Source organism: Streptomyces pallidus (ex Mingjun et al. 2026), from assembly GCF_051550185.1.
Taxonomy (GTDB): Bacteria; Actinomycetota; Actinomycetes; order Streptomycetales; family Streptomycetaceae; genus Streptomyces.
In genome coordinates this window covers 3,905,321-4,019,573 of the sequence record NZ_CP196181.1, presented here as the reverse complement: position 1 = coordinate 4,019,573, position 114,253 = coordinate 3,905,321, and the positions used below count along the sequence as shown (strand labels likewise).

Annotated in this window: 102 protein-coding genes, 3 tRNA genes and 1 pseudogene (2 of these 106 cut by a window edge); 59 read left to right on the top strand and 47 right to left on the bottom strand. The window is 71.8% G+C overall.

Annotated features, from left to right (window positions below):
- Both ACSHWO_RS17640 and ACSHWO_RS17635 read left to right on the top strand, forming a co-directional pair.
- Positions 1–245, top strand: partial view of a lipid II:glycine glycyltransferase FemX gene (locus ACSHWO_RS17640; protein WP_438313011.1) — the final stretch only. 874 nt of this gene lie to the left of the window's left edge; only the last 245 of its 1,119 coding nucleotides appear in the window; its start codon lies off the left edge, out of view; the stop codon is at positions 243–245.
- A 64-nt stretch (positions 246–309) separates the two neighbouring features.
- Entirely contained in the window at positions 310–1,341 is a 1,032-nt protein-coding gene (locus ACSHWO_RS17635; RefSeq protein ID WP_361093125.1) for an alanine racemase, read from the top strand.
- A 41-nt stretch (positions 1,342–1,382) separates the two neighbouring features.
- Here the strand turns inward: ACSHWO_RS17635 and ACSHWO_RS17630 are convergent, their stop codons facing one another.
- Together ACSHWO_RS17630 and ACSHWO_RS17625 are read right to left on the bottom strand one after the other, a co-directional pair.
- Complete coding sequence (locus ACSHWO_RS17630; RefSeq protein ID WP_361093122.1) at positions 1,383–2,843, bottom strand: glycosyltransferase family 87 protein; 1,461 nt, start codon at positions 2,841–2,843, stop codon at positions 1,383–1,385.
- 89 nt (positions 2,844–2,932) lie between these two features.
- Positions 2,933–5,470 carry a transglycosylase domain-containing protein gene (locus ACSHWO_RS17625; RefSeq protein ID WP_361093119.1) on the bottom strand — a complete coding sequence of 846 codons (2,538 nt, stop codon included), beginning with the start codon at positions 5,468–5,470 and terminating at the stop codon, positions 2,933–2,935.
- Positions 5,471–5,742: 272 nt separating this feature from the next.
- Here ACSHWO_RS17625 and ACSHWO_RS17620 point away from each other — a divergent pair, with 272 nt between their 5' ends.
- The 3 genes from ACSHWO_RS17620 (at position 5,743) to ACSHWO_RS17610 (ending at position 8,877) form a co-directional block, all read left to right on the top strand.
- Positions 5,743–6,345, top strand: coding sequence for a PadR family transcriptional regulator (locus ACSHWO_RS17620; protein ID WP_361093116.1), 603 nt, complete (start codon positions 5,743–5,745; stop codon positions 6,343–6,345).
- Positions 6,346–6,394: 49 nt separating this feature from the next.
- The gene (locus ACSHWO_RS17615; protein ID WP_361093113.1) at positions 6,395–7,477 is read left to right on the top strand and encodes an inositol-3-phosphate synthase; all 1,083 of its coding nucleotides are present in this window, start codon (positions 6,395–6,397) and stop codon (positions 7,475–7,477) included.
- A gap of 119 nt (positions 7,478–7,596) precedes the next feature.
- The gene (locus ACSHWO_RS17610; protein ID WP_438313007.1) at positions 7,597–8,877 is read left to right on the top strand and encodes an MFS transporter; all 1,281 of its coding nucleotides are present in this window, start codon (positions 7,597–7,599) and stop codon (positions 8,875–8,877) included.
- A gap of 63 nt (positions 8,878–8,940) precedes the next feature.
- Here the strand turns inward: ACSHWO_RS17610 and ACSHWO_RS17605 are convergent, their stop codons facing one another.
- On the bottom strand, positions 8,941–10,383 hold the full coding sequence (locus ACSHWO_RS17605) for a CCA tRNA nucleotidyltransferase (RefSeq protein ID WP_438313005.1): 1,443 nt from the start codon (positions 10,381–10,383) through the stop codon (positions 8,941–8,943).
- Positions 10,384–10,568: 185 nt separating this feature from the next.
- Here ACSHWO_RS17605 and ACSHWO_RS17600 point away from each other — a divergent pair, with 185 nt between their 5' ends.
- From ACSHWO_RS17600 to trxA, 7 genes are all read left to right on the top strand, one after another.
- On the top strand, positions 10,569–12,836 hold the full coding sequence (locus tag ACSHWO_RS17600; protein WP_361093104.1) for a DUF6049 family protein: 2,268 nt from the start codon (positions 10,569–10,571) through the stop codon (positions 12,834–12,836).
- Positions 12,837–12,881: 45 nt separating this feature from the next.
- Positions 12,882–15,056: a murein biosynthesis integral membrane protein MurJ gene (murJ, locus tag ACSHWO_RS17595; RefSeq protein ID WP_438313003.1), complete on the top strand. Its 2,175-nt coding sequence runs from the start codon at positions 12,882–12,884 to the stop codon at positions 15,054–15,056.
- Positions 15,057–15,174: 118 nt separating this feature from the next.
- Complete coding sequence (locus ACSHWO_RS17590) at positions 15,175–16,899, top strand: protein kinase family protein (protein ID WP_438313001.1); 1,725 nt, start codon at positions 15,175–15,177, stop codon at positions 16,897–16,899.
- A 102-nt stretch (positions 16,900–17,001) separates the two neighbouring features.
- Entirely contained in the window at positions 17,002–17,703 is a 702-nt protein-coding gene (gene sigM / locus ACSHWO_RS17585; protein WP_438312999.1) for an RNA polymerase sigma factor SigM, read from the top strand.
- Positions 17,700–18,626 (top strand): anti-sigma factor family protein, encoded by a 927-nt coding sequence (locus ACSHWO_RS17580; RefSeq protein ID WP_438312997.1) that lies wholly within the window; start codon positions 17,700–17,702, stop codon positions 18,624–18,626. Before sigM ends, ACSHWO_RS17580 begins: the two co-directional genes overlap by 4 nt.
- Before the next feature lie 127 nt (positions 18,627–18,753).
- Positions 18,754–19,713, top strand: coding sequence for a thioredoxin-disulfide reductase (gene trxB / locus ACSHWO_RS17575; RefSeq protein ID WP_361093089.1), 960 nt, complete (start codon positions 18,754–18,756; stop codon positions 19,711–19,713).
- A 51-nt stretch (positions 19,714–19,764) separates the two neighbouring features.
- Positions 19,765–20,106, top strand: coding sequence for a thioredoxin (gene trxA, locus ACSHWO_RS17570; RefSeq protein WP_361093086.1), 342 nt, complete (start codon positions 19,765–19,767; stop codon positions 20,104–20,106).
- 68 nt (positions 20,107–20,174) lie between these two features.
- Here trxA and ACSHWO_RS17565 read toward each other — a convergent pair whose 3' ends face one another.
- From ACSHWO_RS17565 to rpmH, 9 genes are all read right to left on the bottom strand, one after another.
- Positions 20,175–20,792, bottom strand: coding sequence for a GNAT family N-acetyltransferase (locus ACSHWO_RS17565; protein WP_385828849.1), 618 nt, complete (start codon positions 20,790–20,792; stop codon positions 20,175–20,177).
- A 103-nt stretch (positions 20,793–20,895) separates the two neighbouring features.
- A complete protein-coding gene (locus ACSHWO_RS17560) occupies positions 20,896–21,987 on the bottom strand; it encodes a ParB/RepB/Spo0J family partition protein (protein ID WP_438312994.1) in 1,092 nt (363 codons plus the stop codon).
- Positions 21,984–23,069 carry a ParA family protein gene (locus ACSHWO_RS17555; protein ID WP_385828813.1) on the bottom strand — a complete coding sequence of 362 codons (1,086 nt, stop codon included), beginning with the start codon at positions 23,067–23,069 and terminating at the stop codon, positions 21,984–21,986. Before ACSHWO_RS17555 ends, ACSHWO_RS17560 begins: the two co-directional genes overlap by 4 nt.
- A 272-nt stretch (positions 23,070–23,341) precedes the next feature.
- Positions 23,342–24,058, bottom strand: coding sequence for a 16S rRNA (guanine(527)-N(7))-methyltransferase RsmG (rsmG, locus tag ACSHWO_RS17550; RefSeq protein ID WP_361093074.1), 717 nt, complete (start codon positions 24,056–24,058; stop codon positions 23,342–23,344).
- Positions 24,059–24,175: 117 nt separating this feature from the next.
- Entirely contained in the window at positions 24,176–24,688 is a 513-nt protein-coding gene (locus ACSHWO_RS17545) for a protein jag (protein ID WP_361093071.1), read from the bottom strand.
- 15 nt (positions 24,689–24,703) lie between these two features.
- Complete coding sequence (gene yidC, locus ACSHWO_RS17540) at positions 24,704–25,807, bottom strand: membrane protein insertase YidC (protein WP_438312991.1); 1,104 nt, start codon at positions 25,805–25,807, stop codon at positions 24,704–24,706.
- A gap of 3 nt (positions 25,808–25,810) precedes the next feature.
- On the bottom strand, positions 25,811–26,092 hold the full coding sequence (yidD, locus tag ACSHWO_RS17535) for a membrane protein insertion efficiency factor YidD (RefSeq protein ID WP_385828754.1): 282 nt from the start codon (positions 26,090–26,092) through the stop codon (positions 25,811–25,813).
- Complete coding sequence (rnpA, locus tag ACSHWO_RS17530; protein WP_361093065.1) at positions 26,089–26,463, bottom strand: ribonuclease P protein component; 375 nt, start codon at positions 26,461–26,463, stop codon at positions 26,089–26,091. The genes yidD and rnpA overlap by 4 nt, the downstream gene beginning before the upstream one ends.
- A 20-nt stretch (positions 26,464–26,483) precedes the next feature.
- A complete protein-coding gene (gene rpmH / locus ACSHWO_RS17525; RefSeq protein ID WP_018547628.1) occupies positions 26,484–26,621 on the bottom strand; it encodes a 50S ribosomal protein L34 in 138 nt (45 codons plus the stop codon).
- A 355-nt stretch (positions 26,622–26,976) separates the two neighbouring features.
- Here rpmH and dnaA point away from each other — a divergent pair, with 355 nt between their 5' ends.
- From dnaA to ACSHWO_RS17470, 11 genes are all read left to right on the top strand, one after another.
- Positions 26,977–28,746 (top strand): chromosomal replication initiator protein DnaA, encoded by a 1,770-nt coding sequence (dnaA, locus tag ACSHWO_RS17520; protein WP_438312988.1) that lies wholly within the window; start codon positions 26,977–26,979, stop codon positions 28,744–28,746.
- Positions 28,747–29,800: 1,054 nt separating this feature from the next.
- On the top strand, positions 29,801–30,931 hold the full coding sequence (gene dnaN / locus ACSHWO_RS17515) for a DNA polymerase III subunit beta (RefSeq protein ID WP_361093059.1): 1,131 nt from the start codon (positions 29,801–29,803) through the stop codon (positions 30,929–30,931).
- A gap of 203 nt (positions 30,932–31,134) precedes the next feature.
- The gene (gene gnd / locus ACSHWO_RS17510; RefSeq protein ID WP_438312985.1) at positions 31,135–32,013 is read left to right on the top strand and encodes a phosphogluconate dehydrogenase (NAD(+)-dependent, decarboxylating); all 879 of its coding nucleotides are present in this window, start codon (positions 31,135–31,137) and stop codon (positions 32,011–32,013) included.
- Positions 32,014–32,123: 110 nt separating this feature from the next.
- Positions 32,124–33,260, top strand: coding sequence for a DNA replication/repair protein RecF (recF, locus tag ACSHWO_RS17505; RefSeq protein WP_361093053.1), 1,137 nt, complete (start codon positions 32,124–32,126; stop codon positions 33,258–33,260).
- On the top strand, positions 33,257–33,814 hold the full coding sequence (locus tag ACSHWO_RS17500; protein WP_438312983.1) for a DUF721 domain-containing protein: 558 nt from the start codon (positions 33,257–33,259) through the stop codon (positions 33,812–33,814). Before recF ends, ACSHWO_RS17500 begins: the two co-directional genes overlap by 4 nt.
- A 415-nt stretch (positions 33,815–34,229) precedes the next feature.
- The gene (gene gyrB / locus ACSHWO_RS17495) at positions 34,230–36,290 is read left to right on the top strand and encodes a DNA topoisomerase (ATP-hydrolyzing) subunit B (RefSeq protein ID WP_438312981.1); all 2,061 of its coding nucleotides are present in this window, start codon (positions 34,230–34,232) and stop codon (positions 36,288–36,290) included.
- Positions 36,291–36,331: 41 nt separating this feature from the next.
- Positions 36,332–38,923, top strand: coding sequence for a DNA gyrase subunit A (gene gyrA, locus ACSHWO_RS17490; protein WP_361093044.1), 2,592 nt, complete (start codon positions 36,332–36,334; stop codon positions 38,921–38,923).
- Between the two features lie 126 nt (positions 38,924–39,049).
- A complete protein-coding gene (locus ACSHWO_RS17485) occupies positions 39,050–39,616 on the top strand; it encodes a DUF3566 domain-containing protein (protein WP_438319135.1) in 567 nt (188 codons plus the stop codon).
- A gap of 93 nt (positions 39,617–39,709) precedes the next feature.
- A tRNA-Ile gene (locus ACSHWO_RS17480) sits at positions 39,710–39,783 on the top strand.
- A gap of 145 nt (positions 39,784–39,928) precedes the next feature.
- Complete coding sequence (locus ACSHWO_RS17475; RefSeq protein ID WP_208809277.1) at positions 39,929–40,063, top strand: DLW-39 family protein; 135 nt, start codon at positions 39,929–39,931, stop codon at positions 40,061–40,063.
- 145 nt (positions 40,064–40,208) lie between these two features.
- A complete protein-coding gene (locus ACSHWO_RS17470; protein ID WP_438312978.1) occupies positions 40,209–41,492 on the top strand; it encodes a hypothetical protein in 1,284 nt (427 codons plus the stop codon).
- 10 nt (positions 41,493–41,502) lie between these two features.
- On the opposite strand, the gene ACSHWO_RS17465 is transcribed toward ACSHWO_RS17470, so the two are convergent.
- Positions 41,503–42,783, bottom strand: coding sequence for a protein kinase domain-containing protein (locus tag ACSHWO_RS17465; RefSeq protein ID WP_438312976.1), 1,281 nt, complete (start codon positions 42,781–42,783; stop codon positions 41,503–41,505).
- Positions 42,784–42,883: 100 nt separating this feature from the next.
- Positions 42,884–43,432: a helix-turn-helix domain-containing protein gene (locus tag ACSHWO_RS17460; protein WP_361093032.1), complete on the bottom strand. Its 549-nt coding sequence runs from the start codon at positions 43,430–43,432 to the stop codon at positions 42,884–42,886.
- Between the two features lie 161 nt (positions 43,433–43,593).
- Here ACSHWO_RS17460 and ACSHWO_RS17455 point away from each other — a divergent pair.
- Both ACSHWO_RS17455 and ACSHWO_RS17450 read left to right on the top strand, forming a co-directional pair.
- Positions 43,594–43,666 (top strand) — tRNA-Ala (locus tag ACSHWO_RS17455).
- A gap of 208 nt (positions 43,667–43,874) precedes the next feature.
- Positions 43,875–44,354, top strand: a complete 480-nt coding sequence (locus ACSHWO_RS17450; RefSeq protein WP_438312973.1) for a LysM peptidoglycan-binding domain-containing protein — start codon at positions 43,875–43,877, stop codon at positions 44,352–44,354.
- A 72-nt stretch (positions 44,355–44,426) separates the two neighbouring features.
- On the opposite strand, the gene ACSHWO_RS17445 is transcribed toward ACSHWO_RS17450, so the two are convergent.
- On the bottom strand, positions 44,427–45,140 hold the full coding sequence (locus ACSHWO_RS17445) for a DUF5324 family protein (RefSeq protein WP_361093026.1): 714 nt from the start codon (positions 45,138–45,140) through the stop codon (positions 44,427–44,429).
- Positions 45,141–45,290: 150 nt separating this feature from the next.
- On the opposite strand from ACSHWO_RS17445, the gene ACSHWO_RS17440 reads away from it, so the two are divergent.
- Both ACSHWO_RS17440 and ACSHWO_RS17435 read left to right on the top strand, forming a co-directional pair.
- Positions 45,291–45,818 carry a peptidylprolyl isomerase gene (locus ACSHWO_RS17440; RefSeq protein WP_438319133.1) on the top strand — a complete coding sequence of 176 codons (528 nt, stop codon included), beginning with the start codon at positions 45,291–45,293 and terminating at the stop codon, positions 45,816–45,818.
- 125 nt (positions 45,819–45,943) lie between these two features.
- The gene (locus ACSHWO_RS17435) at positions 45,944–46,819 is read left to right on the top strand and encodes a rhomboid family intramembrane serine protease (RefSeq protein WP_438312971.1); all 876 of its coding nucleotides are present in this window, start codon (positions 45,944–45,946) and stop codon (positions 46,817–46,819) included.
- A gap of 145 nt (positions 46,820–46,964) precedes the next feature.
- Here ACSHWO_RS17435 and crgA read toward each other — a convergent pair whose 3' ends face one another.
- On the bottom strand, positions 46,965–47,216 hold the full coding sequence (gene crgA / locus ACSHWO_RS17430) for a cell division protein CrgA (RefSeq protein ID WP_179171839.1): 252 nt from the start codon (positions 47,214–47,216) through the stop codon (positions 46,965–46,967).
- 91 nt (positions 47,217–47,307) lie between these two features.
- Here crgA and ACSHWO_RS17425 point away from each other — a divergent pair, with 91 nt between their 5' ends.
- The 5 genes and pseudogenes from ACSHWO_RS17425 to ACSHWO_RS17405 all read left to right on the top strand — a co-directional run bounded on the left by ACSHWO_RS17425 (position 47,308) and on the right by ACSHWO_RS17405 (position 50,547).
- Entirely contained in the window at positions 47,308–48,096 is a 789-nt protein-coding gene (locus ACSHWO_RS17425) for a DUF881 domain-containing protein (RefSeq protein ID WP_361093016.1), read from the top strand.
- A 47-nt stretch (positions 48,097–48,143) separates the two neighbouring features.
- The gene (locus tag ACSHWO_RS17420) at positions 48,144–48,344 is read left to right on the top strand and encodes a hypothetical protein (protein ID WP_179171779.1); all 201 of its coding nucleotides are present in this window, start codon (positions 48,144–48,146) and stop codon (positions 48,342–48,344) included.
- A complete protein-coding gene (locus ACSHWO_RS17415; protein ID WP_361093013.1) occupies positions 48,341–48,979 on the top strand; it encodes an aminodeoxychorismate/anthranilate synthase component II in 639 nt (212 codons plus the stop codon). Before ACSHWO_RS17420 ends, ACSHWO_RS17415 begins: the two co-directional genes overlap by 4 nt.
- Positions 48,961–49,788, top strand: a pseudogene (locus ACSHWO_RS17410) (class E sortase); the annotation flags it as partial. The gene ACSHWO_RS17415 and the pseudogene ACSHWO_RS17410, both read left to right, overlap by 19 nt.
- 42 nt (positions 49,789–49,830) lie before the next feature.
- Positions 49,831–50,547 (top strand): class E sortase, encoded by a 717-nt coding sequence (locus ACSHWO_RS17405; protein WP_361093010.1) that lies wholly within the window; start codon positions 49,831–49,833, stop codon positions 50,545–50,547.
- A gap of 103 nt (positions 50,548–50,650) precedes the next feature.
- Here the strand turns inward: ACSHWO_RS17405 and pknB are convergent, their stop codons facing one another.
- The 6 genes from pknB to ACSHWO_RS17375 form a co-directional block, all read right to left on the bottom strand.
- Positions 50,651–52,675, bottom strand: coding sequence for a Stk1 family PASTA domain-containing Ser/Thr kinase (gene pknB / locus ACSHWO_RS17400; RefSeq protein WP_438312968.1), 2,025 nt, complete (start codon positions 52,673–52,675; stop codon positions 50,651–50,653).
- Between the two features lie 222 nt (positions 52,676–52,897).
- A complete protein-coding gene (locus ACSHWO_RS17395) occupies positions 52,898–54,364 on the bottom strand; it encodes a peptidoglycan D,D-transpeptidase FtsI family protein (protein ID WP_438312966.1) in 1,467 nt (488 codons plus the stop codon).
- Positions 54,361–55,785, bottom strand: coding sequence for an FtsW/RodA/SpoVE family cell cycle protein (locus tag ACSHWO_RS17390; protein WP_361093001.1), 1,425 nt, complete (start codon positions 55,783–55,785; stop codon positions 54,361–54,363). Before ACSHWO_RS17390 ends, ACSHWO_RS17395 begins: the two co-directional genes overlap by 4 nt.
- A 31-nt stretch (positions 55,786–55,816) precedes the next feature.
- Positions 55,817–57,280 (bottom strand): PP2C family protein-serine/threonine phosphatase, encoded by a 1,464-nt coding sequence (locus tag ACSHWO_RS17385; protein WP_361092998.1) that lies wholly within the window; start codon positions 57,278–57,280, stop codon positions 55,817–55,819.
- 144 nt (positions 57,281–57,424) lie between these two features.
- Positions 57,425–57,925, bottom strand: a complete 501-nt coding sequence (locus tag ACSHWO_RS17380) for an FHA domain-containing protein FhaB/FipA (RefSeq protein ID WP_361092995.1) — start codon at positions 57,923–57,925, stop codon at positions 57,425–57,427.
- A 10-nt stretch (positions 57,926–57,935) separates the two neighbouring features.
- Positions 57,936–58,748, bottom strand: coding sequence for an FhaA domain-containing protein (locus tag ACSHWO_RS17375; protein WP_385828490.1), 813 nt, complete (start codon positions 58,746–58,748; stop codon positions 57,936–57,938).
- Positions 58,749–59,041: 293 nt separating this feature from the next.
- On the opposite strand from ACSHWO_RS17375, the gene ACSHWO_RS17370 reads away from it, so the two are divergent.
- The 6 genes from ACSHWO_RS17370 (at position 59,042) to ACSHWO_RS17345 (ending at position 64,548) form a co-directional block, all read left to right on the top strand.
- Positions 59,042–59,124, top strand: a tRNA-Leu gene (locus ACSHWO_RS17370).
- Between the two features lie 164 nt (positions 59,125–59,288).
- Positions 59,289–60,968: a sensor histidine kinase gene (locus tag ACSHWO_RS17365; RefSeq protein ID WP_385828478.1), complete on the top strand. Its 1,680-nt coding sequence runs from the start codon at positions 59,289–59,291 to the stop codon at positions 60,966–60,968.
- 9 nt (positions 60,969–60,977) lie between these two features.
- Positions 60,978–61,637, top strand: coding sequence for a response regulator (locus tag ACSHWO_RS17360; protein ID WP_438312962.1), 660 nt, complete (start codon positions 60,978–60,980; stop codon positions 61,635–61,637).
- Between the two features lie 84 nt (positions 61,638–61,721).
- Positions 61,722–63,149, top strand: coding sequence for a DUF2252 domain-containing protein (locus ACSHWO_RS17355; protein ID WP_438319131.1), 1,428 nt, complete (start codon positions 61,722–61,724; stop codon positions 63,147–63,149).
- 237 nt (positions 63,150–63,386) lie between these two features.
- Positions 63,387–64,148, top strand: coding sequence for a hypothetical protein (locus ACSHWO_RS17350; RefSeq protein WP_361093271.1), 762 nt, complete (start codon positions 63,387–63,389; stop codon positions 64,146–64,148).
- Positions 64,149–64,203: 55 nt separating this feature from the next.
- The gene (locus tag ACSHWO_RS17345) at positions 64,204–64,548 is read left to right on the top strand and encodes a rhodanese-like domain-containing protein (RefSeq protein WP_438312960.1); all 345 of its coding nucleotides are present in this window, start codon (positions 64,204–64,206) and stop codon (positions 64,546–64,548) included.
- A 19-nt stretch (positions 64,549–64,567) separates the two neighbouring features.
- On the opposite strand, the gene ACSHWO_RS17340 is transcribed toward ACSHWO_RS17345, so the two are convergent.
- The 6 genes from ACSHWO_RS17340 to paaA all read right to left on the bottom strand — a co-directional run bounded on the left by ACSHWO_RS17340 (position 64,568) and on the right by paaA (position 69,515).
- A complete protein-coding gene (locus ACSHWO_RS17340; RefSeq protein WP_438312958.1) occupies positions 64,568–65,710 on the bottom strand; it encodes an acyl-CoA dehydrogenase family protein in 1,143 nt (380 codons plus the stop codon).
- Positions 65,711–65,840: 130 nt separating this feature from the next.
- On the bottom strand, positions 65,841–66,980 hold the full coding sequence (locus tag ACSHWO_RS17335) for a 2Fe-2S iron-sulfur cluster-binding protein (protein ID WP_438312956.1): 1,140 nt from the start codon (positions 66,978–66,980) through the stop codon (positions 65,841–65,843).
- Positions 66,981–67,499, bottom strand: a complete 519-nt coding sequence (paaD, locus tag ACSHWO_RS17330) for a 1,2-phenylacetyl-CoA epoxidase subunit PaaD (protein WP_438312954.1) — start codon at positions 67,497–67,499, stop codon at positions 66,981–66,983.
- The gene (gene paaC / locus ACSHWO_RS17325; protein WP_438312952.1) at positions 67,493–68,224 is read right to left on the bottom strand and encodes a 1,2-phenylacetyl-CoA epoxidase subunit PaaC; all 732 of its coding nucleotides are present in this window, start codon (positions 68,222–68,224) and stop codon (positions 67,493–67,495) included. The genes paaD and paaC overlap by 7 nt, the downstream gene beginning before the upstream one ends.
- Positions 68,221–68,505 carry a 1,2-phenylacetyl-CoA epoxidase subunit PaaB gene (gene paaB / locus ACSHWO_RS17320; protein WP_189807713.1) on the bottom strand — a complete coding sequence of 95 codons (285 nt, stop codon included), beginning with the start codon at positions 68,503–68,505 and terminating at the stop codon, positions 68,221–68,223. The genes paaC and paaB overlap by 4 nt, the downstream gene beginning before the upstream one ends.
- Positions 68,502–69,515 (bottom strand): 1,2-phenylacetyl-CoA epoxidase subunit PaaA, encoded by a 1,014-nt coding sequence (gene paaA / locus ACSHWO_RS17315; protein ID WP_438312950.1) that lies wholly within the window; start codon positions 69,513–69,515, stop codon positions 68,502–68,504. The genes paaB and paaA overlap by 4 nt, the downstream gene beginning before the upstream one ends.
- A 136-nt stretch (positions 69,516–69,651) precedes the next feature.
- On the opposite strand from paaA, the gene ACSHWO_RS17310 reads away from it, so the two are divergent.
- Positions 69,652–70,395 carry a DUF5819 family protein gene (locus ACSHWO_RS17310; RefSeq protein WP_438312948.1) on the top strand — a complete coding sequence of 248 codons (744 nt, stop codon included), beginning with the start codon at positions 69,652–69,654 and terminating at the stop codon, positions 70,393–70,395.
- Positions 70,383–71,651: an HTTM domain-containing protein gene (locus tag ACSHWO_RS17305; protein WP_438312946.1), complete on the top strand. Its 1,269-nt coding sequence runs from the start codon at positions 70,383–70,385 to the stop codon at positions 71,649–71,651. Before ACSHWO_RS17310 ends, ACSHWO_RS17305 begins: the two co-directional genes overlap by 13 nt.
- A 94-nt stretch (positions 71,652–71,745) precedes the next feature.
- On the opposite strand, the gene ACSHWO_RS17300 is transcribed toward ACSHWO_RS17305, so the two are convergent.
- Entirely contained in the window at positions 71,746–72,276 is a 531-nt protein-coding gene (locus ACSHWO_RS17300) for a peptidoglycan-binding domain-containing protein (RefSeq protein WP_438312944.1), read from the bottom strand.
- Positions 72,277–72,417: 141 nt separating this feature from the next.
- Here ACSHWO_RS17300 and ACSHWO_RS17295 point away from each other — a divergent pair, with 141 nt between their 5' ends.
- On the top strand, positions 72,418–73,164 hold the full coding sequence (locus tag ACSHWO_RS17295) for a TrmH family RNA methyltransferase (RefSeq protein ID WP_385828469.1): 747 nt from the start codon (positions 72,418–72,420) through the stop codon (positions 73,162–73,164).
- A gap of 7 nt (positions 73,165–73,171) precedes the next feature.
- Here the strand turns inward: ACSHWO_RS17295 and paaN are convergent, their stop codons facing one another.
- Complete coding sequence (gene paaN, locus ACSHWO_RS17290; protein WP_361092953.1) at positions 73,172–74,872, bottom strand: phenylacetic acid degradation protein PaaN; 1,701 nt, start codon at positions 74,870–74,872, stop codon at positions 73,172–73,174.
- Positions 74,873–75,039: 167 nt separating this feature from the next.
- Between paaN and ACSHWO_RS17285 the strand changes: the two genes are divergently transcribed.
- The 4 genes from ACSHWO_RS17285 (at position 75,040) to ACSHWO_RS17270 (ending at position 79,725) form a co-directional block, all read left to right on the top strand.
- Positions 75,040–76,623, top strand: coding sequence for a 3-hydroxyacyl-CoA dehydrogenase (locus ACSHWO_RS17285; protein WP_438312942.1), 1,584 nt, complete (start codon positions 75,040–75,042; stop codon positions 76,621–76,623).
- Positions 76,620–77,210, top strand: a complete 591-nt coding sequence (locus ACSHWO_RS17280) for a TetR/AcrR family transcriptional regulator (protein ID WP_361092947.1) — start codon at positions 76,620–76,622, stop codon at positions 77,208–77,210. Before ACSHWO_RS17285 ends, ACSHWO_RS17280 begins: the two co-directional genes overlap by 4 nt.
- Positions 77,211–77,355: 145 nt before the next feature.
- Entirely contained in the window at positions 77,356–79,038 is a 1,683-nt protein-coding gene (locus ACSHWO_RS17275; protein ID WP_438312940.1) for a hypothetical protein, read from the top strand.
- A 132-nt stretch (positions 79,039–79,170) separates the two neighbouring features.
- Complete coding sequence (locus tag ACSHWO_RS17270; protein ID WP_361092941.1) at positions 79,171–79,725, top strand: CAP domain-containing protein; 555 nt, start codon at positions 79,171–79,173, stop codon at positions 79,723–79,725.
- Positions 79,726–79,789: 64 nt separating this feature from the next.
- Here ACSHWO_RS17270 and ACSHWO_RS17265 read toward each other — a convergent pair whose 3' ends face one another.
- A complete protein-coding gene (locus tag ACSHWO_RS17265) occupies positions 79,790–80,362 on the bottom strand; it encodes an Lrp/AsnC family transcriptional regulator (protein WP_361092939.1) in 573 nt (190 codons plus the stop codon).
- Positions 80,363–80,540: 178 nt separating this feature from the next.
- Between ACSHWO_RS17265 and pdhA (ACSHWO_RS17260) the strand changes: the two genes are divergently transcribed.
- From pdhA (ACSHWO_RS17260) to ACSHWO_RS17250, 3 genes are read left to right on the top strand one after another with little or no spacing between them, the layout of a single operon-like run.
- On the top strand, positions 80,541–81,677 hold the full coding sequence (gene pdhA, locus ACSHWO_RS17260) for a pyruvate dehydrogenase (acetyl-transferring) E1 component subunit alpha (RefSeq protein ID WP_361092937.1): 1,137 nt from the start codon (positions 80,541–80,543) through the stop codon (positions 81,675–81,677).
- Positions 81,674–82,672, top strand: coding sequence for an alpha-ketoacid dehydrogenase subunit beta (locus tag ACSHWO_RS17255; RefSeq protein WP_438312937.1), 999 nt, complete (start codon positions 81,674–81,676; stop codon positions 82,670–82,672). Before pdhA (ACSHWO_RS17260) ends, ACSHWO_RS17255 begins: the two co-directional genes overlap by 4 nt.
- Positions 82,672–84,048, top strand: a complete 1,377-nt coding sequence (locus tag ACSHWO_RS17250) for a dihydrolipoamide acetyltransferase family protein (RefSeq protein WP_438312935.1) — start codon at positions 82,672–82,674, stop codon at positions 84,046–84,048. The genes ACSHWO_RS17255 and ACSHWO_RS17250 overlap by 1 nt, the downstream gene beginning before the upstream one ends.
- 43 nt (positions 84,049–84,091) lie before the next feature.
- Here the strand turns inward: ACSHWO_RS17250 and ACSHWO_RS17245 are convergent, their stop codons facing one another.
- A complete protein-coding gene (locus ACSHWO_RS17245; protein ID WP_361092931.1) occupies positions 84,092–85,249 on the bottom strand; it encodes an FAD-dependent monooxygenase in 1,158 nt (385 codons plus the stop codon).
- 76 nt (positions 85,250–85,325) lie between these two features.
- On the opposite strand from ACSHWO_RS17245, the gene ACSHWO_RS17240 reads away from it, so the two are divergent.
- A complete protein-coding gene (locus ACSHWO_RS17240) occupies positions 85,326–85,883 on the top strand; it encodes a TetR/AcrR family transcriptional regulator (protein ID WP_438312933.1) in 558 nt (185 codons plus the stop codon).
- A gap of 20 nt (positions 85,884–85,903) precedes the next feature.
- Here the strand turns inward: ACSHWO_RS17240 and ACSHWO_RS17235 are convergent, their stop codons facing one another.
- Complete coding sequence (locus tag ACSHWO_RS17235; RefSeq protein WP_361092927.1) at positions 85,904–86,881, bottom strand: NAD(P)H-quinone oxidoreductase; 978 nt, start codon at positions 86,879–86,881, stop codon at positions 85,904–85,906.
- A 148-nt stretch (positions 86,882–87,029) separates the two neighbouring features.
- On the opposite strand from ACSHWO_RS17235, the gene ACSHWO_RS17230 reads away from it, so the two are divergent.
- Complete coding sequence (locus ACSHWO_RS17230; protein WP_438312931.1) at positions 87,030–87,599, top strand: RICIN domain-containing protein; 570 nt, start codon at positions 87,030–87,032, stop codon at positions 87,597–87,599.
- Position 87,600: 1 nt separating this feature from the next.
- Here ACSHWO_RS17230 and ACSHWO_RS17225 read toward each other — a convergent pair whose 3' ends face one another.
- From ACSHWO_RS17225 to ACSHWO_RS17185, 9 genes are all read right to left on the bottom strand, one after another.
- Positions 87,601–88,701 carry a potassium channel family protein gene (locus ACSHWO_RS17225; protein WP_438312929.1) on the bottom strand — a complete coding sequence of 367 codons (1,101 nt, stop codon included), beginning with the start codon at positions 88,699–88,701 and terminating at the stop codon, positions 87,601–87,603.
- The gene (locus tag ACSHWO_RS17220) at positions 88,689–90,002 is read right to left on the bottom strand and encodes a molybdopterin molybdotransferase MoeA (protein WP_438312927.1); all 1,314 of its coding nucleotides are present in this window, start codon (positions 90,000–90,002) and stop codon (positions 88,689–88,691) included. The genes ACSHWO_RS17225 and ACSHWO_RS17220 overlap by 13 nt, the downstream gene beginning before the upstream one ends.
- Positions 89,999–90,922, bottom strand: a complete 924-nt coding sequence (locus tag ACSHWO_RS17215) for an NTP transferase domain-containing protein (RefSeq protein ID WP_438312925.1) — start codon at positions 90,920–90,922, stop codon at positions 89,999–90,001. The genes ACSHWO_RS17220 and ACSHWO_RS17215 overlap by 4 nt, the downstream gene beginning before the upstream one ends.
- Positions 90,923–91,065: 143 nt before the next feature.
- Positions 91,066–91,605, bottom strand: a complete 540-nt coding sequence (locus tag ACSHWO_RS17210) for a bacterial proteasome activator family protein (RefSeq protein WP_361092917.1) — start codon at positions 91,603–91,605, stop codon at positions 91,066–91,068.
- A gap of 94 nt (positions 91,606–91,699) precedes the next feature.
- Positions 91,700–94,477 (bottom strand): FtsX-like permease family protein, encoded by a 2,778-nt coding sequence (locus tag ACSHWO_RS17205; RefSeq protein ID WP_438319129.1) that lies wholly within the window; start codon positions 94,475–94,477, stop codon positions 91,700–91,702.
- Positions 94,478–94,563: 86 nt separating this feature from the next.
- On the bottom strand, positions 94,564–95,307 hold the full coding sequence (locus ACSHWO_RS17200; RefSeq protein ID WP_361092911.1) for an ABC transporter ATP-binding protein: 744 nt from the start codon (positions 95,305–95,307) through the stop codon (positions 94,564–94,566).
- A 26-nt stretch (positions 95,308–95,333) separates the two neighbouring features.
- Complete coding sequence (locus ACSHWO_RS17195) at positions 95,334–96,038, bottom strand: PadR family transcriptional regulator (protein WP_385828458.1); 705 nt, start codon at positions 96,036–96,038, stop codon at positions 95,334–95,336.
- A gap of 108 nt (positions 96,039–96,146) precedes the next feature.
- The gene (locus ACSHWO_RS17190; RefSeq protein ID WP_438312922.1) at positions 96,147–96,830 is read right to left on the bottom strand and encodes a hypothetical protein; all 684 of its coding nucleotides are present in this window, start codon (positions 96,828–96,830) and stop codon (positions 96,147–96,149) included.
- Between the two features lie 220 nt (positions 96,831–97,050).
- Positions 97,051–98,733, bottom strand: a complete 1,683-nt coding sequence (locus tag ACSHWO_RS17185) for a protein kinase domain-containing protein (RefSeq protein WP_361092902.1) — start codon at positions 98,731–98,733, stop codon at positions 97,051–97,053.
- 229 nt (positions 98,734–98,962) lie between these two features.
- Between ACSHWO_RS17185 and ACSHWO_RS17180 the strand changes: the two genes are divergently transcribed.
- Positions 98,963–100,570, top strand: coding sequence for a protein kinase domain-containing protein (locus ACSHWO_RS17180; protein WP_361092893.1), 1,608 nt, complete (start codon positions 98,963–98,965; stop codon positions 100,568–100,570).
- Between the two features lie 156 nt (positions 100,571–100,726).
- Here ACSHWO_RS17180 and ACSHWO_RS17175 read toward each other — a convergent pair whose 3' ends face one another.
- The gene (locus ACSHWO_RS17175; RefSeq protein WP_361092890.1) at positions 100,727–101,389 is read right to left on the bottom strand and encodes a response regulator transcription factor; all 663 of its coding nucleotides are present in this window, start codon (positions 101,387–101,389) and stop codon (positions 100,727–100,729) included.
- A gap of 324 nt (positions 101,390–101,713) precedes the next feature.
- On the opposite strand from ACSHWO_RS17175, the gene pdhA (ACSHWO_RS17170) reads away from it, so the two are divergent.
- From pdhA (ACSHWO_RS17170) to ACSHWO_RS17140, 7 genes are all read left to right on the top strand, one after another.
- Entirely contained in the window at positions 101,714–102,925 is a 1,212-nt protein-coding gene (gene pdhA / locus ACSHWO_RS17170) for a pyruvate dehydrogenase (acetyl-transferring) E1 component subunit alpha (RefSeq protein ID WP_361092887.1), read from the top strand.
- Complete coding sequence (locus ACSHWO_RS17165; RefSeq protein ID WP_361092884.1) at positions 102,925–103,905, top strand: alpha-ketoacid dehydrogenase subunit beta; 981 nt, start codon at positions 102,925–102,927, stop codon at positions 103,903–103,905. Before pdhA (ACSHWO_RS17170) ends, ACSHWO_RS17165 begins: the two co-directional genes overlap by 1 nt.
- 34 nt (positions 103,906–103,939) lie before the next feature.
- On the top strand, positions 103,940–105,397 hold the full coding sequence (locus tag ACSHWO_RS17160) for a dihydrolipoamide acetyltransferase family protein (protein ID WP_438319127.1): 1,458 nt from the start codon (positions 103,940–103,942) through the stop codon (positions 105,395–105,397).
- 203 nt (positions 105,398–105,600) lie between these two features.
- Complete coding sequence (locus tag ACSHWO_RS17155; protein ID WP_438312919.1) at positions 105,601–106,539, top strand: GNAT family N-acetyltransferase; 939 nt, start codon at positions 105,601–105,603, stop codon at positions 106,537–106,539.
- 182 nt (positions 106,540–106,721) lie between these two features.
- Complete coding sequence (locus ACSHWO_RS17150; protein ID WP_404237045.1) at positions 106,722–107,492, top strand: hypothetical protein; 771 nt, start codon at positions 106,722–106,724, stop codon at positions 107,490–107,492.
- Positions 107,493–107,590: 98 nt separating this feature from the next.
- Positions 107,591–109,303, top strand: coding sequence for a serine/threonine-protein kinase (locus ACSHWO_RS17145; protein ID WP_438312916.1), 1,713 nt, complete (start codon positions 107,591–107,593; stop codon positions 109,301–109,303).
- A 135-nt stretch (positions 109,304–109,438) separates the two neighbouring features.
- Positions 109,439–110,560 (top strand): IS630 family transposase, encoded by a 1,122-nt coding sequence (locus ACSHWO_RS17140; protein WP_438310239.1) that lies wholly within the window; start codon positions 109,439–109,441, stop codon positions 110,558–110,560.
- 34 nt (positions 110,561–110,594) lie between these two features.
- Here ACSHWO_RS17140 and ACSHWO_RS17135 read toward each other — a convergent pair whose 3' ends face one another.
- The 3 genes from ACSHWO_RS17135 to ACSHWO_RS17125 all read right to left on the bottom strand — a co-directional run bounded on the left by ACSHWO_RS17135 (position 110,595) and on the right by ACSHWO_RS17125 (position 113,121).
- Positions 110,595–111,593, bottom strand: a complete 999-nt coding sequence (locus tag ACSHWO_RS17135) for an IS481 family transposase (protein ID WP_438309881.1) — start codon at positions 111,591–111,593, stop codon at positions 110,595–110,597.
- A 123-nt stretch (positions 111,594–111,716) separates the two neighbouring features.
- Positions 111,717–112,133 (bottom strand): PPOX class F420-dependent oxidoreductase, encoded by a 417-nt coding sequence (locus tag ACSHWO_RS17130; protein WP_361092873.1) that lies wholly within the window; start codon positions 112,131–112,133, stop codon positions 111,717–111,719.
- A gap of 76 nt (positions 112,134–112,209) precedes the next feature.
- Positions 112,210–113,121, bottom strand: coding sequence for an NAD(P)-dependent oxidoreductase (locus tag ACSHWO_RS17125; RefSeq protein ID WP_438312914.1), 912 nt, complete (start codon positions 113,119–113,121; stop codon positions 112,210–112,212).
- A 107-nt stretch (positions 113,122–113,228) separates the two neighbouring features.
- On the opposite strand from ACSHWO_RS17125, the gene ACSHWO_RS17120 reads away from it, so the two are divergent.
- On the top strand, positions 113,229–113,825 hold the full coding sequence (locus ACSHWO_RS17120; protein WP_438312912.1) for a TetR/AcrR family transcriptional regulator: 597 nt from the start codon (positions 113,229–113,231) through the stop codon (positions 113,823–113,825).
- A gap of 39 nt (positions 113,826–113,864) precedes the next feature.
- On the opposite strand, the gene ACSHWO_RS17115 is transcribed toward ACSHWO_RS17120, so the two are convergent.
- Positions 113,865–114,253, bottom strand: partial view of a DUF1266 domain-containing protein gene (locus ACSHWO_RS17115; protein ID WP_438312910.1) — the final stretch only. Its footprint extends 847 nt past the window's final position; only the last 389 of its 1,236 coding nucleotides appear in the window; the start codon falls outside the window, past its right edge; its stop codon occupies positions 113,865–113,867.

Here is a 114,253-nt window from a genome sequence, read left to right as displayed (position 1 = left end):
AGCGGGAGGTGCGGCCCTCCAACGCGATGCAGTGGCGCATGCTGCGCGACGCGTACGCGCTGGGCGCGAGCGTCTATGACCTGCGCGGCATCAGTGACACGCTGGACGAGAACGACCACCTGTTCGGCCTGATCCAGTTCAAGGTCGGTACGGGCGGCGAGGCCGTCGAGTACGTCGGCGAGTGGGACTTCCCGCTCAACAAGGTGCTGCACAAGGCGCTCGACATCTACATGTCGCGTCGCTGACCGGCTGCACCCCACCTTCGCACCGCTGCTTCACGCAGCCATTCCAGAGAGGCTCCGGACGGGCATGGCGCTCACGCTCTACGTCGACACCGCGCGCTGGCGTGCGCACCACAAGCAGATCCAGGACCAGTTCCCCGGACTGATCCCGGTCTGCAAGGGCAACGGCTACGGCTTCGGCCACGACCGGCTGTCCGAGGAGGCGACCCGCCTGGGCGCGGACATCCTCGCCGTCGGCACGACGTACGAGGCTGCGGCCATAAAGGACCTCTTCAGCGGCGATCTGCTCGTCCTCACCCCGTTCCGGCGCGGTGAGGACCCGGTCCCGCTGCCGGACCGGGTGATCCGCTCCGTGGCCTCGCTGGACGGGGTCCGCGGCCTGGTCGGCGCCCGCGTGGTCATCGAGTGCATGAGCTCGATGCGCCGCCACGGCATCTCCGAGCAGGACCTGGGCCAGCTGCACGCGGCGATCGAGGACGTGCGGCTGGAGGGCTTCGCCCTCCACCTGCCGCTGGACCGCCCGGACGGCTCGGACCCGGTCGAGGAGGTCATCGGCTGGATGGACCGGCTGCGCGCGGCCCGCCTGCCGCTGCACACCATGTTCGTCAGCCACCTGAAGTCCGCGGACCTGGCCCGGCTGCAGCAGCAGTTCCCGCAGACCCGCTTCCGGGCGCGCATCGGTACTCGGCTGTGGCTGGGGGACCACGATGCGACGGAGTACCGCGGCAGCGTCCTGGACGTCACCCGGGTCGCCAAGGGCGACCGGTTCGGTTACCGGCAGCAGAAGGCCGCCTCGGACGGCTGGCTCGTCGTGGTGGCGGGCGGCACCTCCCACGGAGTGGGCCTGGAGGCTCCCAAGGCCCTGCACGGTGTCATGCCGCGGGCCAAGGGCGTGGCCCGGGCCGGCCTGGCCACCGTGAACCGGAACCTTTCGCCCTTCGTGTGGGCGGGCAAGCAGCGCTGGTTCGCCGAGCCGCCGCACATGCAGGTCTCGATCCTGTTCGTGCCGTCGGACGCGCCCGAGCCCCAGGTCGGCGACGAGCTCGTGGCACACCTGCGCCACACGACGACGCAGTTCGACCGGATCGTCGACGCCTGATCCGGGCCGGGCCGGGTCACGCCCGGCCCGGCCCGAGGCCGTCAGTCGACGGGTGCCTTGCCCCAGCTGACCCGCTGTCCTTCCGAGGGCGCCGCTTCCTGCGGCGCCCTCGCTGCGTCCGAGAGCACGAACACGTCCTCGGCCCCGTCGAGGACACCGCCGGAGGGGTCGTCCGACCCGTCGCGGCGAACGACGTCCCGCTCGGGCATCAGGATGTCGCGCACGACGACCGCGCACAGGTAGAGCGTGCCGAGCAGATGGGCGGCGATGGCCAGCTGGTAGCCCTCCGTGGGCAGGCCCTGGTGCTTGTCGCCGCTGGTCGTGTAGGCCAGGTAGAACCAGATCCCGAGGAAGTACACGACCTCGGTGGCCTGCCAGATGAGGAAGTCCCGCCAGCGCGGCCGGGCCAGCGCCGCGAGCGGGATGAGCCACAGCACGTACTGCGGCGAGTACACCTTGTTGGCCAGGATGAACGCGGCCACGACCAGGAACGCCAGCTGCGCGAAGCGCGGGCGGCGGGGCGCGGTGAGAGTGAGCAGGCCGATGCCCGCGCACAGCAGCAGCGTCAGGCCCGTGGCGTAGGTGTTGGCGTCGTTCAGGGGGTTGCCGGAGCGCTGGGAAATGAGCAGCCACACCGAACCGAAGTCGATGGGGCGCTCCTGGCTGAAGGTGTAGAACTTCTTCCAGCCGTCCCAGGCGAGCAGCATGACGGGCAGGTTCACCACGAGCCAGGAGGCGGCAGCCCCGAGGGCGGCCGTACCGAACGCCCGCCACTTCCCGGCCCGCCAGCACAGCACGAACAGGACCCCGAGGAGCAGGACGGGGTAGAGCTTCGCGGCGGTGGCCAGGCCGACGAGGACACCGAAGAGCAGGGTGCGGCCGCGGGACCACATGAGCATGGCCGCGGCGGTCAGGGCGATGGCCAGCAGGTCCCAGTTGATCGTCGCGGTGAGCGCGAAGGCGGGCGCGAGGGCGAAGAGAAGGGCGTCCCAGGGCCGGCGGCGGTGGGTGCGGGCGACACACACGGCGATGACCGCGGCGCAGCTCATCAGCATCCCGGCGTTGACCATCCAGTACATCTGCTCGCGGTGCTGCATGGAGCCGCCGCCGGGGGTCAGCCAGGACGCGACCTCCATGAACAGGCCGGTGAGCACGGGGTACTCGAGGTACTCCATGTCTCCCGGCAGGCGGTCGAAGTACGGGGTGAGGCCGTCGGCGAAGCCGCGAGCGACGAAGAGGTGCGGGATGTCGGAGTAGCAGGCGTGGGTGTACTGGGACCCGGCGCCTCGGAACCACGCCCAGTCGTAGCAGGGCAGCTTCTGCACCATGCCGAGCGCGAACATCCCGAGGGCGACCAGCACCACCACGCGGACCGGGTTCAGCCAGTGGCCGCCCAGTCTGGCGTAGCGGCCGATGGGGCCGCCGATGAACTCGCTGCCCGCCGCGGCGACCTCGTCCTGCCGGGTGGGCAGTACCGGCCGGTCCTCCTGCACCTTCGTCATGCGCTCATCCTGCCGTACGGCGCCGCGCACGCGGGAGGGCCGCCGCGACGGATGCGGCGGCCCTCCTCCGGTCAGGGGACGGGGCGGAGTCAGCCCTCGCTGGTGAAGGGCGCCCAGTTGCTACTGCCGGGGCGGTGCGGCCTGCCCGTCAGCGTCGGGGACGGGGATCCGGTGGATCCGCCGCCGTCGACGCCACCGTTGGTGCTGCCGCCGCTGTCGGGGATGCAGTACAGCTGCCACGGCTTGCAGGACGGCTTGCCGCCCCGGGAGGGCGACGGGGAGGGGGACAGGGAGGCGGACGGGGACGGGGACACCGACGTGGACGGCGAGGGAGAGACGGAGGGGCTCGGCGAGGGGGCGCCGGCGGAGTCCGCGATCACACCGATCTTGTCGGGCTCCGGGAAGTCCTTGACCGGGGCGTCCTTGAGCGCTTCCTTCATGTACGCCGTCCAGATCACGGCGGGGATGTCGCCACCGTGGATGGAGTCGGTGCCGCCCACGCCGTTCATGGAGATCAGCTTCTTGTCCGGCGAGTTCGGGTCGGTACGGAAGAGCGTGACCGAGGTGGACAGCTCCGGGGTGTAGCCGACGAACCAGGCCGACTTGTTGAAGTCGGTGGTACCGGTCTTGCCGGCGGCCGGCCGCCCGAGCTTCTTGGCCTTGGTGCCGGTGCCGTTCTGCACCACGTTCTCGAGCACCTTGGTGACGTTGTCGGCGATGCTGTCGTCCATCGCCCGCTGCTCCTTGGGCGGCTCGAAGCCGGGCAGGTCCTTGCCGTCCTTCTGCACGCTGCGCACGGAGAAGGGCTCGCGGTGGACGCCGGACGCGGCGAAGGTGGCGTACGAGTCGGCCATGCGGATGGCGCTCGGGGTCGAGGTGCCGAGGGCGAACGAGGCGTCGTTGTTCGGGTTCATCGAGTCCTCGAGGATGCCCGTGGCCTTGGCCACCTCGCGGACCTTGCTGTGGCCGACGTCGAAGACGAGCTGCGCGAACGGCACGTTGATGGACTTCTCCATCGCCTCGTTGAGGGTCACGTAGCCGTAGGGGTACGCGCTCTCGTTCTTCTGCTGGAACGGCTTGCCCGCGCTGTCGCGCAGCGGCTTGCCGTCACGGTTGTTGATCACCGTGAGGTCGTTGGCCATGTACTTGCTCTCGGGCGAGAGGCCCTGGCCCTTGGAGTTCTGGGTGCCGTACTCCATCGCCGCCGCCAGTACGTACGGCTTCCAGGTGGAGCCGACCGGGACACCGATGGTGTTGGCGTTGTTGCTGAAGTACTTCTTGTCCATGCCCGGGCCGCCGTACAGGGCCACGATCGCGCCGGTCTTCACGTCCACCGAGGCCGCGCCGAACTGGACGAAGGTGTCGTGCTCGGGCCGGGCCTTCTCGTCGAGGAAGTTGTTGCGGGTCTCGTCGACCGCCTTGGCCAGGGCGTCGACCTTCGGCTTCTGGAAGGTGGTCTTGATCTGGTAGCCGCCCCTGGCCATCTGCTCCGGGGTGATCTTCGCGACCTTCATGACGTACTGCTTGGCCGTCTCGACCAGGTAGCCGGTCTGACCGGAGAGGCTGCGGGCCTGCTCGGAGTCGATGAGCTTGGGGAAGTCCTTGAACTGGTCCCGCTCCGACTTCTGCATGCGGCCGACGGCGACCTCGCGGTCCAGTACCCAGGCCCAGCGGGCCTGGGCCCGCGTCGTGTTCTGCTCGGGGGTGGCCGTGGGCCCGATGCCGCCGTCCGGGTTGTAGAGGTTGGGGCCCTTGAGCACGGAGGCCAGGAAGGCGCTCTCGGAGGGCGTCAGGTTCCAGCAGTCCTTGCCGAAGTAGGCGCGCGCCGCCGCCTGGATGCCGTAGGCGTCGCGCCCGTAGTAGGCGGTGTTGAGGTAGCCGGCGAGGATCTTGCCCTTCTCCTCGGTCATGCCGAGCCTTATCGAGATGAAGAGCTCGGTGACCTTGCGCTTCAGCGTCTGGTCGGAGTCCAGGTACGTGTTCTTCACGTACTGCTGGGTGATGGTCGAACCGCCCTGTGTGGAACCGCCCTTGGCCATGTTCCACACGGCGCGGGCGATGCCCATCGGGTCGACGCCCTTGTCGGTCTCGAAGGACTCGTTCTCCGCGGAGATCACGGCGTTCTGCATCGACTTGGGGATCTTGTCGATGGGCACGATCTGCCGGTTCATGGTGCCGCCCGTGGCGACCATCTGCGTGCCGTCGTCCCAGAAGAACACGTTGTTCTGGGCCTGTGCGGCGAGGTTCGGGTCCGGCGTGCTCACCGCGGCGATGCCGATACCGGCCCCTGCCGTCACCACCGCGAAGAAGCCCAGGGCCGTGCCGCCCACCAGCTTCCACGACGGCACGAAGCGCTGCCAGCCCTCCTTGTCGGAGCGCGGGTAGTTGATGAACCGCTTGTCGGAGGGGCCCGTGCCCCGCCCTCGGGTTCCGGATCCGCGCTGGGCTGCCCGGCGCGCATCTGCGCGGCTGCCGTGGCCGCGGGGGTCTGCGTACGGTCCGCTGTACGACGCCGTGGGGACGTCGCGCGCGGGCCCGGCGTGTCCGGGGCGCTGTTGGGCGGCCCGGCGGGCAGCGGCACGTCCGCTGCCCTCGGGCTGCGGCGGTTTGCGGCGGTGCTCGCTCATCGAACGACTACTCCTCGGGCAGGCGAGTGGCCTGGAAGCGGCTGGTGAATTCCGGTTCCCCCTGTGTCCTGCCGCAAAGACTACGCACGCCCAAAACCCGAACAGTGCCGAAGTTCACCCCAAATCAGGCAACTCGCCTCCCGCGAATCGGTGATGTGATGCCGGTCACGAGGTCCCCACTTGTCGACGACGGGGCCCCGTTCTATCGTCTGGATGTATCGAGCCGATACATCAGCTCGGTATAAAAACTCAGAGGCGAAGGAGGCAGGCGGATGAGCAGGCGCTCAGGCATCCTCGAGTTCGCCGTCCTCGGCCTGCTTCGCGAGTCCCCCATGCACGGCTACGAACTGCGCAAGCGGCTCAACACCTCGCTGGGGGTATTCCGGGCGTTCAGCTACGGGACGCTCTACCCCTGCCTCAAGACGTTGGTCGCCAACGGCTGGCTGGCCGAGGAGCCGGGCAACGCCCCGGAGGACGCTCTCGCCGCTTCACTCGCAGGGCGCCGCGCCAAGATCGTCTACCGGTTGACGGCGGCCGGTAAGGAGCACTTCGAGGAGCTCCTGTCCCGCACGGGCCCCGACACCTGGGAGGACGAGACCTTCGCCGCCCGGTTCGCCTTCTTCGGCCAGACCGAGCGGGACGTGCGCATGCGGGTCCTCGAAGGCCGCCGCAGCCGACTCGAGGAGCGCCTCGAGAAGATGCGCGCCTCGCTCGCCCGTACGCGGGAGCGCCTCGACGACTACACGCTTGAGCTGCAGCGGCACGGAATGGAGTCCGTGGAGCGCGAAGTGCGCTGGCTGAACGAGCTCATCGAGAGTGAGCGGGCAGGACGGGATCTGAGACGACCCGGCCCGCCCGACGAAACCGCAAAGTGAGGCCTGCACCTCGCAGGCCTCGTCCGAGAACAAACAGGGAGCAACCGGAATGGGTTCGGTTCGCGTAGCCATCGTCGGCGTGGGCAACTGCGCCGCCTCGCTGGTGCAGGGCGTCGAGTACTACAAGGACGCCGACCCGGCGTCCAAGGTCCCCGGGCTGATGCACGTCCAGTTCGGCGAGTACCACGTCGGTGACGTCGAGTTCGTCGCCGCCTTCGACGTCGACGCGAAGAAGGTCGGCCTCGACCTCTCGGACGCCATCGGCGCCAGCGAGAACAACACCATCAAGATCTGCGACGTTCCGCCCTCCGGCGTGACCGTCCAGCGCGGTCACACCCTCGACGGCCTGGGCAAGTACTACCGCGCGACGATCGAGGAGTCCTCCGAGGCCCCGGTCGACGTGGTCCAGGTCCTCAAGGACCGCGAGGTCGACGTTCTGGTCTGCTACCTGCCCGTCGGCTCCGAAGAGGCGGCGAAGTTCTACGCCCAGTGCGCCATCGACGCCAAGGTCGCCTTCGTCAACGCCCTCCCGGTCTTCATCGCCGGCACCAAGGAGTGGGCCGACAAGTTCACCGAGGCCGGTGTCCCGATCGTCGGCGACGACATCAAGTCGCAGGTCGGCGCAACCATCACGCACCGCGTGATGGCGAAGCTGTTCGAGGACCGCGGTGTCCGTCTCGAGCGCACCATGCAGCTCAACGTGGGCGGCAACATGGACTTCAAGAACATGCTGGAGCGCGACCGCCTGGAGTCGAAGAAGATCTCCAAGACGCAGGCCGTCACCTCGCAGATCCCCGACCGCGACCTGGGCGAGAAGAACGTCCACATCGGCCCGTCCGACTACGTCGCCTGGCTCGACGACCGCAAGTGGGCCTACGTCCGCCTTGAGGGCCGCGCCTTCGGCGACGTCCCGCTGAACCTCGAGTACAAGCTCGAGGTGTGGGACTCCCCGAACTCCGCCGGTGTCATCATCGACGCGCTGCGCGCCGCGAAGATCGCCAAGGACCGCGGCATCGGCGGCCCGATCCTCTCGGCCTCCAGCTACTTCATGAAGTCCCCGCCGGTCCAGTACTTCGACGACGAGGCCCTGGAGAACGTGGAGAAGTTCATCAAGGGCGAGGTCGAGCGCTAGACAGGACACGACACGAGGCACCCGGGGGTCCCCAGGACACCTGGACTTCGACTGTTCTTCCGCGGAGGGTCCCCGGGCAATCTGCCCGGGGACCCTCCGCGTGTGTGACCCTTGCCCTCATGCCTGTCGTACGTGATCTGCGCGTACTCCTGCGCCTGAGGGACTTCCGCAACCTACTCGCCGTACGGCTGCTCTCCCAGGCCGCCGACGGGGTCTACCAGGTGGCCCTGGCCACCTATGTGGTCTTCTCCCCGGAGAAGCAGACCTCACCCGCGGCGATCGCCTCGGCGATGGCGGTCCTGCTGCTCCCGTATTCCGTGATCGGCCCCTTCGCCGGTGTGCTCCTGGACCGCTGGCGCCGTCGTCAGGTCTTCCTCTACGGGAACCTGCTGCGGGCCTTCCTGGCCTGCACCACCGGCGTGCTGATCGTCGCCCACGTCCCCGACTGGCTCTTCTACGCCTCGGCCCTGTCCGTGACCGCGGTCAACCGGTTCGTCCTGGCCGGGCTCGCCGCCTCCCTGCCCCACGTGGTCTCGCCCGGCCAGCTGGTCACCGCCAACGCCCTCTCTCCCACCGCAGGGACCCTGGCCGCGACTGCCGGCGGCGGGCTGGCCTTCCTCCTGCGGCTGCTGGCCTCGGATTCCAACGCCGTGGTCGTCCTGCTCGGGGCCGGCCTCTACCTCTGCGCGGCGCTGGTCGCGCTGCGGCTGGCAGTCGATCTGCTGGGGCCCGACCACCGCGCCGGCGTGGTCCACCCGACCGTCGCCCAGGGGATCGCCCTCACCGTCCGGGGCATGGTCGAGGGTCTGCGGCACCTGGCCCGCCGGCGCGAGGCCGCCCGGGCGCTCACCGCGATGACGCTGATGCGGTTCTGCTACGGGGCCCTCACCGTCACCCTGCTGATGCTCTGCCGCTACTCCTGGTCGGACAACGAGTCCGACGGGCTCGCCCTGCTGGGCGTCGCGGTCGGCGTCTCCGGAGCGGGGTTCTTCGCCGCCGCCGTCGTCACGCCCTGGATGGTGGGCCGACTGGGCACTTTGGGCTGGATCACCGCCTGCTCGGCCATGGCCGCCGCGCTGGTTCTCGCGCTCGGCCTGTTCTTCCTGCCGGGACCGATGCTCGTGGCGGCGTTCGTCCTCGGCCTCGCCACCCAGGGCGCCAAGATCGCCACCGACACCGTCGTGCAGTCCCGGGTGGACGACGACTTCAGGGGCCGAGTCTTCTCGGTCTACGACGTGCTGTTCAACGTCGCCTTCGTACTCGCGGCCGCCGTGTCCGCGCTCATGCTCCCCGCCGACGGGCAGTCCGCGCTGCTCATCGTCACCGTTTCCGTGCTGTACGCACTGACCGCGGCCTACCTCGGGCGCCACAGTCGTGTTTCACGTGAAACACGCACCTGACCTCGTCACTCAGCGTGTCCGGGTGGGTGTTTCACGTGAAACACCCACCCGGAGCGCCGCTCATCAGGCCTGTGCGGCCCACCACTCCTTGAGTGCGGCAACCGCGGCTTCCCGCTCCATCGGACCGTTCTCGAGCCGCAGCTCCAGCAGGAAGGCGTAGGCCTTCCCGATCAGCGGACCCGGGCCCACGCCCAGCTCCTGCATGATCTCGTTGCCGTTCAGGTCCGGCCGGATCGCATCCAGCTCCTCCTGCTGCTGAAGCTGCGCAATGCGCTCCTCCAGGCTGTCGTACGTGCGCGAGAGGGCGCTGGCCTTGCGCTTGTTGCGGGTGGTGCAGTCCGACCGGGTCAGCTTGTGCAGCCGGTCCAACAGCGGGCCGGCGTCGCGGACGTAGCGCCGCACGGCCGAGTCGGTCCATTCGCCGTCCCCGTAGCCGTGGAACCGCAGGTGCAGCTCCACCAGCCGGGAGACGTCCTTGATCATGTCGTTGGAGTACTTCAGCGCGGTCATGCGCTTCTTGGTCATCTTGGCGCCCACCACCTCGTGGTGGTGGAACGAGACCCGGCCGTCGCTCTCGAACCGGCGGGTGCGGGGCTTGCCGATGTCGTGGAGCAGGGCCGCGAGACGCAGCACCAGGTCCGGACCGTTTTCCTCCAGGTCGATCGCCTGCTCCAGCACGATCAGCGAGTGATCGTAGACGTCCTTGTGACGGTGGTGTTCGTCACGCTCCAGCCGCAGGGCGGGCAGCTCGGGCAGGACGTGGTCGGCCAGCCCCGTGTCCACGAGCAGGCCCAGGCCCTTGCGGGGGCACGCGGACAGCATCAGCTTGTTCAGCTCGCCCTGCACCCGCTCCGCCGAGACGATCTCGATCCGCTCGGACATCTCCGTCATCGCCACGACGACCTCGGGGGCGACCTCGAAGTCGAGCTGCGCGGCGAAACGCGCCGCACGCAGCATCCGCAGCGGGTCGTCGGAGAACGACTCCTCCGGTGTGCCGGGAGTGCGCAGCACGCGCGCCTGGAGGTCCTCCAGGCCACCGTGCGGATCCACGAACACCTTCTCCGGCAGCGCGACCGCCATCGCGTTCACCGTGAAGTCGCGGCGGACGAGATCCTCCTCGATGGAGTCGCCGTAGGAGACCTCGGGCTTGCGGGAGGTCCGGTCGTACGACTCCGAGCGGTACGTGGTGACCTCGATCTGGAAGCCCGCCTTCTGTGCCCCGACGGTGCCGAAGGCGATGCCGACGTCCCAGACCGAGTCGGCCCACGGCCGGACGATCTTCAGAACGTCCTCGGGGCGGGCATCGGTGGTGAAGTCGAGATCGTTGCCGAGACGCCCGAGCAACGCGTCGCGTACGGACCCGCCGACCAGGGCGAGGCTGAAGCCCGCCTCCTGGAAGCGGAGGCCGAGCTCGTCGGCGACAGGGGCGACCCGCAGCAGTTCGCTGACCGCGCGGTGCTGCACCTGACTCAGGGCACTGGGGTTGTCTTCGTTGGCGTTCGGCACAACTGAAAAGGGTACGTGCCCGGCCCGGCAAGGGCTCCCGGGTTTGTGGCCACCCCGCCCTGTGGCGCCTGGCGCGCGGAACCGATCATGTGGAGCAAGGCGCGGCACTCGCACGCAGCGGGTCTCGTTACCATTCCTGGACGCACACACGACGACCACTGACACTTCGAGGGACGGGCTAGCGCGTGGCCGAGGCGGCAGACATCCAGGGGGCGTCCCCCGCTCCTGCCCGGCGCCGGTGGCTGCGGCGCACGGCCGTCCTGCTGGCCGGGACGCCCGTCCTCGCCGCGCTCGTCTCCGCACCCGGACCCGGGGCGCAGGCGGCCGATGCGGGGGGCGTCGAGGTCCAGCTGAGCACCGTGGCCCCGGCCGCCCCGGTCAAGGGCGACACGCTCACGATCTCCGGCACCGTGGTCAACACCGGCCGCGAGACGATCACGGGCGCCCACGTGGGCCTGCGGGTCGGGCCCGCCCTCGGGGACCGGGCCTCGATCGACGAGGCGGCCGAGCGGGCCGGCTTCCGGGCCGGCACGGACCCGGGCGAGGTCGACCAGGCGTACTCCGCGAAGATCGCGTCGCTTCCCTCCAAGGCCAGCCAGTCCTTCACCCTCTCGATCCCGGTGAACAAGCTGGAGCTGGACAAGGAGGGCGTGTACCAACTGGGCGTATCGCTGTCCGGGGAGACCGAGAGCCGGCCCTACGAGCAGGTGCTGGGCATCAAGCGGACCTTCCTCCCCTGGCAGCCGGAGCCGGCCGCCAAGCGCTCCCAGCTCAGCTACCTGTGGCCGTTGGTCTCCACCACCCGGCTGACCGCGGAAACCGGCTCCGACGAGGTGCAGACGCCGGTGTTCCTCGACGACTCCCTCGCCGACGAGCTCAGGACCGGCGGCCGCCTGGAGCGGATGGTCTCGCTGGGCAAGGAGCTGCCGATCACCTGGGTCGTCGATCCCGACCTGCTGTACACGGTCGACGCGATGACCAAGGGCTACCGCTACCGCACCCCGGACGGAAAGATCGTCCAGGGTCGGAACAAGGCCGTCGCCGAGCAGTGGCTGAGCTCACTCGAAGCGGCCGTCCAGGGCAAGAAGGTCGTCGCGCTGCCGTTCGCCGACCCCGACATCGCCTCCCTCGCCCACCAGGGCAAGGACGTCTCCGGCACCCTCGGCCAGCTGCGGCCCGCCACCGACAAGGCGAAGCAGGCGGTGGAGACCGTCCTGCACGTCACCCCGTCCACCGACTTCTCCTGGCCCGTGGACGGAGCCATCGACCCGTCGATCGTCAACGTCGCCACCTCGGCGGGCGCCCACAACGTGCTCGCCCGCAGCGACAGCCTCCAGGAGACCGGCGCCCTCGGCTACACCCCTTCGGCGGCCCGCCCCATCGGCGCGGGAACCACCGCCGTCGTCGCCGACGCCGACCTGTCGACGGCCTTCGAGGGCGACATGCTGAACGCCGGAAACTCCACCCTGGCCGTGCAGCGCTTCCTCGCCCACAGCCTGGCCCTCAACCTGCAGAAGACCGACAACCAGCGCAGCTTCGTCGTCACCCCGCAGCGGATGCCCTCCGCCAGCCAGGCGCAGTCGATGGCCGATGCGCTGCGCGCCCTGCAGGCGGGCCGTTGGACGCAGCCCGTCGACCTCGACGCCGCTGCCGCGGCCAAGCCGGATGCCGGCGTCAACACCCAGGTCCCGGGTGCCGGCCAGTACCCCGAGGCGCTACGCAAGACCGAGCTGCCGGTGGCCGCGTTCGAGAAGATCCGCACCACCCAGAACACCCTCGACCACTTCAAGGTCATCCTGACCTCGCCCGACCGCGTCGAGATCCCGTTCGGCAACACCACCAACCGCGAGATGTCCACCTCCTGGCGGGGCCGCCCCCAGGACGCCGGGCACTACCGCAACCAGGTGCAGGAGTACCTGATCAGCCTGACCGAGAAGGTCAAGGTCGTCCCCAAGTCCGACGCCACCCTGTCCGGCCACAGCGCGACCATCCCGGTCAGCGTCCAGAACAGCCTCGTCCAGGACGTCCACAACCTCGTCCTGCGCGTGAAGTCCGCCAACCCGACCCGCCTGATGTTCGGCGACGGCGGCGAGGCCGAGCAGGAAGTAACGGTCCAGGGCGGCCACAGCCAGACGGTCAAGTTCACCGCCAACGCCACCGCGAGCGGGCCCGTCGAGGTCACCGCTCAGCTCTTCACCACGAACGGTGTGCCCTACGGCAAGGAGCGCAGGTTCACCGTCGAGGCCACCGAGATCACACCGACTGTGATGCTGGTCATCGCCGGCGGGGTGCTGCTCCTGGTCCTGGCAGGCATCAAGATGTACGCCAGCCGCAAGCGCGTCGCGGCCCGGGCGGCCGCCGCCGAGGAGAGCACGCAGCCGAGTGACGGGACCCCGGACACCGGACCGCAAAGCACCAGCCCGTCCGGCGCGGGTGAGACAGTGGACCGTTGAGCGATGCCGTGGCCGGCCGGCCTGGGACGATGAGGTGGGGTTTCAATGAACGCGCCGTACGACGGTGACCGCGCGCAGGGCACTGGTGCGCCCGCGCCCTCCTCGGGCGCAGATCCGGGCACGAGGCTGCCCGGACAGGTTCCCGGGCCCGGTCCCACAGCGGACCGCGACCCGTACCTCCAGGACGCCTATGACCGCGACCCCTACCGGTCGCAGGACCTGTCGGCCCAGGACCCGGTCGCCGAGGTCCTCTACGACCGGGCTTCCCACCCCCCGCCGCCGCCCGGGACCTTCCAGGACCCCGGCCCGCTCTACGCCGCGCCGCAGACCTCGCAGCAGGGCCCGGACCCGCGCGTGTGGGCCCAGACCCCGCCGCCCGAGCCGGACGGCCCGTCCCGCCACCTGCGGTACGGCGACCGCACCGACACCACCCAGTTCGTCGGCGTGGACTCGCTGGTCACCAGCGCGGCGGAGGAGGAGGCCGAGCTCGACGCCTTCGCCCACCTGTACAAGGACCAGCAGGCGGCGCCCGGCACCCCCGTGGAGGACGTGCCCGTAGCCGCCCCGGCGCCGAGCAAGCCGGCCGGCCGTGCCGCCGGTCTGCTCAAGTCCAGTGCGCTGATGGCCGCGGGGACGATCGTCTCCCGCATCACCGGCTTTCTGCGGACCCTGGTCGTCGCCGCCGCCATCGGCGTGGGCACCTTCAACGACACGTACCAGATCGCCAACACGCTGCCGACGATGATCTACGTGCTGGTCGGCGGCGGCGCCCTGAACGCCGTCTTCATCCCCCAGCTCGTGCGGGCCATGAAGAACGACGACGACGGTGGCCAGGCGTACGCCAACCGGCTGCTGACCCTGGTCGTCGTCCTGCTCGCCGCCGTCACCACGATCTGCGTACTGGCCGCGCCGGTGTTCATCACCATGATGTCGCCGAAGATCGCCTCGGATCCCGAGCAGATGGAGGTCGCGGTCGCCTTCGCCCGGTACTGCCTGCCCACCATGTTCTTCATGGGCGTGCACGTGGTGCTCGGTCAGATCCTCAACGCGCGCGGCCGGTTCGGCGCGATGATGTGGACGCCGGTCCTCAACAACATCGTGGCCATCGCCACCTTCGGCGCGTTCATCTGGGCCTTCGGCGGCTTCACCACCTCCGGCGTCAGCGCCGCCACGGTCACCCCCGAGGGCGTGCGCCTGCTGGGCATCGGCACCCTCCTCGGCCTCACCGTCCAGGCCCTGGCGATGCTGCCGTACCTGCGCGACGCCGGGTTCTCGCTGCGCCTGCGCTTCGACTGGAAGGGCCACGGCCTTGGCAAGGCCGCCCGCCTCGCCAAGTGGACGTTCTTCTTCGTCCTGGCCAACCAGGTCGGCCTGGTCGTGGTGACCCAGCTCGCCACCTGGGCAGGTTCGATCGCCGAGAAGCAGGGACACTCCGGCACCGGCATCACCGGCTACCAGTACGCGCTGCTGCTGTGGCAGATGCCGCAGGCCATCATCACCGTCTCCGTCATGACGGCCGTCCTGCCCCGCATCTCCCGCTCCGCCCACGACGGGGACGCCGCCGCCGTCCGCGACGACATCTCCTACGGGCTGCGCACCTCGGCCGTCGCGATCGTGCCCTGCGCCTTCGCGTTCCTCGCCCTCGGCGTCCCCATGGCCACGCTGCTCTACGCGGGCTCGGGCTCCGGCGCCCAGAACATCGGCTACATCCTGATGGCCTTCGGCCTCGGGCTCATCCCGTACTCGGTGCAGTACGTCGTCCTGCGCGGCTTCTACGCGTACGAGGACACGCGCACGCCGTTCTACAACACCGTCATCGTCGCCGCGGTCAACGCATCCGTCTCCGCTGCCGCGTTCTTCGTCCTTCCCGCGCGCTGGGCGGTCGTGGGCATGGCCGCCGCCTACGGCCTCGGCTACGCCGTGGGCGTCGGTGTCGCCTGGAAGCGCCTGCGCAAGCGGCTCGGCGGGGACCTGGACGGCGCCCATGTGCGGCGCACTTACACCCGTCTCATCGGCGCCTGCATCCCGGCGGCCGCCGTGGCCGGCGGTGCCGCCTACGCCATCACCCAGTGGCTTGGCAGCGGAGTCCTCGGCTCCGCTATCTCGCTGGTCGTGGGCGGCATCGCCCTGGGCGGTGTCTTCCTGGTAGCGGCCAAGCGGATGCGGATCGAAGAGCTCAACGCGATGGTCGGAATGGTCCGCGGGCGCATGGGTCGCTAGATGCGCACAACCGTCGCACCCCTTCGCGTGTCGTGCATAGCGCCGGACTGTGGGCACAATTGGCATGGCTTCGCAGACTGGCCGACAGCGCGTAACGGATGGGGAGGCAGGAACGACGGTGGCGGAACGTAGCACGGCTGCCGTCGACGTGGCCGACAACGGCGGCAATCAGCCGCTGGTCGCAGATGCGGCCAAGGCCACGGCCGACGGGGTGGACACCCAGAACGGACGAGCCGCGGACGGACCCATGCCAGACAAGGACGGCGAACGCAGGAACGCGGCTTCTGTGGCCGCTCCCGAACTCCACAGCGGCCACAAGCTGGCCCGGCGCTACCGCCTGGAGGAATGCGTCACCCGTCTGGACGGATTCAGCAGCTGGCGGGCGGTGGACGAGAAGCTGCGGCGGGCCGTCGGGGTCCACGTGCTGCCCGCCGACCACCCGCGCGCCCGCGCGGTCCTGGCCGCGGCCCGCTCCTCCGCCCTGCTGGGCGACCCCCGCTTCGTCCAGGTCCTGGACGCGGTGGAGGACAGCGACCTCGTCTACGTCGTCCACGAGTGGCTGCCCGATGCCACCGAGCTGACGGCGGTCCTCGCCTCCGGCCCCCTGGAGCCCCACGACGCCTACCAGCTCGTCAGCCAGGTCTCCCAGGCCATGGCCGCGGCACACCGCGAGGGCCTGTCCCACCTGCGGCTGACGCCGAGCGCCATACTCCGCACGTCCACCGGCCAGTACCGCATCCGCGGCCTCGCCGTGAACGCCGCCCTGCGCGGGATCACGAGCGACACCCCGCAGCGCGCGGACACCGAAGCCATCGGCGCACTCCTGTACGCCGCCCTGACCCAGCGCTGGCCGTACGAGAACGACGCGTACGGTCTTTCCGGCCTGCCCAAGGGTGTCGGCCTGCTCCCGCCCGACCAGGTCCGCGCAGGTGTCCACCGCGGCCTGGGCGAGCTCGCCATGCGCGCGCTCGCCAACGACGGGGCCACCGCCTCCCGTCAGGAGCCCGCCTGCACCACCCCGGAAGAACTGGCCAAGGCGGTTGCCGCGATGCCGCGCATCCGGCCGCCGGAGCCGGCGTTCACCCCGCCGCCCGAGTACCAGCAGACCACCTACCAGCAGGGCAGTTACGGCCGCCCGCCGACGCGGCCCGGTGGGCCCGTCACGCACGCCGTCCCGCTTCCCCCTCCGCCGCCGCTGCAGAGCCGCACGGGCCGGGTCCTGAAGTGGGGTGTGGCAGCGCTGCTGATCGCCGCGCTGGGCCTGGGCAGCTGGCAACTCGCCGACACGCTGCTGGACCGCGTCAAGGGCAACAGCGGCAACAGCGGCAGCACCACGCAGCCCGCCAAGCCCGATGACCAGAAGCCCAAGGAAAGCAAGCAGCTTCCCATCAGCAACGCGACGGTCTTCGGCAAGGATCCGATCAAGGCCGAGGACGCCGGCAAGGCCGTCGACGGTGACAGCAAGACGGCGTGGGTCACCAAGGTTTTCTATTTTTCGAGCAACTTCGGCAACCTCGACTCCTACGACGACGGCAGCGGCATCATCGTCGACCTCGGCCGCGTCCAGGAGGTCACGGCCGTCGAAGCGGAGATGTACGCCGCAGGACACAAGGTCGAGGTCCGGGCGGCGGCCCCCGAGGCGACCTCTGCACGTTCCAAGTCCGACTTCCCGCAGGTGATCTCCGAGCTGCGCACCACGAGCAAGAAGGTGGACGCCAAGCCCGGAGCGCCGGTGAAGACGCGCTACCTGGTGATCCACATCACCCACCTGCCCGCCGAGGACGGTGGCGGCAGCTGGCGGGGCGGGATCAACGAGATCAAGGTGTTCGGACCGGGCGAATAGTCCGGACGCCGTCGTCGACGAGAGTCCGCTGTACCGAGGTACAGCGGACCCTCGTATTCGTCCCGCCCGCCCCGTACGCTCCCTCCGGGGAGGGGAGGTGTGATGCACGACGCGACGAACGGCGAGGCCAGCGACCGCGACCTGCTCTCCCGGCACGTCGCCGGGGACCCGGATGCCTTCGGCGAGCTCGTCCGCCGGCACCGCGACCGGCTCTGGGCAGTGGCCCTGCGCACCCTCGGCGACCGGGAGGAGGCCGCCGACGCGGTGCAGGACGCCTTCGTCTCCGCCTATCGGGCCGCACACACCTTCCGCGGCGACTCCGCCGTCACCACATGGCTGCACCGCATCACCGTCAACGCCTGCCTCGACCGGGCCAGGAAGGCCGCCTCCCGCAGGACCGCCCTCCTCGACGACACGGACCGCCTGGAGCGCCTGCTGGAGCCGCACGAGTCCGCCGAGGCCCCCGCTGAGCGCGAGGACCTCCAACGTCAGCTGCTGGCCGCCCTCGGCACCCTCCCCGTCGACCAGCGGGCCGCTCTGGTCCTGGTCGACATGCAGGGGTACTCCGTCGCCGAGGCCGCCCACGTCCTTGACGTCCCTGTCGGCACGGTGAAGAGCCGGTGTGCGCGCGGACGGGCGAAACTCGTCCCGATGCTCACTCATCTGCGCTCGAATGCCGGGGATAACACCGGCACGGAGCGGGGAAGGAACCGGACGCCGGGGACACCCGTCCCACCAGCGGCAGACCCCAGTCAGCCAGCCCCAGGGGCAGGCACGGTGAAGGGCGGAGGTGGACGAACGTGACTCCCGCAGCCGGCACGATCCGGCACCCTGACGTCTCGGAAATCTCCGACCTGACCGAGGGCCTCCTCTCCCCGGTCCGGACCGGGGAGGTACGCCGCCACCTGGCCGAGTGCCCGCTGTGCGCGGACGTGCACGCATCCCTGGAGGAGATCCGCGGCCTGCTCGGTACGCTGCCGGGCCCGCCCCGCATGCCCGTGGACATCGCCGGACGCATCGACGCAGCGCTCGCCGCCGAGGCGCTCCTGGACTCCACGGCCCCGGAATCGGGCACTGACTGTGATACCGACCCGGTTGTTTCACGTGAAACAACGACGACGCCTCCCTCCGGGCGGGACGTCCGCCGGCCCGCCGGTCACCCGGTCGGCGCAACCGGACCCGGGCGCCGCCGCGCCCGTCGCCGGATCGCCGTCATCGCAGGCCTCGCTGGAGCCGCCGCCTGTGCTCTCGGAGTGTTTCTCGCCGGAAACCTGCTGGGGGGCTCCCCGGACACGGCCGCCCGCAAGTCCGCCACGAGCGACCTCGCGCAAGCCCCCGAAGACGGCACCTACACGCCCCAGGGGCTCCAGGACAGCGTGCACCGCCTGCTGGCTTCGGCAGGAAGGGCCAAGCAGGCCTCCCCGCAGACACAGCAGCAGGAGAACCGCACATACGGGCTGGAGAACACCTCCCCGGCTCCGGGGGACCGGGCGGGCACGGACGCCGCTGCGGTTCCGTCCTGCGTCCTGAACTCGACCGGCCGCAGCGAGACCCCGCTCGCCGTGGAGCGCGGCCGCTACCAGGGCGGCGACGTCTACCTGCTCGTGCTTCCGCATCCCGGTGATTCCGGCACGGTGGACGCCTACCTCGTCGGTGCCGGCTGCGCCGTCACCCCGTCGGACGGCACCGACCGACCCCTGCTGACCAGGACCTACCCTCGAAGCTGACAGCTTGCGGTTCGTGGGTGAGCGGGCCGGGAATGCGCGCGCCGTAGGATCCGTTGGGTGGGGTGAGGCTCCACACCGGCCTACCAGGGCCCGCAGCGCGCAGTCCACAGAGACGAGGAAGAGACCCGTGAGCGACGTACGAAACGTGATCATCATCGGTTCCGGGCCCGCCGGTTACACCGCCGCCCTGTACACCGCACGTGCCTCGCTCAAGCCGCTGGTCTTCGAAGGCGCCGTCACCGCCGGTGGCGCGCTGATGAACACCACCGAGGTCGAGAACTTCCCCGGCTTCCAGGACGGCATCATGGGGCCGGACCTGATGGACAACATGCGCGGCCAGGCCGAGCGCTTCGGCGCGGAACTCGTTCCGGACGACATCGTGTCCGTGGACCTCACCGGTGAGATCAAGACGGTCACCGACACCGCCGGAACCGTGCACCGCGCCAAGGCCGTGATCGTGGCTACCGGCTCCCAGCACCGCAAGCTCGGTCTGCCCAACGAGGACGCACTCTCCGGCCGCGGTGTGTCCTGGTGCGCCACCTGTGACGGGTTCTTCTTCAAGGACCAGGACATCGCCGTCGTCGGTGGAGGCGACACCGCGATCGAGGAGGCCACCTTCCTCTCCCGGTTCGCCAAGTCCGTCACGGTCGTTCACCGTCGCGACGCCCTGCGCGCTTCCAAGGCCATGCAGGACCGGGCCTTCGCCGACCCGAAGATCAAGTTCGCCTGGGACAGCGAGGTCTCCGCGATCCACGGCGACCAGAAGCTCTCCCACCTCACGCTGCGCAACACCAAGACCGGTGAGACCTCCGAGCTTCCCGTGACCGGCCTGTTCATCGCCGTCGGCCACGACCCGCGCACCGAACTGTTCAAGGACCAGCTGGAGCTCGACGAGGAGGGCTACCTCAAGGTCGACGCCCCCTCCACGCGCACCAACGTGACCGGCGTGTTCGGCGCCGGCGACGTCGTGGACCACACGTACCGTCAGGCCATCACCGCGGCCGGCACGGGCTGCGCCGCAGCCCTCGACGCCGAGCGCTTCCTCGCCGCCCTTTCGGACGCCGAGAAGGCGCACGCAGCGGTCTGACCCCCAGAGCCCCCCACCTCAACACCCCGCAGGAAGAATTAGGAGGCCGCTGTGGCCGGCACCCTCAAGAACGTGACCGACGCCGACTTCGACGCCGAGGTCCTCCGGAGCGACAAGCCCGTCCTGGTGGACTTCTGGGCCGAGTGGTGCGGCCCGTGCCGCCAGATCGCTCCGTCCCTGGAGGCCATCGCTGCCGAGTACGGCGACCAGATCGAGATCGTCAAGCTCAACATCGACCAGAACCCGGCCACGGCCGCGAAGTACGGCGTCATGTCGATCCCGACCCTGAACGTCTACCAGGGCGGCGAGGTCGTGAAGACCATCGTCGGCGCCAAGCCGAAGGCCGCCATCCTGCGTGACCTCGACACCTTCATCGAGGCCAAGGCCGTCTGACGGCAATGTTTCACGTGGAACGGGGCCGCCCCTGACAAGGGGCGGCCCCGTTCCACGTTTTGGTCCCCTTACAAGGGGCGCAGGGCCGGCTCCTTCCGGGCCGCCCCCAACAGCCGGTCCAGCGCCAGCTCCACGTCTTCCTTCCACGACAGCGTCGAGCGAAGCTCCAACCTCAGCCGCGGATGCACCGGATGGGGCCGCACCGTCTTGAAGCCCACTGCGAGCAGATGGTCCGCCGGCAGCAGGCACGCGGGCGCTTCCCAATGCGCGTCGCCAAATGCCTCGATCGCGCGGAAGCCCCGCCGCAGCAGGTCTTTGGCCACGGTCTGGACCATCACCCGCCCGAGCCCCTGCCCCTGATATCCCGGCGTGATCCATGCAGTGATCAGCTGGACCGCGTCGGGGGACACCGGGCTCGTCGGGAAGGCCGTGGACCGGGGCACGTAGGCCGGCGGCGCGTACAGGACGAACCCCACGGGAACCTCGTCCACGTAGACCACTCGGCCGCACGATCCCCACTCCAGCAGGACGGCGGAGATCCACGCCTCCTTCTCCCGGGCCGGAGTCCCCGCCTTGGTCGCGGCCTCACCGCTAACGGGATCGAGCTCCCAGAACACACAGGACCGGCAACGCAGAGGCAGGTCCTGGAGGTTGTCCAGTGTGAGTGGTACCAACCGACGCCCCATGGGCGCATCGTATCCACGGTCCGAATCAGGAGAAACCGCAACAAGGCAAAGGGGCGGGCTGCACCGGCTCCACCGGTACGACCCGCCCCTCGGCGGCAGGGGCTCACTCCCCTGACGGTCGCTGCTCCAGTACCCGGCCCTCACCCGGCGCCAGCGTCGCCAGAATCCGCTCCAGGTCCTCCATCGAGGCGAACTCGACCGTGATCTTGCCCTTCTTCTGGCCCAGGTCCACCTTCACCCGGGTGTCGAAGCGGTCCGACAGCCGCGTCGCGAGATCACTCAGCGCCGGGGAGACCCGGGCTCCTGCCCTCGGCCCCTTCGGCTTCACGGGGCTCTCGGGCTCGGAATCCATCAGGGAGACGATCTCCTCGACCGAGCGCACCGACAGGCCTTCGGCGACGATGCGCGCCGCCAGCTGTTCCTGCGCCTCGGGGTCCTCCACGGGAAGGAGGGCACGCGCGTGACCGGCCAGGAGGACACCCGCCGCCACACGTCTTTGCACCGTCGGCGCCAGCTTGAGCAGCCGCAGCGTGTTCGTCACCTGGGGCCGGGAGCGCCCGATCCGGTCCGCGAGCTGGTCATGCGTGCAGTCGAAGTCCTTCAGCAGCTGGTCGTACGCGGCGGCCTCTTCGAGCGGGTTGAGCTGGGCCCGGTGGAGGTTCTCCAGCAGCGCGTCGAGGAGAAGCTTGTCTTCGTCCGTCGCCCGGATGATCGCCGGAATGAGCTCCAGACCGAGCTCCTTGCACGCACGCCAGCGACGCTCGCCCATGACGAGTTCGTAGCGGTCCGGGCCGGACTGCCGCACCACCACCGGCTGGAGAAGGCCCACCTCCCGGATGGAGGTCACCAGCTCCGCCAGCGCGTCTACGTCGAACACCTCGCGGGGCTGCCGTGGGTTCGGTGTGATCGCGTCGGTCGGGAGCTCTGCGAAGGTCGCCCCCGCCGCGTTATCCGCTGCGGGCTCCGCCGCCTCGGGCGCGTGGCCCGGCTCGACCGGAGCCGATGTTTCACGTGAAACATCGGCTGGGGCAAGTGTGGCCAGCTTCGCCGCCGCGATCCCGCGCTCAGAGGTGAGCGTGGGCATCGCCGCCGGCGAGGTGGAGCCCGCCCCGATCACGGCGGGCGTCTTCTCCTGGGGGGCTTGAGGGATCAGCGCACCGATCCCCCGGCCCAGACCCCTTCGTCGCTCGCTCACTGGATCCCCTCCGCCACACTCTGCGTGTTGTTCAGGCCCGCACCCATATGGGCGTTCCGGGCGTCGTACTGGATGCCGGCCCCGCGCAGCGCGATCTCACGCGCCGCCTCCATGTAGGAGAGGGAACCGCTGGAACTCGGGTCGTACGTGAGCACCGTCTGCCCGTAGCTCGGAGCCTCGGAAATGCGCACCGACCGCGGGATGCTCGTCCGCAGCACCTCGCTACCGAAGTGGGTACGGACCTCCTCAGCCACCTGGGAGGCCAGCCGGGTCCGACCGTCGTACATCGTCAGCAGGATGGTGGAGACGTGCAGCGTCGGGTTGAGGTGGGCCCGCACCAGGTCCACATTGCGCAGGAGCTGGCCCAGGCCTTCCAGGGCGTAGTACTCGCACTGGATCGGGATCAGCACCTCGGCACCCGCGACCAGCGCGTTCACCGTCAGCAGGCCCAGCGAGGGCGGGCAGTCGATGAGGATGTAGTCCAGCGGCTGCTCGTACGCCTGGATGGCACGTTGCAGGCGGCTCTCACGCGCGACCAGTGAGACCAGCTCGATCTCCGCACCCGCCAGGTCGATGGTGGCCGGGGCGCAGAAGAGGCCCTCCACGTCCACCACCGGCTGGACCACCTCCAGCAGCGGCCTGCTGTCGACCAGTACGTCGTAGATCGAGGGGACGTCCGCGTGGTGGTCGATGCCGAGCGCTGTGGACGCGTTCCCCTGCGGGTCGAGGTCGATGACCAGGACCCGTGCGCCGTGGAGCGCCAGGGAAGCCGCCAGGTTCACGGTCGTCGTGGTCTTGCCGACGCCGCCCTTCTGGTTGGCGACGACGATCACGCGGGTCCGGTCCGGCCGGGGCAGACCCTCTCCGGCCCGCCTCAGCGAATCCACGGCGAAGGGGTTCGGCCTGGCAGACGTGTCGTTGTCCACAAGGGGCGGTGGAGATGTTTCACGTGAAACATCTCCACCCGCTACTTCAGAGCGGGGACCGGGGACCGGGTCGGCCATCGGCCCCGCGAGGTTGGCGTCGGACCGCACGGTGTCACTCTCCTCGGCATCGGGCTCGCGATGAACAGAGCCTGCCATGCCACCAGGGTCGCGAACCAGCGGGGCCCGTACTCCTGTGGATGAATCCACAGATGTGGACAACTCCGTCCTCCCTCCGTCCCTGGAGGACCGAGGGGGCGCGGCCGCCCGGCCGCGACCGATGATTCCGTGCAGCAGAGAGCGACGTTTCACGTGAAACACGATGCCGGGACGGAGGCAACAGGCCCCTACGACACTCCCAAATCCGCACCTATAGGGCCCAACACCCCGCGGAGGGGTGCTGGGAGCGCGCCACAGGGCGTAGCTGCGGGTTACCGTCGCCGGCGCGAGCGCCCCACCCGGGCTGCCTTGGCCCGCTTGGCCGCGAACCGCACGCCGCCGGGGCTCTCCCCGACCTCGACCCGCACCACCGTCGACATCGGGTCCACCACACCCTCGCCCACCTGAAGCACGGAGGTCTTCACCACACCGAGCTTCGTCAGCGCGACCTTCGCCGCCGCCAGCTCCTCCTCGGCGGTGTCGCCCTTGAGCGCCAGCATCTCGCCGTACGGACGCAGCAGGGGCACACCCCAGGCCGCCAGGCGGTCCAGCGGGGCCACTGCCCGCGCCGTCACCACGTGCACCGGCTGGACCTTGCCGAGCATCTCCTCGGCCCGCCCGCGCACCACTGTGACGTGGTCCAGGCCCAGCAGCTCCACGGCCTCCTGCAGGAAGGTCGTACGCCGGAGCAGCGGCTCCAGCAGCGTGATCTTCAGGTCCCGGCGCACCAGGGCCAGCGGGATACCGGGCAGGCCGGCGCCCGAGCCCACGTCGCACACGGTGACGCCCTCGGGGACCACCTCCGACAGGACCGCACAGTTCAGCAGGTGCCGCTCCCACAGGCGCGGCACCTCACGCGGGCCGATCAGGCCTCGCTGGACCCCTGCGTCCGCGAGCAGCTCCGCATACCGCACAGCTTCGGGGAAAAACTCGCCGAACACCGCACGCGCCTCTTCCGGCGCCGGGGGAAGCTCCGCTGCGTCCGTCACGGGGACCGTCCTTCCGTTTTGCGTACCGCGTGATCGTGAAAACGCACTGGTACTGCCAGGCTGACAAACATCGGCCCCGCCTGCGACACAGACGGGGCCGAACACTCGGGCTGGGGATCAGGCCGGGAGCACAACGACGAAGCGCTGCGGCTCCACGCCCTCCGACTCGCTGCGCAGACCGGCGGCCGCCACGGCGTCGTGGACGACCTTCCGCTCGAACGGGGTCATCGGGGCCAGCTTCAGCGGCTCACCGGACGCCTTCACGTCGGCCGCTGCCTTGGCGCCCAGCGCGGCCAGCTCTTCACGCTTCTTGGCGCGGAACCCCGCGATGTCCAGCATCAGCCGGCTGCGGTCCCCGGTCTCACGGTGCACCGCGAGACGGGTCAGCTCCTGAAGGGCTTCCAGGACCTCGCCGTCACGGCCCACGAGCTTCTGCAGGTCACGGCCGCCGGAGTCGCTCACGATCGAGACCGAGGCGCGGTCGGCCTCGACGTCCATGTCGATGTCGCCGTCGAGGTCAGCGATGTCGAGCAGACCTTCGAGGTAGTCGGCCGCGATCTCACCCTCCTGCTCGAGGCGGGTCAGGGTGTCGCCACTCTCAGCGGCGGCGGTGGTGGTGCCTTCCGTCACGGGAGGGACTCCTTCTTACTTCTTGGAAGAGGGCTTGGAGGGCGTCTGACGCTGCGCCTTCGTCTGGCGCTTCGGCTGCTGCCGTTTCTGGGCGCCGCTGCTCGCCGCATCCGCGTCCGCCGTGGCCACAGCGGACTTGATCACGGAACCGTCCGCCTGCGCGGCCAGGCCCTGCTTCGTCAGAGCTGCGATGAACTTGCGCTCGTTGTCGTTGCGGTCCGGGCCCTTGGCCACGATCGTGGCGACGATCTTCTTCTTGCCCCGTCCCTTGACCTGCCCGTGCGTGCCGACGGACTTGAGCAGGCGCGCCAGGTACTGGTCCTGCGCCTTGCTGCCCGGCGTCGGGTTCTGGTTGATCACGTACATCTGCTGACCCATGGTCCAGACGTTGGTGGTCAGCCAGTAGACGAGGACACCGACGGGGAAGTTGATGCCCATGACCGCGAAGATCACCGGGAAGATGTACATCAGCATCTTCTGCTGCTGCATGAACGGCGTCTTGACCGAGAGGTCCACGTTCTTCTGCATCAGCTGACGCTGCGTGTAGAACTGCGACAGCGACATCATGATGATCATGACCGCGGTCACGATCCGGACGTCCATCAGCGTGGCGCCGAGCGCCTCGACCTTCTCCGGGCTGTCCATGAACTTGGCCGCGATCGGCGCGCCGAAGATCTTGGCCTCACGGGCGCTGTCGACCAACTGCTGGTCCATGGCGCCGATGGTCTTGCCGTTGGCGATGTTCGCCAGCACGTGGTACAGCGCGAAGAAGAACGGCGACTGCGCCAGGATGGGAAGGCACGAGGAGAGCGGGTTGGTACCCGTCTCCTTGTACAGCTTCATCATCTCTTCGGACTGACGCTGCTTGTCGTTCTTGTAGCGCTCCTGGATCGCCTTCATCTTCGGCTGGAGCGCCTGCATGCCACGCGTCGCCTTGATCTGCTTCACGAAGAGCGGGATCAGGCAGATACGGATCAGGATCACCAGGGACACGATGGACAGGCCCCAGGCCCACCCGCTGTCCGGCCCGAAGATCGCACCGTACAGCGAGTGGAACTGGACGATGATCCACGAGACGGGTGTGGTGATAAAGCTGAACAGACTGGCAATCGTGTCCACTAATCAGGCTCCTTGAGCATTGCGAGATCTACGCAACGCAGTGCGCAGCTGCTCGTGCCAACGCGGGCGTTTACGAGGTGGGACATGATCAACTCCGCCCGCGGACCACGGGTTGCACCGCAGGATCCGCCAGGCGGTGAGGAGGGTCCCCTTCACCGCACCATGCCGGTCGATGGCCGTGAACCCGTAGCGCGAGCACGAGGGGTAATAACGGCACACCGGGCCGAGCAGCGGACTGATGGTCCACTGGTACAGCTTGATCAAAGCGAGCAGCGGGTACTTCATCGAGCTGCGCCTCCCAGGAGCCGCAGCAGAGCGGCATCCAGGTCCTTGGCCAGGTCCTCGAGGCCGGCATCACCCGATCCGGGCAATGCCCTCACCACCACCAGGCTACCGGCGGGCAGGCGGGAGAGCCGCTCGCGTACGAGATGGCGCAGGCGGCGCTTCACCCGGTTCCGGACGACGGCACCACCTACGGCCTTGCTGACGACGAAACCCGCACGGGTCGAGGGAACTGTCTCCCCCGACCCGTGCGGGTCCATTGCGCCGCTTGTACGTAGGTGGACGACGAGGAGCGGACGACCGGCCCTGCGGCCTCGGCGTACCGCACTCGCGAAGTCCTCGCGCCGCCTCAGCCGATTTTCGGGAGACAGCACGACGTCACTACCTGCGTGAGTTACGCGGAGAGGGCAGCGCGGCCCTTGCTGCGGCGGTTCGCCAGGATGGCGCGGCCGGCACGGGTACGCATCCGCAGGCGGAAGCCGTGGGTCTTCGCGCGGCGACGGTTGTTCGGCTGGAAGGTGCGCTTGCTCACTCGGGGGCTCCAGAGAATGAATCGTTGTGGCGGGACATCGCCTGGCTGTCACCGTGCGCCCACGAGGAAGCTCGCGTGTTCGCCCGAGTGGCACCGCTCAACGACCACAGTCAGTGATCCTCGCCCATCGGTAGGCAGGCGGCAGCAGCCATCGACAACTCGACCTCGTTACGGTACGCGCGGCTACGCCATCCGGTCAAACCGAGGCGATGCCACCCCGCGCTGTGCACAGGCTGTGGACAACGACTTGAACCCTACCCGTCGCGCTGACTACCGTTGCCTGACCCCGGATTTTTTGTCCCGACCGTCCCAAAGAACCACACATTCGTGGGACCCCTGTGAGAGAGCGTGCCCTGTGGCTGACGTACCTGCCGATCTTGCCGCAGTGTGGCCACGGGTGCTCGAGAAGCTCCTGGGAGAAGGACAGCAGGCGGTCGAGCCGAAGGACCAGCAGTGGGTCGAGCGCTGCCAGCCGCTGGCGCTCGTCGCCGACACGGCGCTGCTGGCCGTCCCGAACGAATACGGCAAGCGCGTCCTCGAGGGCCGCCTCGCCCCGCTGATCAGCGATGCGCTCAGCCGCGAGTGCGGCCGCCCCATCCGGATCGCCATCACCGTGGACGACTCCGCCGGGGAGCCCGCGCCGCCGGCCCCGCCCGCACCGCAGCGCGGCGACGCGTACGAGCCGTACGGCGGCCAGCGCTCCGGCGGCCACACCGGCCCCGGCGCGGGCGACGACCAGCTGCCCACCGCCCGCCCCGCCTACCCGGACTACCAGCAGCCGCGGCCCGAGCCCGGCGCCTGGCCGCGCGGCGGCCAGCAGGACGACTACGGCTGGCAGCAGCCGCGGCACGGCGGCTTCCCCGAGCGTGACCCGTACGCCTCCCCGCAGCCGGGCTACCTCCAGCAGCCCGATTCCGGCGGCTACGACCAGGGTGCCTACGAGCCGCAGCCGTACGAGCCGTCGCCGTACGAGTCCCAGCAGCCGCACCCCTACGAGCAGCCGTACGAACCCTCCGGTCCGCGCCCCGGACCCGGCCGCTCCGCGCCGCCGCCGGCCCCGTCCGGCGGTTCCACTTCGGGGCCGCTGGAGCCGACCGCCCGGCTGAACCCGAAGTACCTCTTCGACACCTTCGTCATCGGTGCTTCCAACCGCTTCGCGCACGCCGCGGCGGTGGCCGTCGCCGAGGCCCCCGCCAAGGCCTACAACCCGCTCTTCATCTACGGGGAGTCGGGCCTCGGCAAGACGCACCTGCTGCACGCCATCGGGCACTACGCGCGGAGCCTCTACCCGGGCACCCGCGTGCGGTACGTGAGCTCGGAGGAGTTCACCAACGAGTTCATCAACTCCATCCGCGACGGCAAGGGGGACGCGTTCCGCAAGCGCTACCGCGAGATGGACATCCTGCTGGTCGACGACATCCAGTTCCTGGCGAGCAAGGAGTCGACGCAGGAGGAGTTCTTCCACACCTTCAACACGCTCCACAACGCCAACAAGCAGATCGTGCTGTCCTCGGACCGGCCGCCCAAGCAGCTGGTCACCCTGGAGGACCGGCTGCGCAACCGCTTCGAGTGGGGCCTGATCACCGACGTCCAGCCGCCCGAGCTGGAGACGCGCATCGCGATCCTGCGCAAGAAGGCGGTCCAGGAGCAGCTCAACGCCCCGCCGGAGGTACTGGAGTTCATCGCCTCCCGCATCTCGCGCAACATCCGCGAGCTGGAGGGGGCGCTGATCCGCGTCACGGCCTTCGCGAGCCTGAACCGGCAGCCGGTCGACCTGGGGCTGACCGAGGACGTCCTCAAGAACCTGATCCCCGGGGGCGAGGACTCGGCGCCCGAGATCACGGCCTCCGACATCATGGCGGCCACCGCCGACTACTTCGGCCTGACGGTGGACGACCTGTGCGGCTCCTCGCGCAGCCGCGTCCTGGTCACCGCCCGGCAGATCGCGATGTACCTGTGCCGTGAGCTCACGGACCTCTCCCTGCCGAAGATCGGGGCGCAGTTCGGCGGGCGGGACCACACCACCGTCATGCACGCGGACCGCAAGATCCGGGCGCTGATGGCGGAGCGGCGCTCCATCTACAACCAGGTCACCGAGCTCACCAACCGCATCAAGAACGGCTGAGCCGCCTCGACGGCCGTCCGGGTGCCGGTGCCGGGGTGCCGCACCCCGGCACCGGCATCCTGCCGAGCCCGCGGCATCCCGGCCTCGAACCCCGAGCCGCCGCATCCGGCCGTCCGGGGTTCGAGGCCGTCGCATTCGCCGTCCCCCCCCGAATCCCCGGCCCCACCCGACGGGCCGTCAAGGGCCTCTCGGCGCCTCCCCAAACGCATCGACAGGGCGCTTCCGGAGTAATCCGGGGGCGCCCTTCTTCGTGCGCGCGCCCCTGACTTGTTCGAATACGCCCCCTGTGGAGCAACTTGTCCACAGATTGCGGAACTTTCTGCGATCCACAGGTTGGGGACGGGTTTCCTCACCCACAATCTGTCCACAGGGCCTCCGATTGAGGGACCATCAGCCCAGGTCGCGGCCCTGTGGAATTGTGCGTGACAGATGTCCACAGGCTGTGGACACAAGATTCATCCACAGGCTCGTCCACCGCGTTATCCACCGCTCACCCACAGGTTGCCCCATCCTGTGCACAGGTTCCGACGGGTTACCCACACCGCTGTCCACTGTTCGGCAACCGAGTGCCCCTCCTCACCGACCGGAGTGAAAGCCGTCACACGGAAGTCGACGTTTGGGCTGTGGAGTACTTGGGGAAAGCTGGGGACACACCTGTGGAGTAGTCGGGGTCACCTGGGGATGGCCTGTGCAGAACTTTCCGTTCTCCACAGCACCCCCCTGTTGTCCACCGGTGTCACCCACAGGGCATGGGGATAAAAAAGCTGCTCTGACCTGCGGCAACGGGCTTATCCACGGTTTCCACAAGCCCTACTACTACCCCCATGGACAGTTAGCTCGGATTCGGTTTTCAAGCAGGTGCTGTGCACAACGTGGTCGAGAGGCCTCCCCGACACCTCGCTCCCGATTTGACGGCCGGCAGCACCAGCTGTCGGCGCCGTACGTCAGACTGGTCCCCGGCACCGAGGCCCCGAGCCCTCCCGGGCAGCGGGCCGGTGGGCCGACGACGAAGGCCGGCAGACGGACGAGCGAGCAACAGCAGGAGGCGGTTCCGGTGAAGATCCGGGTGGAGCGCGACGTACTCGCGGAGGCGGTGGCCTGGGCTGCCCGCAGCCTCCCGGCCCGGCCGCCGGTCCCCGTACTCGCGGGCCTGCTGCTGAAGGCCGAGGACGGCACCCTGTCCCTCTCCGGCTTCGACTACGAGGTCTCGGCCCGCGTCTCCGTCGAGGCGGACGTGGAGGAGGACGGCACCGTCCTCGTCTCCGGCCGGCTCCTCGCCGACATCTGCCGCGCCCTCCCCAACCGGCCCGTGGAGATTTCCACAGACGGTGTACGGGCGACCGTGGTCTGCGGATCCTCCCGGTTCACCCTCCACACCCTGCCCGTGGAGGAGTACCCGGCCCTGCCCCAGATGCCGACCGCGACCGGCACGGTCTCCGGCGAGGTCTTCGCCGCCGCCGCCGCCCAGGTCGCCATCGCCGCCGGCCGCGACGACACGCTGCCCGTCCTGACCGGTGTCCGCATCGAGATCGAGGGCGACCGCGTCACCCTGGCCTCCACCGACCGCTACCGCTTCGCGGTCCGCGAGTTCCTGTGGAAGCCGGAGAACCCGGACGCCTCGGCCGTGGCCCTGGTGCCCGCCAAGACCCTCCTGGACACCGCCAAGTCCCTGACCAGCGGTGACACCGTCACCCTGGCGCTGTCCGGCTCCGGCGCCGGCGAGGGCCTGATCGGTTTCGAGGGCGCCGGCCGCCGCACCACCACCCGCCTCCTCGAGGGCGACCTGCCGAAGTACCGCACGCTCTTCCCGACGGAGTTCAACTCCATCGCGGTGATCGAGACCGCCCCGTTCGTCGAGGCCGTCAAGCGCGTGGCGCTGGTCGCCGAGCGCAACACCCCGGTCCGCCTGAGCTTCGAGACCGGCGTGCTCACGCTGGAGGCCGGCTCCTCCGACGATGCACAGGCCGTGGAGCGCGTCGACGCCTCCCTGGAGGGCGACGACATCTCGATCGCCTTCAACCCGACCTTCCTGCTCGACGGTCTGAGCGCCATCGACTCGCCGGTCGCCCAGCTCAGCTTCACGACGTCCACCAAGCCGGCGCTGCTGAGCGGCCGCCCCGCGGTCGACGCCGAGGCGGACGAGGCCTACAAGTACCTGATCATGCCGGTGCGCCTCTCCGGCTGACGCCCGCCGTCCACAGGGCCCGGTCCCGCAGCCGCGGACCGGGCCCGACGGCGTTCTCCCGGACACGCATCCGGCCCCCGTACGGCGGGTGCCTGGAGCGCCCGTGGCGCCTGGCGGCACCGCCCGGCGTAGGCTCGGAGCCGGGTCTTCCGGGAATCGGGAGAATCCGGCACAAACGGCCACAACGCTTAAGGAACCACCTGATGGAGCTCGGTCTCGTCGGTCTCGGCAAGATGGGCGGCAACATGCGCGAGCGCATCCGCCGCGCAGGCCACACCGTCCTCGGATACGACCGCAATCCGGACCTCGCCGATGTCCACAGCCTGTCGGAACTTGTGGACGGCCTGCAGGCCCCCCGCGTGGTGTGGGTGATGGTCCCGGCCGGTGCGGCGACCCAGTCCACCATCGACGAGCTCGCGGAGCTGCTCTCGCCCGGCGACGTCGTCGTGGACGGCGGCAACTCGCGTTGGACCGACGACGAGAAGCACGCCGAGGAGCTCGCCGCCAAGGGCATCGGCTTCGTCGACTGCGGTGTTTCCGGCGGCGTGTGGGGCCTGGAGAACGGCTACGCGCTGATGTACGGCGGCGACAAGGAGCACGTGGCCGCGGTCCAGCCCGTCTTCGACGCCCTCAAGCCGGAGGGCGCGTACGGCTCCGTGCACGCCGGCAAGGTCGGCGCGGGCCACTTCGCGAAGATGGTCCACAACGGCATCGAGTACGCCATGATGCAGGCCTACGCCGAGGGCTGGGAGCTGCTGGAGAAGGTGGACTCGGTCACCGACGTCCGCGAGGTGTTCCGGTCCTGGCAGGAGGGCACGGTCATCCGGTCCTGGCTGCTCGACCTGGCCGTCAACGCGCTGGACGAGGACGAGCACCTGGAGCAGCTGCGCGGCTTCGCGCAGGACTCGGGCGAGGGCCGCTGGACGGTGGAGGCGGCGATCGACAACGCCGTGCCGCTGCCCGCGATCACCGCCTCGCTGTTCGCGCGGTTCGCCTCGCGCCAGGACGACTCGCCGCAGATGAAGATGATCGCCGCGCTGCGCAACCAGTTCGGCGGCCACGCGGTCGAGAAGAAGAACTAGCCGCCGCGGGCGCGGCGACCGCGCCCGCAGCAGCCCGAGCTGCCCGGCAGCACGGAGCAGTACCGCAGTACGGAGCAGAACAGCAGGAAGCCGGGGGAGGTCGGCGCCGCATGCATGTCACGCATCTCTCGTTGGCCGACTTCCGCTCGTACGCCCGGGCCGAGGTTCCCCTCGACCCGGGCGTCACGGCTTTCGTGGGCCCCAACGGCCAGGGCAAGACCAACCTGGTCGAGGCCATCGGCTACCTGGCGACGCTCGGCAGCCACCGGGTGTCCTCGGACGCCCCCCTCGTGCGGATGGGGGCGCAGCGGGCCGTCGTCCGCGCGGCCGTCCGGCAGGGCGAACGGCAGCAGCTGGTCGAGCTGGAGCTCAACCCGGGGCGGGCGAACCGGGCCCGCATCAACCGGTCCTCCCAGGTCCGGCCGCGGGACGTGCTGGGCATCGTCCGGACGGTGCTGTTCGCACCGGAGGACCTGGCCCTGGTCAAGGGCGACCCGGGCGAGCGCCGCAGGCTCCTCGACGAGCTGGTGACGGCCCGCGCACCGCGGATGGCAGGGGTCCGGTCCGATTACGAGCGCGTCCTGAAGCAGCGCAACACCCTGCTGAAGTCCGCCGCGATGGCGCGCCGCCACGGCGGACGCTCCATGGACCTGTCGACGCTGGACGTGTGGGACCAGCACCTGGCCCGCGCGGGCGCGGAGCTGCTCGCCCAGCGACTGGACCTGATCGCCGCCCTGCTGCCGCTGGCGGACAAGGCGTACGAGCAGCTCGCCCCAGGTGGCGGGCCGCTGGGCCTGGCGTACCGGTCCTCGGCGGGCGAGGCGGTGGACGCCGGGGCGGCGCGGACCCGGGAGGAGCTGTACGCGGCGCTGCTCGACGCGCTCGCGGAGGTCCGCAAGCAGGAGATCGAGCGGGGCGTGACCCTGGTGGGCCCCCACCGCGACGACGTGCTGCTGCGGCTCGGGGAGCTGCCGGCGAAGGGGTACGCGAGCCACGGGGAGTCGTGGTCGTACGCGCTGGCGCTGCGGCTGGCCTCGTACGAACTGCTGCGCTCGGAGGGCGCCGAGCCGGTGCTGATCCTCGACGACGTCTTCGCGGAGCTGGACGCCCGGCGCCGGGAGCGGCTGGCCGAGCTTGTGGCGCCGGCCGAGCAGGTGCTGGTGACGGCGGCTGTGGACGATGACGTTCCGGACGTGCTGACGGGGACCCGTTTCGCGGTGTCCGGCGGTGAGGTGACCCGGCTGTGAACGAGGACAAGCGGAATCCGCAGGAGGCGGCCGGCGCGGTCCCGGGGCGCAAGGCCCCCGAGCTCTCGGGAGTGGATCTCGCGCGCCAGGCGCTGGCCGCGGCCCGCGAGCAGGCGCGGGCGCGCGGAGCCGCGGCGGGCGGCGGGCGCGGCGGCCGGCACCAGCCGGGCCTGCGCTCGGGGGCGCGGGCGGACGGTCGGGACCCCATGCCGCTGATGGCGGCGCTGGACCGGCTGCGCACCGAACGCGGTTGGGAGATGCCGATGGCGGTGGCCGGCGTGATGGAGCGCTGGCCGGAGATCGTCGGCCCGGAGATCGCGACGCACTGCGAACCGGAACGCTACCAGGACCGTGAGCTGGTCGTCCGGTGCGACTCCTCGGCGTGGGCGGCGCAGCTGAAGCTGCTGGCCCCGCAGCTGGTGGCCCGGCTGAACGCGGACCTCGGCCAGGGCACGGTCCGGCTGATCAAGGTGCAGGGTCCGGGCGGCCGGCCGAAGCGGTACGGCCCCTGGCGCGCCCCGGGCAGCGCGGGCCCGGGCGACACCTACGGCTGAGGCCCCGGAACCGGGGCCCGGCCAGCCGCAGCCGGCCGAGGTCCCGGGCAGCGGTGAGAGCCTCCGTCCCAGTAGTCACACCCGCCACGGCAGAGCCGTGGCGGGTCCTGTTCGCGGGCCCTCGAACCCCCCTGCGCGGGTGGCGTCCCTCACGGTAGTGGAAGGTTGACAGCCCGAAGCGCTGGATGCCCGCGTGAGCCACTTTGAGCCCCGGTCCGGATATGGGGAGTCGGAGAGAGGAGGTTCAGGGCGGCACATGCGTACTCAGGTACCGGCAAACCCCCATTCATGTCCGTGGTACCGGTAGACTGAAGCGAATCCCGCCTCGCCGCGGGATTCCGACGAAAACACGCTGACAACGCAGATCGACGCAGCCGCTCCTCCCCGGCAGCCCTGCCGGCCCGGAGTCCGGCCTGTGCTGTGCCAGAAAGGGCGCTTCGTGGCCGATTCCGGCAACCCCAACGACAACCAGTCCACAGCCGGCGAGAACGGGGAGGTCACCGCCTCGTACGACGCCTCCGCGATCCAGGTGCTGGAGGGCCTGGACGCGGTTCGCAAGCGGCCCGGCATGTACATCGGCTCCACCGGTGAGCGCGGCCTGCACCACCTGGTCTACGAGGTGGTCGACAACTCCGTCGACGAGGCGCTCGCCGGTTACGCGGACACCATCGACGTGACCATCCTGGCCGACGGCGGGGTGCGCGTGGTCGACAACGGCCGCGGTATCCCGGTCGGCATCGTGCCGTCCGAGGGCAAGCCGGCCGTCGAGGTCGTCCTGACGGTCCTGCACGCGGGCGGCAAGTTCGGCGGCGGAGGCTACGCCGTCTCCGGCGGTCTGCACGGCGTCGGTGTGTCCGTCGTGAACGCCCTGTCGACCAAGGTCGCGGTCGAGGTCAAGACCGACGGGCACCGCTGGACCCAGGACTACAAGCTGGGCGTGCCGACGGCGCCGCTGGCCAAGAACGAGGAGACCGACGAGCACGGCACCTCGGTGACCTTCTGGGCCGACGGGGACATCTTCGAGACCACCGAGTACTCCTTCGAGACGCTGTCCCGGCGCTTCCAGGAGATGGCCTTCCTGAACAAGGGCCTGACCATCTCGCTGACCGACGAGCGAGAGTCGGCGAAGGCCACCGCGGGCGCCGACGACCCGGAGGCGGACGCGGCCGAGCCCGTGGCGCGCACCGTCCGGTACCACTACGAGGGCGGCATCGTCGACTTCGTGAAGTACCTCAACTCGCGCAAGGGCGAGCTGATCCACCCGACCGTCATCGACGTCGAGGCCGAGGACAAGGAGCGGATGCTCTCGGTCGAGATCGCGATGCAGTGGAACTCGCAGTACAGCGAGGGCGTGTACTCCTTCGCCAACACGATCCACACGCACGAGGGCGGCACCCACGAGGAGGGTTTCCGCGCCGCGCTGACCTCCCTTGTCAACCGCTACGCGCGTGACAAGAAGCTGCTCCGCGAGAAGGACGACAACCTCACCGGCGACGACATCCGCGAGGGCCTGACCGCGATCATCTCGGTCAAGCTCGGCGAGCCGCAGTTCGAGGGCCAGACCAAGACCAAGCTGGGCAACACGGAGGCGAAGACCTTCGTCCAGAAGGTCGCGCACGAGCACCTGTCCGACTGGTTCGACCGCAACCCGGTCGAGGCCGCCGACATCGTCCGCAAGGCCATCCAGGCGGCCACGGCCCGCGTCGCGGCCCGCAAGGCCCGCGACCTGACGCGCCGCAAGGGCCTGCTGGAGAGCGCCTCGCTGCCGGGCAAGCTGTCCGACTGCCAGTCGAACGACCCGACCAAGTGCGAGATCTTCATCGTCGAGGGTGACTCCGCCGGCGGTTCCGCGAAGTCCGGCCGCAACCCGATGTACCAGGCCATCCTGCCGATCCGCGGCAAGATCCTGAACGTCGAGAAGGCCCGTATCGACAAGATCCTCCAGAACACCGAGGTCCAGGCGCTGATCTCCGCCTTCGGCACCGGTATCCACGAGGACTTCGACATCGAGAAGCTCCGCTACCACAAGATCATCCTGATGGCGGACGCCGACGTCGACGGCCAGCACATCAACACCCTGCTGCTGACCTTCCTGTTCCGTTTCATGCGCCCGCTGGTCGAGGCCGGACACGTCTACCTCTCCCGCCCGCCGCTCTACAAGATCAAGTGGGGTCGCGACGACTTCGAGTACGCGTACTCGGACCGCGAGCGCGACGCCCTGGTCGAGCACGGCAAGCGCCAGGGCAAGCGGATCAAGGAGGACTCGATCCAGCGCTTCAAGGGTCTGGGCGAGATGAACGCCGAGGAGCTGCGCGTCACCACCATGGACGTGGACCACCGCGTGCTCGGCCAGGTCACCCTGGACGACGCGGCCCAGGCCGACGACCTGTTCTCGGTGCTGATGGGTGAGGACGTCGAGGCACGGCGCTCCTTCATCCAGCGCAACGCCAAGGACGTTCGCTTCCTCGACATCTGAGTCGGCTCTTCACGGCCGCCCGAAAGGACTTCTGACCAGCAATGGCCGACGAAACCACCCCCACCGCCGAGAACGCCGCGGAGGAGCAGCAGATGCGCATCGAGCCCGTCGGGCTCGAGACGGAGATGCAGCGCTCCTACCTCGACTACGCGATGTCCGTCATCGTGTCCCGTGCGCTGCCCGACGTGCGCGACGGCCTCAAGCCCGTCCACCGTCGCGTGCTGTACGCGATGTACGACGGCGGCTACCGGCCCGAGAAGGGCTTCTACAAGTGCGCCCGCGTCGTCGGCGACGTCATGGGCACGTACCACCCGCACGGTGACTCCTCGATCTACGACGCCCTGGTCCGCCTGGCCCAGCCGTGGTCGATGCGCATGCCGCTGGTGGACTCCAACGGCAACTTCGGCTCTCCGGGCAACGACCCGGCCGCCGCCATGCGCTACACCGAGTGCAAGATGGCGCCGCTGTCGATGGAGATGGTCCGCGACATCGACGAGGAGACCGTCGACTTCACGGACAACTACGACGGCCGCAACCAGGAGCCGACGGTCCTGCCGGCGCGCTTCCCCAACCTGCTGGTCAACGGCTCCGCCGGCATCGCCGTCGGCATGGCGACCAACATCCCGCCGCACAACCTGCGCGAGGTCGCCGAGGGCGCCCAGTGGTACCTGGCCAACCCGGAGGCCCCGCACGAGGAGCTGCTCGACGCGCTCATCGACCGCATCAAGGGCCCGGACTTCCCGACCGGTGCCCTGGTCGTGGGCCGCAAGGGCATCGAGGAGGCGTACCGCACCGGCCGCGGCTCCATCACGATGCGCGCCGTGGTCGAGGTCGAGGAGATCCAGAACCGCCAGTGCCTGGTGGTCACGGAGCTCCCGTACCAGGTGAACCCGGACAACCTCGCGCAGAAGATCGCCGACCTGGTGAAGGACGGCAGGATCGGCGGCATCGCCGACGTCCGCGACGAGACCTCCTCGCGCACCGGCCAGCGCCTGGTGATCGTGCTCAAGCGCGACGCCGTCGCCAAGGTCGTGCTCAACAACCTGTACAAGCACACCGATCTGCAGACCAACTTCGGCGCGAACATGCTGGCGCTGGTCGACGGCGTGCCGCGCACGCTGTCGCTCGACGCGTTCATCCGCCACTGGGTGCACCACCAGATCGAGGTCATCGTCCGGCGGACGAAGTTCCGCCTGCGCAAGGCCGAGGAGCGCGCCCACATCCTGCGCGGCCTGCTCAAGGCGCTGGACGCGATTGACGAGGTCATCGCCCTCATCCGGCGCAGCGAGACGGTCGAGGTCGCCCGTGACGGCCTGATGGGCCTGCTGGAGATCGACGAGATCCAGGCCAACGCCATCCTCGAGATGCAGCTGCGCCGCCTGGCGGCCCTGGAGCGGCAGAAGATCGTCGCCGAGCACGACGAGCTCCAGGCGAAGATCAACGAGTACAACGCGATCCTGGCCTCGCCGGAGAAGCAGCGCGCGATCGTCAGCGAGGAACTGGCGGCGATCGTCGACAAGTTCGGCGACGACCGCCGGTCGAAGCTGGTGCCGTTCGACGGCGACATGTCCATCGAGGACCTGATCGCCGAAGAGGACATCGTCGTCACGATCACCCGCGGCGGCTACGTCAAGCGCACCAAGACCGACGACTACCGCTCCCAGCGGCGCGGCGGCAAGGGCGTGCGCGGGACGAAGCTGAAGGAAGACGACATCGTCGACCACTTCTTCGTCTCGACCACGCACCACTGGCTGCTGTTCTTCACCAACAAGGGCCGGGTCTACCGGGCCAAGGCGTACGAGCTGCCCGACGCCGGACGCGACGCCCGCGGCCAGCACGTGGCCAACCTGCTGGCCTTCCAGCCGGACGAGCAGATCGCCGAGATCCTCGCGATCCGCGACTACGAGGCGGCCCCGTACCTGATCCTGGCCACCAAGGCGGGCCTGGTGAAGAAGACGGCGCTCAAGGACTACGACTCGCCCCGCTCGGGCGGCGTCATCGCCATCAACCTGCGCGAGCGGGAGGACGGCAGCGACGACGAGCTGATCGGCGCCGAGCTGGTGTCCGCCGAGGACGACCTGCTGCTGATCAGCAAGAAGGCGCAGTCGATCCGCTTCACCGCGACCGACGACGCGCTGCGCCCGATGGGCCGTGCGACCTCCGGTGTGAAGGGCATGAGCTTCCGCGAGGGCGACGAGCTGCTGTCCATGAGCGTGGTGCGGCCCGGTACGTTCGTCTTCACCGCGACCGACGGCGGCTACGCCAAGCGGACGCCGGTCGACGAGTACCGCGTCCAGGGCCGTGGCGGCCTGGGCATCAAGGCCGCCAAGATCGTGGAGGACCGCGGTTCGCTCGTCGGCGCGCTCGTGGTCGACGATTCGGACGAGATCCTCGCCATCACGCTCGGCGGTGGTGTGATCCGTACGCGAGTCAACGAAGTCAGGGAGACCGGCCGTGACACCATGGGCGTACAGCTGATCAACCTGGGCAAGCGCGATGCCGTGGTAGGTATCGCTCGTAACGCCGAGGCCGGTCAGGAAGCTGACGAGGTCGAGGAGACCGAGGCAGCCGAAGGACAGGCCGCCGATGCCGCCGAGGGCGCGGAGCCCTCGGCCGGGGAGCACGAGGAGTAAGTCGTGAGTGGAGCCACGGGCGCCGGACCGGCCAAGACCGAGGAGGACGGTGCCCGTGGCCCCGCCGCGGACTCCGAGGGCGTGACCGCCGCAGGCGCCTCCGAGGGCAGGGGAACGGGGACGGCCGTGACGGACACGCGAGGGCCGGAGTCGAAGTCCAAGGCCAAGCCGAAGCCGAAGCCCAAGCAGGCGAAGCCGGCCGCGGAACAGCCGTACCACCCGCCGCAGGCGTACGCGGCCCCCTCGGGCCCCGGTGCGTCCCGGGGTGCCGGGGACCCCGCCGCACAGCGCAAGCCGCGTACAGGGGCCCGTGTGACGCCCAGGACGCGCAAGGCGCGGCTGCGGGTGGCCAAGGCCGATCCGTGGTCGGTGATGAAGGTCAGCTTCCTGCTGTCCATCGCACTGGGGGTCTGCACCATCGTGGCGGCGGCCGTGCTGTGGATGGTCATGGACGCCATGGGTGTCTTCTCCACGGTCGGCAGCACCATCAGCGAGGCGACCGGATCGAGCGAGAGCACGGGATTCGACCTCCAGGCGTTCCTGTCGCTCCCCCGGGTGCTGACCTTCACCTCGGTGATCGCCGTGATCGACGTCGTCCTGGCGACGGCGCTGGCGACGCTGGGCGCGTTCATCTACAACCTGTCGGCGGGCTTCGTCGGCGGTGTGGAGCTCACGCTGGCAGAGGACGAGTGACCGTCGGATGACCTGCGGGGAAGCCCTCGCGGATCGGATTTTGGCGGGACCGTGTCTGTGCGCTAATCTTCAGGAGTCAGCGCGCAGCGCGGAGGGGCTATAGCTCAGTTGGTTAGAGCGCATCCCTGATAAGGATGAGGCCACAGGTTCAAATCCTGTTAGCCCCACAGTGTGGAAGACCCCCAGGCCGGATGGCCCGGGGGTCTTCTTCGTTGGGCCGCCGGGGGCTTCCCAGGTCACCGAACGGTATCGATCGGTGTGTATTGTTGGCCGCCAGAAGTACCCAACGACGACGAAAGACGAGGTCGCGCGGTGAAGAAGCTGCTCCTGGTCGCACTGGCCGCCATCGGCGGTCTCCTCGTGTACCGCCAGATCCAGGCGGACCGCGCCGAGCAGGACCTGTGGACGGAGGCTACCGACTCCGTGCCCTCCGGTTCGGGCGTGTGAGACCCCAAGGCTGATCCATGAAGCCCCGGCTGCCACTGCGGCCGGGGCTTCATGCTGTTCCGTTTCGCAAATATTCGCGTTGCTTGAGCAAAACCGGGGGTGGGTTGTGATGGGGCGGGTGCGGACGGCGGCTCCGGTGGCGGCGGTGGCAGCGGCCCTGGGGCTGGTGGCGGCCCTGCCGGGGGTCGGGTACGCGGCCGGGGAGCCGCTGCCGTCGTACCGGCCCGCGCCGGGCGCGCAGAAGGTGCAGGGAGCCGCGAGCACGGCCGACGCACCGCAGCTGGAGCCCGGCCGGGTCTACACGGACGCCCTGCCCGCCGGCGAGCGCTTCTACCGGCTCAACCTGGACGACAGGTCCACCGTGTACGTCTCCGCCGTGCTGCAGCCCTCCCCCGGCGCGAAGATCGACTCCGGCGGTGACGGCGTCGAGGTCGGCGTCATGACCACCGCGGGGCGGGACTGCCCGGGCAGCCCCGGCAGGACGGTCTTCGGGTACGGCGGCGGGGCTCGGCCGATCGGGGCCGCGGGCGGACGCCTGCTGAAGGAGGACGCCGACTGCCAGCAGGCGGGCGTGTACTACGTGAAGGTCACGCGGGAGGCCGCCAAGGGCTCCGACCGGACGCCGTGGCCGGTGGAGCTGAAGGTGTCGCGCGAGCCCGGCCTGAGGACCGGCAGCGCACCCCTGGCCGCGCCCAGCTCCTGGCCGTCCGCCCCACCGGTGCCACCCGGCAGCCAGGCGGTGCCGCGGGAGGGCGGCACCGGCTTCAACGACGCCCGCGCCCTGGGCGCCGGGGTGTGGCGCGACGGGCTGCGGCCGGGGCAGACGCGGTTCTACCGGGTGCCCGTGGACTGGGGGCAGCAACTGGCGGTGAGCGCGGAGCTGGCGGCGGCGAAGCGGACCAAGGAGTACGCGTCGGCCTCCAAGGGGCTGATGGTCAGCGTGTACACCCCGTACCGCGGCCTGCTGGAGGACGAGGACGGCAGCTACGACGGCAAGCAGGCGGGCCTGACGCTGCCGCCGACGGCGCCGGTGGCCTACGAGAACCGCTTCGCGTCCGACGGCGCCCTGCGCTCGGCGCGGGTGGCGGGCTGGTACTACGTCGCGGTCACGCTCGGCGAGAAGGTCGCCGAGTTCACCGAGGACGCCACCCCGGTGCCGCTGACGCTGCGGTTGAACGTGGAGAACCGGGCCGTGCCCGCGCCCCCGTACACGGAGAGCCCGGCCGCGCAGGGGTTCGCCGTGCGGGAGGACGACCGTGCGGCCGCCCGGGACGGGCTGACGGAGCCGGAGGCGCTTGCGGCCGCCGACCGGCGCCGGACCATGGGCGGGGTCGCCGCCGGCGGCTTCGGAACCGGGACGGTGCTGCTGCTCGTCCTCGGCGGCTGGCTGCTGCTGGCCCGGCGCGGCCGGGGCGGTCGGAGCGCCTGAGCGGCGGTCGTCAGAGCTGGGTGAGGGCCCAGGCGCCCACCGCGAAGCACAGCAGTGCGGCGGCCAGGAGGGCCGCTGCGGCCGTCCGGGACGGCGGGGCGACGCCGGCGGTACGGGCGGGGGCCCGGGCCTCGCCCTCGGCCTGGCCGCGGGCCGGCGGGTACGGGGCGGTGGTGGGATCGGGCGGGGCCAGGTGGAAGCTGCCCGTCGTCGAGGCGGCGGCGGTGGCAGCCCGAGCCGGGTCGGGGCCGGGGACGGCCGCCGGGCCGGGGCTGGGGACGGCCGCCGGGCCGGGGCCGGCCACCGGGGCCGCCGCGGTCGCCGTGCCCCGCGGGTCGGTACGGGCCGGCTCCGGCGTCGCGGCCGTCACCGCAGCCGCCGGGGCGGGCGCGGGCGGTGCCGAGGCCGGGCTCTGCGGCCCCTGCGGGCCGAAGCCGGTTGGCAGGGGGCCGAGTTGGTCGAAGACCTCCACCGGTTCGGCGTCGGGTGGGGTCGTCGGGAGCAGCTCCACGGCCTCGGCAAGGGCCTTGCGTGCCCCTGTGGCGGTCTTGAACCGGCTCTGGGGGTCGGGCTGCAGGAGGTTCGCGATCACGTCCCAGAGCGGCGCAGGGACGCCCTCGGGCGCGTTCGGGATCCCGTGCGCGAGGAACTGCTCCACCAGCGCCGCGGAATCGGGCTTGCGGCCCTGGAGCAGGTAGAGGGCGACCAGTCCGACGGCGAAGAGGTCGGCGGGGAAGTCCGGCTCTGCTCCGCGCAGTTGCTCGGGGGCGAAATAGCCGGGGGTGCCCACCACGTAGTCGGTCTCGGTCAGGCGCGGTTCGCCCTTGCGCATCGAGATGCCGAAGTCGGACAGCCGCAGGTGCGGCCGTCCGGTTCCCGTGGCCTCCAGCAGGAGGTTGGCGGGCTTGATGTCGCGGTGGACGACGCCTTCCGCGTGCACCGCCGCCAGCCCCGACAGGAGCTGGTCGAGCAGGGTGCAGACGAATCGCGGCGGCAGCGGGCCGTAGTCCCCGATCACGTGGGCGAGGGACCCGCCGGAGACGAGGTCCATAGTGAACAGGACCTTGTCGTCGTCCGCCGCCCAGCTGGCCGGGGCCAGCACGTGCGGGTGGTCGATGCGCAGGGCCTGCTCGCGGACGAACCGCAGCAGCATGTGGGCGTCGCCCTGCTGGAGCACCTTCGCGGCCACGTACCGGCGGCGGCGCTGGTCCCAGGCGCGCCACACCGCGCCCGCCCCGCCGCGCCCGATCGGGTCGATCAGTTCGTACCGGCCGGCGAAGACCTCACCCATGGCTGCGTCCGTCCCCCGTTGTCCTCGTCCGCCGTACGTGCGCCGTACGTGTGCCAGTGCCGTACGCGTGCCGGTGCCGTGCGTGCCGGTGCCGTACGCGTCAGTTCTGGTGGGCCTCGTAATGGGCCACCGCGTCGGCGGTGCGTCCCGCCCCGTACACCTTGAGGAACTCCGCGAGTTCCGGGTGGGTGGGAGCGAGGCTGTTCGCCGCGTCGATGATGTCGCCGGCCGCGGAGACCGAGCGCAGCAGCGACTGGATCTCGCGGACGACGCGCTTGACGGTCGGGGCGCCGGAACCGGTGCTGGTCTGACCGCTGTTGCTGAGGACGGAGCCCCCCTGGGTCCGCTTGATCTCGTCCATCCGGTCGGTGGCCTCGGCGGCGCTGACGCTGCCGTCCGCCACCTGGCTCGCGAGGTCCTGCAGCGCCTGGACGCGCTGGACCACGGCCGGGTTTCCGATCTTGGCGCGCTGGCCGCTCATCAGCTGGGAGAGCATGGGGGCCGAGAGTCCGAGGACGGCAGCGAGGCGGGCCTGGTTCAGGCCGAGGTCGTCTATGAGCCGGCGGAACAGCGCGCCGAGGGGCTCCCCGTACCAACTGCGCTGAAGTTCTCTGGCTCTGGCTGTAGCCTCTTGTTGTACTGCGTCCACGCGTCCTACTCCCCTTCGCTGGTGCGAACCTCGCGAGCATCTTACGGAGAGTGGTCGCACGGTGGGAGTCCCCATCATTTTGCGGGATGAGGGGGAGGACCCGGTACTCTGTTCTGCGGAACGGCCACTCCTTCGCGGGAGGCGGTCGCGTCCTCCCTTTCGGGGCTTTAGCTCAGTTGGTAGAGCGCTGCCTTTGCAAGGCAGATGTCAGGAGTTCGAGTCTCCTAAGCTCCACTTTTCAACCCCTTCTGACCTGCGGAAACGCGGATCGGGAGGGGTTTTGTCATGCTGTTTTCGACGATGTTTCACGTGAAACGGCGGGCGTAGGGGGCCTCCCCGGTCCCCCGGACGGGCCCGCCGCAGGGCCGGGCGGCGCCTCCTGGCGGACAGTGGGGACAGGCACCGAGCCCGGGGGACGAGACCGATCCGGAGGCGCACAGACATGGGACTCTTCGACTTCCTCAGGTCCGACAAGAAGAAACAGGCCGCCGCCGAGAAGGCGGTCGCCAGCGTGCCCGCCGACTACGCGACGACCTACGCCGACGCGGTCGCGGCCACCAGGGAGGCGGCCGAGCGCATGGCCGCCGCGGCCCCGCCGAAGCCCGCCCCCGCGACTCCGAGGGCCGCCCGGGCCCCGCAGAAGCCTGCCGCGGCCGCCCACCCGGCGCACACCCCCACGCCGGCGTCCGCCGCGCACAAGGCGGTCCCCGCGGCTCCCGCGCCGACGGCCGGGACGGCCGCCGTGAGGCGCATGTACACCGTCCGGGCCGGGGACTCGCTGACCTCGATCGCCTTGCGGGAGCTGGGCAACGAGGGCCGCTGGCGCGAGCTCTACGCCATGAACCGGGGTGTCATCGGGGCCAACCCCCACCTGATCCACCCCGGACAGGTGCTCACCCTGCCTGGCCGCTCCACCGGTTGACCTCCCGGCAGGCAGGCGAACACGTGGGGCCGGATCCCTCGGATCCGGCCCCACGCGTCACTTTCCCGGCGGCTACTCCTCGCCCGCCTCGCGCTCCTTCGCGGCCAGTTCGTCATCGAACGTCGCCTGGGCCTCGTCGCGCGACGACAGCTCGGTGGCCGCGGGCGGCTCGACCAGCCAGTCGGGGTTGGACTGCTGGTCCCACCAGCGCCAGGCCAGGTACGCGGCGCCGGCCAGCACGCCGGCCAGGACCACGCCCTTGAGCACCCGGTTGCGGCGCTGGAGCCGTTCGTGGTGCTTGACGAGCTTCTTCACCTCCTGGGCCGACATCTGGCCGCGCAGCGCCGCCAAGGCGGCCACGCCGACCGCGGCCGAGCGCAGAGCGGCCTCCTCGGCGACCGGCCGGCCGGCCGCGATGGCGCTCTCCAGCTTCGGCTGCGTGTAGTCGGCGGCCTGCCGGGCCACTCGCCGGGTCTGGTGCACCGCCTGCGTCGCGGCCCGGTCGACGTTCGGCGGCACATGGGCACGCGCGGCGATCATCCGGGGATGCAGATGGGTGTCGTACGCCGTACGTGCCTGACGCGAGGCCTGTTGGGCGGCCTGCGAGACCATCGGGCTCAGCCGCTCGTTCGCCTCGTGCGCGTACTGCACCGCCGCGTCCTTGGCGGATTCTGCGTACGGCGCCACCAGCTCCGCTGCGTGCCTCATCGTGTCCCGGGCGCTGTCGGCGACCAGGCGCACGCTGTCGTTGCGGGTCACGGGATCCTCCTCCTCGGTGGCGGACACGGTTCACCTTTCCACCCTTTGTCGGATCATGCCTGGCTTGGGGTCGGGCGGCATGCGCGACAGGGCATCCGGGTGGGGGGATTTCTGTGGCGTACGGCCCTCCGTGGGAGGATCGGGGATCGACAGTGCTGACTTATGGAAGGCAGATCCGTGGCCGAGAAGCTCTACGCCACCCTGAAGACCAACCACGGCGAGATCGAGATCGAGCTTCTGGAGAACTTCGCTCCGAAGACCGTCCGCAACTTCGTGGAGCTCGCCACGGGTGCCCGCGAGTGGACCCGTCCCACCGACGGTCAGAAGACCACGGACCCGCTCTACGACGGCACCGTCTTCCACCGCGTGATCAGCGGCTTCATGATCCAGGGCGGCGACCCCCTCGGCAACGGCACCGGCGGCCCCGGCTACCAGTTCGCCGACGAGTTCCACCCGGACCTGGCCTTCACCAAGCCGTACCTGCTCGCCATGGCCAACGCGGGCCCGGGCACCAACGGCTGCCAGTTCTTCATCACCGTCGCCCCCACCGCCTGGCTCACCCGCAAGCACACGATCTTCGGCGAGGTCACCGACAAGGGCAGCCGGACCGTCGTGGACACGATCGCCGGCCTGCCGACGAACCCGCGCACCGAACGCCCGCTGGACGACGTGATCATCAAGTCCGTCTCCGTCGAGCGGCGCTGACCGGGCGGCCCGGGCCGGCCCCCGGGAACCTTCCGCACCGCCCGTCCGTCCTGAGGGCATACCGGACCGGCGGGATGCACCTCCGTCCCGCCGCCCAGCCGTCCTGCCGCTGACCGAGGGAACCGATGGACACCGACCGTCTGCCGGGCTGCTACCGCCACCCGGACCGTGACACGGGAATCCGCTGCACCCGCTGCGAGCGCCCCATCTGCCCCGAGTGCATGATCAGCGCCTCGGTCGGCTTCCAGTGCCCCGAGTGCGTCCGCGAGGGCTCCGGGACCGGCCACCGGCCGGCCGCGAACGCTCCGCGCACCCTCGCGGGCGGGGCCGTGGCCGCCGACCCGCACCTGGTCACCAAGGTGCTCATCGGGATCAACGTCGCGGTCTTCCTGGCCGGCCTGCTCTTCCCCCCGCTCGTGGTGCAGCTGGAGCTGCTGGGCCGGTACGTCGAGTACATCGGCGGCCCCGTCGAGGGCGTCTCCACCGGCCAGTACCACCGGCTGCTGACTTCCGTGTTCCTGCACGCGGAGTGGTGGCACATCGCGGGGAACATGCTGGCGCTGTGGGTGATCGGAGGCCCGCTGGAAGCGGCGCTGGGCAGGATCCGCTACCTCGCCGTCTACGTGCTGTCCGGGCTGGGCGCGAGCGCCTTCGTGTACCTGCTGACCGCGCCGAACACCCCGACGCTCGGCGCCTCCGGGGCCGTCTTCGGGCTGCTCGGGGCCACCGTCGTGCTGGCGCGCCGGCTGCGCTACGAGATGCGCCCGGTCATCACCATGGTCGTGCTCATGCTGGTGCTGACCTTCGTGCCGTTCGGTGGCTCGCTGTCGGTGTCCTGGCAGGCCCACGTCGGCGGGCTGCTGACCGGTCTGCTGCTCGGGCTGGCCATGTTGGCCCCGGGGAACGGGGGAAAGCGGGCCTTCGTCCAATGGGGGACGTGCGCATTGGTGTTCCTGCTGGCAGCGGGCCTGGTGTTGGCCCGCACGGTCGAACTCACCTGATCACACCGGCGTCAACGCTCCACAGAGTTATCCACAGATGGTCTGTCTTTTCCTCAGGTGTGGATGACGCTGTGGATAACTCATGGGGAGAGCTTGCGGGGCGGCGGCACCCTGTGCCTACCGCCCCGCGCCAGCCGCGAGCCGCTTACTTCCACTGGGTGGAAACGCCGAATCCCGCCGCAATGAACCCGAATCCGACTACAATGTTCCAATTTCCGATGGACTCGATCGGAAGCTGGGTCTCGCTCACATAAAACACGACAATCCAGGCCAGGCCGATCAGGAAGAGTGCCAGCATGACCGGAGCGACCCAGCTGCGGTTGGTCAGCTTGATCTGCTGCGCCTTCGTCGGCGGCGGCGTGTAGTCGTCCTTCTTGCGGATACGTGACTTCGGCACGAGGGGCTTCTCCTGTCGATGCGCTGGGGACCTGCCTGCCCCGGGCGTCCGTTAGCGTAGTGGACCTGTGGCGTTGAAGGAGAAGGGTACGTTGAGCAATTCCGACGACTCCTCCGCGGGTACCCGCCGGCGGTTCCGGGCGGTCCGGCTGCTCACCGCCGCCGTCTTCGCCCTGGCGGGCCTGATCTTCATCACCAGCTTCAACACGTCCAAGGGTACGAACATCCGGACGGACGCCTCGCTGCTCAAGCTCTCGGACCTGATCCACGAGCGGAGCCAGAACAACGCGGAGCTGGAGCAGACCACCGCCGCCCTCCGCGGCCGCGTCGACGCCCTCGCCGACCGCGACGACGGCAGCACCAAGGCCGAGGACGCCAAGCTGGCCGCCCTGCGCACCGCCTCCGGCACCGAGGCCCTCTCCGGCAAGGGCCTGACCGTCACCCTCAACGACGCCCCGCCCGGCGCCACGGCCCGCATCCCCAACGTGCCCGAGCCGCAGCCCAACGACCTCGTGATCCACCAGCAGGACCTCCAGGCCGTCGTGAACGCCCTGTGGCAGGGCGGCGCCCAGGGCATCCAGGTCATGGACCAGCGGCTGATCTCCACCAGCGCGGTGCGCTGCGTGGGCAACACGCTGATCCTCCAGGGCCGGGTCTACTCGCCCCCGTACAAGGTGACGGCGGTCGGCGACCCGGGCGCGCTGCGCAAGGCCCTGGCGTCCTCCCCGGCCCTGCAGAACTACCAGATGTACGTGACGGCGTACGGGCTCGGCTGGAAGGTGGACGAGCACAAGGAGCTGACGCTGCCCGGATACTCCGGCACGGTGGACCTCCACTACGCGAGGCCGGTCGAGAGCTCCTCCGCGACAAGCACCCCCTGACGCCGGGCCGCGGGCTTTAGTCTGTGTGCGTACCGCCCCCGCGGTGCGTGAGCGAAAGGGACGCGGACGGCATGTACGGCTGGATCTGGCGGCATCTGCCGGGCAACGCGTGGGTACGCGCGCTGATCTCCCTCGTACTGGTCCTCGCGGTGGTCTTCGTGCTGTTCCAGTACGTCTTCCCGTGGGCCGAGCCGCTCCTTCCGTTCAACGATGTGACGGTGGACGAGGGATCGGGAGCGACTCCGTGAGCGCGCGCATTCTGGTTGTCGACAACTACGACAGCTTTGTCTTCAACCTGGTCCAGTACCTGTACCAGCTCGGCGCGGAGTGCGAGGTGCTGCGCAACGACGAGGTGGAGCTCTCCCACGCGCAGGACGGCTTCGACGGCGTCCTGCTCTCGCCCGGGCCCGGCACCCCGGAGGAGGCCGGCGTCTGCGTCGACATGGTCCGACACTGCGCCGCCACCGGCGTCCCGGTCTTCGGTGTCTGCCTCGGCATGCAGTCGATGGCGGTCGCCTACGGCGGCGTCGTGGACCGCGCCCCGGAGTTGCTGCACGGCAAGACCTCCCCGGTGGTCCACGACGGGCTCGGTGTCTTCGAGGGGCTGCCGTCGCCGTTCACCGCGACCCGCTACCACTCCCTGGCCGCCGAGCCGCAGACCCTCCCGGACGTCCTGGAGGTCACCGCGCGCACCGAGGACGGGATCATCATGGGACTGCGGCACCGTGAGCACGACGTGGAGGGCGTGCAGTTCCACCCCGAGTCGGTGCTGACCGAGCACGGCCACCGGATGCTCGCGAACTGGCTGGTGCGCTGCGGGGACGAGGGTGCCGTCGAGCGCTCGGCAGGGCTGGCCCCGGTGGTGGGCAAGGCCGTCGCGTGACCTCGCTCGCGCCGTCCGCGCCCCCCGAGGGCCGGGCCGCGCGGCGCAGGGCCGCCCAGCAGGCCGGGAAACGCACGCGGCGGCGCCGCGGCGGGCGGCGGCGCAAGCGGCCGGCCTCGGGCGGGCCGCTCGTCGTCGTGAGCCGGACGCTCGGGGAGCTGTGCATCACGCTGGGCGTGGTGATGCTGCTCTTCGTGGCCTACCAGCTCTGGTACACGAACGTGCTCGCCCAGCGCACCGCCGACGGGGCCGCCGGCTCGCTGCGCCAGACCTGGGAGCAGGCCCCCGGGGGCGCCGCCGCCCCGCCGCCGGCGGCCTTCGAGCCGGGCCAGGGCTTCGCGATCCTGCACATCCCGAAGCTGGACGTGAAGGTGCCGGTCGCGGAGGGCGTGAGCAAGCCCAAAGTGCTCGACCGGGGGATGGTCGGGCACTACGGGGACGGCGCCCTGAAGAGCGCGATGCCCGCGGACCAGCAGGGCAACTTCGCGCTGGCGGGACACCGCAACACCCATGGCGAACCGTTCCGCTTCATCAACCGGCTGGAGCCCGGCGACCCGATCGTGGTCGAGACCCGCGACGCCTACTACACGTACGAGATGACCTCGGTCCTGCCGCAGACGCCGCCGACGAACGTGGCCGTGCTCAAACCCGTACCGGAGGGCTCCGGCTTCACCGCCCCGGGCCGGTACATCACGCTGACGACCTGCACCCCGGAGTTCACCAGCACCTACCGCATGATCGTATGGGGCAGGATGGTGGACGAACGCCCGCGCGGCCAGGGCGCTCCGCCCGCGCTGGCCGCCCGGTAGGCCGGCGGCAGCTCGCCGCCCCCGCTCGAAGGACGAACCGCCGTGTCCCGTACCGCGCCGCCCCGCCGCAGCAATGTGCTCGCGGCGTTCCTGAGCCTGCTGGGCGAGTTCCTGATCACGGCCGGCCTGGTGCTCGGCCTGTTCGTGGCGTACTCGCTGTGGTGGACGAACGTCCTCGCGGACCGGCAGGCCTCGGCACGCGGCGACGAGATCCGCCGCCAGTGGCAGGGCGCGACCCCGGCGGCGGGGACGCCCGCGGAGCCCGGGGCCCTGGACACCCAGGGCGGTGTGGGCTTCCTGCACGTGCCCGCGATGAAGAACGGCGAGGTGCTGGTCAAGCGGGGCACGGCGCCGGAGGTCCTCAACGACGGCGTGGCCGGCTACTACACGGACCCGGTGAAGGCGGCGCTGCCCTGGGAGAAGACGGGGAACTTCTCGCTGGCGGCGCACCGCGACGGGCACGGCGCGAAGTTCCACGCCATCGACAAGGTGAAGAAGGGCGACGCGGTCGTCTTCGAGACCCGCGACACCTGGTACGTGTACAAGGTCTTCGCCGAGCTGCGCCAGACCTCCAAGTACAACGTCGACGTGATCGCGCCCGTCCCGAAGGAGTCGGGGCGGACGGCGCCGGGCCGCTACATCACGCTGACGACCTGCACGCCCGTGTACACCTCCAAGTACCGGTACGTGGTGTGGGGCGAGCTGGTCCGTACGGAGAAGGTCGACGCGAAGCGGACACCGCCGGCCGAACTGCGCTGAGCACCGGCTGGCACGCGGAAGAGCATCGGTCACACGGAAGAGGCCCGGCCGCCCTCCCCGTCGGGAGGGCGGCCGGGCCTCGTTCATCGTGCGTCGTGCGGGGTCAGCGGCCTCCCAGGCCGCCGAAGAACCCGTTGTTGCCACCCTGCTGGTTGCCGCCCCCGCCGAACGTCTGCACGTTCACGACCGTGCCCGCGGGGACCGGGGTGCCCGCGTTCGGGTCGGTCCTCACGACGACCGCGTTGTCGTCCGAGGGACCCGACAGGATCGCGCCGAAGGTCAGTCCCCGGGCTGCGAGTTCCTGCTTGGCTTGTCCGACCGTCCGTCCGGCGAGGTTCGGGACCTGTGTTTGCTGTGCTCCTTTTGAGATCGACACGTTGACCGTCGTGCCCGGGGCCAGCTGCTCGCCCGGCTGGTACTGCTGCTGGACGATCGTCTTCGGCGGGGCGCCGGGGGAGTCGACCTCGGTGGTGCTGCCCAGCTTCAGCTTGGCGTCGGACAGCGCCTTGGCGGCCTGCTCCTTGGTCTTGCCGAGGAGGTCCGGCATCGCGGACTTGGCGGGCTCCTTGGCGACGGTCAGCGTGACCGTCGAGCCCTTCTGGGCCTGGCCGTTCTTCGGGTTCTGGTCCAGGACGGTGCCCGGGGTGCGGTCGGAGTCCTGGGTCTTCTTCTCGACCTGGAACCCCTTCTCCTTGAGCGCCTTCTCCGCTTCCTCGAAGCTGATGTTGACGACGTTCGGGACGGCCACCGTCGGGGCGCCCGAAGAGATCGTCAGCTTGACGCTGGAGCCCTGCTCGGCCCGGGTGTCGGGCGCGGGGTCCTGCTTGCAGACGTTGCCCTTGGGCTGGTTGTCGCAGGGCTCGTCGGCCACCTTCTCGACCTTGAGGCCCACGTTGTCGGCGTTCTTCTGCGCCTGCTCGAAGGTCTCGCCGATCAGCTTGGGCACGAGGGGCCGGTTGTCGGCGCCGCCGTTGAACAGCGAGCGGCCGATGAGGATGGCGCCGACCAGGACGAGGACGCCGGCCGTGACGAGCAGGATCGTCGAGGCCTTGCTCTTCTTCTGGTTCTGGCGGCGACCCTGGCCCTGGTCGTATCCGCCGGGGCCCTGGTCCCCGTATCCGTAGCCGCCCTCGCCCGGGGGCATCGGCGGGAGCATGGAGGTCTGGCCGCCGGCGTCGGCGGGGCGCAGGGCGGCGGTGGGCTGGTCGTAGCCCTGGTGCCCGTAGCCGTTGCCCGGCTCGGGGTAGCCGTAGCCGGCGGCGCCCATGGCGGCGGTCGCGGCGACGGGTTGGCCCTCCAGGCAGGCCTCGATGTCTGCGCGCATCTCGTCGGCCGACTGGTAGCGGTAGTCGGGGTCCTTGACCAGCGCCTTGAGGACGATCGCGTCCATCTCGGGCGTGATCTCGGGGTCGAAGTTCGACGGCGGCTGGGGCTCTTCCCGGACGTGCTGGTAGGCGACGGCCACGGGGGAGTCGCCGATGAACGGCGGGCGGACGCAGAGCAGTTCGTAGAGCAGGCAGCCCGCGGAGTACAGGTCGGAGCGGGCGTCGACCTGCTCGCCCTTGGCCTGCTCCGGGGAGAGGTACTGCGCGGTGCCGATGACGGCCGCGGTCTGCGTCATGGTCATGCCGGAGTCGCCCATGGCACGGGCGATGCCGAAGTCCATGACCTTGACCTGGCCGGTCCGGGTGAGCATGACGTTGGCGGGCTTGATGTCGCGGTGGACGATGCCGGCGCGGTGCGAGTACTCCAGGGCCTGGAGGATGCCGATGCACATCTCCAGGGTGCGCTCGGGCAGCAGCTTGCGGCCGGAGTGCAGCAGCTCGCGCAGGGTGGAGCCGTCGACGTACTCCATCACGATGTACGGGATGGAGATGTTGTCGACGTAGTCCTCGCCGGTGTCGTAGACCGCGACGATCGCCGGGTGGTTGAGCGACGCGGCCGACTGGGCCTCGCGGCGGAACCTGGCCTGGAACGACGGGTCGCGGGCGAGATCGGCGCGCAGGGTCTTGACGGCGACGGTACGGCCGAGCCGGGTGTCGTGGGCGAGGTACACCTCGGCCATGCCACCGCGGCCGAGCACGTGGCTCAGCTCGTACCGGCCGCCGAGGCGACGCGGCTCTTCCATAACGTTCCAGCCCTCTCCGTCAGTCCCGACCGCACCCGTGTGTGGTCCGGCGGTGTGCTGTCCGCGCAAAGGCTACCGGCCGATCGTCGGTGATCGGTTCGTGACCACAGCCTGATACCGGACCGGTACCGTACGCTCGGTTCCGGGCGGGATCAGTGCCCCACGTCACTCCGGGCACGGCCCTCACGCGTCATCCCGTCGTTCCATTGTCCGTGCCGCCCGTCAGTTCTTGCTGCTCAGGACGGCCTTCATGACGGCCTGGGCGACGGGGGCGGCGAGGCCGCCACCGCTGATGTCGTCGCGGCTGGCCTCGCTGTCCTCGATGACGACGGCGACGGCGACCGGGCTGGTTCCGTCGGCGGCCTTGGCGTAGGAGATGAACCAGGCGTACGGGCGCTTGGCGTTCTTCTCGCCGTGCTGGGCGGTGCCGGTCTTGCCGCCGACCGTCACGCCCTTGATCTTCGCCTTCTCGCCCGTGCCGTTCTCCACGACGTTGACCATCATCTGCTGGATCTTCTGCGCGTTGGCGGCGGAGAGGGGGCGGCTCATCTCCTGCGGCTCGTGCTTCTCGATGACGTCGAGGTTGGGAGCGGTGAGCTGGTCGACCATGTACGGCTTCATCAGCTTGCCGTCGTTGGCGATCGCGGCGGTGACCATGGCCATCTGGAGCGGCGTGGCCGCGGTGTTGAACTGGCCGATGGCGCTCTGGGCGTTGCCGTCCTTGCCCATGGTCTTGTCGTAGATGCTCGCGAACGCGCGGACCGGGGTGTCGATCTTGTCGTTGTTGAAGCCGAACTTCTGGGCCGTCTCGACCATCTTGTCGCGGCCGACCTTGTCGCCGAGCATCGCGAAGACCGAGTTGCAGGAGACCTTCAGCGCGTCGTTCAGGCTGGCCTTCTCGCAGCCCTTGGCGTGGTTGACCATCGGGGTCTTCGTGCCGGGCAGGAAGTACGGCTCGGGGGTGTCGGTCGGCGCGTTGATGTCGGTGACGGCGCCGTTCTCCAGGGCCGCGGCCGCGGTGACCACCTTGAAGGTGGAGCCCGGCGGGTAGGTCTCGCGCAGCGCGCGGTTGACGAGCTTCTTGTCCTCGCTGTCCTTGAGCTCGACCCAGGCCTTCTCGTCGGTCTTGGAGTTGCCGGCGAAGGTGGACGGGTCGTACGAGGGCTTGCTCACCAGGGCCAGGATGGCGCCGGTGCGCGGGTCGATGGCAGCGACCGCGCCCGTCTTGTCCCCGAGCGAGTCGAACGCGGCCTTCTGCACGTCCGGCATGAGCGTGGTGACGACGTTGCCGCCGGCCTTCTTGTCGCCGGTGAACATGCCGATGGTGCGGTCGAAGAACAGCCGGTCGTCGTTGCCGGTGAGGATCTTGTCCTCGAGGGACTCGAGCTGCGTGGAGCCGAACGCCTGCGACGCGTAGCCGGTCACCGGGGCCCACATCGGGCCCTCGACGTAGGTCCGCTTGTACTTGTAGTCGCTGCCGTCGGTCGCGACGGAGCCGGTGATGGACTGCCCGCCCTTGACGATGATGTTGCCGCGCTGGGTGGCGTACTGGGCGATCTGGACCCGTCGGTTCTCCTTGCGCGTGCTCAGCTCCTCGGCGTGGACGTACTGGAGCCAGTTCGTCCGGATCAGCAGGGCGAGGATGAGCAGTCCGCAGAAGAGCGAGATGCGGCGCAGGGGCTTGTTCATGACGGGCGGACCACCTGGGTCATCTCGGAGTCGGGGGACGGCGCGGGGGCCGGCGCGGGACGGCGGGCGGTGTCGCTGATCCGGATGAGGATGCCGACCAGGGCCCAGTTGGCGAGGACGGAGGAACCGCCCGACGCCAGGAAGGGCATGGTCATGCCGGTGAGGGGGATGAGACCCATGACGCCGCCGGCGACGACGAAGATCTGCAGCGAGAAGGCGCCGGAGAGCCCGATGGCGAAGAGCTTGCCGAAGGGGTCGCGGGCGGCGAGCGCGGTGCGCACGCCACGCTCGATGATCAGGCCGTAGAGCAGCAGGAAGGCCATGACGCCGGCCAGGCCGAGCTCCTCGCCGACGGTGGAGAAGATGAAGTCGGAGTTGGCGGCGAAGCCGATGAGGTCCGAGTTGCCCTGGCCCCAGCCGGCGCCGAGGACGCCGCCGGAACCGAAGCTCATGATCGACTGGCCGACCTGCTCGCAGGCGCCGGACTTGGAGTAGCAGCCGAACGGGTCGAGCCAGGCGTTGACGCGGGCCTGCACGTGGCTGGCGAAGGTGCCCACGACGACGGCGCCGCCGACGCTCATGAGCAGGCCGATCACGATCCAGCTGGTGCGCTCGGTGGCCACGTACAGCATGATCACGAACATGCCGAAGAACAGCAGCGAGGTGCCCAGGTCGTTCTCGAAGATCAGGACGAGCAGGCTCATCGCCCAGATCATCAGGATCGGGCCGAGGTCGCGGCCGCGCGGCAGGTAGAGGCCCATGAAGCGGCGGCTGGCCAGGGCCAGCGCATCGCGCTTCACCATGAGGTAACCGGCGAAGAAGATCGCGATGACGATCTTCGCGAACTCGCCGGGCTGGATCGAGAAGCCGGCGACGCTGATCCAGATCTTGGCGCCGAAGACGTCCGCCCCCAGACCCGGGACGACGGGCAGGATCAGCAGGACGAGCGCGCCCGCCATCGAGATGTACGTGAACCGCTGCAGCGTGCGGTGGTCCTTCAGGAGCAGCAGCACGGCCGCGAACAGGGCGATGGCCACCGCGGTGTACATCATCTGGCGCGGTGCCGACTCGGAGAACGAGCCGAAGCTGCGCTTGGCCAGGTTCTGGAGCCGCTCGGACTGGTCCAGCCGCCAGATCAGCACGCAGCCGAGCCCGTTCAGGAGGGTCGCGATCGGCAGCAGCAGCGGGTCGGCGTACTTGGCGTAGCGGCGCACGACGAAGTGGGCGATGCCCGCGAGCACGGCGAGGCCGCCGCCGTAGACGAGCATGCCGGGGGGCAGCTCGCCGTGGATCGCGAGCCCCACGTTGGCGTAGGCGAAGATCGAGATGACCACGGCGAAGACGAGCAGCATCAGCTCGGTGTTCCGCCTGCTCGGCAGCTCGATGGCGCCGATGGTGGTCGTGTTGGTGACAACGCTCATGGTGTGGTGGGCCCCCTGTGCCCGCGTATGACTACTGCTTCCCGCACAGGCCCACCAGCTGCTGCTCTGCCGGAGTCAGGCTGCCGGGGCCCGGTGTCTGGTTGTTCTGCTCCGCGTTGCGGCGCTCCTCGTCCTTCTTACACGCGGAAACCTGCACTCCGAGTTCATCGATCTTCTGGCGGGCTCCGTCGAGGCTGGTCTCGCTGATGGTCGCCTCGACCTGCTTGCGCTTGAAGGGCGGCAGGTACTTCAGTTCGATGTCGGAGCGGTCCGTCTCTACCTTGGAGAGTTCCAGCGGGCCCAGCTTCTGGCTGATGCCGCGGAAGAGCGCGACGTGATCGCCCTTGACGCCGACGTAGTACTGGGTCTGCGTCCAGCGGTGGGCGGCGTACAGGCCGCCGCCGACGACTCCGGCCACGATCAGCAGGATCAGCGTGCGGGCGGTCCACTTGCGCCCTTTGCTGCGGCGCCGGCGGGGGTTGTCGTACGCGTCCTCGAAGCGGGCCTCGTCGTCGTACGGCTCGGGGTCGCCGAAGCTGCCGTACGCGCCGCCCTGGCCCCGGCCCTGGTCGGGGTAGCCGTAGCCGGGGGCGTCGCCGCTGCCGGGCGGGCCGAAGGCGCCGGCGGGCGGCGGGACCTGGCGGCCCAGGCCCGCGGCGCGGCCCGCCGGGGTCTGCATGGCGCCGCCGTCGAAGAGCTGGTGCTGGTTCTCGGCGACCGCGCCGACCACGACCGGGGTGTCGTTCAGCTGGGCGGCGAGGGTGTCCCCGCTGTCGGTGTCGAGGACGTCGGCGACGATGCAGGTGATGTTGTCCGGTCCGCCGCCGCGCAGGGCGAGCTGGATCAGGGACTGCACCGTCTCGTGCGGGCCGTGGTAGTCGGCGAGGGTCTCCTCCAGGGTCTGGTGGGAGACGACGCCCGACAGGCCGTCGGAGCAGATCAGGTAGCGGTCGCCGACGCGGACCTCGCGGACGGACAGGTCCGGCTCGACCGTGTCGCCGCTGCCCAGGGCGCGCATCAGCAGGGAGCGCTGCGGGTGGGTGGTGGCTTCCTCTTCGGTGATGCGGCCCTCGTCGACGAGGCGCTGCACCCACGTGTGGTCCTGGGTGATCTGCGTCAGGACCCCGTCGCGCAGGAGGTAGGCGCGGGAGTCGCCGACGTGCACCAGACCGAGCCGCTGGCCGGTCCACAGGAGGGCGGTGAGGGTGGTGCCCATGCCTTCGAGCTGGGCGTCCTCCTCGACCATGACGCGCAGCTGCTCGTTGGCGCGCTGCACGGCCGTGCCGAGCGAGGTCAGGATGTCGGAGCCCGGGACGTCGTCGTCGAGCTGCACGAGCGAGGAGATCACCTCGGAGCTGGCGACCTCGCCTGCAGCCTGGCCGCCCATGCCGTCGGCGACCGCGAGGAGACGGGGGCCGGCGTAGCCGGAGTCCTCGTTGCCCTCGCGGATCATGCCCTTGTGTGATCCGGCGGCGAACCGCAGGGACAGACTCATGTGCACCTGCCCTGTCGACGCTTCCTCGGGGTACAACCGGTCTCGAGCCACACTGCCCACCCTCCGGTCGGGAGCGCGCTCGGGTCCGCGTCCTGCACGGGACGGACTGCCGCGGCTCGCTCGCTCCGCTCGCTCATTCTCGTACTACTTCCGCAGCTCGATGACGGTCTTGCCGATGCGGATCGGGGCGCCCGGCGGAATGGGCGTCGGGGTGGTCAGCCGGGTCCGGTCGAGATACGTGCCGTTCGTGGACCCGAGATCCTCGACGATCCACTGGCCGTCCCGGTCGGGGTAGATCCTGGCATGCCGGCTGGAGGCGTAGTCGTCGTCCAGCACGATCGTGGAGTCGTGGGCGCGGCCCAGGGTGATCGTCTGGCCGGCGAGGGCCACCGTGGTTCCCGTCAGGGTTCCCTCGGAGACGACGAGCTTGGTGGGCGCCCCGCGGCGCTGGCGCTGCTGCGGGGGCGCGGCGGCCTGGCGGCCGGCTTGCTGCGGCGCCGCCCCGCCGCTGCCCCGGCGCGAGCCGCGCTGGGTGACGCGCGTACCGAAGAGGTCGCTGCGGATGACCTGGACGGCCACGATGACGAACAGCCACAGAACGGCCAGGAAACCCAGCCGCATGACCGTCAGGGTCAGCTCTGACATTGCCCCCGCTTCACCCTTCGGCTTGCCGGTAAATGATGGTGGTACTGCCCACGACGATCCGCGAGCCGTCGCGGAGCGTAGCGCGGGTGGTGTGCTGCCCGTCCACCACGATGCCGTTGGTGGACCCGAGATCCTGGATCGTCGAGGGCGCTCCGGTCCGGATCTCACAGTGCCGGCGGGATACGCCGGGGTCGTCGATCCGCACGTCGGCCTCGGTGCTCCGGCCGAGTACGAGGGTGGGGCGGGAAATCTGGTGCCGGGTGCCGTTGATCTCGATCCAGTGCCGCATGGCGGCGCCGCCCGGCGGCACGGGGCCCGGTCCGCCCGCACCCGGCCTGCGGCCCGGTGCACCGCCCGGAGGCGGCCCGGCCGGCATCGGCGGCGCGGCGACCGGTGGGTAGCCGTAGCCGCCGCCCTGCTGGTTCTGGGGCGGCTGCGGCTGGGAGGTGCTCCCGGCCAGGGTACGGCTGCGGACGCGGTAGAGGCCGGTGTCGAGGTCCTCGGCCTTCTCCAGGTGGACCTTGATCGGTCCCATGAAGCTGTAGCGCTGCTGCTTGGCGTAGTCGCGGACGAGGCCCGCGAGCTCGTCGCCGAGCTGCCCGGAGTACGGGCTGAGGCGCTCGTAGTCGCCCGCGCTCAGCTCCACGATGAAGTCGTTGGGGACGACCGTCCGCTCACGGTTCCAGATCGTGGCGTTGTTGTCGCACTCCCGCTGGAGGGCTCCGGCGATCTCGACGGGCTGGACCTCGGACTTGAAGACCTTGGCGAAGGTGCCGTTCACCAGACCTTCGAGTCGCTGCTCGAACCGCTTCAGAACTCCCATGGGGCACCTCCTCCGTCATTGTCGCCCTGTACTGCTTACTGATCGTATCCACGCGTGGCGGATTCGGGTGGTTCCCCCTGGGTCCCGTCCGGACGAGTGTTGGTCCTCACAAGGGATCGTAGGGGTGCGCAAGGGACAGTGTCCCGCACCGGGAGTGCTGTGCGGGAGGGGCGATCGCGGCGGGATCGGGGGGCCCGGGGAAAGCGATGTGAATCCACCCCCGATGACGTGCTAATGTTTCGTTCGTCGCCAGGGGGACGGACCGAAAGGGAAGAACCACTGGGACGCTGCTCGGGCGAGTGGCGGAACGGCAGACGCGCTGGCTTCAGGTGCCAGTGTCCTTCGGGACGTGGGGGTTCAAATCCCCCCTCGCCCACAGATGGAACCCCCGCTTCGGAGAAATCCGAAGCGGGGGTTCTTCGTTGTGCTCGGACCGGATCCGACGCGGGGCCAACTTCCGTGCGGGCCGGCGACTTTCGTCGGGCCGGCCACGACGAAAGAGGGCATGGCCGCCGCGGCCGGGATGTCTAGGGTCGTCGCGTGGATGCGACGGCGAAGATACGGGCGGGCTGGAACTGGCTGCGGGGACCCGAGCCGTGGACCCGGCGGATGCTCGCCGGCGATCTGGCGATTGCGGTAATGGTCACTCTGCTCGGGCTGGGCGTCGAGGAGCTGGAGAACGGCAGCCCGGCACGGATGCTGGTCAGCGGGGCGGCCGTGGTCGCCTTCGTGCTGCTGCGCAGGCGGCTGCCGGCCGGGACCCTCGTCTGCGCTGCGGCGGTGGCCCCGTTCCTGCCCGGCACGGTGCTGGCCATCATCCCGCTGGGCTGGTCCGCGGGTCGCCGGATCGTCGGTGTCGGGCGGGCGCTGACCGCCTTCACCCTGGCGTTCCTCGCCTCGGTCGGCTTCTCCGTGGTCGAGCAGTGGTCGCAGATGCGGCCCCTGCTGGTGATCGTGTTCACCACGCTCATGTTCCTCGTCACCACCGTGATGCCCGGTCTGGCCAGCCGGTACTGGTCGCAGCGCCGGACGCTGCTGCGGGCCCTCCAGGAGCGCAACGGGCAGCTGATGCGGGAGCGCGCCATGGTCGCCGGGCAGGCCCGGTTGCGGGAGCGGCAGCGGATAGCCCAGGACATGCACGACAGCCTCGGCCACCAACTGGCGCTGATCGCCGTCCACACCGGCGCGCTGGAGGTGGACCCCCAGCTCACCGACCGCCAGCGGGAGGCCGTGGGCGTGCTGCGGCAGGCCTCGGTGTCGGCCATGCACGAACTGCGCGAGGTCGTCGGGATCCTGCGCGACGGGGTGGAGGCCGAGGCCCCCGTGGAGGACGCGCAGCCCGCGGCCCGTGGCGTGGCCGGCATCACGGGCATCGTGGAGGCGGCGCGTTCCGCGGGGACCGACGTACGGCTGGCCGCGCAGGGGCGCCCGAGGCCGTTGGTGGCGGCCTGCGACCACGCGGCGTACCGGATCGTGCAGGAGGCGCTGACGAACGCGTACAAGCACGCCCCGGGGGCCGCCATCACGGTCGAGCTGCGGTACGAGGACGACTCGCTGGTGGTGGAGATCGCCAACGGCCCGGCTCCGGCGGGGGCGGGCGAGGTGGTCTCGGGCGGGCAGGGCCTGACCGGGCTGCGGGAGCGGGCCCGGCTCGTCGGCGGGATGGTCCACGCGGGCTCCACCGAGGGCGGCGGGTTCCGGGTGGCGGGCGTGCTGCCGTACGGGACGGAGCCGGCCGGGGCCGAGGACGTCGCGGACGACTTCGGGCAGCAGGCCCAGGCGCTGGCCGCGGCCGCCGCGGGGCCGCCGATGGACTGGGCGGCCGTGGACCGGGAGCTGGCGGTGCGCGGGCGCAGCCGGACCGGCGGCGTCGCCCTGGGCTGCGGCATCGCGGTCGCGGCGCTCGTGGTGTTCGTGATCGTGGTCGGGGCGGTCATGACGCTGCTGGTGGGATCGGTGACCAAGGCGATGCTCAGCCCCGAGGAGTACGAGCGGATCCAGGTCGGGGAGAGCGAGCGGGCGGTGCGCGACCGGCTGCCCTCGGGCGAGAGCTTCCTGACCGAGGGCCTGGACCGCAAGGGCCCGCTGAAGCCCGCCGGTTCGTCGTGCGCGGCATGGCTGTCCTCGGAAAACGGGGAACTCGGCGACGATACGGTTTTCCGGTTCTGCTTCAAGGACGGCAAGCTCGTCGACAAGCAGTCGTACGTGGTCAAGCAGTAGGAGCGCGGGGTGACAGCCAAGGTGATCCGAGTGGTGATCGCTGACGACGAGCCGCTGATCCGGGCCGGCATCAGGATGATCCTGACGTCGGCGCCGGACATCGAGGTCGTCGCCGAGGCGGCGAACGGCCGCGAGGCCGTGGAGCTGGCCCGCTCGCACGCGCCGGACGTGGTGCTCCTCGACATCCAGATGCCCGTGATGGACGGCCTGGCCGCGCTCGGGGAGCTCGGCCGGGCCGTGCCCGAGGTGCGGGCGCTGGTCCTGACCACGTTCGGGGAGAAGGAGAACGTGCTGCGGGCCCTCGGCCAGGGCAGTGCCGGGTTCCTGCTCAAGGACTCCGCGCCGGGCGAGCTGATCGGCGCGGTCCGGGCGGCGTCGGCCGGGGACGCGTACCTCTCGCCGGGGGCGACCCGCCACGTCGTCGACCAGCTGGCGTCCGGCCGGGCGGTGGCGCGCAGCGAGGAGGCCAGGCGGCGGATCGCCGAGCTGAGCGAGCGCGAGCGCGGTGTGCTGGCGCTGCTGGGCGAGGGGCTGTCCAATGCGGACGCGGGCCGGCGGCTGCACATGAGCGAGGCGACGGTGAAGACGTACGTCAGCCGGATCCTGGCGAAGCTGGGCTGCGAGAACCGCGTGCAGGCGGCCCTGCTGGCCAGGGACGCGGGGCTGTAGATACGGTCGGGCCCGGAACGACGGAACAACGGAAATACGCCGGCAGGGCCCGGCGGTCACGGGCGGGGGCACGGCAGCATGGCGATGACGGAACGGTACGCGGGGGACGCGGCGGGCGCGCAGTGCGAGGGGCGGCTGCCGGAGGTCCCCGGGTTCAAGCCGCGGACGGAGGACGGCTCGCCCCGGGAGGCCGGCAAGGCCCTCCGTCACCGGGTGCCGCGCTCGGCGCACGCCCGCTTCGAGCTGCCCGCCGGGCGGCCGGACGCGGTGCGCGCGGTGGAGGAGTCCAATGCCGGGCGGGTGTCCGAGCTGACGCCGATACGGGTCGGCAGGATGGCCGCGAACCCCTTCGCGTTCCTGCGCGGGGCGGCCGGGCTGATGGCCCACGACCTGTCCACCGGCCCGGTCACCGGAATCGGGGCGCAGATCTGCGGTGACGCGCACGCCGCGAACTTCGGCCTGTACGGGGACGCCCGCGGCCAGCTCGTCATGGACCTCAACGACTTCGACGAGACCGTCTTCGGCCCCTGGGAGTGGGACCTGAAGCGGCTGGCGACCTCGCTGATCCTCGCCGGCCGGGTGGCCGGCACGGACGAGGACACCTGCCGGGCGGCTGCCCTCGACGCGGTCGGCACCTACCGCCGCACCATGCGGCTGCTGGCCAAGCTGCCGGCGATGGACGCCTGGAACGCCATCGCGGACGAGCGGCTCGTCGCGCACGCCGACGCCCGGGACATGCTCGGCATCCTCCAGCGGGTCGTGGACAAGGCCCGCAGCAACACCTCGGCGCGGTTCGCCGCCAAGTCGACCGAGCCCTGCCCCGACAACGGGCGGCGTTTCGTGGACGCCCTGCCGGTGCTCCGCCGGGTCGGGGACGCCGAGGCCGCGGTCGTCGCGGCCTCGCTGGGCCCCTACCTGAAGACGCTGCAGGGGGACCGGCTGCCGCTGCTCGCCCGGTACGCCATCCACGACGTCGCGTTCCGCGTGGTCGGCACGGGCAGCGTCGGCACCCGCTCGTACGTGGTGCTGCTGCTGGACCACCGGGGCGAGCCGCTCGTGCTCCAGGTCAAGGAGGCCCGTCCTTCGGTGCTGCTGCCCCACCTGCCCGCCGTGGGCTTCGAGACCAAGGCCGAGGAGCACGAGGGCCGCCGGGTGGTGGCCGGGCAGAAGCGCATGCAGGTGGTCTCGGACTTCCTGCTGGGCTGGACCACGGTCGAGGGGCGCCAGTACCAGGTGCGACAGTTCCGCAACCGCAAGGGCAGCGTGGACCCGGCGGCGCTCTCCGCCGACCAGCTCGACGACTACGGCCGGATGACCGGTGCCCTGCTGGCCCGGGCGCACGCGCACAGCGCCGACCCGCGGCTGCTGTCCGGGTACTGCGGGAAGAACGAGGAGCTGGACGAGGCGTTCGCCGCGTTCGCGGTGGCCTACGCCGACCGCACCGAGGCCGACCACGCGGACCTGGTGGCGGCGGTGAAGGAGGGGCGGATCGCCGCGGAGTCCGGGGTCTGAGCGGGAGAACCGGGGCCGGCCCCGGGACGCGGTGGCCGGCCGCGTCCGGCGGCCCGGCCGTGGTCACGGTCCTGGGTCGATGTTTCACGTGAAACCCGGGCCGGGCCGGAGCGGGCTTAGGGTGGCCGGGTGAGCGAGCAGCAGAGTGAAGAGACCGCCTCCGCGACCTCCGGCGCCTCCGGCCCGGCCGGTCAGGCCTCCGGTCAGCCCTCCGGTGACGAGCGGCCCGAGGCCCGCCTGGAGCGGGCCGTACGGGCCGCCGAGCAGGCGCTGATCGAGTTCGAGATCGCGGTGGAGACCTTCCGGGTGGAGGTCGAGAACTTCTCCCGGCTGCACCACCAGAAGCTCGGCCCGATGTACGCGCGGCTCGACGAGCTGGACGCCCTGATCGCCGAGGCGAAGGCCGAGCGCAGCGGTGACGCCGAGGACCTGCGGCTGGCCCGTGAGGCGCGCTCGCTGGTGATGCCCATGCCGGGGGTGGACGAGCTGTTCCACGACTGGATGGGCTCCGAAGGGATCTCCGACGACGCGGGCGCGATGCTCACCGACCGGCCGGTGCGGCCGCCGCAGCGGGTGCGCCCGACGGAGGAGGCCAAGCGCCTGTACCGCGAGCTGGTCCGGCAGGCCCACCCGGACCTCGCCCAGGACGAGGCGGAGCGGCACCGGCGCGACGCGTTCATCGCCCGGGTCAACGCAGCCTACGGGCGGGGCGAGGAGCAGTTGCTGCGCGAGCTGGCCGAGGAGTGGGCGGCCGGCCCGGCGGCGGTGGCGGAGCGGCGGCTGAGCGAGAGCGAGGAGCTGTACGCCCGGCTGGAGTGGCTGGCGCAGCGCAAGGAGCTGCTCACGGTGGTGGCCCGCGAGCTGGAGGACAGCGCGATCGGGGCGATGCTGCGCATGGCCCCGGAGGACCCGGACCGGCTGCTGGACGAGATCGCCGAGCAACTGCTCGCCCAGGTGTCGGAGAAGGAGGCCCAGCTCGCCGCCCTGGCCGCGGGGTGAGCCGGGCCGGCTCGGCTAAGTTGGAGCCCCGACCCGTGATGAGAGAAGGCGACGTATGAACTTCGGACCGCTTCCCTCGGTGGACGCCGCCGCGGTGCCCTCCGAAGGCTTTGTGCTGGACGTCCGCGAGGACGACGAATGGGCTGCCGGGCACGTGGAAGGCGCCCTGCACATCCCGATGAGCGACTTCGCGGCCCGCTTCGGCGAGCTGGCGGAGGCCGTCGAGGACGGCCGCCGGGTGCACGTGATGTGCCGGGTGGGCGGGCGCTCCGCGCAGGTCACCCAGTACCTGGTGCGCCAGGGGATCGACGCCGTGAACGTCGACGGCGGGATGCAGGCCTGGCACGGGGCCGGGCGCCCGATGGTGACCGACAGCGGCAGCCCGGCCTTCGTGCTGTAGGACGTGCCGTAGGTCCGCGTCAGGCGAGGGCGTGGGCGGCCAGCAGGTCGCCCAGGGCCTCCTCGTGCGCGGCGGCCGGCCCGAGCTGGAGCTCCAACTGCTTGGCCCAGGCGTGGTAGCGGTGGAGCGGGTAGTCGGTGTCGGCGCCGAAGCCTCCGTGCAGGTGTTGGGCGGTCTGCACGACCCGGCGCACCCCCTCCGCGGCCCAGATCTTGGCGACGGAGATGTCACCGGCGGGCGGCAGCGGGCCGCCGGCCCCGCCGGTCGCCGCGTCGATCCGCCAGGCGGCCTGCCACAGGGTGGCCTCCATGGCGCGCAGGTCGATGTAGCGGTCCGCGGCCTGCACGGCGACCGCCTGAAAGGTGGCCACCGGGAAGCCGAACTGCTCGCGCTTGCCCGTGTACTCGCTCGTCATGGCCAGCACGGCCGTGCCGAGGCCGAGCGCGAGGGCGCAGGTCCCGACGGTGAGGAGCCGGTGTAGCCGCTCCCAGGCCGCCGGGGCGGCTATCAGGTGGGCCGCGGGCACCCGGACGCCGTCCAGGGTGAGTTCGGCGAACAGTTCCCCGCTGGTGGAGTACTGGTCGGCCGGGGCGAGGCCCTCGGCGCCGCGCGGGACGAGCGCGAGGACGGCCTCTCCCGAGCCGGTGTGGGCCGGTACGGCCGTCCAGTCCGCACGGTGGGCCCAGGGCACGGCGGTCTGCATCCCGTCGAGGATCCAGTCGGCGCCCTCGCGGCGTGCGGTGACGGCGAGTTCGGCAGGGTCGTGGCCGCTTCGGCCGTGGGCAGCGGCGGTGAGGACGAGCTCCCCGGTCGCGGCGCCGGGCAGCAGGGCGCGAGCGAGTTCGGGGCTGCCGTGGGCCTGGACGGCGGCGGCGGTGGCGCAGTGCTCCAGCAGCGGCACCCGGGCCAGCCGCCGGCCCGCCTCGCGCAGCACCAGGCACAGGGCGACGGCGTCGAGGCCGGAGCCCCCGTACTCCTCGGCCAGGACCAGGCCCAGCAGGTCGGAGCCGGCGAGCCGGGCCCACAGGGGTCGGTCGAAGTCGTCGGCGACGGCGCCCGGGGTCAGGGCGGGGCTGGGCACGCCGTCCGGGGCGACCCCGGTGAAGACGGCCCTCGCCGCCTCGGCGGCGGCCTGCTGTTCCTCGGTGAAGGTGAAGTCCACTGCCTGTCCTCCCGCGTGCACGGAACCCGGCGTCCGCCTCGATCTGACGGAGCGTCAAGATAGGGCAGGATCCGGGAATTGGACAGGCCTGCGGCGGCGGCCCCGCAGCCCCCGGCCGCCGCCGACCGGCTCAGCGGTCGAAGTCGATCTCCACTTCCTCGGTCACCGCGTGGGACTGGCAGGCCAGCACGAATCCGGCCTCCGTCTCCTCCGCCTCCAGCGCGAAGTTGCGGTCCATCCGGACCTCGCCCTTGACCACGAAGGCGCGGCAGGTGCCGCACACCCCGCCCTTGCAGGCGTACGGGGCGTCCGCGCGGTTGCGCAGCACCGTGTCCAGCAGGGACTCCCCGCCCTGGACCGGCCAGGTGCCGGAGCGGCCGTCGAGGCGGGCGGTGACCCGGCCGTCCGCGGGTGCCGCGGCCGCCGCGGGAGCCGGTGCGGCGGCGTCCTCGACGTGGAAGACCTCTTCATGGACCCGGCCGCGCCCGACGCCGAGCGCACCCAGGGCCCGCTCCGCGGAGACGACCAGCCCGTAGGGACCGCACAGGTACCAGCCGGTGACGTCGGCGACGGGCAGCAGCGCCGGGAGCAGCCCCTTCAGGCGCTCCTCGTCCAGCCGCCCGGACGGCAGTCCGGCCTCCTGCTCCTCCCGGGACAGCACGGTGACGAGCTGGAAGCGGTCCGGGTAGCGGTCCTTGAGGTCGGCGACCTCCTCCAGGAACATCGTCGAGGCCTGGGTGCGGTCGGTGCGCACCAGGCAGAACCGGGCGTCGGGGCGGGCCGCCAGCAGCGTCGACGCGATCGACAGCACGGGGGTGATGCCGCTGCCGCCGACGATCGCCGCGTAGTGCCCGCCCGCCGGTGCGGCGGCGGGGTCCAGGACGAAGCGGCCGGCGGGGACCATCACGTCCAGCGCGTCCCCGGGGGCGACCTCCTTGTGCGCGAAGGTGGAGAACTCCCCGCCCTCCACGAGTCGTACGCCGACCTGGAGCAGCTCCGGGCCGGGGCCGGCGGGGTCCGGGGCGGGCGAGCAGATCGAGTAGGTCCGGCGGACCTCCGCGCCCTCGGGGGTCGTACGGCGCAGGGTGAGGTGCTGGCCGGCGGCGTGCCGGTAGTCGGCGCGCAGCTCTGCGGGGACCGCGAGGGTCAGTGCCACGGAGTCGTCGGTGAGCCGGTCGACCGCGGACACCGTCAGCCGGTGGAAGGCGCCGTGGCGCGGGGGGCGCGCGGAGCCCGGCGCCGGCGTGGGCGACGGCGTGGACGCGGCCATCTACAGCTCCTTGAAGTGGTCGAACGGTTCGCGGCACGCGGTGCAGCGGCGCAGCGCCTTGCACGCGGTGGACGAGAACCTGCTGAGCAGCTCGGTCTCCGTCGACCCGCAGTGCGGGCAGCGGACCGAGAGGGCGACGGGGACCGGCCCGCCCGCCGCGTGCGGGCGGGGCGGGGCGATGCCGAACTCGGCCAGCTTGCGCCGGCCTTCGGCGCTGATGTCGTCGGTCGACCAGGCGGGCGACAGGACGGTGCGCACCCGGACGTCCGCTATGCCGTGTCCGGTCAGGGCCCGCTCGATGTCGGCGGACATGGCCTCGATGGCGGGGCATCCGGTGTACGTGGGCGTGAGGGTGACCTCGGCGTGGCCGTCCTCGTGCATCCGCACCCCGCGGACGACACCGAGCTCGGCCAGGGTGAGCACGGGCAGCTCGGGGTCGGGCACGGAGCCGGCCAGCTCGGTCAGCTCCGCCTCCAGTCGGCTCAGGGTCTCGGGCGCCTCCTGCGCGCGGGTCACCATGTCGCCCCCGGGTGGCTGCGGTGCAGGTGCTGCATCTCGGCCAGCATCCGGCCGAACGGCTCGGTGTGCAGGCCCTGCCGGCCGGCCCCGGCCGCCCAGGCGCCGGTGCGCGGGCCCTCGGGGAGGGACAGCCCGGCCCGCTCCAGGACGCCGCTCAGTGCGGTCAGCCAGCGGTCCTCCAGCGCGGTCCAGTCGACCCCGTCGAGGCCGTCCACCGGCTGGAACAGCTCGCCGGTGTACTTCCACAGCGCGTCGAGGCCGTCCCGCATGCGCCGGCGGCTCTCCTCGGTGCCGTCGCCGAGCCGCAGCGTCCACTGCTCGGCGTGGTCGCGGTGGTACGCGGTCTCCTTGACGGCCTTCGCGGCCAGCGGGGCGAACGGGCCGTCCCCGGCGGCGAGTTGCGTGTGCAGCTCGTGCTGGTACAGGGAGAAGTACAGCTGTCGGGCGATGGTGTGGGCGAAGTCGCCGTTGGGCTGCTCCACCAGCTGGGTGTTGCGGAAGGACCGCTCCTCCCGCAGGAACGCCAGCTCGTCCTCGTCGCCGACCATCGACAGCAGCACACGGGCCTGGCCGAGCAGGTCGAGCGCGATGTTGGCGAGCGCGACCTCCTCCTCCAGGACGGGGGCGTGTCCGGCCCACTCGCCCAGGCGGTGGGAGAGGACCAGCGCGTCGTCCCCGAGGGCGAGGGCGGCCGCGGCCGGCACGGCGACGTCGGTGCCCGTCACAGGTGGCTCACCCCTTCGGGGATGTCGTAGAAGGTGGGGTGCCGGTACGGCTTGTCGGCCGCCGGCGCGAAGAACGGGTCCCGCTCGTCCGGGGAGGACGCGGTGACCTCGGCGGAGGGCACCACCCAGATGGACACGCCCTCGCTGCGCCGGGTGTAGAGGTCGCGGGCGTTGCGCAGGGCCATCTCCGCGTCGGGCGCGTGCAGGCTGCCGGCGTGCGTGTGCGAGAGGCCGCGCCGCGAGCGCACGAACACCTCCCACAGCGGCCAGTTCTGCGTCATACCCCTGCCTCCTCGTTCGTTGCCGCGGCGGCCGGTGCCGCCGTCTGCTTGGCCGCGTACGCCGCGGCCGCCTCGCGGACCCACGCGCCGTCCTCGTGTGCCCGGCGGCGCTGGGCGAGCCGCTGCTCGTTGCACGGGCCGTTGCCCTTGAGCACGTCCCAGAACTCGGTCCAGTCGATGGTGCCGAAGTCGTAGTGCCCGCGCTCCTCGTTCCACTTCAGGTCCGGGTCGGGCAGGGTCAGACCGAGGGTCTCGGCCTGCGGTACGGCGATGTCCACGAAACGCTGGCGCAGCTCGTCGTTGGAGTGCCGCTTGATCCGCCACTCCATCGACTGCGCCGAGTGCGACGACTCGGCGTCCGGCGGGCCGAACATCATCAGCGAGGGCCACCACCAGCGGTCCACCGCGTCCTGCGCCATCGCGTGCTGCTCCGGGGTGCCCTGGGAGAGGGCGAGGAGCAGCTCGAAGCCCTGGCGCTGGTGGAAGGACTCCTCCTTGCAGATCCGGACCATGGCGCGGGCGTACGGCCCGTAGGAGCAGCGGCACAGCGGCACCTGGTTGGTGATCGCCGCGCCGTCCACGAGCCAGCCGATCGCGCCGACGTCGGCCCAGGTCAGCGTCGGGTAGTTGAAGATCGACGAGTACTTCTGCTTGCCCGCGTGGAGCTTGTCGAGCAGCTCGTCGCGGCTGGTGCCGAGGGTCTCGGCGGCGCTGTACAGGTACAGCCCGTGCCCGGCCTCGTCCTGCACCTTGGCCATCAGGATCGCCTTGCGGCGCAGCGAGGGCGCGCGGGTGATCCAGTTGGCCTCGGGCTGCATGCCGATGATCTCGGAGTGGGCGTGCTGGGCCATCTGGCGGACGAGCGTCGAGCGGTACTCGTCGGGCATCCAGTCACGCGGCTCCACGCGCTCGTCGGCCGCCACTGCGGCGTCGAAGGCCGCCGCGAGCTGTGCCGCGAGGCCGGCATCCAGCCCCGCGTCCTGCCCCGATTCCGGGGTCACTGCCACCATCCCGGCTCCCTGCCAGAGTCTGTTGACCGCCCGACCGACCGATCGTTCGGTTCGTTCTCTTCAATGGTGAGACGGCGGCCCGTAGGGTGTCAACCTCTCTGGTCAAAGCCTGTGGACGCCGAACGATCGGGACGCGATGGAATCGAACGAGCGAGAGACCGCGGAAGCGGAGGATCCGCCCGCCCGGCCGCCGGCGGTCCCGCAGGCCGTACCGCCGGCCACGGCGCCCGTCGTCCTCCCGTCCCGCCCGGCGGGGATCGCAGGGCTGTCCCGCCCGTACCGGGTCGTCGCGGCCCTCGCCCTGGCCGCGACCGGCCTCGCCGCCTGCACCCACCTGGCCCTCGTCTTCCTGCACGTCGCCCCGACCAACACGCTGAGCAAGCGGCACGCGGCGGCGGTCGACGGCTGGATCTACCCCGAGTTCGAGCAGAACTGGAAGCTCTTCGCCCCCAACCCGCTCCAGCAGAACATCGCGGTCGAGGCGCGCGCCGAGTACCGGACCCCCGGCGGGGAGGTGGTCGCCGGCCCCTGGCACGACCTGTCCGCCGCCGACGGCGCGGCCATCGAGCACAGCCTGCTGCCCAGCCACACCCGGCAGAACGAGCTGCGCCGGGCCTGGGACTTCTTCACCGGCTCCCACGACGAGGACGACACCCCGAACGGCGAGCGCGGCGAACTGTCGGAGCAGTACCTGCGGCGGATCGCCCTGAACCGGCTCGGCGAGGTCCGGACGGGCCGGGACGGCGAGGTCGGCGAGGTCGGCGAGGTCGTGCGGATCCAGCTGCGATCGGCGACGCGCGCCGTGGCCGCGCCGGCGTGGAGCGACGAGCGGACCGACACCCGGACGTACTACCGGGAGCTGCCGTGGTGGACGGTCTGAGACGGGGGCGGGCCGCCGCGGCACGGGGGCTGGCGAAGGTCACCGGGGAGGCGCTCGGGCCCTACCAGAGCGCCGTCGTGCGGATCGGCTTCGCCGGGACCTGGCTGTCCTTCCTGCTGCGGGAGTATCCGAACCGGCACGAGCTGTACGGGCCCGACGGCCCCTGGAGCTGGGAGCTGGCCCGGAGGCTCGTCGAGTCGAACCACGCCTTCGCGGTGCTGCTGTGGTCGGACTCGGTGTGGTGGTTCGAGACCGTCTACCTGGTGTCCGTGCTGGCCGCCGCGCTGCTGGTGCTGGGCTGGCGGACCCGGGCCACGTCCGTGGTGTTCATGGTCGGGGTGCTGTCCCTGCAGAACCGCAGCGTGTTCATGGGCGACGGCGGCGACAACGTCATCCACCTGATGGCGATCTACCTGGTGCTCACGCGGTGCGCGCAGGTGTGGTCGCTGGACGCCCGACGGGCCCGGCTGCGGGGGTCCGCCTCGGCGGGGGCGGCCGGGCCGGTGCTGTGGGGCGTGCTGGGGGCCGTGCTCGCGTACGGGGCCGTGACCGGGCAGATCGGGCTCGGCTGGACGGCGGCCTTCGCGGTGCTGTGGGTGGTCGCCGCGGTGTGGTGGATGGCCGAGCGGAACGAGGCGCTCGCAGCCGTGGAGGGGGCCGGGCGGAGCGAGGGGCGGGCCCTGCTGGACGTGCTGGCCGACGTGGTGCACAACGCCGGGATGCTGGTGATCATGGCGGAGGTCTGCCTGATCTACGCCACGGCGGGCTGGTACAAGGTCCAGGGGTCTCGGTGGCAGGACGGGACCGCCCTGTACTACCCGCTGGGGCTGGACTACTTCAGCCCGTGGCCCGGGCTGTCGGCGCTGCTGGCGGGTAGTGGGACGGTGGTGATGCTGCTGACCTACGGGACGGTCGTGCTGCAGGTGGCGTTTCCGTTCACGGTGTTCCAGCGGCGGATCAAGAACGTGCTGCTCGGCGTGATGATGGTGGAGCATGCGGGGATTGCGGTGCTGCTGGGGTTGCCGTTCTTTTCGCTGGCGATGATCGCCGCCGATGCGGTGTTCTTGCCGACCGGGTTTCTGATGGGGGTGGGGGCGGGCGTTCTGCGGGTGCGGGGGCGCTGGGCCGCGGTGCTTTCACCGTCACCGTCACCGTCGCCGTCGCCGTCGCCGTTGGCCTTGCCAGCACCGGCCGGGGGCGGAGAGCCGGATTCCAATCCCGATCCGGACCGGGCTGCGGCCGCAGGGCCGCGGTAGTCGCCGCTGCGCGGGGGATCTCCCTGCCCCGCCCCTCCTCCCGCCCCGCCCCTCCTCCGTTCCCCGGGCCCGGTGCGGGCCCAGGGCGGGAGGGTCAGCGGCAGTTGGCTGCGCTGTTGTAGTTCGCGACCACGAATCCGTTGGTGTAGTTCGTCTGGAAGAAGTACGAGCCGTCGGTCAGGCTGCGGCCGAGGGTCTTGCTGCCGTAGGTCATGGTGGCGTTGCCGCTCCAGGCGGTCCGGCCGAGCCGCTGGCTCGCGGCGCCGAAGGTCTTGTTGCCGACGACGCCGTCCGCCTGCGAGGCGCCCAGGAAGCGGGCTTGCCACTTCTTGGTCGCAGCTTCGGTCTTCGGGCCGAACTTGCAGTCGACGTCGGCCTCGGTGAGGTAGCCGTCCGCCCAGAGCACGAACTGCCACAGGCCCGCGGCGCCGCTGTTGGAGTGCTGGGTGGTCGAGACGAGGCCCTCGTCGGCCCAGTCGTCGTCCTCCCAGTCCCAGCCGTTGACGTAGCCCTGTGCCGTGGCTGCCTGGGCGCTGGTACCGGTCCCCGCGAGGACGCCGAACGCGAGGGCCGCGGCGGCGAGTGCGGTGAGGTGGCGCGGCTTCCTGATCCTGCTCTTGCCCATGGTGTGGGTTCTCCCCGTTGCGAGCGGTGTGTGGGTGCGCGGGAGAGGCGTGATGTGTCATGAGCCTGTCATCGCACACACGTACGATAACGGGGGAGATCGTTTATCCGTCAAGCAACACGCCGCGCGTAGGCTCGCTGCATGAGTGAACAGACGGTGCGGGAATGGCGTGCGGTTGCGGAGGGTGGTGATCTCGTTGTGCTCGACGGGTTTCACGCGCTGAAGCACGCGCTGCGGTTCGGGGCCGATGTGCGGATGGCCGTGGCCGATGATCCCGAGGCGGTGCGGGCGCTGGCCGCTCAGCTGGCCCCCGATGTGAGCGGTGACCTTGAGAGGGTGCTGCGGGTCGGCGAGTTGCGGACCTTCCTCCCCCGTGTGCACCCCACCGGCGTTGCCGCGCTCGCCGTGCGGCCCGATGCCGCCGAGGGGCGGGCCCGGCTGGAGCGGATGCCGCGAACCGCGCCCGTCGTCGTCCTCGACAATCCGCGGAACCTCGGCAACGTGGGCGCCGTCGTGCGGCTCGCCGCCGGCTTCGGGGCGACGGGCGTCGTCACCCGGGGCGACCTGGACCCGTGGCACCCGAACGTGGTGCGCGCCGGAGCCGGGTTGCACTACGCCACCACCGTGCAGTCGGTGACCCTGGAGACCCTTCCGGCCGGGCCCGTGTACGCGCTCGACCCGGAGGGCGAGGACATCCGTGCCCTCACCCTCCCGGACGACGCGCTGCTGGCCTTCGGCTCCGAGCGGCACGGGATCTCGCCCGAGCTGCGCGCCCGGGCGGACCACCTCGTGTCCCTGCCGATGCGCGCGCAGGTGTCCAGTTACAACCTGGCCACCAGCGTGGCCATGACCCTGTTCCACTGGGGCGGGCCCCGCCCGCAGCACTAGCCGCGCGTCACGCCTGGCGGCGGACCTCCACCATGCGGAAGCGGTTCGAGACGAACGCCCCGTCGCACAGCGCCGCGTTCGCGGCCGGGTTGCCGCCGGAGCCGTGGAAGTCGGAGAACGCCGCGGTCTGGTTGACGTACACCCCGCCGGTCAGGTTCAGCGAGAGCTGCGCCGACTCCTCCAGGCAGACCTCCTCGATCGCCCGCTCGGTGGCCTCGGAGGTGGTGTACGCCCCCACCGTCATCGCGCCCTTCTCGCGCACCGTGCGGCGCAGCAGGGCGAGGGCGTCCTCGGTGCCGTCCACGGCCACCGCGAAGGAGACCGGGCCGAAGCACTCGGAGAGGTACGGCGCCGAGTCGTCCGCCTTGGCGGCGTCCAGCTTCACCAGGACCGGGGTGCGCACGACGGCGTCCGGGAACTCGGGGTTGGCCACCTCGCGGGAGGCCAGCGCGACCTCGCCGAGGCCGGCGGCCGCCTCCAGGCGGGCCTTGACGTCCGGGTTGACCAGCGCGCCCAGGAGCGCGTTGGCGCGGGCGTCGTCGCCGAGCAGGCCGCCGACCGAGGCCGCGATGTCGGCGACGACCTCGTCGTACGTCTTGCGGCCGGCGTCGGTGTCGATGCCGTCCCGCGGGATCAGCAGGTTCTGCGGGGTGGTGCACATCTGGCCGCTGTACAGCGACAGGGAGAAGGCGAGGTTCGCCAGCATGCCCTTGTAGTTGTCCGTGGAGTCCACGACGACCGTGTTGACGCCGGCCTTCTCCGTGTACACCTGGGCCTGGCGGGCGTTGGCCTCCAGCCAGTCGCCGAACTCCGTGGAGCCGGTGTAGTCGATCACCTTGATCTCGGGGCGGACGGCCAGGTCCTTGGCGACGCCCTCGCCCGGGCGGTCGACGGCCAGTGCGACCAGGTCGGGGTCGAAGCCCGTCTCCCGCAGGACCTCGCGGGCGACCTTCACCGTGAGCGCGAGCGGGAGGACGGCCCGCGGGTGCGGCTTGACCAGCACCGCGTTGCCGGTGGCGAGGGAGGCGAACAGGCCCGGGTAGCCGTTCCACGTCGGGAAGGTGTTGCAGCCGATCACGAGGGCGATGCCGCGCGGGACCGCCGTGAAGGTCTTGTCCAGCTGGAGCGGGTCCTTCTTGCCCTGCGGCTTGGACCAGTCGGCCCGGCCCGGGACGCGGGTCTGCTCCTCGTACGCGTACGCCACGGCCTCCAGGCCGCGGTCCTGCGCGTGGGGGCCGCCCGCCTGGAAGGCCATCATGAACGCCTGGCCGCTGGTGTGCATGACCGCGTGGGCGAACTCGTGCGTCCGCGCGCTGATGCGGGCCAGGATCTCGATGCAGACCAGGGCGCGCGCCTCCGGACCGGCGTCCCGCCAGGCGCCCATGCCCGCGCGCATGGCGGGGAGCAGCACGTCCGGGTCGACGTGCGGGTACTCGATGTCCAGGGCCGGGCCGTACGGGGAGACCTCGCCGCCCGTCCAGCCGTCGGTGCCGGGCTGGTCCAGCTCGAAGCGGGTGCCCTTCAGGGCCTCGAAGGCGGCGAGCCCGTCGGCCGGCGCGGTCTCGCCGTACGCCTTGGGGTGCTCGGGGTGCGGGGACCAGTAGGCACGGCTGCGGATGGCCTCCAGCGCCTGGTCCAGGGTGGGCCGGTGCTTGGCGGACAGCTCCGACAGGGCGGGCAGCTGGGGGACGGTGGGCTCGGCGGCCATCAGGGACCAACTCCTCGTTGAGCCGGGCAAGATCAGACTGGGTCGCAGGCTGGGATCAGGCAAGGGCGGGTGAAGAAGAGCAGACTGGAGTTAGAGTAACCGAACGATCGGTCGGGACAAGAGGGCCCGGCGGACCTGTGGATAACTCGGTGCGGGAGGATCAGGACATGACAGCAATCGAACGGTCCCGCACCGTTGCGGTGGTCGGCGCCGGCACCATGGGCCAGGGCATCGCCCAGGTCGCGCTCCTCGCAGGTCACCGGGTGCTGATCTACGACATCAACGCCGCCCTCGCCGCCGACGGCGTCGCCATCGTCCGGGACCGTGTCGACCGCATGGCCGCGAAGGGCCGCCTGGAGCCCGCCGAGGCCGAGGCCGCGAACGGCCGGATCGCTCCGGCCTCCGCCCTCCCCGACCTCGCGGACGCCGCGCTCGTCGTCGAGGCGGTCGTCGAGGACACCGCCGTCAAGCGCGCGCTCTTCGCGGCACTCGAAGAGGTGGTGGCCCCGGACGCACTGCTGGCCACCAACACCTCCTCCCTCTCCGTCACCGAGCTGGCGGCCGGGCTCGCGCACCCCGGCCGCTTCCTCGGCCTGCACTTCTTCAACCCGGCCCCGCTGCTCCCGCTCGTCGAGGTGGTCAGCGGCCACGCGACCGACCCGGCCGCCGCCGAGCGCGCCCACCGCACCATGCTGGCCTGGGGGAAGACCCCGGTGCGCTGCGCCGACACGCCGGGCTTCATCGTCAACCGCATCGCCCGCCCCTTCTACGCCGAGGCCTTCGCGGTGTACGAGGAGCAGGGCGCCGACCCGGCCACCATCGACGCCGTGCTCCGCGAGTCCGGCGGCTTCAAGATGGGCCCGTTCGCTCTGACGGACCTGATCGGGCAGGACGTCAACGAGGCCGTCACCCGGTCGGTGTGGGAGTCCTTCTTCCGCAGCCCCAAGTTCACCCCCTCCCTCGCGCAGCGCCGGCTGGTCCAGTCGGGCCGCCTCGGCCGCAAGTCGGGGCACGGCTGGTTCCCGTACGGTCCGGACGCGCCGGCTCCGGTCCCGCACACCGCCGCGCCCGAGGAGGCCCCGGAGAAGGTCACCGTGGTCGGCGACCTGGGGCCCGCCGCGGACCTCGTCGACCTGATGGAGGAGGCCGGGATCACGGTCACGGCCGCCGGCACCGGAGGCCCGTACATCCAGCTGCCCGGCGAGGGGCAGCTGGTGCTCGCGGACGGCAAGACCTCCGTCGAGTTCACCGACGTCGTCTACTTCGACCTCGCCCTCGACTACCGCGGGGCCACCCGCATCGCGCTCTCCGCGGGCGAGGACACCAGCGAGCAGACCGTCGCCGAGGCCGTCGGGCTGTTCCAGCGGCTCGGCAAGCAGGTCTCCGTCATCGGCGACGTCCCGGGCATGATCGTGGCCCGCACGGTGGCGATGCTGATCGACCTGACGGCCGACGCCGTCGCCCGGGGCGTGGCCTCCGCCGAGGACATCGACACGGCGATGCGGCTCGGCGTCAACTACCCGCTGGGCCCGTCCGCATGGCACGAGCGGCTCGGCAGCGACTGGGCGTACGACCTGCTGCACAACCTCGACGAACGCTGCCCCGGCGGCCGCTACGCGCCCTCGTTGGCGCTGTTCAGGCTGGGCTACGCGGAATCCCCCGAGGAGGCCGGGGACGCCCCCGACGCCCCCGAGGACGCCGTGGACGCCGTGGACGCCGTGGACGCCGCCGCGGCGGAGGAGAGCGCGTGACGACCGCCCGGCGGGACACCTACACCCCCGAGTCGCTCCTGACGGTCGCGGTCCAGGTCTTCAACGAGCGCGGCTACGACGGCACCTCCATGGAGCACCTCTCCAAGGCCGCCGGCATCTCCAAGTCCTCGATCTACCACCACGTCGCGGGCAAGGAGGAGCTCCTCAGCCGCGCCGTCAGCCGGGCGCTCGACGGGCTGTTCGCCGTGCTCGACGAGCCGGGCGCGGTGCAGGGCCGGGCGGTCGAGCGGGTCGAGTACGTCACGCGCCGCACGGTGGAGGTCCTGGTCTCCGAGCTGCCGTACGTGACCCTGCTGCTGCGGGTCCGGGGCAACACCCGGACCGAGCGCTGGGCGCTGGAGCGCCGCCGGGAGTTCGACCACCAGGTCGCGGAGCTCCTCAAGGCCGCCGCGGCCGACGGGGACCTGCGGGCGGACGTGGACATCCGACTGGCCACCCGCCTGCTGTTCGGGATGGTCAACTCCCTGGTGGAGTGGTACCGCCCGCACCCCGGCACCACCCCGGACCAGCTCGCCGACGCCGTGGTCCACATGGCTTTCGACGGGCTGCGTACGGTCCGCGGCTGACCGGCGGAGCGGTTCGCCCGGCTTGCAGCGATTCTGGCCGAAAAACTGTGCGATGAAGCGCCCCCTCGGGCATGTACGCTGAGCGCGATTCAGATTCCTGAGCGTGTTCAAAACTGGGGGGCCGGTGCGCAATCGCCGTCTTGTAGTGTCCGCTGCCGTCGCCGTCGCGGCCAGCGTCGGAATGGCCCTGGCGCCGGTCGTGGCGCAGGCCGCTCCCGCCGCACCCGCGGCCAAGGGCAAGTCCGTACGGGGCGTGGACGCGGGCAAGCTGGTCCAGCCCGAGGCCAAGACCTTCCACAGCCCCGCCGAGCGCTCGGTCCGCAAGACCCTGCGCACGGCGAAGGGCCAGACCGCCGTCGCCGAGGCCGCCCCGCTGACGGAGGGCACGGCCTCCGCGGGCAACCCGGACCTGGCCGTCGTCCTCAACGCCAAGCCCACGTCGGCCCACGGCATCGAGCTCCAGTCCTCGATCGTCAGCGCCCCGGGCGTCACGCTGAAGCTCACCGTCGACTGGGGCGACGGTGCGGTGGACGTGTCCGACGGCACCCCCGGCCTGGAGACGACCCATCAGCACCGCTACGCCGAGCTGGGCGAGTACAACGTCAAGGTCACCGTGACGGACGCGACGAACCAGGTCGAGGTCGTCAACCAGCTGCCGCTCTCGACGATCGGCTCCGACTTCACCCCGCACACCCCGACCCGCCTGCTGGACACCCGCAGCGGGACCGGCGCCCCCAAGGCCAAGATCGCGCCCTACACCTCGGCCCGGGTGAAGATAGCCGGCAACGCGAAGATACCGGCCGGTGCCAGCGCCGTCGCCCTGAACGTCACCGCCACCAACACCACCAGCGGCGGCCACGTCACGGCCTTCGCGTCCGGCGGCAAGCGCCCGACCACCTCGAACCTCAACTACGAGGCCAACCAGACCGTTCCCAACATGGTGATCGTGCCGGTCGGCAAGGACGGGTACGTCGAGCTGTACAACGGCGGCTGGGAGACGATCGACCTCCTCGCCGACGTCACCGGCTACTTCACCCACAGCGCGTCCAGCGGCTACACCCCGATGACGCCGGTCCGCTTCGTGGACACCCGCGAGGGCCTGGGCACCGCCCGCGGCCAGCTCGCAGGCCAGAGCACGTTCGGCACCCAGATCAGCGGCCTGCGGGGCGTCCCGGGGGGCATCACCGCCGTGGCGCTGAACGTGACCGTCACCAACCCGCGGGAGGACGGCCACCTCACCGTCTTCCCGAGCGACGTGCAGGCCCCGAGCACCTCGAACCTGAACTTCCGCGCGGGCCAGACCGTCGCCAACTCGGTGATCGTCCCGGTCGGTCCCGACGGCAGCATCAAGGTCCGCAACGGTGCCTGGGCCGGGACCGACGTCATCGTCGACGTCGTCGGCTACTACAGCCCCGACAGCCAGGGCGCGTACATGCCGACCGCCCCGAGCCGCCTGATCGACACCCGCGACCCGGTGGAGTGGGGCAACGAGCCGCTGGCCGCCCGCAACTACATCTGGCTCAACGCCTCCCACAAGGAGCAGGGCATCGCCGGGTACGTCATGAACACCACCGTGACGAGCCCCGCCGAGGCCGGCTTCCTGTCGGTCGCCCCGGACCCGAACGCGCCCACCGACTACTTCAACGACACCGTCGTGGAGCCGGTCCGGCCCACCGCGTCCAGCCTCAACTGGGCGGCGAACAAGACCGTCGCGAACCTGGTCCAGGCCAGCTCCGGCGGCACCAACGGCGTCGTCGACTTCTGGAACCAGAGCTGGGGCCCGATCCACCTGATCGTGGACATCTTCGGCTACTACGAGACGAAGTAGGCGCCCGCGGCGGCCCGGTCCCGGATGGCGACCGGGCCGCCCCGATGGCAGCCTGGAAGGGAAGTTCCCGGCGACCGGTCGCCACCTCCGCACCGCCGTGCACCGCAGTTCGTCCGCGGGAGGTGGACCCTCGTGACAAGCCGTGCTCCTCGAACCCGCTGTCTTCTCGGCCCCCTCGTGGCGGCCGTCCTCTCCGCCGCCCTGGTACCCGTCGCTGCGCCGCCCGCCGCGGCCCAGGGCTGCGACACCTCCGTGCTGTGCCTCATCAACGCCCAGCGCACCAGCCGGGGGCTGCCCGCCCTGACCGTCAGTCAGCCGCTGACGAACGCGGCCCGGCAGCACGCCGTGGCCTCCGTCCAGCAGAAGTGGTGGGGTCCGGGCAAGGACCCGCACCGCAACCCGCAGACGGGCTCCACGCCGCAGAGCCGCATCATCGCGGCCGGCTACTGCCCGAACCCGCGGTCCTGGGCGTTCGCCGAGATCACCTACACCGGCTGGGGCACCGGCGGCAGCCCGAAGGCCGCCGTCAACTGGTGGATGAACAGCCCCGGCCACCGGGCGATCATCCTCGACGGCTCCCTGCGCGACGCCGGCCCCTGGGCACAGGCGGGCTCGGCCGACCCGGCCGGATCCGGCGCCGCCAACGCCTGGACCTACGTGGTGACCTTCGGCCGCTGCCAGCGGTGATCCGGTCCGTACCTTGTCGGTCCGCAGCCGGCCGGTCCCGGTCCGCCCCGAGGCCCGGGGACCGCTAGTCCTCCGGGAGGGCCGGGCCGGCTCCGCCGCCGTCCGGGGCCTGGTCGAGGAGGTCCGTCTCCTCGAAGACCAGCAGGGTGCGCGTGGAGAGCACCTCGGGAATGGCCTGGAGGCGGGTGAGGACCAGCTCGCGCAGGGTCCGGTTGTCGGGGGTGTGGACCAGCAGCAGGACGTCGAAGTCGCCGCTGACCAGGGCGATGTGTGCGGCGCCCGGCAGTTCGCGCAGCTTCTCGCGGACCGTGCGCCAGGAGTTCTGGACGATCTTCAGGGTGATATAGGCAGAGGCGCCCTGACCTGCGCGTTCGTGGTTGACGCGGGCCGTGAAGCCGCGGATCACCCCGTCGTCGATGAGCCGGTTGATCCGGGCGTAGGCGTTCGCCCGCGACACGTGGACCTGCTCGGCCACCGAGCGTATCGAAGCGCGTCCGTCCGCCTGCAGCAGGCGCATGATCGACCGGTCGATGGGGTCCAGCGGGCGGGGCGGTGCGGACGGGACGTATGGGCCGGAGGAGGAAACCCCCGGCGGGACCGGTGCGGAACCGCTCGCGGCCATTTGTTCATCCGGCATTGCCCACTGCCTCCCTCTCCTGGACGTCCTGCACCCATCCCAGGCTCCCGGCGCCAGTTTGTCCACAGCCTGAAGCCGCATGTAGCCAAATTGCGCCATCGACCGAACAATCGGTTGGTGAGGCGCCTCACAGCCGAGGTACTTCCTGCCTGCTTCCCAAAAGGAGGTGTACGCCGCCATGACGGTCCAAGAGCTGCCCGGTGCCGGGGCGTCCCACCGCACCACCCCGCCCCCCGCCTGGAGTCCCCGGACGGACCCCGCCCCGCTGCTCCCGGACCCCGAGCCGTACCGGGTGCTGGGCACGCCGGCCGCAGAGAAGCTCGACCCCGAGCTGATGCGCCGCTGCTACGCCGAGCTGGTGCGCGGCCGCCGCTACAACGCGCAGGCCACGGCCCTCACCCGGCAGGGCCGGCTCGCGGTGTACCCCTCCACGGTCGGCCAGGAGGCCTGCGAGATCGCGGCCGCGCTGGTCCTCCAGGAGCAGGACTGGCTCTTCCCCAGCTACCGCGACACCCTCGCGGCCGTGGCGCGCGGCCTGGACCCGGTCCAGGCGCTGACCCTGCTGCGCGGCGACTGGCACACCGGCTACGACCCCCGCGAGCACCGGATCGCCCCGCTGTCGACCCCGCTCGCCACCCAGCTGCCGCACGCGGTGGGCCTGGCGCACGCCGCGCGGCTGCGCGGCGACGAGGTCGTCGCCCTCGCCATGATCGGCGACGGCGGCACCAGCGAGGGCGACTTCCACGAGGCCCTGAACTTCGCGGCCGTCTGGCAGGCCCCGGTGGTCTTCCTCGTCCAGAACAACGGCTTCGCCATCTCCGTACCGCTCGCCAAGCAGACCGCCGCCCCGAGCCTCGCCCACAAGGCCGTCGGCTACGGCATGCCCGGCCGCCTCGTCGACGGCAACGACATCGCCGCCGTCCACGAGGTGCTGTCCGAGGCGGTCCGGCGGGCCCGGTCCGGCGGTGGCCCGACCCTGATCGAAGCCGTCACGTACCGCATGGAAGCCCACACGAACGCCGACGACGCGACCCGCTACCGCGGCGACGCCGAGGTCGAGGCGTGGAAGGGGCACGACCCGGTGGCCCTGCTGGAGCGTGAGCTGACCGCCCGAGGCATCCTCGACGAGGCGGGCATCGAGGCCGCCAGGGAGGCGGCCGAGCAGATGGCGGCCGCCCTGCGGGAGCGGATGAACGCGGACCCGGTCCTGAACCCGATGGACCTGTTCGAGCACGTCTACGCGGAGCAGACCGGCCGGCTGCGCGAGCAGGCGGACATGCTGAGGGCCGAGCTCGACGCGGAGGCACAGTCGTGACCACGGTGGCGGCGAAGCCCGCGACGATGGCGCAGGCCCTGAACAGGGCCATGCGCGACGCCATGGCGGAGGACCCGACGGTCCACGTCATGGGTGAGGACGTCGGCACCCTCGGCGGCGTCTTCCGCATCACGGACGGCCTCACGAAGGAGTTCGGCGAGGACCGCTGCACGGACACCCCGCTCGCGGAGGCCGGCATCCTCGGCACCGCCGTCGGCATGGCCATGTACGGGCTGCGGCCGGTCGTCGAGATGCAGTTCGACGCGTTCGCCTACCCGGCGTTCGAGCAGCTCATCTCGCACGTGGCGCGGATGCGCAACCGCACCCGCGGTGCGATGCCGCTGCCGATCACCATCCGCGTGCCGTACGGCGGAGGGATCGGCGGCGTGGAGCACCACAGCGACTCCTCCGAGGCGTACTACATCGCCACCCCCGGCCTGCACGTGGTGACCCCGGCGACCGTCGAGGACGCGTACGGGCTGCTGCGCGCGTCGATCGCGAGCGACGACCCGGTGGTCTTCCTGGAGCCGAAGCGGCTGTACTGGTCGAAGGCCGCCTGGGACCCCGAGGCGCCCGCCGCCGTACCGGGCATCGGCACGGCGCAGGTCCGGCGTCCGGGCACGAGCGCGACGCTGATCACCTACGGGCCGTCCCTGCCGGTGTGCCTGGAGGCGGCCGAGGCCGCCCGCGAGGAGGGCTGGGACCTGGAGGTCGTCGACCTGCGCTCGCTGGTGCCGCTCGACGAGGCGACCGTCATGGCCGCCGTGCGCCGTACCGGGCGCGCGGTCGTCGTGCACGAGGCGAACGGCTTCGGCGGACCGGGCGCGGAGCTCGTCGCCCGCATCCAGGAGAAGTGCTTCCACCACCTGGAGGCACCGGTGCTGCGCGTCACGGGCTTCGACATCCCGTACCCGCCGCCGATGCTGGAGAAGCACCACCTGCCCGGTGTGGACCGGATCCTGGACACCGTGGCCCGCCTGCAGTGGGAGAACTGATGGCGCAGGTAATGGAGTTCAAGCTCCCCGACCTCGGGGAGGGACTGACCGAGGCCGAGATCGTCCGCTGGCTGGTGGCGGTCGGCGACGTCGTCGCCGTCGACCAGCCCGTGGTCGAGGTCGAGACGGCCAAGGCGATGGTGGAGGTCCCGTGCCCCTACGGCGGTGTGGTCACCGCCCGCTTCGGGGAGGAGGGCACGGAACTCCCCGTCGGAGCACCGCTGATCACGGTGGCGGTGGGTGCGGGTGCGGGCGACGCCGCTGCGGTGGCCGCTGCGGGCGCGGAGCCGGAGGCGTCCGGCTCCGGCAACGTCCTGGTCGGCTACGGCACGGACCACTCCCGCCCGGCGCGTCGGAGGCGGGTGCGACCGGGCTCCGCCGCGCCGGCTCCCACCCCTGCCACCGCTCCCCTGCCCGCTCCCGCCGCTCCCGCCGCTCCCGTCGCGGCCCCGGCGCCGGCGGCCGCGACGGTGGCCGTCGCCGCCCCGGCGGCCCTGGCCACCGGGCCGGTACCGGTGATCTCGCCCCTGGTGCGCAAGCTCGCTCGGGACCACGGGATCGACCTGCGCGCCCTGCGCGGCTCCGGCCCCGAGGGCCTGATCCTGCGCGCGGACGTCGAGGCGGCCGTCAAGGCCCCGGCGCCGGCTCCGGCCCCCGTTCCGGCGGCCGCCGCTGCGGTCGCGGCGGCCGGTGAGCGCATCCCGCTCAAGGGGCTGCGCGGTGCGGTGGCCGACAAGCTCTCGCGCAGCCGCCGGGAGATCCCGGACGCCACGTGCTGGGTCGACGCCGACGCGACCGAGCTGATGGCGGCCCGGGCGGCGATGAACGCCGCGGGCGGCCCGAAGGTCTCGGTGCTCGCGCTGCTGGCCCGGATCTGCACCGCGGCGCTCGCCCGCTACCCGGAGCTCAACTCCACGGTGGACCTGGCGGCGAACGAGATCGTCCGGCTGCCCGCCGTGCACCTCGGTTTCGCCGCCCAGACCGAGCGCGGCCTGGTCGTGCCGGTGGTGCGCGACGCCCAGGGGCGCAGCGCCGAGTCGCTGACGGCGGAGTTCGCCCGGATGACGGAGCTGGCCCGCACGGGCAAGCTGGCTCCCTCGGACCTCACGGGCGGTACGTTCACGCTGAACAACTACGGGGTGTTCGGGGTGGACGGATCCACGCCGATCATCAACCACCCGGAGGCGGCGATGCTCGGGGTGGGCCGGATCGTCCCCAAGCCGTGGGTCCACCAGGGCGAGCTGGCGGTCCGTCAGGTGGTCCAGCTGTCCCTCACGTTCGACCACCGGGTCTGCGACGGCGGGGCCGCGGGCGGCTTCCTGCGGTACGTGGCCGACTGCGTCGAGTCCCCGGCGGTCCTGCTGCGCTCGCTGTAGCCCCCCGGGGCCGGCAGCACACCGCCGCGGCTCCCGGTACGGGTCACACGGCCCGCGCCGGGAGCCGCGGCGGCGTCCAGTCCGCGTGCCGCAGGATGCCGCGGACCACGACCCCGGACGGGGCCAGCCGCAGGGCGCCGTTGCGCAGGGACACCGCCACGGGGTGGGAGAGCCGGTGGCCGAGGCGCCCGGCCCGCCGGGCCGCGCGGGCCACGGCCTGGCTGCGGGGCCGGCGTACGGCGTCGTAGCGGGCCAGCGCCGTCGGCACGTCCGGGCCGGCGGCCAGTTCGGCGGCCAGGGTGACCGCGTCCTCCAACGCCTGGCAGGCGCCCTGGCCCAGGTTGGGCGTCATCGCGTGCGCGGCGTCCCCGAGCAGGGCGACCCGGCCGGCGGCGTAGGAGGGCAGCGGGGTCACCAGCTCGTGGACGTCGTGGTGCAGCACGTCCTCGGGGCGGGTGGCCGCGAGCAGCCGGGCGACCGGCTCCTGCCAGTGCGCGAACCGCTGCCGGAGCACGGCCAGCGGGTCCGCGTGGCGGACGCCCGGCGGGGCGGCCAGCACGGCGTGCCATTCCGCCCGGCCGTCGGCGAACGCGATGTGCCCGAACTCCGCCCCCGGGCCCCAGGTGAGCTCGAAGTCGGCGTCCAGGTCGACCGGTTCGGCCGTGATGGCGCGCAGCACCGTGGAACCGCTGTAGACCGGGCCCGGGTGGTCCGGGAAGAGCCGCGCGCGGCTCGCGCTGCGCACCCCGTCGGCCGCGACCACCAGATCGGGTGCCGGGGCCGGCCCCTCGCCGCGCAGCGCCGTGTCGAGGGAGCCGGTCACCCCGGTCCGCAGGCAGCCCGGCGGCAGGGCGCCGCGCAGCAGGCTGTGGAGCTCGGCGCGCGGGATGCCGGTCACGGGGGTGCCGAGGGCGCGCTCCAGGGCGGCGCCGTCCATCCGGGACAGAGGGCGCCCGTCGGGGGTGCGGGTCCCGCCGGTGTACTGGGGGCGGGCGGCCGCGCGGACGGCTCCGCCCACGCCGAGGGCGTCGAGGGCGCGGATGCCGTTCGCGGCGAGCGAGATGCCGGCGCCGGTGTCGTCCGGGGCCGCGAACCGCTCCAGCACGGTCACCTCCCAGCCCGTACGGTGCAGGCCGATCGCGGCTGCCAGGCCGCCGATGCCCCCGCCGATCACCAGGGCCGTGCCGTTCGCGGGCGCCACGAGCACCTCCTTTCTACAGATGTAGAAGCCGTGGGGTGCAGCGTACCCCGGCCTTCTACAGGTGTAGAAATGCGGGGTGAGCGAAGAACGACGTACCGTCCTGGCCGACGCCGCCGTCGAGGTCCTGGCCGACGCGGGCATGCGCGGGCTGACCCACCGCGCGGTGGACCGGGCCGCCGGGCTGCCCGACGGCACCACCTCGGCCTACTTCCGGACCCGCGCCGCCCTGCTGACGGCCCTCGTGCGCCGGCTGGTGGCCCGTGACCAGGCCGAGCTCCAGGCCGCCGGCGAGGCCGCGCCGCCCCTGCGCACCCCCGCCGACCTGGTCGACGGCCTGGCCGCGCTGACCCGGGCCCGGCTCACCGGCGAGGGGCGGCGCCGCTCGCTGGCCCGCGCGGCCTGCGTGCTGGAGAGCGTCCGGGACCCCGAGCTCCGCGAGATCCTCGTCCCCCGCGACAACGCCGGCCGGGCCGCCGTACGCGCCTTCCTCGCCGCACACGGCGCACCCGACCCGGACGCCCGCGCGCAGACCCTGCTGGCCTGCGTGGACGGCCTGGTCTTCGAGCACCTGGTACAGGGCACCGAGGTCCCCGTCGACGCCATCGAGGGGCTCGTCGCCGCCGCCCTCAGGTAGCCGCCCGCGGGGGCGCTCGCTCACATGGTCAGCAGCAGCTTGCCCACGTGGCTGCTGGACTCCATCGTCCGGTGCGCCTCGGCCACCTCGCGGACGGGGTACACGGCGTGCACGACCGGGCGGATCCGGCCCGCCGCCACCAGCGGCCACACGTGCTCCCGCACGGCCGCGACGATGGCCGCCTTCTCGGCCTGCGGTCGGGCCCGCAGCGTGGTCCCGGCGATGGCCGCCCGCTTCGACAGCAGGGTGCCCAGGTTCAGTTCGGCCTTGACCCCGCCCTGGAGCCCGATGACGGCGAGCCGCCCGTTCACGGCGAGGGCGTCGACGTTCCGCGCCAGGTACTTCGCCCCGATGATGTCCAGGATCACGTCGGCCCCGGCGCCGCCCGTCGCGGCCCGCACCTCCGCCACGAAGTCCTGCTCGCGGTAGTCGATCAGGACGTCCGCGCCCAGCTCCTTGCAGCGGGCCAGCTTCTCCGGGCCGCCGGCCGTCACCGCCACCGTCGCGCCGACGGCCTTCGCGAGCTGGATCGCCATGGTGCCGATCCCGCTGGAGCCGCCGTGCACCAGCACGGTCTCGCCCGGCCGTACGTGGGCCACCATGAACAGGTTCGACCAGACCGTGCAGGCGGCCTCCGGCAGGGCCGCCGCGGTCACCAGGTCCACGCCCTCCGGAACGGGCAGCAGCTGACCCGCCGGCACGGCCACCCGCTCGGCGTACCCGCCGCCGCTGAGCAGCGCGCACACCTCGTCGCCCACGGCCCAGCCGGAGACGCCGGGGCCGACCGCCGAGATCCGTCCCGAGCACTCCAGGCCCGGGTGGGGCGAGGCGCCGGGCGGTGGGTTGTAGAAGCCCTGGCGCTGCAGGACGTCGGCACGGTTGACCGCGCTCGCGGCGACGTCGACGAGGACCTCGCCCTCGCCTGGCACCGGGTCGGGGGCCTCGGCCCAGACGAGGACCTCGGGGCCGCCGGGCTGCTCGATGGAGATCGCATGCATGGCCCGGAGCGTACGCCAACTCCCCGGTTGCGGGCCTCCTCCCGGGCGCCGATAGTGGGAGGGGCGTCCGACCTTGATCAGCGGTCGCCGGCAGGGCCGTTCACCCGGCGCCGGCACCTTTCCCGCGGAATCGAGAGAGGGGCACTCCATGCGCACGTCCCCCCGCATCCGCCGTCTGGCGACGGCTGCGACGGCCCTCGCGGCCGGCGGCCTGATGCTGCTCCCCGTTCCGGCCGTGGCGCACCCGGCGGCACCCGCCGACCCGGGCCCGGTGTCGGGAGCCTCGTTCCAGCTCGTCAACGCGCAGACCGGCAAGTGCGCGACGGTCGCCGGCGGTGTCTCCACGGCCAACAACACCGAGCTCGTCCAGTTCAGCTGTGACACGCACCCGTCGCGCCGGTGGGTCCTCACCCATTACAACGGCCGCTCGTACCAGCTCGTCAACGACCAGACCGACAAGTGCGCGACGGTCGCCGGCGGCGAGTCCGTCGAGAACAACGTCGGCCTCGTCCAGTTCACCTGTGACAGCCATCCCTCGCGCCGTTGGAGGGTCACCAACTGGGACAGCGCGAGCAGCTCCTACCAGATCGTCAACGCGGGCACCGGCCTGTGCATGACGGTGGCGGGCGGTGTCTCCACCGACGACAACGTCAGACTGGTGCAGTACGACTGCGACTCCCACCCCTCGCGCCGCTGGAGCCTGCGCCTGGCGGGATGAGCTACTCCTTCGCGCCGGCCCCTTCGCCCCGGGGGGTGGGCGGAGCCGCGCGGACGATGGTGATGAGACGGTCCGTCAGCTGGAGCGGGCTCGCGTGCGGGTCGTCGTACGGGATCAGCCGGTGGCCGCGGAGCACGCTGACCACCAGGTCGTCGGTCTCCCGTACGCTCCGGCCCACCTCCGCCTTGTTGACCGGCCGCTCCATGATGTCCAGCCCGCTGCCCTGCTGGATCAGGTCCTCCATCACCGTGCCGGCGCTGGGACTCAGGACCGACAGGCCCAGGAGGCGCCCGGCCGCGCTCGCGCTGGTGATGACCGCGTCGGCGCCCGACTGCCGCAGCAGCGGGGCGTTCTCCTCCTCGCGGACCGCGGCGACGATCTTCGCGCCGCGGTTGAGCTGCCGCGCCGTCAGGGTGACCAGCACCGCCGTGTCGTCCCGCTGGGTGGCGATGATGACCTGACGGGCCCTCTGCACCTCGGCGCGGAGCAGGACATCGGAGCGGGTCGCGTCGCCCACCACCCCCGTGAACCCCTCGGCGTTGGCCGTGTCGATCGCCTTGGAGCTGGGGTCCACGATGACGACCCGGTCCTTCCTGAGACCGGTGGCCAGCAGGGTCATCAGGGCGGAGCGCCCCTTGGTGCCGAAGCCGACGACGACCGTGTGCTCGCGCAAGTTCTTCCTCCAGCGGCCCAGCCGCCACTCTTCCCTGGTCTTCTCGGTCAGCACTTCCAGGGTGGTTCCCACGAGGATGATCAGGAAGAGCACCCGCAGGGGAGTGATGAGCAGGATGTTGACCAGCCGGGCGCTGTCGCTGTACGGGACGATGTCGCCGTAGCCGGTCGTCGACAGGGTCACGGTGGCGTAGTAGATGCAGTCCAGCAGGTCGACGCTGTCGTCCGCGTTGTCGTGGTAGCCGCCGCGGTCGAGATAGACGATCAGGACCGTCAGGAACAACACGAACAGGGCCATCAGCACCCGCTTGGCGACCTGCCGGATCGGCTTCTCCACGACCCGCCGGGGCAGTTGGACGCGGCGCGAGAAGAGGTTCTCGCCCGCCTCCCGGGCGATCGCGTCCTGGCCGTGGAGTTTCACGTGAAACATCCTCCCGAGACCCACGGCAGGTCGAGGATCTCCAGCTCCTGCCCCGCCCGCGCACCGTGCGGCGGTACGACGGCCAGCGCATCGGCGGCGGCGATGCCGCGCAGCATCGCCGGGCCGTTGTAGCGCAGCGGCACGGCGTGCTCGTCGGTCAGCATGACCGGGACGAGCCGGGTGTCGTACGGGTGGCCGGGGATCCCGCCCTGGACGGGGACGGCGTAACGGGGGCGCTGCCGGCGGCCGGCGAGGGCGCGCAGCAGCGGTTCGGCGAGGGTCAGCAGCCCGGAGACGGCGGCGAGCGGGTTGCCGGGCAGCCCGACGAGGTGGCGGCCTTCGGTGCGGTCGCCGAGCCGGGCCAGCAGCATGGGGTGCCCGGGGCGTACGGCCACCCCGTCGACCAGGAGCTCCGCCCCGGCCCGGTGCAGGACGGGGTGGACGTGGTCCACGGGCCCGGAGGCGGTGCCGCCGGTGGTGATGACCACGTCGGCCGCGGAGCCGGTGACGGCCTCCAGCAGGGCCTCCGCCCCGGCCGGGTCGTCGCCGATCCGGCGGGTGCCGACGACCTCGGCCCCGATCCGGGTCAGCCAGGGGGCCAGCATGGGGCTGAGGGCGTCGCGGATCAGGCCGTCGTGCGGGCGGCCCTCGGTGAGCAGTTCGTCGCCGAGGACCAGCACCTCCACCCGGGGCCGTGGCCGGGTGGCCAGCTCGTCGTACCCGGCGGCCGCGGCGAGGCCCAGCACGGCCGGGGTGACCAGCGATCCGGCGGGCAGCATCAGGTCGCCGGAGCGGCACTCCTGGCCGCGCGGGCGGATGTCCTGGCCGGTCTGCACCGGCCGGTCGGCGTAGAGCTGGGAGCCGGACTCCCGGGAGTGCTCGCTGCGCAGCACGGCGGTGGTGTCGGCGGGGACCCGGGCGCCGGTGGCGATCCGGACGGCCTCCCCGTCGGCCAGCGGCTCGGGGCGCGCGGAGCCGGCCAGCACCCCCTCGCCCGGGCGCACCGTCCAGGGGCCAGGCCCGGCGACGGCCCAGCCGTCCATGGCGGAGGTGTCGAAGGACGGCAGGTCGGTGAGGGCCTCCAGGGGCTGGTCCAGCACCTCCCCGAGGGCCTCTGTCAGGGGCACCCGGTGGATGCGGGCCCGGACGCCTGCTCCGGCGCGGGCGGCGGCCTCGCGGGCCTGCGCCCAGCCGAGGGCACGGCGCCCGGCCGGCCCCGGGCCGGGGCCGTCGCCGGCGGGGGCGCGGCTGACCAGGGCGAGGGCCTCGTCGAGGGCCTCCATGGCGCGGTCGGCGTCGGTGGGGCTCATCCGGGGGTGCTCCCTCCGGACGCGGTGCCGTCCCCGGTCTCGGCCGCCCAGCGCAGCGCCAGCTCGGCGGCCTTGCGGGAGGCTTCCGCGACGGCGGCGGCGGGATCCGCTCCGGCGGCTTCGGCACGGGCCGCCGCGTAGCCGACCAGGAAGGTGGTCAGCGGGGCGGCGGGCCGGGCGACGCCGTGGGCGGCGTCGCGGGCGAGGTCGAGCAGGGCTTTGGTGTCGACGTCCACGTCGATGCCGAGCTCGGCCTTGGCGGCGGTGATCCATTGGTCCAGCACGTTTCCATGCTCCCTGATCCTGGCGCGGGCTGAAGCAAGATCCTCCCAGGTGTCGCAGTCGAAGGAGGCGAGCGGCTCCGCGTCCGCCACGTGCGTCAGCCGCAGCTCGGCGGTGAGCGCGCGCAGGGGCAGGCCGGACAGGGTGCCGTGCTCGGCGGCCAGCAGGGCGATCTCGCGGCGCAGTGGCTCGGCCCGGTAGGCGGCGACCAGGGGCTGGTCGCGGCCGGTGCGGTCGCGCAGCAGGGCGCCCTCAGGACCCTCCGGATCCACCGGGCCTTCCGGGTCCTCGCCGTCCGCCGCACGCTGCTCACCGGACGCCGCGAGCAGGGCCCGGACGGTGCCCCGGTCGAGGAAGGGGAGGTCGGCGGAGAGGACGAGGACCAGCTCGGCCGTGGTCTGCCGCAGTCCGGCGTCGAGGGCGGCCACCGGCCCGGCGCCGGGCGGGTTCTCCCGGGCCCAGCGGACCGGCCGGGCCGTGGGCCGGCGGTCACCGACCACCACGGTGGCCGCCGCGTCGGCGCAGGCGTCGAGGACGCGGTCGAGCAGGGTCCGGCCGCCCACGCGGAGGCCCGGCTTGTCCGCACCGCCGAGTCGCCGAGCGGCGCCGCCGGCGAGGACGATCGCGTCGTAGCTCATGCCCCGAGTATGCGCGGACCATGTCCCGGCGGGGGAAACGCACTTGCCGTGGCCTGGACGTGAAACGGGCGGGGCCGGTGCGATCCGGCCCCGCCCGCGTGCTCGTCGCCGCTCACGGCGCTCGTCGCCGCTCACGGCGGTCGCTACAGGTACGGTCCCGAGCGGACGGGCCGCTGCGGGCCTTCCTCGTCGTCGTCGTGGGGCGCGCCGGCCGGCAGGGCCCGGCGCATCTGCTCCAGTTGGGCCCGCGCCGCCATCTGCTGCGCGAACAGGGCGGTCTGGATACCGTGGAAGAGGCCTTCCAGCCAGCCCACCAACTGGGCCTGTGCGATCCGCAGTTCCGCCTCGGAGGGCACGGCCTCCTCGGTGAACGGCAGGGAGAGCCGCTCCAGTTCCTCGACGAGCTCCGGAGCCAGGCCGTCCTCAAGCTCCTTGACCGACGCGGCGTGGATGCCCTTCAGGCGGACCCGGCTCGCCTCGTCCAGAGGCGCGGCGCGGACCTCTTCCAGAAGTTGCTTGATCATGCTGCCGATCCGCATGACCTTGGCGGGCTGTTCGACCATTTCCGTCACCGGGACCTCGCGCGACTCGTCATCGGCGCCGCCGACCGCCATCCCGTCCTGTCCCACGATCAGGACGTGCGGGGGACTGTCCTGCGACCGTTCACTCCTCGGCATCTCCATGCCTGTCATTCTCTCGCACACCTGGGTTCTCAGACGGTGTGCCCCCGTACGGGCGTGATCCACCCTGTACGGGGGCGGTAACAGCGGGTGACCCTCAGGCGGCCGCGCGCCGGGCGAGTCCGTCGCCGGACCGGGTCACCAGGGCGGCCAGCAGGGCGGCGCCGAGCGGGACCAGGACCAGCAGCATCCCGAACGTCTCCCAGGGCAGGACGATCGGCACGTACACCGTGTCGGTCGGGCCGCCGGAGGTCTCCAGGACGATTTCGCCCTCGTGCCGCTGGAAGAGCCGCAGGCCGACCGCGGGCAACAGCCCGGACAGCGTGCCCAGGACGACGCCCATGAGGGCCACCAGGCCGCACTGAAAGCCGCTGAGGGCCCGCCGCACCCGTGGGGCGGCGCCGACCGCCGACAGGGTCTTCAGGTCGGCCTCGGCGTCGGTCTGGGCCAGTCCCGTCGCGATGCCCGCCGCGCCGAGGGTGACCAGGCCGGCGAAGACGGTCAGCGCGAGCAGCGCCACGTCGTTCTCGCTCTGGTAGCCGGACTCGATGAGGACGGGGGCCTCCACGCCGATCCGGTCGATCCGGTCGGACAACTGCTGCCGCTGCCGGGTGGTTGCCGTCCCGTCCAGGGTGAAGTAGGACGCGTAGGGCTGGATGGTGAGCCCGGCCGCCCGGGCGGCGGACGGCGGCAGGACGAGGTCGATGCCGTAGCCGTTGACGCCGGCGGGCGCCTGGTACGCGGCGAACACCTTGTCCTCGCCGGGGACGTCCGCGCCGGGCCGGGCCGCGCGGTCCGCCTCGGCGCTGATCAGCCGCACCGTGACCCGGCCGTCCTTGACGTTGCGCCGGTCGAACGAGACGGCCTGCCCCGACTTCAGCGCGGAGACCGCGCCCGGGTCGGTGACGGCGAGGGCGGTCAGCAGCTTGTCGTCGGCGACGACCAGCGAGTACATCGAGGACTGCCGGGACACGGTGCAGCGCCAGTCCCGGCGCAGCGCCTTCTTGTCCGCGGCGGAGGGCTCGGCGTCGGCCGCGTGCAGTGGGCAGCGCTGGTCCGCGGGCCGGAAGACCTCGGCGCGGCCGCAGGTGTCGCCGTGCGCGTCCTGCTCGCAGCCGGGTGGGCCGACCTGGACGTGGTCCACGTCCGCCCTTACGGCCACCGGGAGTTCGCGGCTCACGGCCTCGCGGACGGCCGCCATGTCCTTCTGGTGTCCGGTCTCGTACAGCTCCACCCGGCCGGAGCCGGCGGGCAGGTCGGCGACGTACTCGAACCGTTCCTGGGCCTCGCTGCTGTGCGCGTAGGTGGCGATGGCGACGGTTCCGGCCACGGCGGCCATGACCGCCGCAACGGCAGGCGCGGTGCGGCCCCGGTTGCGCACGGCGTCGCGCAGCGCGAGCCGCGGCGACAGCGGCAGCAGGCGCCCGAGTCGCCCGAACAGGCCGATCAGTGCGGGGGTGAGGGCGACCAGGCCGAGCTCGGCGAGGGCGCTGCCGAGGACGACGATGCTGGAGCCCGTCGAGGCGATGCTGCCGAGCAGGGCGATCGCCGCGCCGAGGACGACGATGCTGGAGCCCGTCGAGGCGATGCTGCCGAGCAGGGCGATCGCCGCGCCGAGGCCGACGGCCCCGAGTCCCACGAAGGGCAGGACGCGGTTGGCCCGGCGGATGCCGCGCCGACCGGTCAGCGAGGACAGCACGCTCTGGCGGGAGGCGCTGACGGCCGGGACGACCGCGGCGAGCAGTCCGGTCACGACGGCGAGCAGGGCGATCCCGGCGATCTCCAGCGGACGGAAGTCGAGGCCGCCGAAGCGTACGCCGACGTACTCCTCCAGCCGCGGCCGCAGAACCACGGTGAGCAGCGTCCCGGTCGCGGTGCCGAGGAGGGCCGCGGTGGCGCCGATGACCAGGCCGCCGGAGAGCACGATGGCCCGGATGTGGCGCCGGTCGCCACCGTTGGCGCCGACGAGTCCGAGCTGGCGGCGCGAGCGGCGGGCGCCGACGGCGAAGGCGGGCCCGGCGAGCAGGCAGATCTCCAGCACGGCCAGGCCGACGATCGTGGCGAGGACGGCCAGTTCACTGGCCGGCAGCCGCGAGGTGCCGCCGTCGTCGGTGCTCGGCATCCGGGTGTACAGCGGCACGTCGGAGCGGGCCGGCGGGTGCAGGGTGACGGCGCGGGATTGGACCAGCACGCCCTTGGCGTTGGCCTCCTGGACCATGTTCCACGTGAAACCACCGGGCCCGGTCTTCACGAGGTACGTGTCCCGGGAGGCGACCCCGGGCACCCCGGCGGCCTGGAGCTCCTTGTCGAGCGGGGCCAGAAGGGTGCCGGGCAGGGCGGTGATCTGCTCCTTGCCGAGCTCCGAGGGCAGTTCGTACGCGCCCACGATCCGGTACCAGGTGCCGGAGCCGCGGGGGGTGAACTGGGAGCCGACGAACAGGCCGGAGGACTGCAGGAAGGCGGTGGTGGCGACGACCTCGCCGGGGTCCTCGGGGGTCCGCCCGCGGTCCATCACGACCATGCCCTTCACCAGCGGGCTGGACAGGTCGAGTTCGCGCAGCTCGGTGTCGAGCAGTCCGTAGCGAGTGCGGATCTTGGCCCGGCCGCTGCTGTCCTTCAGCGAGGTGGCGCCCGCCGGGATCACGGACGTCAGCTGCTCGGGGCCGGCTCCCGCCGACTTCTCGGAGCCGCGGCCGCCGACGGGCACGTATTCGCTGCTGTCGGGCGCCTGGTAGACGGGGGTTCCCAGGCCGGAGGAGGTCAGGGCGGCGTCGGCGGCACCCATCGTGCGCGTGAGGGTCTCGGCGGGCGAGAGCTGGGCGCTGCGCAGGGTCAGGTCCGTCGCGCTGACCCCGATGATCGGCAGGGCGATCATCGCGAGGACGAGGGAGCTGCGTCCCTTGGCGCGCCAGGCGTCGCGGCGGGCTATCCGGATGGCCGCGATCCAGGAGTGGTACGCCTTCACGGCCGGCCCGCCTGGTCGGAGAGCAGCGAGTCGGCGTCGCTGCGCAGGGTCGAGTCGACGATGCTCCCGTCGCGTACGAAGACCACGCGGTCGGCCCAGGCGGCGAAGCGTGGTTCGTGGGTGACGAGGATGCCGGCGGCCCCGGCGTCGCAGCGCGCGCGGAGCAGGGCGAGGACGGATTCGCCGGTCTCGGAGTCGAGGGCGCCGGTGGGTTCGTCGGCGAGGACGAGGCGGCGGTCGCCGACGAGGGCGCGGGCGATGGCCACCCGCTGCTGCTGGCCGCCCGACATCTCGTCGGGGAACCGGTCGGCGGTCGCGCCGAGCTCCATCTCCTCCAGGGCGGCGAGGGCGGCGGCCCGGGCCTTGCGGGCAGAGACGCCGTCGAGTTCGAGGGGCAGGGCGATGTTCTCGGCGGCGGTGAGGGCCGGGATCAGGTTGTAGTCCTGGAAGACGTAGCCGATGCTGCGGCGGCGCAGGGCGGCGAGCTGGCGGCGGCTCACGGCGGTGATGTCGGTGCCCTCGACGATGACGCGGCCGCTGGTGGGCCGGTCGAGCCCGCCCGCGAGGCTGAGCAGCGTGGACTTGCCGGAGCCGGAGGGCCCCATGACGGCGACGAGTTCGCCGGGGTACACGGCGAGGTCGATGCCCCGCAGCGCGTGCACCTCGGTGGCGCCGGTGCCGTGCGTGCGGACGAGTCTGTCGAGCTGGAGTACGGGCTGCGCGGGGCGCTGGTCGGGCATGGGTCCCCCCTGGGACGGCGGTGTCGTCAGCTCCGCGGGGAGCGGGCGGCGCGGGGTTTCGGGGCGGCGGCGGGGCCGGAGGAGGCAGGTCTGTCAGTGGTGGGGTCGTCGGTGGTGGGGCCGTCGGCGGGGCCGGAGGCGGGTTCGGCGGCCTGGGGAAGGGTGGTTGCGGCTCTCCGGCCGGCCGTGAGGGAGAGCCGGACGAGCCGTGACTCGCTGTGGTCGAGCCAGCGGGCCTCGGCTTCGGTCTGGAAGATCAGCTGTTCGAGGACCAGGAGCCAGGCCACGTCGTCGCGTTCGTGGGACTCGCCCTTCTCGATGGCGGCGAGGGCCTGCACCTTGAGCCGGGTGTAGTCCTGCATCGCCTTGATCGTGGCGTGCCGCTGGGCCTGGATGACGGCGCGAATGTCCACGCCGGGCGAGCCCACCGCCATGGCGAGCTTGATGGACAGCTCGTCGCGGGGCGGGTTGGCGCGGTCGACGGGGCGCGCGTACCACTCGCGCAGTTCGGCCCGGCCGGTGTCGGTGATGGCGTAGAGGGTGTGGCCGGCGGTGTCCTCGCCGCCGGGGGCGACGAGTCCGTCGCGCTCCAGGCGGGCGAGGGTGGTGTACACCTGCCCGACGTTCAGGGGCCAGGTGGCGCCGGTGCGGGACTCGAACTCGGTGCGCAGCTGGGAGCCGTACCGGGGTCCTTGTTCCAGCAGGGCGAGGAGGCCGTGGCGGATCGACATACCGAGTATGTATACCGAGTATGTTGCCCCCTGCAAGGCTTTCCCCTGGACGGCCCGCACGCGTCGACCCCCGCGGCGCGTGCGGAATCCCGTGCGTCCCGTGGCAGGTCAGAGGCCCTTGCGCAGCCGTACCCCGAGGTAGCCCAGCCCCAGCCCCATCAGGGCGAAGCCGGTGCCGAGCGGGAGCAGGTGCGCGGCCAGGTCGGCGGCCCGTTCGTTCGGCTCGGTGGCGAGGGTGGAGGGGAGCCGCCCGCCCGGGGTCTGCCGCGCCGGAGGCGGCTCGGGCGGAGGCGGGGTGGCGGGCGCGGGCGGCCGGGGTCGCACCGGGAGGAAGGGGCGGGAGGCCGGGACGGTCTCCGGGTTCGCGGGCTCGGCCGCGGGACGCCCCGGCCGCACCCGCCCGACCCCGGCGACGCTGCCGGCCAGCTTCCCGTACTCCTCCTCGCGGAGGGCTTCGTCGGCCGGATCGGGGGCCCGGGGTGCCGCCGCGGGCGCCGCGGCCAGGAGGGAGGCGGAGGCAGCCGGGGCGGCGGGCGACAGTGCCGAGGCGAGCAGCAGGGCCACGGCGGGCAGGTGCCGGGTCCGCGCGACCGGCAGGCGCCAGATCCGTACGACCGGCAGGCGCCAGGTCCCTGCGACCCCCGGGCGCCAGGTCCGTACGACCCCCGGGCGCCAGGTCCGCGCGACCGGCAGGCGCCAGGTCCGTACGGCCCGCGGGCGCCGGGCCCGTACGACCCGCAGGCGTGGGGTCCGCGTGACCGGCGGGCGCGGCGCCCGGATTCTTCGGTTCACGGGGAGCCCCTCCCATGCGTGGGGGTCCCCCCGGACGGAGTCTGGGGGAGGCCGAGATGTTCACGCCCAGATTCACATGGTGGGGCAAAACGGGCATCCCGGGCGCCCTATCGAGGGTGCCCGGGATGCGGTGTCCCGTACATGGAGCCGAACGGCGGACAGTCGTCCGGTCGGCGGGGTCGGCAGCCGGCCGCAGGGGCCGGCCCGCCCCGCCGGCCGCCTACTGCGGGTCGCCCGTGGAGACGACCAGGGTGAACTCGGTGCCTTCCTTGTCGATCTTGCCGCCCGCCTCGGGCAGCTGCGACAGCACCGTGTCCTCGCCGTAGACCGCCTCGTCCCGCTTCTCGACCTTGTACTTCCAGCCCGCGGCCTGGATGCACTCCTTCACCGAGCGGACGTTCTTGTACCGGAAGTCCGGTGCCACGACCTTGGAGGCGTCGCTGTAGTGCTTGGTCGGCTCCTTGCACTTCTGCAGGTCGATGGTGCGGCTGGTGTCCGGGCCCTTGTGCCCGGCCTTGGCGGAGCCGGACGGGTTGGCCGCCGGGCCGCCCGAGGCCGTCTGCTGGTTGGCCTGGTCGTTCTTGCCGCCCTCGTCGTCGCCGTTGTTGACGACCGCGTAGACGAGGCCGCCGATGGCCAGCAGCGCCACCGCGATCGCCCCCACGACCACCGGCATGTTCCGCTTGCCGCCCGCGCCACCGGCGCCGACCGACGCCTGCTGGGCGGTGGAGGAGGCGAACGGCGGCGGGGTCTGCGGCGCGTACCCCTGAGCCACCGGCTGCTGCGGCGGGTAGGCGTAGCCGCCCTGACCGTGCGTCTGCGCCATGGGCGGCGGGGTCGGCGCGTACCCGGCCGGGGCCGGGGTCGGCGCGTACGGCTGCTGCACCTGCTGGGCCGTCGGCGCCGGGAAGCCGGAATCCAGCGGCGGGAACACGGCCGAGCCGACGCCCGCTCCGCTGCCGCCGGTGTGGGCGCCCGGGACGATGGCCGGGGCGCCGGTCTGACCGGCCGCCAGCACGCGTGCGATCTCGTCCCGCATCGTCGCCGCGGTGGGGAAGCGCTCGTTCGGGTTCTTCTTCAGGGCCCGCGCCACCAGCGCGTCCATCGCCGGGGTGAGCGAGCGGTTGACGGAGGACGGGGCGACCGGCTCCTCCTGCACGTGGGCGTACGCGATGGCCAGCGGCGAGTCGGCGTCGAAGGGGAGCCGGCCGGTCAGCAGCTGGAACAGCATGATGCCGACCGAGTACAGGTCGGAGCGGGCGTCGACGCCGCGCCCCAGCGCCTGCTCGGGCGACAGGTACTGCGGGGTGCCGACGACCATGCCGGTCTGCGTCATCGACGTGACGCCGGACTGCATGGCGCGGGCGATGCCGAAGTCCATCACCTTGACCACGCCGCGCTTGGTCATCATCACGTTGCCGGGCTTGATGTCACGGTGCACCAGCCCCATCTCGTGGCTGGTGTCCAGCGCGGCCAGCACGTCGGCCGTCACCTTCAGCGCCTTCTCGGCGGGCATCGCCCCGTACTGGCGGACGTCCGCGGCGAGCACCGAGCCGAGCGGCTGGCCCTCCACGTACTCCATGACGATGTACGGCATGACCGCCGCGTCGCTGCGGCCGTCGGGGAAAGTGACCTCGCCCTCACCCGTGTCGAAGACCGAGACGATGTTCGTGTGCGACAGTTTCGCAACAGCCTGGGCCTCACGGCGGAACCGCTCGCGGAAGGACGCCTCCCGGCCCAGGTCGCTGTGCAGGGTCTTGATGGCGACCTGCCGGTCGAGCGCACTGTCGTACGCCAGGTAGACGGACGCCATACCGCCCGCGCCGAGCAAGTCCCTTAGCTGGTAACGGCCACCGGCCAGAGATCCGCCCGCGTACTGGGCCTGATTGCCGTCCTGGCTCATGGCTGTTGCTTCCCCTCGGGGTGTGTCTCTACGCGTCCGGCTGATCGCATGTCGGGCCCAGTCTGCCGGAGGGCAAGCACACGTCAAGCCAGGTACCCGTTCCGTGACGACAAGGCCACCACGAGCCATTGTCCGAACGGCCACCTGTTCCGAGGCTGTAGCGTTCATCGGAGCACACGAAATGGACCTACCGCTCAGCGGCGGCCGAGAGAGACGACGGCGAGGACTCATGGCACCCGAACCCGAGGACAGCGGCGCCGGGATGGCAGACGATCCTGAGCATTGGGGCGCCGGCGGCCTGGTCGGCGACGGCCGCTACCGGCTGACCCACCGCCTGGGCCGCGGCGGCATGGCCGAGGTCTTCGCCGCCGAGGACGTCCGGCTGGGCCGGACCGTCGCCGTGAAGCTGCTGCGCCCCGACCTCGCCGAGGACCCCGTCTCCAAGGCCCGCTTCACGCGCGAGGCGCAGTCGGTCGCCGGGCTGAACCACCACGCCGTCGTCGCCGTGTACGACTCGGGCGAGGACAAGGTCGGCCCGAACACCGTCCCCTACATCGTCATGGAGCTGGTCGAGGGCCGCACCATCCGCGACCTCCTCATCAGCGCGGAGGCCCCCGGGCCCGAGCAGGCCCTCATCATCGTCTCCGGTGTGCTGGAGGCGCTGGCCTACTCGCACCAGCACGGCATCGTCCACCGCGACATCAAGCCCGCCAACGTCATCATCACCGACACCGGTGCCGTGAAGGTGATGGACTTCGGCATCGCCCGCGCCCTGCACGGCGCCCAGTCGACGATGACCCAGACCGGCATGGTCATGGGCACCCCGCAGTACCTGTCGCCCGAGCAGGCCCTCGGCAAGGCCGTGGACCACCGCTCCGACCTGTACGCCACCGGCTGCCTGCTGTACGAACTGCTCGCGCTGCGCCCCCCGTTCACCGGTGAGACCCCGCTGTCCGTGGTCTACCAGCACGTCCAGGACGCGCCGGTGCCGCCCTCGCAGCTGCCGGAGGGCCAGACCATCCCGCAGGAGCTCGACGGCCTGGTCATGCGCGCCCTCGCGAAGGACCCGGACGACCGGTTCCAGAGCGCCGAGGAGATGCGCGGGCTCGTCCAGTACGCCCTGCAGATGCTCCAGGACCAGGGGCCGAACACCGGCACCTGGAACACCGGCCCGGTCACCATGGCCCTGCCGCACGGCCGCGGCGGCGCGGCGCCCACCACCGCGATGCCCGTCGCCCAGCCCCGCGGCCCGCAGCCGTACGCCGCGCACTCCGCGACCTCGCAGTTCCAGCAGCCGATGGTGCCGCCGCTGAACCCGGACGACGGCACGGCCTTCCCCGGCGGCGGGTACGACACGCACGGGCACCACCCGGGCCACGGCGGGGGCCGCGACGGCTACGACGCCTACGACCGGTACGACGACCGAGGCAGCGGCCGTTGGAAGCTGTGGCTGTTCGCGGTCCTCGCCATCGTCGCGATCGCGGGCGGGGTGGCGTACGCCGTCAACACGATGGGCGGCAAGAACAAGGGCGGCGACAACAAGACGCCGGTCGTCCAGAGTTCCTCCAGCGCCAAGCAGGGCGCCCCGTCCGTGCCGCAGAACACGCCGTCGACGAGCGAGACGTCGAATTCCACGCGGCCGACGGACGACTTCACGCCGTCGCAGACCCGCCCCAGGAACTCGCCGAGCTTCACGCCCTCGCCTTCGCCGTCGCAGGCCAGTCCGTCGCCCTCGGTGACGAAGTCGACCCCCGCGCCGACGAAGTCCGGGGGGCCGTCGCCCTCGAAGAGCCAGTCCGGGCCGACCGATCCGAATCCGCTGGACGAATCGAACTGAGCCCCTGCGGAACCGGAACCGGATGGAATTGATCCGGTTCTGGTTCCGGGTCCGGTTCCGTGCCGAGGAATACACGCCCCGTCGCCTGCAGGTGACGGGGCTTCGTGCAACGCGGCTAGTGCTCTGACCCGGAAGGTTCACCGCCTCGCGACGGCACTAGGCGCGCCGCTCCGCCTGCAGGCGGGCCACGTACGCGGCGGCCTGGGAGCGGCGCTCCATGCCCAGCTTGGACAACAGGCTGGAGACGTAGTTCTTGATGGTCTTCTCGGCGAGGTGCAGCCGCTCGCCGATGGCGCGGTTGGTCAGGCCCTCGCCGATCAGGTCGAGGATCCTGCGCTCCTGCTCCGTCAGCCGGGCCAGGCGGTCGTCGCCGCGGCCGCCGCTGCCGTCGCGCAGCCGCTCCAGCACCCGGGCCGTGGCCACCGGGTCCAGCAGGGACTTGCCCGCCGCCACGTCCCGGACGGCGCCGAGCAGCTCATTGCCGCGGATGGCCTTGAGCACGTAACCGGAGGCGCCGGCCATGATCGCGTCGAAGAGGGCCTCGTCGTCGGCGAACGAGGTCAGCATCAGGCACTTGATGCCCTCGTCCTGCGAGCGGACCTCACGGCATACCTCCACCCCGCTGCCGTCCGGCAGGCGCACGTCGAGGACGGCCACATCGGGGCGCGTGGCGGGAATGCGGACCAAGGCGTCTGCGGCGGTGCCGGCCTCTCCGACGATCTCGATGTCCTCTTCGACCGACAGGAGCTCGTGGACGCCGCGCCGTACCACTTCGTGGTCGTCCAGGAGGAATACCTTGATTTTTCCGTCTTCGCGCACGAACTCAGTTTCACACACTCACCCCTTCCCAGAGGTCGTTACCCGGGATAACGTGCCGTTGTTCCGGCCCCCTGCAAGGCCGTGACCAGTGCTTGTTCCCCGCTCTGCGGATTTACTTGGAAATCCAAGCAAAAACGCAGGTCAAGCAGGGTTTCGCAGTTATGCGCGGCACTGGGTAACGTGATTGCGCAGGACTGTCGCCGGGGCACCTGTCACGCCTGAATCCCGTACACGGCCGCACCCACCCCGTGCGCGGGTACGGATCCAGGTGAGCCGCACTGGACCCCGGAGAACCCGGGAGCCGGACCGACGGAGGAGCAACACGTGACCGTGGAGAGCACTGCCGCGCGCAAGCCGCGACGCAGCAGCGGCACCAAGCGGGCGGCAGGCGCTGCGAGCGCCTCCAAGACCCCCGCAGCGAAGGCTGTCGCCACCGCGCAGAACGCCGAGCCGCAGCTCGTACAGCTGCTGACCCCCGAGGGGGAGCGGGTCGGCGCAGAAAACCCTGACAACGCGGAGTTCCTGTCCTACGTCGAGGACATCACCACAGAGGACCTGCGCGCGCTCTACCGCGACATGGTGCTGACCCGCCGCTTCGACGGCGAGGCGACCGCCCTGCAGCGCCAGGGCGAGCTGGGCCTGTGGGCCTCGCTGCTCGGCCAGGAGGCCGCCCAGATCGGCTCCGGCCGGGCCCTGCGCGACGACGACTACGTCTTCCCGACCTACCGCGAGCACGGGGTGGCCTGGTGCCGCGGGGTCGACCCGACGAACCTCCTCGGCATGTTCCGCGGCGTGAACCACGGCGGCTGGGACCCCAACGGCAACAACTTCCACCTGTACACGATCGTGATCGGCTCGCAGACGCTGCACGCGACCGGTTACGCGATGGGCGTGGCCAAGGACGGCGCGGACTCCGCCGTCATCGCCTACTTCGGCGACGGCGCGTCCAGCCAGGGCGACGTGGCCGAGGCCTTCACCTTCTCGGCGGTCTACAACGCCCCCGTGGTGTTCTTCTGCCAGAACAACCAGTGGGCGATCTCCGAGCCGACCGAGCGCCAGATGCGCGTCCCGCTGTACCAGCGCGCGCAGGGCTTCGGCTTCCCCGGCGTCCGCGTCGACGGCAACGACGTCCTGGCCTGCCTCGCGGTGACCCGCTGGGCCCTGGACCGGGCGCGCCGCGGCGAGGGCCCGACGCTGGTCGAGGCGTACACGTACCGGATGGGCGCGCACACCACCTCCGACGACCCGACGAAGTACCGGCGCGACGAGGAGACGCAGGCCTGGGAGGCGAAGGACCCGATCCTGCGCCTGAAGGCCCACCTGCTGGCCACCGGCGGCGCCGACGAGGCCTTCTTCGAGGAGCTGGAGGCCGAGAGCGAGGCCCTGGGCAAGCGGGTGCGCGAGGTCGTGCGCGCCATGCCCGACCCCGACACCATGGCGATCTTCGAGAACGTCTACGCGGACGGGCACGCGCTCGTCGACGAGGAGCGCGCCCAGTTCGCCGCCTACCTCGCGTCCTTCGAGGAGGGTCACTGATGGCTGTCGAGAAGATGTCGATCGCGAAGGCGCTCAACGAGTCGCTGCGCAAGGCCCTGGAGACGGACCCCAAGGTCCTGATCATGGGTGAGGACGTCGGCAAGCTGGGCGGTGTCTTCCGGATCACCGACGGCCTGCAGAAGGACTTCGGCGAGGAGCGGGTCATCGACACCCCGCTGGCCGAGTCCGGCATCGTCGGCACCGCGGTCGGCCTGGCGCTGCGCGGCTACCGGCCGGTCGTCGAGATCCAGTTCGACGGGTTCGTCTTCCCCGCGTACGACCAGATCGTCACGCAGCTCGCGAAGATGCACGCCCGCGCCCTGGGCAAGGTCAAGATGCCCGTCGTCGTGCGCATCCCGTACGGCGGCGCGATCGGTGCGGTCGAGCACCACTCGGAGTCCCCGGAGGCCCTCTTCGCGCACGTGGCGGGCCTGAAGGTGGTCTCGCCGTCGAACGCGAGCGACGCCTACTGGATGCTGCAGCAGGCGATCCTCAGCGACGACCCGGTGATCTTCTTCGAGCCGAAGCGGCGCTACTGGGACAAGGGCGAGGTCGACACCGACGCCATCCCGACCGCGCTGCACACCTCGCGGGTCGTGCGCGAGGGCGCGGACCTCACCCTGGCGGCGTACGGCCCCATGGTGAAGGTCTGCCTGGAGGCGGCGGCCGCGGCGGCCGAGGAGGGCAAGTCGGTGGAGGTCCTCGACCTGCGCTCGATGTCCCCGGTCGACTTCGACGGCATCCAGGCCTCCGTGGAGAAGACCCGCCGGCTCGTGGTCGTCCACGAGGCCCCGGTGTTCCTGGGCGTGGGCTCCGAGATCGCCGCTCGCATCACGGAGCGGTGCTTCTACCACCTGGAGGCGCCGGTGCTGCGCGTGGGCGGCTTCCACACGCCGTATCCGCCGGCCCGCCTGGAGGAGGAGTACCTGCCGGGTCTGGACAGGGTGCTCGACGCCGTCGACCGCTCGCTGGCGTACTGAGGAGAACCCCCCCGTGACCATCCGCGAATTCAAGATGCCCGACGTGGGCGAGGGCCTCACCGAGGCCGAGATCCTCAAGTGGTACGTCCAGCCGGGTGACACCGTCACCGACGGGCAGGTCGTCTGCGAGGTCGAGACGGCGAAGGCGGCCGTCGAGCTGCCGATCCCCTTCGACGGCACCGTGCACGCGCTGCTGTTCGAGGAGGGCACCACGGTCGACGTCGGCCAGGTGATCATCTCGGTGCAGACCGGTGCCGCGTCCGAGGCCCCCGCCGCCCCGGTCGCCGCTGCCGCCCCGGCCCCGGCCGCCGAGGCGCAGGCTCCGGCCGAGGAGCCCGCGCCCGAGGGCCGTCAGCCCGTGCTGGTCGGCTACGGCGTCGCCCAGTCCTCGACGAAGCGCCGCCCGCGCAAGGCCGTCCCGGCCGCCGCCGGTACCCCGGCGCCGGTCGTCGCCGCGGCCCCCGTGGCCGCTCCGGCCGCCCCGGCCCCCGTGGCCGTCCCGGCCCCCGTCCTCACCGGCAACGGGCACGCGCACGCCCTCGGGGAGCGGCCGCTGGCCAAGCCGCCGGTCCGCAAGCTCGCCAAGGACCTCGGCATCGACCTGGCCACCGTGGTCCCCACCGGCGACGGCGGGGTCGTGACCCGCGAGGACGTGCACGCCGCCGCCGCGGCCGCGCTCGCCCCGCAGGCCGCCCCGCAGGCCGCCGCGCCCGCCCCGGTCGCCGCCCCGGTCCCGGCCCAGGCCGAGGCGCCCGCCCGCGCGGCCGGCGCCGCCCCGGCCGAGCCCGGCGCCCGGGAGACCCGTATCCCGGTGAAGGGCGTCCGCAAGGTCACCGCCCAGGCCATGGTCGGCTCGGCGTTCACCGCGCCGCACGTCACCGAGTTCATCACCTTCGACATCACGAAGACGATGAAGCTGGTGCAGGAGCTCAAGGACGACCCCGAGCTGGCCGGCCTGCGGATCAACCCGCTGCTGCTCATCGCCAAGGCGGTCCTGGTGGCCGTCCGCCGCAACCCGGACGTCAACGCGTCCTGGGACGAGGCGGCCCAGGAGATCGTGCTCAAGCACTACGTCAACCTGGGCATCGCGGCGGCCACCCCGCGCGGCCTGATCGTCCCGAACATCAAGGACGCCCACGCCAAGTCGCTGCCTGAGCTCTCCCAGGCCCTGTCCGAGCTGGTCGCCACGGCCCGCGACGGCAAGACCTCCCCCGCCGACATGCAGGGCGGCACCCTCACCATCACCAACGTCGGCGTCTTCGGCGTCGACACCGGCACGCCCATCCTGAACCCCGGCGAGTCCGCGATCCTCGCGGTCGGCGCGATCAGGCTCCAGCCGTGGGTCCACAAGGGCAAGGTGAAGCCGCGCCATGTCACGACCCTGGCGCTGTCCTTCGACCACCGCCTGATCGACGGCGAGCTCGGCTCCAGGTTCCTGGCCGACATCGCCGCCGTGCTGGAGAACCCGCGCCGCCTGGTCACCTGGCAGTAGCCGGCGGCTCCACCGCTCCACCCGCTCCACCGTCCGATGGCCGGTCCCCGCTCCAGGGGGCCGGCCATCGGCCGTCGGCGGGCGAGAACCGCACCCGGTGGTCGCTGCGCCCGGCGGGGGCCGTGCCCGGCGGGGGCCGTGCCCGGCCGGCGGCGGCGCCGAAATCCCTGGCCGGGGCCGACACCCCGTGTGATCATCCCCGGATGATCTTCCGTGCTGCGACCGCCGACCCCGCCGACCTGGACCGGGCCGCCGCCCACCCCGCCGACGGTCCTGTCCCCGCCCTGCCCCCCGAGAAGGTCCGCGAGGAGTTCGCCGCCCTCCGCTTCCGCCCCGAATGGACCTGGTTCGCCGAGGACGCGGACGGGGAGGTGCTCGCCCGCGCCCTGTGGTGGGGCCGCGCCGACAGCGAGCGGCCCATCGCCCTCGACTGCCTCCAGGTCCGCTCCTCGGTCGCCGACCCGGCCGCCCTCGCCGCCGGGCTGCTGGCCGCCGGGCACGCGTCCTTCGACGCCCTCCCCCTCTACAACCTCTCCCTGCCCGCGGACTGGCGGACCCGCCCGGACCTGGTCGAGGCGGTCGCCTGGCGCCGGGAGGCCGCGCAGCGGACGGGCCTGACCCGGGAGATCGAGCGGCTGCGCTACGAGTGGACCCCGTCCGCCGGGACCGCCGGGCCGACGGGGCGGCTCGTCTTCCGGGAGGGCACCGACGAGGAGTTCCTCCACGCCTTCGTCCGGGTCTCCGAGGGCAGCCTCGACCTGGCCACGCAGAGCGAGCTGCGGGTGCGGACCCCCGAGCAGCTGGCCCGCGAGGACATGGCGTTCTACCTGGACTGCCCGGGCGAACGTTCCTGGTGGCGGCTCGCCGAGCTGCCGGACGGCAGGCTCGCCGGCCTGGCCGTCCCGTCGGCGACCCCGTACCACCGCAACGTCGGCTACCTGGGCGTCGTGCCCGAGCAGCGCGGGCGGGGCCTGATCGACGAGGTCCTCGCCGAGATCACCCGCTTCCACGCGGCCGCGGGCGCCGACCGCGTCACCGCGACGACGGACACCGTCAACGCCCCCATGGCCGCGGCCTTCGCCCGCGCGGGCTACCAGGTCTCCGAGATCCGCCTGGTCCTGGAGGCCCCCGAGCACGCCTGACCCGCACGGCGCGGACCAGGCCGCCGGAGCCCGCCCGCCCGGGCCGCCCCGCCCGTCCCGGTCGGCGGGCCGGAACGGCGGGCCGGAACGGCGGGCCGGAACGGCGGGCCGGAACGGCGGCTCGGGCGGCACGCGGAGGGTTCGGGAGGGTAGCCTTCCGGGCCTGAAGGGGGGCGTGCCGGTTGACCATCGCCGAGTTGCAGGTCTACTCCGTCGAGGAGGCCGACGTCGCGGGCGGGCTCTGCACCGTCCGCTGCATCGGGGGCGTCGCCCGGACCGGCCAGGTGTACGCCGCCGGGGACGCGCGCCTCGGCCTGCGCGGCATCGAGCGGCACGGGCACCGGGCGGGGTCCCTCCGCGCGGGCCAGGCGGCACGGGTCCGCCTCACGGGCGCCATGACCGCACTGCTGGCCCGCGGGCAGGTGCTGACCGCGGTGCCGCCCGGCGGCCATGCGCTGGCGGACCTCGAGGCCTGGCTGGCCACCGACCCGCCGCTGGCCGACGAGCCGCACCCGCTGACCCTGCGCTCCCACGGCGTGTCCGGGATGCAGGACGACGCGCTGCCCGACGGGATGCGGCTGCGCTGGGGCCGGGTGGCGCTGGCCGCGGTGGACCGCACGGCCGCCTGGGCGGAACGGCATCCGCTGGACCACGCGATCGACCGCGCCGGCGTACGGGCCTACCTCATCCGGCAGTTCGGCCCCGGCCCCTGCCTCGGCGGGGACCCGGCCGGACTCTGCCGCGAGCTGCTGGACCTGATCGACCTGACCCCGGCCCAGGCGGCCGCGGAGGGGCTGGCCTGGCGCGACCTGCCGCGCCGCCGCATCCGCCACCTGCGCCGCATCAAGCTCATGCTGAACAGCATGGCCACGGTGCGGCCCCACCTGGCGGGGACCTCGGACACCGCCCGGGCCGTGGACGCCTGGGCGGGGGTCCGGGCCGTGCTGCCCTGAGCCCCCGCACGGGCGGGGGAGGCCGCTGCGTATGCGGTGTGGCGGTGGGTCGCTTGCGGCATCATGGCCGTCGTCTGCGAACGGGAGCGGGTGAGCGGGTGTCGCTGCACGACGGGCCGGGGAGCGACGGCCACACGGTGATCGCCGGGCGCTACCGGCTGCAGGAGAAGCTCGGCCGGGGCGGCATGGGGGTCGTGTGGCGGGCCGCCGACGAGCTGCTCGGGCGTCAGGTCGCGGTCAAGGCCCTGTCCCTGGAGGCCGGGGCGGACCCGGCGGGCGCCCTGCGCGAGGCGCGGGCCGTGGCCCAGGTCCGCCACCCCCACGTGATCGTCGTCCACGACGTGGTCGAGCACGAAGGGCGGCCCGTCATCGTGATGGAGCTGGTCGACGGCGGGTCGCTCGCCGACCGGCTCGCCGGCCCGGGCGGGACGCTCTCCCCGGCGGAGGCCGCCGGCGTGGGGCTCGCCCTGCTCGACGCACTGTCCGCCGGCCACGCCCTCGGAGTGCTGCACCGGGATGTGAAGCCCGCCAACGTGCTGCTGGAAGCGGGGACGGGCCGGGTGGTACTGACCGACTTCGGCATCGCGAGCCTGCCCGGGACGACGACGATCAGCGGGACCGGGGTGTTCGCGGGGACCCCCGAGTACTCGGCGCCGGAGCGGATGCAGGGCGCCCCCGGCGGCCCGCCCTCGGACCTGTGGTCGCTCGGCGCGCTGCTGTGCGCGGCGGTGGCGGGCGAGTCGCCGTTCCGCCGGGACTCGCTCGGCGCGGTCCTGCACGCCGTCGTGTACGAGGAGATCCGGCCGACGACCCGGCTGGGGCCGCTCCTGCCGGTGGTCCGCGGCCTGCTGGAGCGGGACCCGGAGCGGCGGACGGGGGCCGCGGAGGCGCGGCGGCTGCTGGCCGCGTGCGCGGCCGGCGGCGGTGGGGACGGTGGGGCGGACGGGGAGACGGCGGCCTCCGCCGCGGGGGCCGGGTACACGCCCACCGAACAGGCGCCGGACCCCGTCGGCGGACCGGACGGGCGGGAGAACCGCATCGACCGGGAGCGGCCCGCGGACCGGGACGGCCGGCCGCGGCTGCGCGGGGCGCGGGCCGCGCTGGTCGTGGCCGGTGCCGTCGCGGCCTGCGCCGGTGCGGTGACGGCGGTGACGCTGCTCGACGGCCGGACCTCGAAGGGCCCGGGCGGCGGGGCGGCCTCGGCGCCGGCCGTCGCCGCGCCGTCGGGGTCCGCGGCCCCGCCGGCGGGAGCTCCCGCGCCGTCCCCGTCCCCCTCGCCCTCGCCGTCCGCCGGGGCGCCGTCGCCGGGCGCGTCGGTGACCGTACCGGTGCCGCGGTCCCCGGCGCCCGCGCAGCAGGGGGGCGTTCCGGCCGGGTACACGAAGGTCCAGGACCTGCGCGGGTTCAGCCTGGCCGTGCCCCGGGGGGCGGTCCGCTCCACGGACGGCGAGCGGACCTTCTACATCACGGCGGACGACGCCGTCCGGGTCGGCATCAGGTTCGGTTCGGTGCCGCCCGGCGGGGCGATGGGGTCGATGCAGGCCGCCGACGCACGGGGCCCGGTGACCAACACGGGGTACCGCGACAACCGGGTCACGGCCACCATGCACGACGGACTGCCCGCCGCGTTCTGGGAGTTCACCTGGGACGGCTTCTCCGCAGCCGAAGGCCCCCGGCACACCTACGACCTCGCCTGGGAGCAGGACGGGACGCTGTTCGACGTGTGGGTGTCGGCCCCGGTCGGCCGCGCCGAGGAGGCCAAGGGCGTCTTCGACACGGCGGTGGCCACCTTCGCCGCCACCGGTCACTGACGGGCCGGAGCGGCGTCGGCGCGCGCCGGCCCGGCCCGGCCCGCCGGCCCGGCTAGTGCTGTGACCGGGAACGTTTGCCGGGTTGCTCGTTGTGCTGGTCGGATGTGACGACTTCGACTGGCATGGGGAGGCGGGATGGCGTTACCGGTCAGGGTCCGCGGGCTAACCGAGCAGGAGGGGCAGAAGCTTCAGCACATCGTTCGGCGGGGCAGCACCAGCTCGGTGCGGTTCAGGCGGGCGATGATGCTGCTGGCCTCCGCTGGCGGCAGCACGGTCCCGGTGATCGCGCGGCTGGTCCAGGCGGACGAGGACACCGTCCGCGACGTGATCCACCGCTTCAACGAGATCGGGCTCGCATGCCTGGACCCTCGGTGGGCGGGAGGCCGTCCCCGCCTGCTGAATCGTGACGACGAGGACTTCGTCGTCCAGACGGCCACCACCCGCCCGACCGCGCTGGGCAAGCCCTTCACCCGCTGGTCGGTCCGCAAACTCGCCGATCACCTGCGGCGCAACATCTCCCGGCCCGTCCGGATCGGCCGGGAAGCCCTGCGCTGCCTGCTGGCCCGCCGGGGGATCTCCTTCCAGCGCACGAAGACCTGGAAGGAGTCCCCGGACCCGGCCTTCGACGCCAAGCTGGCCCGGATCGAATACGCGGTCAACAAGCGTCCCGACCGCACGTTCGCCTTCGACGAGTTCGGCCCCCTCGGCATCCGTCCGACCGCCGGATCCTGCTGGAAGAAGCAGGGCCGGCCCGACCGGCTGCCGGCCACCTTCCGCCGCACCCACGGCATCACCTACTTCCACGGCTGCTACTCGGTCGGCGACGACAAACTGTGGGGCATCAACCGCAGGCGCAAAGGCATCGACCACACCTGGGCCGCCCTGCGATCGATCCGGGCCGCCCGCCCGGACGGCGCCCCGATCTACGTGATCCTCGACAACCTCTCCGCCCACCTGAACTGGAAAATCCGCAGGTGGGCGGACCGAAACAAGGTCGAGCTGTGCTTCACGCCGACCTACGCGTCCTGGGCGAACCCCATCGAGGCCCACTTCGGGCCGCTGCGGCAGTTCACCCTGGCCAACTCCAACCATCCGAACCACACCGTCCAGACCCGGTCCCTGCACGCCTACCTGCGCTGGCGCAACCAGAACGCCCGCCACCCCGACGTCCTCGCCGCACAACGACGCGAACGCGCCCGCATCCGAAGCGAGAAAGGCCTCCGCTGGGGCGGCAGACCACTACCAACCGCAGCCTGACCACCCGACCCGGCAAACGTTCCCGGTCACAGCACTAGCTGTATTGCCCTGTGAGGTTGGGGACGCGGCTGGAGGGTGGCTTGCCTTCGAGTGCGGTGTGTCCGCGGTGGTGATTGTAGGAGTGCAGCCACTGCGGGAATGCCTCGCGCCGTTCGGTCTCTGACCGGTAAGGGCGGGCGTAGGCCCACTCGTCGAGGAGGGTGCGGTTGAAGCGTTCGACCTTGCCGTTGGTCTGGGGCCGGTAGGGCCGGGTTCGCTTGTGGGCGATCCCGGCCGCGGCCAGGGTGTCCCGCCAGGTGTGGGAGCGGTAGCAGGAGCCGTTGTCGGTCAGGACCCGTTCGACGGTGATCCCGGCGTCGGCGAAGAATGCCTGTGCGCGGGTCCAGAACGCGGTGGCGGTCTCCTTGGTCTCGTCGGCCAGGATCTCGCTGTAGGCCAGGCGGGAGTGGTCGTCGACGGCGGTGTGGAGGTAGCTGTAGCCGAGGTTGGGGCGGCCGTGGGCGGTGCGGGGCCGGGCGGGGTCCCGGTGTGCCGAGCTGTTGCGGCCGCCGCGGGCACGGCCGAGGGTTCTGTGTCCGCCGCCGTCGGGGATGTTGCCGAGCTTCTTGATGTCCACATGGACCAGTTCCCCGGGCCGCTCGCGTTCGTAGCGGCGTATGGGCCGGCCGGTGGCCCGGTCCAGGTGCGCCAGGCGGGCCAGGCCGAACCGGGCCAGGACCCGGTGGACGGTCGAGGGCACCAGCCCCAGCAGATACGCGATGCGGGCCGGGCCCCACCGGCGGGCGAGACGGACCTTGATGATCCGGCGCTCGGTGCGGGTCGGCGTGCGGCGAGGGCTGTGCAAGGGGCGGGAGGACCGGTCTGCCATGCCGGCCTCACCCAGGGCCCGGTAGCGGACCGCCCACCGCTGGGCCGTGGTCGGCGAGACCCTGAAACGCTCGGCTGCCCTCCGCAAGGGCCAGCCGTCCTCGACGACGCAGCGGGCCAGGCGCAGACGACCGGTCTCGGTCAGGGGTGCATTACGGTGGGGCATGAGGGCCTTCTGTCGTTCGGTGGAGATGTCGCAATCCACACCGAACCCGGAAGGCCCTCACCCGTTCAAGATGCTCCAACCGAGACCTGCATCACCTGTACACAACCTCCCCGGACAGAACAGCTAGCCCGCCTTGGCGGCGTTGCCGAGGACCTTGGTCGGGGTGATGCGGACGACCACGCGGACGTCCTCCGCCGGCGCCTCCAGGTACTCCTTGCCGCCGCCCGGGCCGAGGTACTGCTCCGCGATGCGGGCGGCGACCGCGCGGCCGGTGTCCTCCGTGACGGTGGCGGTACCGCGGATCTCCGCGTAGAGGTACGGGTTGGCCAGGTCGAACACGGTCAGGCCGACGCGCGGGTCGCGCAGGATGTTCCGCTCCTTGCGCCGCCCCTGCTCGGTGGAGACCAGCAGGTCGCCGCCGTCGCGGGAGACCCACACCACCGAACTCTGCGGGCTGCCGTCGGGGTTGAGCGTGGACAGGACAGCCGGGTGCGGGGCGTCGAGCAGGCTGCGTACGGTGTCGTTCAGCTCAATCGTCATGCGGGCGAGGCTAGTGGGGGCCCGGGGACGCGTACAGGAAGTCCCGCCGACTCCCGGTGGTCGGGGAACGGGTCGGCTACGCCCCGGCCGGGGTCCCCATGAGGGCGACCAGGGCGGAGAAGCTGTCGGCGGCGTGGCCGGCGTCCATGCCGCGGCGGACGAGCGCGGCCACCGCGGCCGGCAGGGTGGTGTCGACCCCCGCGGCGGCATGGGTGTGCCGGACGTGCTCGACGCTGGCCAGCGCCATCGCCAGGCGGTCCACGTCGCCGTCGTGCCGGCCGGCGTCGATGCGGTCGGCGTAGAACCCGAAGAAGTCGGGGAGGGAGTTCGCCGTGCCGGTGGCGTGCTCCAGGACGTCGGCCGCGGTCAGCCCGTTGGCGCGGGCGAGGGCGAGCGCCTGCCAGTAGCCCAGCATGGCCGTCCAGAACACGGTCATGCCGAGCTGGTAGAAGAGCGCGGCCGCGCCCGGGTCCTCGCCCCGGTGGTCGGTCCGCCCGGTGACGACCTCCAGCAGCGGCCGGACGGCGTCGAACACCTCCCGCGGCCCGCTGTAGAAGGTGAGCGACGCGGCGCGTCCGATCCCGGAGGGCGGCACGGTGACGCCTCCGGTGAGCTGTACGGCGCCCCGCTCGGCGGCCCAGCGGGCGGCCGCGCGGGCCTGCTCGGGGGTGTCCGAGGAGAGGTTGACCAGGACCCGGCCGGCGAGCGCGGCGGCGGCCGGGCCGAGCACCTCGTACATCGCGGCGTAGTCGGTGAGGCTGACGACCGCCACCCCGCTCGCGGCCAGGGCCTGCGCCACGTCGGGTGCGAGCCGGGCGCCGCGGGCCACCAGGGCGTCGGCGCGTGCGGCGGTCCGGTTCCAGAGGGTGACCTCGTACCCGCGGTCGAGGAAGGCCGCGGCCATCGCCTGCCCCATCGGGCCGAGTCCGATGACGGTGACCGACGGGCGTCCGGTGCCGGTGTTTGTGTTGGTGCTGGCGCTGTGCATGCGAATCCCACCCCTCACTAGAACGATCGCTCTATCCAGAGCGTGGGTGGAAACGTAGCACAGCTCTGGAACGAGCGCTCTACTCACTGGCCGGGTACGGTGGCCCCATGCAGAACACCACCCGGGAGCGGATCGTCGTCGCCGCCGCACGCCTGCTGCAGCGGCAGGGGTACATCGGTACGGGCATCAAGCAGATCGCCAGGGAGGCGGAGGCCACCCTCGGCTCCGTCTACCACTTCTTCCCCGGCGGCAAGGAGGCCGTCGCCGTGGCCGCCATCGAGCACGGCAGCCGGGAGTTCGCCGGGCTGCTGCGCGAGGCGATGGACTCCGCCGAGGACCCGGCGGAGGCCGTGGTCGCCTGCACCGCCCGCCTCGCCGAGGAGCTCCGCGCCTCCGGCTGGACCGACGGCTGCCCCGTCACGGCGGCGGCGCTGGAGACCCTCGGCACCGACTCCGGGATCCAACAGGCCTGCGCGGAGGCGCTGCGCGGCTGGGAGCAGCTGGTCCTCGACAAGCTGCTGGTCGCCGGGCTCGGCCCCGCGGACGCCCGTGAGCTGGCGAGCACCGTCATCAGCACCCTGGAGGGCGCCGAGGTCACGGCCCAGGTCAACCGCAGCGCGGAGCCGCTGCACGCGGCGGGCCGCCAGCTGGCCCGCCTGGTGCGCTCGTACGCACCCCGGCGGAACGCCCCGGTCGGGGCCTGAGGGCGTCGGACCCGGCCTTCGGCCGGCGGCCGGGTCCGGCTAGCGGTCGGACTGGTTCCAGGGGAGGTTGAGCCAGGGACTGCCGGGGTCGGTGGTCAGCGCCTGGTGGACGGCGGCCATGTCCGTGTACCAGTGCCCGTACTCCTCCTCGTCGAACTGCAGGCAGCGGCCGAGGACGAAGCCCGCCGAGAGGTCCTCCCAGGACCGGTAGGCGAGCCGGCACATGCGGCCGGCGCGGACGACGGCCTCCTCGGCCTCCTCGACCGTGCCGAACCGGGCGCCGAGGCCCCAGCGGGCCATCTGGGAGGCCCGCCCGTAGTCCCAGGCCTCGACCGAGCGGACGTACCTGTCCTCGCCGAGGATCCCGTCGGCGCGGAAGCGCTGCTCGTAGCGGGTGATCCGGCCGATGACCCGCTGGACGCCCGCGA

Excerpts from the sequence above, each read along its gene's own strand:
- ACSHWO_RS17635 (WP_361093125.1), top strand. The coding sequence starts at position 310 with ATGGCGCTCACGCTCTACGTCGACACCGCGCGCTGGCGTGCGCACCAC.
- ACSHWO_RS17630 (WP_361093122.1), bottom strand. The coding sequence starts at position 2,843 with ATGACGAAGGTGCAGGAGGACCGGCCGGTACTGCCCACCCGGCAGGAC.
- ACSHWO_RS17625 (WP_361093119.1), bottom strand. The coding sequence starts at position 5,470 with ATGAGCGAGCACCGCCGCAAACCGCCGCAGCCCGAGGGCAGCGGACGT.
- ACSHWO_RS17620 (WP_361093116.1), top strand. The coding sequence starts at position 5,743 with ATGAGCAGGCGCTCAGGCATCCTCGAGTTCGCCGTCCTCGGCCTGCTT.
- ACSHWO_RS17615 (WP_361093113.1), top strand. The coding sequence starts at position 6,395 with ATGGGTTCGGTTCGCGTAGCCATCGTCGGCGTGGGCAACTGCGCCGCC.
- ACSHWO_RS17610 (WP_438313007.1), top strand. The coding sequence starts at position 7,597 with ATGCCTGTCGTACGTGATCTGCGCGTACTCCTGCGCCTGAGGGACTTC.
- murJ (WP_438313003.1), top strand. The coding sequence starts at position 12,882 with ATGAACGCGCCGTACGACGGTGACCGCGCGCAGGGCACTGGTGCGCCC.
- sigM (WP_438312999.1), top strand. The coding sequence starts at position 17,002 with ATGCACGACGCGACGAACGGCGAGGCCAGCGACCGCGACCTGCTCTCC.
- ACSHWO_RS17565 (WP_385828849.1), bottom strand. The coding sequence starts at position 20,792 with ATGGGGCGTCGGTTGGTACCACTCACACTGGACAACCTCCAGGACCTG.
- ACSHWO_RS17555 (WP_385828813.1), bottom strand. The coding sequence starts at position 23,069 with ATGGCAGGCTCTGTTCATCGCGAGCCCGATGCCGAGGAGAGTGACACC.
- yidD (WP_385828754.1), bottom strand. The coding sequence starts at position 26,092 with ATGAAGTACCCGCTGCTCGCTTTGATCAAGCTGTACCAGTGGACCATC.
- gnd (WP_438312985.1), top strand. The coding sequence starts at position 31,135 with ATGGAGCTCGGTCTCGTCGGTCTCGGCAAGATGGGCGGCAACATGCGC.
- recF (WP_361093053.1), top strand. The coding sequence starts at position 32,124 with ATGCATGTCACGCATCTCTCGTTGGCCGACTTCCGCTCGTACGCCCGG.
- gyrA (WP_361093044.1), top strand. The coding sequence starts at position 36,332 with ATGGCCGACGAAACCACCCCCACCGCCGAGAACGCCGCGGAGGAGCAG.
- ACSHWO_RS17465 (WP_438312976.1), bottom strand. The coding sequence starts at position 42,783 with ATGGGTGAGGTCTTCGCCGGCCGGTACGAACTGATCGACCCGATCGGG.
- ACSHWO_RS17450 (WP_438312973.1), top strand. The coding sequence starts at position 43,875 with ATGGGACTCTTCGACTTCCTCAGGTCCGACAAGAAGAAACAGGCCGCC.
- ACSHWO_RS17435 (WP_438312971.1), top strand. The coding sequence starts at position 45,944 with ATGGACACCGACCGTCTGCCGGGCTGCTACCGCCACCCGGACCGTGAC.
- pknB (WP_438312968.1), bottom strand. The coding sequence starts at position 52,675 with ATGGAAGAGCCGCGTCGCCTCGGCGGCCGGTACGAGCTGAGCCACGTG.
- ACSHWO_RS17395 (WP_438312966.1), bottom strand. The coding sequence starts at position 54,364 with ATGAACAAGCCCCTGCGCCGCATCTCGCTCTTCTGCGGACTGCTCATC.
- ACSHWO_RS17390 (WP_361093001.1), bottom strand. The coding sequence starts at position 55,785 with ATGAGCGTTGTCACCAACACGACCACCATCGGCGCCATCGAGCTGCCG.
- ACSHWO_RS17385 (WP_361092998.1), bottom strand. The coding sequence starts at position 57,280 with ATGAGTCTGTCCCTGCGGTTCGCCGCCGGATCACACAAGGGCATGATC.
- ACSHWO_RS17380 (WP_361092995.1), bottom strand. The coding sequence starts at position 57,925 with ATGTCAGAGCTGACCCTGACGGTCATGCGGCTGGGTTTCCTGGCCGTT.
- ACSHWO_RS17375 (WP_385828490.1), bottom strand. The coding sequence starts at position 58,748 with ATGGGAGTTCTGAAGCGGTTCGAGCAGCGACTCGAAGGTCTGGTGAAC.
- ACSHWO_RS17355 (WP_438319131.1), top strand. The coding sequence starts at position 61,722 with ATGACGGAACGGTACGCGGGGGACGCGGCGGGCGCGCAGTGCGAGGGG.
- ACSHWO_RS17345 (WP_438312960.1), top strand. The coding sequence starts at position 64,204 with ATGAACTTCGGACCGCTTCCCTCGGTGGACGCCGCCGCGGTGCCCTCC.
- ACSHWO_RS17335 (WP_438312956.1), bottom strand. The coding sequence starts at position 66,980 with ATGGCCGCGTCCACGCCGTCGCCCACGCCGGCGCCGGGCTCCGCGCGC.
- paaD (WP_438312954.1), bottom strand. The coding sequence starts at position 67,499 with ATGGTGACCCGCGCGCAGGAGGCGCCCGAGACCCTGAGCCGACTGGAG.
- paaB (WP_189807713.1), bottom strand. The coding sequence starts at position 68,505 with ATGACGCAGAACTGGCCGCTGTGGGAGGTGTTCGTGCGCTCGCGGCGC.
- paaA (WP_438312950.1), bottom strand. The coding sequence starts at position 69,515 with ATGGTGGCAGTGACCCCGGAATCGGGGCAGGACGCGGGGCTGGATGCC.
- ACSHWO_RS17310 (WP_438312948.1), top strand. The coding sequence starts at position 69,652 with ATGGAATCGAACGAGCGAGAGACCGCGGAAGCGGAGGATCCGCCCGCC.
- ACSHWO_RS17300 (WP_438312944.1), bottom strand. The coding sequence starts at position 72,276 with ATGGGCAAGAGCAGGATCAGGAAGCCGCGCCACCTCACCGCACTCGCC.
- ACSHWO_RS17295 (WP_385828469.1), top strand. The coding sequence starts at position 72,418 with ATGAGTGAACAGACGGTGCGGGAATGGCGTGCGGTTGCGGAGGGTGGT.
- paaN (WP_361092953.1), bottom strand. The coding sequence starts at position 74,872 with ATGGCCGCCGAGCCCACCGTCCCCCAGCTGCCCGCCCTGTCGGAGCTG.
- ACSHWO_RS17285 (WP_438312942.1), top strand. The coding sequence starts at position 75,040 with ATGACAGCAATCGAACGGTCCCGCACCGTTGCGGTGGTCGGCGCCGGC.
- ACSHWO_RS17265 (WP_361092939.1), bottom strand. The coding sequence starts at position 80,362 with ATGCCGGATGAACAAATGGCCGCGAGCGGTTCCGCACCGGTCCCGCCG.
- pdhA (WP_361092937.1), top strand. The coding sequence starts at position 80,541 with ATGACGGTCCAAGAGCTGCCCGGTGCCGGGGCGTCCCACCGCACCACC.
- ACSHWO_RS17250 (WP_438312935.1), top strand. The coding sequence starts at position 82,672 with ATGGCGCAGGTAATGGAGTTCAAGCTCCCCGACCTCGGGGAGGGACTG.
- ACSHWO_RS17235 (WP_361092927.1), bottom strand. The coding sequence starts at position 86,881 with ATGCATGCGATCTCCATCGAGCAGCCCGGCGGCCCCGAGGTCCTCGTC.
- ACSHWO_RS17230 (WP_438312931.1), top strand. The coding sequence starts at position 87,030 with ATGCGCACGTCCCCCCGCATCCGCCGTCTGGCGACGGCTGCGACGGCC.
- ACSHWO_RS17225 (WP_438312929.1), bottom strand. The coding sequence starts at position 88,701 with ATGTTTCACGTGAAACTCCACGGCCAGGACGCGATCGCCCGGGAGGCG.
- ACSHWO_RS17220 (WP_438312927.1), bottom strand. The coding sequence starts at position 90,002 with ATGAGCCCCACCGACGCCGACCGCGCCATGGAGGCCCTCGACGAGGCC.
- ACSHWO_RS17215 (WP_438312925.1), bottom strand. The coding sequence starts at position 90,922 with ATGAGCTACGACGCGATCGTCCTCGCCGGCGGCGCCGCTCGGCGACTC.
- ACSHWO_RS17210 (WP_361092917.1), bottom strand. The coding sequence starts at position 91,605 with ATGGAGATGCCGAGGAGTGAACGGTCGCAGGACAGTCCCCCGCACGTC.
- ACSHWO_RS17205 (WP_438319129.1), bottom strand. The coding sequence starts at position 94,477 with ATGATCGCCCTGCCGATCATCGGGGTCAGCGCGACGGACCTGACCCTG.
- ACSHWO_RS17200 (WP_361092911.1), bottom strand. The coding sequence starts at position 95,307 with ATGCCCGACCAGCGCCCCGCGCAGCCCGTACTCCAGCTCGACAGACTC.
- ACSHWO_RS17195 (WP_385828458.1), bottom strand. The coding sequence starts at position 96,038 with ATGTCGATCCGCCACGGCCTCCTCGCCCTGCTGGAACAAGGACCCCGG.
- ACSHWO_RS17185 (WP_361092902.1), bottom strand. The coding sequence starts at position 98,733 with ATGAGCCAGGACGGCAATCAGGCCCAGTACGCGGGCGGATCTCTGGCC.
- ACSHWO_RS17180 (WP_361092893.1), top strand. The coding sequence starts at position 98,963 with ATGGCACCCGAACCCGAGGACAGCGGCGCCGGGATGGCAGACGATCCT.
- ACSHWO_RS17165 (WP_361092884.1), top strand. The coding sequence starts at position 102,925 with ATGGCTGTCGAGAAGATGTCGATCGCGAAGGCGCTCAACGAGTCGCTG.
- ACSHWO_RS17160 (WP_438319127.1), top strand. The coding sequence starts at position 103,940 with ATGCCCGACGTGGGCGAGGGCCTCACCGAGGCCGAGATCCTCAAGTGG.
- ACSHWO_RS17155 (WP_438312919.1), top strand. The coding sequence starts at position 105,601 with ATGATCTTCCGTGCTGCGACCGCCGACCCCGCCGACCTGGACCGGGCC.
- ACSHWO_RS17140 (WP_438310239.1), top strand. The coding sequence starts at position 109,439 with ATGGCGTTACCGGTCAGGGTCCGCGGGCTAACCGAGCAGGAGGGGCAG.
- ACSHWO_RS17135 (WP_438309881.1), bottom strand. The coding sequence starts at position 111,593 with ATGCCCCACCGTAATGCACCCCTGACCGAGACCGGTCGTCTGCGCCTG.
- ACSHWO_RS17130 (WP_361092873.1), bottom strand. The coding sequence starts at position 112,133 with ATGACGATTGAGCTGAACGACACCGTACGCAGCCTGCTCGACGCCCCG.
- ACSHWO_RS17125 (WP_438312914.1), bottom strand. The coding sequence starts at position 113,121 with ATGCACAGCGCCAGCACCAACACAAACACCGGCACCGGACGCCCGTCG.
- ACSHWO_RS17120 (WP_438312912.1), top strand. The coding sequence starts at position 113,229 with ATGCAGAACACCACCCGGGAGCGGATCGTCGTCGCCGCCGCACGCCTG.